Raw genomic sequence first — 110,764 nt, 5'->3', positions numbered from 1 at the left:
GGCTCGGTCGTCCTGCTGCACCGGGCGACCCTGGTCGACACCCTCGCCGCCGCGCTCCCCGCGGGAACCGTACGCACCGGAGCCGCCGCCGAACTGGTCGACCCCGGCGCCGCCGACCGCCCCGCGGTGGTCCGCACCGCCGACGGGGACATCGAGGCGGACCTGGTCGTGGGCGCCGACGGCATCCACTCCGTCCTGCGCACGGCCCTCTTCCCCGGCCACCCGGGCACCGCGTACTCCGGATTCACCACCTGGCGCGTGGTGGTGCCCGACCTCGGCCGGCCCTTCGCGCCGCACGAGACCTGGGGGCCCGGCCGCATCTGGGGCACCCAGCCCCTGAAGGACGGCCGCAGCTACGCGTACGCGGCGGCCAGGACCCCGCCGGGCGGGCGGGCCGCCGACGGTGAACCGGCCGAACTGCGCAGGCTGTTCGGCACCTGGCACGACCCGGTCCCGGCCGTCCTCGACGCGGCCCAGGGCGCTCCGGTGCTGCGCAACGACGTCCACCACATCGCCGGGCCGCTGCCCGCCTACCACCGCGGCCGGGTCGCGCTCGTCGGCGACGCCGCCCACGCCATGGCGCCGACCCTGGGCCAGGGCGGCAACCAGGCCATCGAGGACGCCATCGTGCTCGCCCACCACGCGGAACCGTCCGGCGATCCGGCCGCCGGGCTCGCCCGCTACACCGCCGAGCGGCTGCCCCGCACCATGGGCATCGTCCGCCAAGCGGAGCGGACCGCACGGCTCACCATGATGCGCAACCCGGTCGGCATCGCGGTCCGCAACACCCTGATCGGCGCGGCCGCCACGTACGGCACCGCTTTCATGCTGCGCTCCTTCGCTGACATCGCCACCTGGCAGCCGCCCCGGCGCCCGTATGCTGACCAGGCAAGGGAGCAGGACACCACGCGGCGACAGGAGACTCCGTGAAGATCGGATGCATCGGACTCGGGGACATCGCGCGGAAGGCCTATCTGCCGGTTCTGACCACGCTGGCGGGCACGGAACTGCACCTGCAGACCCGCACCCCGGCGACCCTCGCGGCGCTGGCCGACACCCACCGCATTCCGGCCGGGCGGTGCCACACCGATCTCGACTCGCTGCTCGCGCAGGGCCTCGACGCGGCGTTCGTGCACGCCGCGACCGCGGCGCATCCCCCGATCGTGACCCGGCTGCTCGAAGCGGGCGTACCGACCTATGTGGACAAGCCCCTGGCGTACGAACTCGCCGAATCCGAGCGGCTGGTGGCGCTCGCCGAGGAGCGCGGCGTCAGCCTCGCCGTCGGCTTCAACCGGCGCTTCGCGCCCGGCTACGCCCAGTGCGCCGACCACCCGCGCGAACTGATCCTGATGCAGAAGAACCGCGTGGGACTCCCCGAGGACCCGCGCACTCTGGTGCTCGACGACTTCATCCACGTCGTGGACACGCTGCGTTTCCTGGTTCCCGGACCGATCGAGCACACCGTCGTGCGGGCCCGGATCCGCGAGGGGCTGATGGAGCACGTGGTGCTCCAGCTCTCCGGCGACGGTTTCACCGCCATCGGCACCATGAACCGGATGAACGGATCCACCGAGGAGGTCCTGGAGGTCTCGGGCCAGGACACCAAGCGCCAGGTCCTCAACCTCGCCGACATCGTGGACCACAAGGGCCAGCCCAGCGTGCGCCGCCGCGGCGACTGGGTGCCGGTGGCCCGCCAGCGCGGCATCGAGCAGTCCGTCCTCGCCTTCCTCGACGCCGTACGGGCCGGGAAGACGCTCAGCGCACAGGATGCGCTGGCGACCCATGAGCTGTGCGAGAGGGTGGTACGGGAGGCCTTGGAGCAGGCTTCCTGAGCGCCCGCGCGCCCTCGGCCGCGCAGAACACGGCGAGTACCGCGAGCGCCGAGAACACCGCCCAGTCGCCGAGGCGCACATAGAGGGTGGCGCCACTGGCGAGGGGGACGTCGTACACGGCCGCCGTGCTGCCGCTGGTGCCGAGCCACTTGCCGACGCGTTCGCCGTCCGGACCGTAGACCGCGCTGATTCCGGTCAGTGTGGCATGGACCATCGGGCGGCCCGTCTCGGCGGAGCGCAGCGCGGCGAGCGAGGCGTGCTGGGCGGGCGCCCAGGTGTCCTGGAACGTCGAGGTCGACGACTGCGCGATGAGCAACTGGGCGCCCATGCGCACCAGATGACGGCTCATGTCGGGGAACGCGGACTCGAAGCACACCAGCGGTCCCACCCGCACCGCGGACGGCAGCGTCATCACCACCGGCGTGGTGCCGCGTCGGCGGTCCTCGCCCGCTGCCTTGCCGACCGAGGTCGCCCAGCCGAGCAGCGATCGCGCCGGGATGTACTCGCCGAACGGTACGAGCCGCATCTTGTCGTAACGCTGCCCGGTCGGCCCCTGCGGTCCGACGAGGACCGAACTCTTGAAGATCCCCGGCCGGTCGGACCTGCGCGCATCCACATTCACCAGGATGTCCGTGTTGAGATCCTTGGACAGCGTCGCGATCCGCGCGGCCAGGTCCGGCCGGGCCGCCAGGTCCTGGCCCACACTGCTCTCGCCCCACACGACGAGATCCACGTGCTGCCCGGCCAGCGAGCGGGTCAGCGCCTCGCTGCGGGCGAACCGGGCATCGCCGTTCTCGATCACACCGGGCTGCACCACCGCGACCCTGAGACGGCCGTCCCGCTCCGTGTGCGGAGCCCACATCCAGGCCGCCCCCGTGATCAGGGCACACACCACAAGCGCGGCCACCGCAGCGGTACGCACATGGGGGAGCGCCACACAGAGCGTGGCGGCCGTGTTGACCGCCACCACGAGCAGGCTCACCAGCCAGACCCCGCCCACCGACATCAGCCGCAGCGCCGGAGCGACCTCCCACTGACTGGCGCCGAGCAGCCCCCAGGGCCCGCCGAGCCCCTGCCACGACCTGACGAGCTCCACCATCAGCCAGCCCGACGGCACCACCGCGATCGCGGCCGGCGCGCGGGCGGCGGAGGGGCGGCCGCCCAGCGTCGAGCGCACGAGCACGCCCCACGGCGCCCACAGCAGCCCCAGCAGCGCGGCCAGGACCACGATGAAGACGTTGAGACTCGGCATCAGCCAGTGATGCACCGCGATCATGAACCCGGTGCCGCCGAGCCAGCCGTCGAGCGCGGCCCGCCGCGCGGTGGGCTCGGAGCGGATCAGGAGCAGCCAGGGCACGAGGGCGACGTAGGCGAACCACCACAGCGAGGGCGCCGGGAAGGCGAGCGCGGGCAGCGCCCCGGCGAGTAGTGCGGCAGCGCCGCGCCACCACGCGGAATCCAGACGTGGACGGTGACGGCCGACCGGAATCCGCATACCGCGCCTCCTTGCCCACCCCGTGATCACATGTGGTCCCGTACCACCAGTGTGCGGGAGCGGGACAGCCGCGCACAGATGGCGGGAGCGGCCCGGCGCGCCCCGTCCGCGGCTCGGGCCCCACCGCGCCCTGTCCGCGCCCTCACGCCCCGGCGAGCGCCCCCGAGACGCGCCGCCACTTCTCGTGCACGGTCACCGACTGGAGCCGCCAGCCCGCATCGGCCCGGACCAGCGAGAAGGCGTAGCGTCCGCCGGACTCGAAATCGGGCGCCGTCGACCGGCCGTCGCCGTCTCCCGTGGCGCCGAAGCACATCGGGTTGAGGTAGTCGGCGCGGAGTTCGGCCCGGTCGCCCGGGTAGCCGCCGAGGTCCTGGAGGGTCAGCAGCCGGTTGGCGATCAGATGCTGGCGGACCGGGAAGAGCCGCATGGTCTCCGCCAGCCACTGGGCCACCTCTTCGGCGGGACCCTCGATGCCGCCCGATGCGCGGTAGTCGGCGCGGCCGCCGGCGGCGAACAGGGCGCGGTAGGCCGTCCAGTCCCCGTCGTCGACGGCCGCGGCGTATCCGGTGATGAGTTCGTCGATGGCCAAGCGGTCCAACACGGTCCCGAGATCCACGCGCTGCGTCATCGGCTCAGTCTCCGGCAGTCGGCCCGGAACTCCAAGAGCCCGGCACTTGTGGCTGGTTGGCGGGCCGTGCTACCGCTGGCGCCATGACAGATGAGACTGCCCCAGCGGTACGCAGCGAACGGCGCGGCCCGGTCACGACCGTGGTGCTCTCCCGTCCCGGCGCGCGCAACGCGGTGGACGGCCCGACCGCGCGGGCGCTCGCGCACGCCTTCCGCGCCTTCGAGGCCGACGAGCGGGCCGCGGTGGCGGTGCTGTGGGGCGAGGGCGGCACGTTCTGCGCGGGCGCGGACCTGAAGGCGATCGGTACGGAGCGCGGCAACACGGTGGCCGAGGACGGCGACGGGCCGATGGGGCCGACCCGGCTGCGGCTCTCCAAACCGGTGATCGCGGCCGTCGCCGGACACGCGGTGGCGGGCGGCCTCGAACTCGCGCTCTGGTGCGATCTGCGGGTGATGGAGGAGGACGCCGTGTTCGGGGTGTTCTGCCGGCGCTGGGGCGTGCCCCTGATCGACGGCGGGACGGTACGCCTGCCGAGGCTGATCGGGGCGGGCCGCGCCATGGACCTCGTACTCACCGGGCGGCCGGTGGACTCGGCGGAGGCGCGGGCCATCGGTCTGGCCGACCGGATCGTGCCGACCGGAACCGCCCGCGCCGCCGCCGAGGAACTCGCCGCGCAGATCGCCGCGTTCCCGGGGACCTGCATGCGCCACGACCGGATGTCGCTGCTCGAACAGGAGGGTCTGACCGAACCGGAAGCCCTGCTCAACGAGGTGCGGCACGGCGTCCACGCACTGGGGGAGGCGGCCGAGGGCGCGGCCAGGTTCGCCACCGGGGCCGGTCGGCACGGGGCGTTCGACAGCCGGCCGTAACTGGCGTGCACCGGCGCCGAGTTGGGGGCGACGAGGGCTCCGGTACTGCACCCGGTACGGGCGGGCGAGGCCCGTACCGGGGAGTCTTGCGGGGTCAGCTGAAGCGGACGGAGCGGACCTTCAGCCGCTCGGAGGCGTGCCCTCCGTGCGGGCGCAGGCTGAAGTGGTCGCCCTTGCAGTGGATGTCGGTGAAGACCACCGCGGTGGCGTCGGTCCGGTTGCGTGGGGAGTGGGCGGGACTGCGGTGCGGATCGGCGACCTCGTCCAGCTTGACGCACTCCCGGCTGCGCGGGTCGATCAGTCGGCCGACGTGAGGCTCGCCGTTGTGGTCGGTGTACGTGTAGGTGAACTCGCCGGTGGCCGCGCCTGCCGACGTCGGCAGGGCCACGACGAGCGCGAGCGCGCCGAGGGCGGCTGCGACGGTGCTGCGGAAACGCATGTAAGGCACTCCTGAATACGGAGAATTAGATTCCGATTCAGGCTGTCCCGGCTTCTGGGGGATTCTGCTTCTTACGACCGGGCGTCACTCGTAAGGGAGCTGATGAACCGATTTGCCTTGGCCCCTGTGGGTTACGCGGGTTGCGTACTCCGCGGCCGGCGGCCAAGCCGACCGGCCGCAGGGGCCGAGAGCGTCGTTCCGCGGTGGGTGGCCGAGGTTACGGCTGGCGGATGTACGGCGTCGTCACGGTCAGCGGCACGAAGCCGAGGCGTTGCAGGATGGGGCGGCTCTGGTCGGAGGCGTCGACCTGGAGGTAGCGGTAGCCGCGCTCGGCGGCGATGCGGGTGCGGTAGGCGATCAGGGCGCGGTAGATGCCCTTGCCGCGCCACTCGGGGAGGGTGCCGCCGCCCCACAGGCTGGCGAATTCCGTACCCGGGTGGAAGTCCATCCGGGCCGCGCTCACCGGCAGGTCACCGGCCATGGCGACGACCGCAGTGACGGTCTCGGGGGCCTCGGCGAACTGGGCGAGCAGCCGTTCCCTGAGGCGGGTGGAGTCCTTGGTGAAGGCCCGGTCGTGGACGTACATCATCAGGTCGATCCCGGCCGCGTCGGTCACCGGACGCAGAGTGATGCCGTCGGCGGGCTCGGCGTCGAGGGGGAGGTCCGCCACGCGGGCGACCATGACGGTCTCCTCGGGCTCGGCCTCGAAACCGGCCGCCCGCAGGCGCTGCCCGAGATCGGCGGGGCAGTCGTGCTTGTACAGCTTCCACTCGAATTCATTGCCGAGGGACGCGAAGTGGCGTACCTGCGCCGCGATCTCCGCGTCGGCGGTCGCGGCCGTCAGATCTGACCAGAGGACGCCGTTCCACACATGGCCGGGGCCCACGTGCCGTACGACGTCGCCCGCCCGCTCGACCGTCGTCCCCGGACCGTCGGCCAGGGCGTTCTCCCGCATCTGCCGGTCGAAGACAGCAAGCAGTTCGTCATTGGTGCCGCTGTCCGGCGCGTTGGTGTCCATCCGGCCACTCCAGCATCGTGAGGAGCGCCACAGCAACTGGAAATTCGGGCGGCTCAGCGCTGCGGCTTCGAGGTCGCCGACGCGGCGAGCGGCGCTGCCTCGCCCACGGCCTCGGCCCATTCGGCGAGCAGCCGCTCGTACTCCTCCGCAGGCCACTGCCCGTCCGCGCCATCGACGAGCGCGCGGATGGCGTCGTTGGCGGCGTCGGCGTCGGACGGCACGGAAGCGGCCCGGTCGGAGGAGGAAGACATGCGACCAGGCTACGGGGCCCCTCGGACAGTCGGCCCCGTCGAACGGGCTGAACAGCAGGTGAGCGCGGTCAATGGTGTTCAAGGTCACAGGCCGCGGGGGGTTTGGAGGCGGCCCGGGCGTCAAGGCCCGGAGGGTTTGGACGCGGCCCGGGGCAGGTCGCGGAGGGGGCGGAAACGGCCCGGGTGTCAGGCCGCCTGGGCGGTGTCGGTGCGTATCGCCGCTGCCCACTCGATCAGGAGCCACCGGTAGCGCTCCTCCTCGCCGGGGCACAGATGTCCGTCGGACCGCTCCCACAGGGAGCGGATCTCCGCGTTCACCACGTCGGCGGGGCGAACGTACCGGCAGTCGGAAGTCGGGGGCATGGGGCAAGCCTACGGCCATGAGGTGACCCACCGCCACGAAGTCGGAACTCTCAGCCATCGTGCGGCAGTTGAGGAGGATGGGACGGGCGATACACCCCTGGTCGCACGGCCCAAGCATGGCGTGTCACCGCCAACTCCCCGCTCTGGACGCCTGGGTGGTGCGCCGGCGACGGCACGCACCGCCGACCGCCTCGGCCGAATGACCAACTGGCCGACGGCATGGGCGTCTTGGCCGAGGGTGTTCGACGCCCGGCGGATCCAATCGTCCGCCTATCCTCGCGGCATGGAGCAGAGCGAGGTTCTCAAGCGAGTGATCGGCATTCTCACCGAGGCCGGGGACTACCGCCGCCGCATCGAGGAGGACGGTGAACAGCGGCAGGACATCGGGACCGGCATCGTCACCGCGCTGCTCAACGAGACGATGCCGCACATCGAGATCCCGGCGGACGCCACCCCGCAGGAGATGGCCACCCTCGTGGCGAGGGAGGTCGGCGGGGCCATCAGCCAGCTCGTGGCCGCCTTCAGCCTGGCCTATGTGGCCCTCGCCCATGTCCACGACTCCGGAGAGCAGGACGTGTCGTCGGCCGATGTACTGCAGGACCTGGCGCTGCGCGCGGAGGAATTCAAGGGGGACGGCCCCGAGTCGGCGGACTGAGGGGTTCCGGACGTCAACTCGGCGTCCGCCGAACGAAGGCCGACACGAAGCAGCCCGGCGAAAGCGCCGTGGCGGTCCCCTACCGCCCCCGCAGACGGTGCCGCTTGCGCCAGGCGACCGCGGCCGCCGCGACCGCGCTGAGCACGATGAACCCCATCGCGATCAGGAAGGCGGGCGAGGTCGGCGACGAGGCGCTGCTGCCCGCGACGACGTACGCCAGGGTGTTGGGGACCGAGCCGAGGGCGGTCGCCAGCAGGAACGGCGACCAGCCCATGCGGGAGACCGCCGCACAGTAGTTGGCGGCCGCGAACGGCACCCCGGGGAACAGCCGGATCGCCATCATCGAACGGAACCCGTGCCGCGACAGCTGCCCGTCCGCCGCCTTCAGCCAGCGTCCGCGCAGCAGCGGCCGCAGCGCGTCCTGCCCGAGCAGCCGGCCGAGACCGAACGAGATGCCCGCGCCGAGCACCGTGCCCGCGAGCGAGGCCGCGAGACCGGCCTGGGTGCCGAACAGGGCGCCCGCCGCCAGGTTCAGGATCGGGCGCGGCACGAACGCCGCCGTGCACAGCCCGTACGCCGCCGCGAAGAGCACCACCGCCCCCGCCCCGCCCAGCTCCGGCGGCCAGCCGTCGGCGAGCAGCCGCTGCGGCTGGACGATCAGCACGGTGGTCGCGGCGGCCGCGAGCAGCAGCACGAGCAGCGACAGACGCGACCACGGCGAGAGCAGCGCTCTGGTGCAGCGCGCGGCGAGGCCGGGGGACGGGCGGACGGCGGGCTCGAGCATCCGGGGAGACTAACCGACGGGCGGATGTGATCGCCGCAACGTCTGGCGGGGGCAGGCCGCGGCGTGCGGGCCGCAAGGCCTGAGCCCCTGCCCGTCCCGCCCGCCGAAAACCATTCGACGCGCGCCCGACCGCCAGGCATGCTCAGCGGCATGTCCCGGTACGCCTTCCTCGCAGCGCCGTCCGCAGTCGCGGACGCGCCGAAGGCTGCCGTCTCGGCAGCGGCGTACGCAGTCGCACCCGCAGCGCCCGTCGGCGGCGCCCGAAGCTGACCCTTCCCGGAAAGTCCGGCGGACCCCGCACGGGGAGGGTCGGCCGGATCCAGGGGTCCCAGCACAGCTCCGCGACCACGCGAGGGACACTCAGCCATGCCCAAGACGGCATACGTACGCACCAAGCCCCACCTCAACATCGGCACCATGGGCCACGTCGACCACGGCAAGACGACCCTGACCGCCGCCATCACCAAAGTGCTCGCCGAGCGCGGTACCGGCACGTTCGTGCCGTTCGACCGGATCGACCGGGCCCCGGAGGAGGCCGCCCGCGGCATCACCATCAACATCGCGCACGTCGAGTACGAGACGGACACCCGCCACTACGCGCACGTCGACATGCCGGGCCACGCCGACTACGTCAAGAACATGGTCACCGGCGCGGCCCAGCTCGACGGGGCGATCCTCGTCGTCTCCGCGCTCGACGGGATCATGCCGCAGACCGCCGAGCACGTACTGCTCGCCCGGCAGGTGGGTGTCGACCACATAGTGGTCGCGCTCAACAAGGCCGACGCGGGCGACGAGGAGCTGACCGACCTGGTCGAGCTCGAAGTGCGCGAGCTGCTCTCCGCGCACGGATACGGGGGCGACTCCGTGCCCGTCGTACGGGTCTCCGGGCTCAAGGCCCTTGCGGGCGAGCCACGTTGGACCGAGGCGATCGGCGCGCTGCTCGACGCCGTGGACACCTATGTGCCCATGCCCGAGCGCTATGTCGACGCGCCGTTCCTGCTGCCGGTCGAGAACGTGCTCACCATCACCGGGCGCGGAACCGTGGTGACCGGAGCCGTGGAGCGCGGCACCATCCGGGTCGGCGACCGGGTCCAAGTCCTCGGCGCGGAAGCCGAGTCGGTGGTCACGGGCCTGGAGACGTTCGGCAAGCCCATGGAGTCGGCGCAGGCCGGTGACAACGTCGCGCTGCTCCTGCGCGGCGTGCCGCGCGACGCGGTCCGCCGCGGGCACGTGGTCGCCGAGCCCGGCAGCCTGACGCCGAGCCGGAGGTTCACCGCCCGGGTGTACGTCCTGTCGACACGCGAGGGAGGCCGCTCGACGCCCATCGCGACCGGCTACCGGCCGCAGTTCTACATCCGCACCGCGGACGTGGTGGGCGACGTCGACCTCGGCGAGCTCGCGGTCGCGCGGCCCGGCGACACGGTCACCATGACCGTCGAACTCGGCCGTGACATGCCGCTGGAGCCGGGGCTCGGCTTCGCCATCCGCGAGGGCGGCCGCACCGTCGGCGCCGGCACGGTCAGCGCACTGGCCTGACCAACGGCCCGCCTCACCCGCATACCGGGGGTGGGGCGGGCTCACCCGGGCCGCCGCCCGCGCCACCGCCGCAAAGGCCCTCGGGTCTGACGGCCGGGGCCCGTCGGCCCCGCCCCGGCCGCCGGGCGCACAATGGGACGGTGAACGACGATCCGCGCGCCGAACCGATCCCCGTCATCCGGGAAGTCGACGGGGGCACCGCCAAGCTGCTGCCCGACGTCGACCGGGAGCGCGCCTGGCTGCTGACCGTGAACGGCGCCCCGCAGTCGTACGTGGACCTGGACGATCCGACGTACATCGAGTTCGAGTACGTACGCAGGCTCGCCCATGTCGTGGACTGCGCGGCCGACGAGGGCGTCCCGCTGGACGTGCTGCACCTCGGCGGCGGGGCGCTCACCCTGCCCCGCTACGTCGCGGCGACCCGGCCCGGCTCCCGCCAGGACGTCGTGGACGCGGACCGGGCGCTCGTCCAACTCGTCCGGGAACACCTGCCGTTGCCGCCCGACGCCGGGATCACCCTGCACGCGGCGGACGCCAGAGCCTGGACCGGGCGGGCGCCGGCCGCCTCGGCCGACCTGCTGATCGCGGACGTCTTCGGCGGCTCACGGGTGCCCGCGCACCTCACCTCCATCGAGTACGCGAGGATCGCCCAGCGGGTCCTGAGGCCCGGCGGCATCTACGCCGCCAACCTCGCGGACGGCGCCCCCTTCGCCTTCCTCCGCTCCCAACTGGCCACCTTCCGGGCGGTGTTCGCGGAGGTCGCGCTGATCGCCGAACCGTCGGTGCTGCGCGGGCGCCGCTTCGGGAACGCGGTGCTGCTCGCCTCGGCGCGCCCATTGGACGTCGCGGCGCTCGCCCGGCGCACGGCGGGGGACGCCTTCCCGGCCCGGGTCGAGCACGGCGACGCGCTGCGCCGATTCATCGCCGGCGCCGCACCGGTCGGTGACGAGAACGCGCAGGCCTCACCCGAGCCGCCCGACGGCGCCTTCAGTATCGGCTGACGCCTCGGGACCACCCGCGGCCACCGTCTCGGTGCGCCGGGTCAGACGGCGTACGTCGGGGACGAACAGCACCGCCGCGGTGAGCAGCACGATCAGCGTCGAGCAGCCCCACAGCGCGGAGGTGCGGCCGGCCGCGCTCTCCACGGGCCCGGCCATCGCGGTGGCCAGCGGCACCATGGCGATCGAACCCAGCCAGTCGTACGCCGAGACGCGGGACAGCTTCTCCTCCGGGACCTCCTGGTTGAGCGCGGTCATCCACGAGACGCCGAAGACCTCGATGGAGACACCCGTCAGGAACATGACCGCCGCGAGCGCGACGATCGGCAGTGGTACCGCGAGCGCCGCCGAGGGCAGGGCCAGCGGGAAGACGCTGAGTGTGCCCGCGAGCAGCAGGCGGCGCGGCTTCCAGCGCATCATCAGCAGCGCGCCGCCGAACGTGCCGGCGCCGAACGCGGCGAGCGCGAGCCCCCAGGGGCCGGGGCCGCCGAGTTCGTCGCGGGCCACCAGCGGCCCGTACACCGCCTCGGCCGCCGCGACCACGGCGTTGACCACCGCGAACTGCACCACGATCGACCACAGCCACGGCCGCGAGACGAACTCCCGCCAGCCCTCCCGGAGATCGGAGACCATTCCGCCGCCGGGTGCGCGCGCCGGGATGTGACTCACGTCGAGGAAGGCGCGCAGCGCGCCCGCCACCGCGAAGGCGGCCGCGTCGATCGCGAGCACCCAGCCCGCGCCGAACACCGCGATCAGCGCGCCGCCGAGTGCGGCCCCGCCGATGCCCGCGCCGTGCATGGCCATCCGGTAGAACGCGAAGGCGCGCCCGGCCTCCGGGCCGGAGACGCTGGACATCAGCATGCCCTCGGAGGCCGGGCCGAAGAAGGCCTGGCCCACGCCGCCGAGCGCGGTGAGCGCCATCATCTGCCACAGCTTCGGCTCGCCGGTCAGGACGAGGAGCGCGAAGGCGCCCTGCGAAAGGAAGTTGAGGGAGTTGGCCGCCACCATCACCCGGTGCCGCGGCAGCCGGTCGGCCAGCGCGCCGCCGACCAGGAGGAACAGGACGAGCGGCACGGTGCGGGCCGCCGCCACCAGACCCACGTCACCGCCGCTGCCCCCGGACTGGAGCACCGCGAACGCCGCCGCGATCAGCGCGCCCTGGCTGCCCAGGTTCGTCACGATCGCGGCGGCGGTCAGCAGGGTGTAGTTGCGGCCCGCCCAGGACGGGCGGCGCGGATGCGAAGGGGCGGCGGCGGAAGTCACCCAGGGACTATCGCCGCCGCCACCCCGTGGTGCCAACCGGTTTGCGGGCCTGCCGTCAGGAGCCGGAACCGGAGACGGGCACCAGCCGGATGGTGCCGAGGATCTTCTGGATGGTGTCCTCGGCCACCGCGTCGGGCACGCCCGTGTTGGCGATGAAGCTCCAGGCGGCGAGGTCGCCCTTGGCGGTCTTGAAGCCGAAGAGCACCGACTGGCCCTCGGTGGAGCACTTGTCCGTCTTCTTCACGCCCGTCGTCTTGGCGCGGACCACACTGCCCTGGAGACCGGACTTGGTGGTGTACGGGACCGGCTTCTCCCAGGTGATGTGCTTCTTGTCCGGCTGGGTGTAGGCGTAGTACAGCCAGTCGGGGGCCTGTTGGGCCGCCTCGTCCGTCGACTTGGCGCCGTTCGCGCCCTTGGTGCCTATGGTGGCGAGCGCGGTGTTCTCGTCGCGGCCGCTGGAGCCCTTGGTGGTGCACCACTTGGACTTGTAGTAGGCGGGGGCGGACATCATCATGCCGCCGAACCCGTTGGGGTCCGCCTTGTCGGACCAGCCCACGCTCATCCCGGGGCTGTCGACCTCCCAGTCCGGCGGTACGTCGAAGGCGTCGCCCCGGGTGGGGTTGACGACGACCTTCCAGCCCGCGATGACCGGCGGTACCTCGGTACCGGCGCCGCGCGGGTTGGGCGCCGGGGACGACGGCGGCGCCGAGGTGGACGCGGACGGCGACTGCTTCTGCTTGCCGTCGGCCTGGCTGCTGCTCTTGCCGTTGTCCTTGAGGACCACGACGCCCGTGACCACGGCGGCCACGACCACGGCGGCGGCCGCGACGATGGCGATGACCGTGGTCTTCTTCTTGTTGTTGTTCTCCGGCGGCTGCGGAGCCCCGGGCGGGCTGCCCACCGGATACTGCGGCACCGTCGGCTGCTGGTACGGGTTGGGCGTCTGGAAACCCTGCTGCGGATACCCCGGCTGCGGGGGCTGTCCCGGCTGTGGGGGCTGTCCCGGCTGCGCGGGCTGTCCCTGCTGCTGATGTCCCGGCTGCTGATAGGGATTCGGCTGCTGGTACCCCGGCTGCTGGTACGGGTTCTGATTCGGATCCTGCGGGTTCTGCTCGCCCCCGGGCGGCTGCTGTCCTGGCCACATGGCCAGTAACCATAGAGGTGCCGCCGCGCTCCTGCTACGGCCGCCCCCGCAAGGGATGGCCAAAGGTGGCTACTCATGGGTAACATCGAGCCCCATGAGCGCTGATCAGATGTCCGTCGGCGAGATGCTCGCCGCCACGGTCCCGATGGCCAGGACCCTCAACCTCGAGTTCCTGGAGACCACCCCCGAGCGTGCCGTGGTGCGGCTGCCGGACCAGTCCGAGTACCACAACCACGTCGGCGGACCGCACGCCGGAGCGATGTTCACGCTCGCCGAGTCCGCCAGCGGCGCCATCGTCATCGCCGCCTTCGGCGACCAGATGAACCGCGCCGTGCCGCTCGCCGTCAAGGCGGAGATCGGCTACAAGAAGCTCGCCATGGGCGTCGTCACCGCGACCGCGACGCTGGGCCGCCCGATCGCCGACGTGGTGGCCGAGCTGGACGCGGGGCAGCGTCCCGAATTCCCCGTCGTCATCGAGATCCAGCGCGCGGACGGCGCCGTGACCGGCGAGATGACCGTGGTCTGGACCCTGCGCCCCAACTCCTGACCAGCCCGCGGCGCAAGCTACGGAATCCGAAGGCGTCCCGGCCTCAGCCGGGGCGCCTTCTTCATTTCTCGTTCGCTTTTCGTTGACTCTTACACCGGACGGTCCTACGTTTCCGGCGCCTCGTGGCGCCTGACGGGTTGTCAACTCGGTCGTGACGCATAGTGCGTTCACTGGTCGAACGCCGGCCCGCCGCCTGCTGTGCCGCGGTCCACCACGTCGTGTCCGCACACAAAGGAGTGACGGTCCATGTCCGACACCGTTTCCCGAAGGTCAGCACTGCGTCTGCTCGGCGGCGCCGTCACGGTCGCGGCGGCCGCGACCGGCGCCCTCGCCGCCCCCGCCCGCGCCCTCGCCCCCCGTACGGTGACTCCGGTCTCGCCCCGGGTGGAAACCCTGCTCGCCCTCCTCACCCTGGACGAGAAGATCAGCCTCCTGCACGGCGCCCAGGACCCGCACAGCCTCGGCCAGGCGGGCTACGTCCCCGGCGTCGCGAGGCTCGCGATCCCCCCGCTCAGACTCGCCGACGGACCGGCGGGCGTCCGCGTCACCCAGCACGCCACCGCGCTCCCGGCGCCCGTCCTGCTCGCCGCGGCCTTCGACCCCGTCCTCGCCCGCGAATACGGCGAGGTCATCGGCCGCGAGGGCCGCGCGCTCGGCCAGGACGTGCTCCTGTCGCCCATGATCAACCTGATCAGGACCCCGTACGCCGGACGCAACTTCGAGACGCTCTCCGAGGACCCGCTGCTCTGTGCCGACCTGGTTGCCGAGGAGATCCGCGGCATCCAGAGCCAGGGACTGATCGCCACCGTCAAGCACTTCGCCATGAACAACCAGGAGCAGGACCGCCTGACCCTCGACGTGCGGATCGCCGAACAGCCGCTGCGCGAGCTCGAATTCCGCGGTTTCGAAGCGGCCCTCGCCGCCGGAGCGGGCGCGGTGATGGGCGCGTACAACAAGGTCAACGGCGCCTTCGCCTGCGAGAACAAGCCAATTCTCAGCGACGTCCTGCGCGACGGCTGGGGCTTCGACGGCTGGGTGATGAGCGACTGGTTCGCCGCGCACAGCACCGTCGCCGCCATCACCGCCGGGCTCGACATGGAGATGCCCAGCGGCAACTACTTCGCCGGCGCCCTGAAGGAGGCCGTGCACAGCGGCAGCGTCCCGGAGGAGCTCGTCGACCGTTCCGTACACCGCGTCCTGTCCGTCATGGAGCGCTTCGGGCTGCTCGACGGGAGCGCTCCCGCCCGGCCGGACCGCGACCCGCAGGCCGGGGCGCGCACCGCGCTCAAGGTCGCCAAGGCCGGCGCCACCCTGCTCCACAACCGGCACGCCACCCTGCCGCTGACCGGACCGGCCGCCCGCAGCATCGCGGTGATCGGACCCACCGGAACCATCCCCTTCGTCAGTGGCGGCGGCAGCGCGCATGTGGTGCCCGAACATGCGCAGAGCCCGCTCGACGCGCTCAGAGCCCGGGCCGGACAGGGCGCCCGCGTCAGCTACGCCCTGGGCGAGGACATCTTCGGCAAACCGCTCCCCGGGGCCTCCTCCGGCGCCGACTTCGAGGGCCAGCACGTGGCCCCCGGCGCCACCTGGACGTACGACGGCACGCTCACCGTGGCCGACCCCGACGAGTGGACCTTCTGCATCCACTACTCCGGCGACCGCCCCAAGGTGTTCCTCGACGGCACCGAACTCTTCCCGCCCGCCCCCGGCCTCGGCGAATACTTCTCCGGCGGACTCGTCGGCGCGGCACCCGACGGACTCGCGGTCCGCCGCAGGACGCTCGAACTCGCCGCCGGCGCGCACCGGCTCACCGTCACCGCGAAGGGCCGCACCGCAGGCCAGCTCTTCCGGCTCCGCCGCACCACCGGCGCCACCCGCGCCGCCGACGTGGCCGAGGCGGTGCGCGCCGCCCGCGCGGCCGCGAGCGTCGTGCTGTTCGCCTACGAGGACGCCACCGAGGGCGCCGACCGCACTCGCCTCGCGCTGCCCGGCCACCAGAACGAGCTGATCGCGGCGGTCGCCGCCGCCAACTCCCGCACCGCAGTGGTGCTCAACACCTCGTCCAGCACCACCATGCCGTGGCTGGACCACACAGGCGCCGTACTGCAGATGTACTACCCGGGCCAGGAAGGCGCCGAGGCCACCGCGGCCGTCCTGTTCGGGGACTGCGACCCGGGCGGCCGGCTCACCCAGACCTTCCCCGTCTCCGACACCCGGCACCCGGTGGCCGGGGACCCGCGCCGCTACCCGGGCGCGAACGGCACCGAGGAGTACTCCGAGGGCATCAACCTCGGCTACCGCTGGTACGACACCGAGGGCGTGGCGCCGCTGTTCCCCTTCGGACACGGCCTCTCCTACACCACGTTCGAATACTCCGGACTGACCGTCCGGCCCGACGGCGACGGGCTCGCGGTCGGCTTCACCGTCCGCAACACCGGGCAGCGCACCGGCATCACGGTGGCCCAGGTCTACCTCGGCCCCTCGCCCGACCTCCGCCTCGACCAGGCGCGCCGCGCCCTGGCCGGCTACCGCCGCCTGGAACTGGAGCCCGGTGGCGCGCGGCAGGTGACCGTACGCGTCTCGGCCCGCTCGCTGTCCTCCTGGGACCCGGAGCGGCACGGCTGGGTCCTGGGCACCGGAACGCGCGAGATCAGTGTGGGTGTCTCCGCGCGCGAGCCGCGGCTCATCTGCCGTGGCCAGGTCCGATCGCCCGAGCCGGCTGGCCAGCCCTGACCGGGTAGGCTGCCCGGCGTGCGCCAAGGGGGGCGCACGCCGGGCTCCGGCCCGGTGCGAGCGGGAGGAATCGGCGTTGCACATCCAGGCCTGGCTGGAGAACATCCCCGCCGTCAGTGTCTATCTCCTGGTGGCGCTGGTCATCGGGGTCGAGAGCCTCGGGATCCCGCTGCCGGGCGAGATCGTGCTGGTCAGTTCGGCACTGCTCTCCTCACAGCAGGGGCACATCAACCCGGTCGTGCTGGGCGCCTGCGCCACGGCCGGCGCGGTGATCGGCGACTCGATCGGCTACGCCATCGGCCGCAAGGGCGGCAGGCCGCTGCTGGCCTGGCTCGGCGGCAAGTTCCCCAAGCACTTCAGCGAGGGCCATGTCGCCATGGCGGAACGGTCCTTCCAGAAGTGGGGCATGTGGGCCGTTTTCGTCGGCCGCTTCATCGCCCTGCTCCGGATCTTCGCGGGCCCCCTCGCGGGCGTACTGAAGATGCCGTACTGGAAGTTCCTCATCGCCAACGTGCTCGGCGGCATCTGCTGGGCGGGCGGTACGACGGCCGTCGTCTACTACCTCGGCATCGTCGCCGAGTCCTGGCTGAAGAACTTCTCGTACCTGGGCCTGGTGGCCGCCCTGCTGGTCGGCGTCGTGTCGATGCTGGTCGTCAAGAACCGGGCCAAGAAGTCGATGGCCGAGGCGGAAGCCGACCGGTCCACGCCGGAGAACGTGCCGGCCGCAGACTAGTCCCGCGCGGTGCGCCTCATACGCCGGTCGCTCCGGAAGGCCGCCGTCGCGCGTGATCGTGAGCGGACCCCCGACCGCGCGGGCCGGAGGACGGTCGCTTAGCGTGCCGGTGGGCGCGAACGGATCCGTACCAAGGAGTGGCGCATGGCAGAGCAGGCGTTGGTCATGGCAGTGGGCGGCAAGACGCCCGAGGTCGCCCCGACCGCATTCACCGCACCCACCTCGGTGGTGCTCGGCGAGGTCACCCTGGGCGAGGGCGCGAGCGTCTGGTACCACGCGATCCTGCGGGCCGACTGCGGGCCGATCGTGATCGGCGCCGAGAGCAACATCCAGGACAACTGCACCGTCCACGTGGACCCGGGCTTCCCGGTCACGGTCGGCGAGCGGGTCACCGTCGGCCACAACGTGGTCCTGCACGGCTGCACCGTCGAGGACGACGTCCTGGTCGGCATGGGCGCCACCGTCCTCAACGGCGCCCGCATCGGCGCCGGTTCGCTGATCGCGGCGCAGGCCCTGGTGCCGCAGGGCATGGTCGTACCGCCCGGCTCGCTGGTCGCGGGCGTGCCCGCCAAGGTGCGGCGCGAGCTGACCGAGGAGGAGCGCGAGGGCATCAAGGTCAACGCGCTGATGTATCTCGGTCTGGCCGGGGACCACCGCACGGCGCACGGCGGCTGACCGGGCGCCCGCGCTGAGCGGAAGATCACAGGGGTCGGCCCTGATCGGCCGGGTCGGCGATGAGTACCGTGAGCGGGTGCCCAAGAACAGAAACACGTTCTCATCGCTGACCGCCTGGCGGCGCCGGATCGCCTCCCGCGCGGTCCACGGCGGTTGGGGCTGGATCAAGGAGGCGGGCGCGGTCACCGCCGAGCACCCGGGGAAGCTGCGCTTCCGCCGGATCGGCTCCGGAACCCGCCTCGCCTTCCCGCAGGGCACCGTGTTCGGCGAGCCCTGGATCGAGCTGGGCGACCACTGCATCATCGGCGAACAGGTCACCCTCACGGCCGGGATGATGCCGGGCCTGGACCTCGGCGCCGAGCCGATACTGACCCTGGGCAATGGCGTCGTGCTCGGCCGGGGCAGCCACGTCATCGCCGACACCACGGTCACCATCGGCTCGGACACGTACTGCGGCCCGTACGTCTACATCACCTCGACCAACCACAGCTACGACGACCCCCGCCAGCCCGTGGGCAAGCAGTGGCCGCGCATGGAACCCGTCGAGATCGGCCCCGGCTGCTGGCTCGGCACGGGCGCGGTGGTGCTGCCCGGCGCCCGGCTCGGCCGCAACGTGGTCGTGGCGGCGGGCGCCGTCGTACGCGGTGAGGTGCCCGACCACGCGGTGGTGGCCGGGGCCCCCGCGCGGATCGTCCGCACCTGGGACGAGGAGAACGGCTGGCAGCCGCCGCTGCGCACGCCCGCGCCGGTGCCGATTCCGGACGGTGTCACCCCCGAACAGCTGCTGGCCGTCGCGGAGTTGACCTCGGAAGAGGCCTGAGAGCCCGGATCCGGTCAGGCGGTCAGCCCGTCGCGAGCAGCACCGTGCCGACCAGGGCGAGCCCCGCTCCGGCCGCCTGCACCGCGCGCAGCCGCTCCTTGAGCACCCCGCGGGCGGCGAGTGCCGTGACCACCGGGTAGAGCGAGGCGAGCACCGCCGCGATGGTGACCGGGCCCTGCTGGGCGGCGATCGAGTACGTACCGTTGGCTGCCACGTCGGCGAGGCCCACGAAGGCCAGCGCGGGCAGCGCGAGCCACACGGCGCGCGGCCCGCCGTCCTCGGGCAGTGCGCGGGCGCCGCGCCGCACCGAGACGAACAGGGCCGTGCCGCCCACCGCGACATTGGTGACGCGCTGCACGAAGAGCGCGAGGAACAGCCCGGTCACGGTCGTCGACGCCTCCGAGATCAACGCCATCACGGCACCGAAGCCGAAGGCGGCGAGCAGCGTGAGCAGGATCGCCTGGCGCCGCACCGCCGCGCCGCGGAACTCCGGGCCGCCCGCCAGCAGGATGCCCACCACGGCCACCGCGATTCCGGCGAACTGGAGCAGCCCCGGCCGTTCGCCGAGGACGAGACCGACGCCGACCGGTACGGCGACGCCCAGCGAGCCGAGCGGCGAGACGACCCCCATGGGGCCGAGCGCGAGGGCCTTGTAGAAGCTCAGCATGGCGACCGGGCCCACCGCGCCCGCCGCGACCGCGAACCAGAGCTGCGGGCCCGCCTCGTGCGGGCCGCCGGTGGCGACGACGATCGCGCCGAGGACCACCGCGGCCACCGACTGCGAGGCGACCACGACCGTCAGCGCGGGCAGGCGCCGGGTGAGCAGCCCGCCGCCGAAGTCGGCCAGCCCCCACAGGAGGCTGGTGGCCAGGGCGAACAGTGCTGTCATGACGGGCCTCGCAGTACAGTGCAGTGACACAGGTGGTCAGTCGGTTGCACCACACCGTAGTGCAGTCTATTGAACTCTGTCATTGAAAATATTGGACGGCCTTTGTGGAGGCCCACCTCATGGACGGAATGTGTCGGACCTCGAACTGCTGACCCAGTCACTGGCCCGCAATGTCAAGCGCTGGCGCACCGAGCGCGGCTTCACCCTGGACGCGCTCGCGACCCGCGCCGGGGTCAGCCGCGGCATGCTCATCCAGATCGAGCAGGCCAGGACGAACCCGAGCGTCGGCACCGTGGTGAAGATCGGCGACGCGCTCGGCGTGAGCATCACCACCCTGCTCGACTACGAGAGCGGCCCCAAGGTGCGCATCGTGCCGCCGGACCAGGCGGTGCGGCTCTGGTCCACCGAGCGCGGCAGCTACAACACGCTGCTCGCGGGCACCGAGGCGCCCGGTCCGCTGGAGATGTGGCACTGGCGGCTGATGCCGGGCGACGGGAGCTCATCGGATCCGCACCCCGCGGGCACCGTCGAGCTGATCCATGTCACCGAGGGCACCCTCACGCTCGCCGTGGACGGTGTCGACCACCCGGTGCCGGCCGGGCATTCGGCGTCCTTCGAGGCCAACACGGCGCACACCTACCGCAATGACGGCTCCGAGCCGGTCGCGATGACGATGGCCATCTCGGTCCCGTTCGAACGCTGAGACGCCCAACCGCCGTACGGGCACTGCCTGTTAGCGTTCCCGTGCGCGCGTATCCGTCGCGGACCCGGGCCGCATCGCGAGCCGGTGTGCGTCCCGGGGCGTGCGCCGTGACCGGTCCAGCGTCCGGGCCAGATGATTTTGGGCCCGTATCTGGTAATCGGGCCCGAGTCGGGTGGACGCTGACTATCGTCTACTTTCGCGGCCCCGGGGGCGAGGAAGCGGACCGCGTCGATCTCGAACGAAACCACTCATGAGAGTGGTTTCGGCGCCAACGCCGAACCAAGACACGGGCCAACGCAGTTGGGGTGTCCCGGGGAGGCGGCAGTGGTCGGACCAGTCGCTCGTGGCGCATGAGCGCACATGGGCACGGCGTGCGGCCGAAAGTGCGCGACGTACGAAAAGCCCATGGAATAGTTCAAAGCCCTGTTTTGTGCAGTGATCCAGAAAAGCCCCGCTGCGGAAACGGCGCTCCGACCCGAAAGGCGCTCACGTGGAAGCTCTCGTCTCGGCGGCCGAACGGCCCGGCCCCGCCCCTCACAGGCCGGCCGGCAAGCGGCTGCCGCTGGTGAAGCGGGCAGCGGCGCAGAGTGCGGGGAAGACCCCGGCGAGCCTGGCCAGGGTCGTGCCGGGCGGCGGCAGCCCCGCCGAACCCGGCACCTCCGCCTTCCAGTCGGCGCTCTGACGGGCGGACAGACCCCGACCATGGACCGGCCGCCTCCACCTGCCCTGTCGCAATTCGTGCTGAAGATCCACAGCCGCTGCGATCTGGCATGCGATCACTGTTACGTCTATGAGCACGCCGACACGAGCTGGCGCGGGCGGCCGAGGGCGGTCTCCGAGGAGATCCTCGCCCGCGTCGCGGACCGCATCGCCGAACACGCCCGGCGTCACGCACTTCCCGCGGTCCATGTCGTCCTGCACGGCGGTGAGCCCCTGCTCGCGGGCCCCGGCAGGATCCGGCGGGCCGCCGAGGAACTCCAGCGGGCCCTCGGCGGAGTGAGCGCGCTCGATCTGCGCATGCACACCAACGGCGTGCTGCTGGACGAGGAGTTCTGCGAACTCTTCCTGGAACTCGGCATCAACGTCGGGGTCTCCCTCGACGGAGACAAGGCCTCCAACGACCGCCACCGCCGCTACGCCGACGGCCGCAGCAGCCACGGCAAGGTCATCCGCGCGGTGGAGCTGCTGAGCCGCCCGCGCTACCGGCGCCTGTTCGCCGGTCTGCTCTGCACCATCGACGTCGAGAACGACCCGGTCGCCGTCTACGACGCCCTCGTGGCCCTCGCGCCGCCCCGCATCGACTTCCTCCTCCCGCACGCCACGTGGGACACCCCGCCGCCCCGGCCCGGCGGCGCGGCCACGCCCTACGCGGACTGGCTCGATGCCGTCTACCGGCGCTGGGACGCGGCGGGACGCCCGGTGCCGGTCCGCATCTTCGAGTCGGTGCTGCGCACCCTGCGGGGTGAGAGCAGCCTCACGGAATCCCTCGGCCTGGCCCCCGCCGACCTTGTGGTGATCGAGACCGACGGCACCTTCGAGCAGGCCGACAGCCTCAAGACGTCGTACGACGGCGCCCCCGCCACCGGCATGGACGTCTTCACGCACTCGCTCGACGACGTCCTCCAGCACCCGGGCATGCTCGCCCGCCAGCAGGGCATCGAGCAGCTCTGCGAGCAGTGCCGCGGCTGCCCGGTGGTCGAATCCTGCGGCGGCGGCCTCTACGCTCACCGCTACCGCACCGGCAGCGACTTCGACAACCCCTCGGTGTTCTGCCCCGACCTGCTGGCACTGGTCACCACCATCCGAGACCGGGAGGCGGCCGTGCCCGCACCGACCCCCAACCCTCAACTGCCCCTGGAGAAAGGCGACTTCGACGCCCTGGCCGCGGGCTTCGGCACCGCCGACACGATGCGGCGCCTGGCGGCAGCCCAACTGGACATCAACCAGGAGCTGCTGGCCGCGGTCAGCGAGCGCATCGCGCTCTCCGACCAGCAGGGCGCCGCGGCCTGGGAGCTCGTGACGCACCTCGACACCGAGGCCTCCACCGCACTCGACGCGGTCCTCGCGCACCCGTACACCAGGCCGTGGGCGCTGAGCGTGCTCGACGGCCGGGCGGCGCCCGCGGGCGGCCTCGCCGAGATCGCGGCGGCCGCTCTGCTGCGGGCCCGGCTCGACCTCCCCGTCACGGTGCCGCTGCGCGGTGGGGCCCTGCGCCTGCCGGGCCTCGGCGCGGTACGGCTCGCGGACGGCGCGGACCGCGCCGAAGTGACCGCCGCGACCGAGGGGTTCACGGTGCGCAGCGGCACCCGCCGCCTGGACATCGGCTGGCACGAGGGCGTGGACGGCCTCACCCCCCACTGGCAGCCGGTACGCCTCTTCGAGGGCGAGGGCTGGAGCGTGGCCATCGAGGACACCGACCCGCTGCGGGACTGCCACAAGTGGCCCGTCGCCGAGCGGCTGCCGGCCGGCGAGGCCAAGCTGTGGGCCGAGGACCTGACCGGGGCCTGGTCCCTGATCCGGCGCGAACTCCCCGCCTACGCCGACGGCGTGGCCGCCGGGCTGCGCCTGATCACCCCCTTGCACGCACCGGCCGGCAGCGATGTCAGCGCCGCCTGCAAGGAGGCGTGGGCCGCGATCGGGGCGGCCCGGCCCGCCTCGCCCGATCAGCTCGCCCTGCTGATCGTCCACGAGTTCCAGCACGTGAAGCTCGCCGCCGTCCTCGACCGGGTCGACCTGTACGACAAGGGCGACCGGCGGCTCTACTACGCTCCCTGGCGCGAGGATCCGAGGCCGATCGGGGGGCTCCTGCAGGGCACGTACGCCCATATCGCGGTGACCGACTTCTGGCGGGTGCGCCGCGGCAGCGCGCCCGGGGCCAACGAACGCGGCGCGGCCGAGGCGCAGTTCGCCCGCTGGCGGCAGCAGACGGCCGAGGCCGTCGAGGAGTTGCTCGGCTCGGGATCCCTCACCGACCTGGGGCAACGCTTCGTCGGCGGCATGGGTGAGACGGTGCGGGGCTGGCTCGGCGAGCCCGTGTCGGGTGCCGCGCTCCGTGCGGCGGCCGACTCCGCGCACCGCCATCGGGCCGAGTGGAAGGCCCGGGCATATGAAGGGCGCTGAGCGAATTCCGCTGCGAATTGAGCGAATTCTCCCCTGATTTGGTTGATCCACTCGACGGGCACCGCATGATTTCGGTCATGATCTGATCGAAATTTCCGTGGGTGGATCGACCATCGGGTTTGTTCGTTCTGTTCCGCCGGAGAATCCTCCGTTCCTACACTGAGGACCCATCCACTTGGACCGGGGGAGACAGTGGTGCAGGGATCAGTGGGGGCCGGGGGAGACGAGCAGCAGCCGTACTTCTTCCTCAGCTACGCGCACACGCCGAAGAGCGACCCCAAGGACAAGGACCCCAACCTCTGGGTCCAGCGGTTCTTCCGGGACCTCTGCGCCCATGTGATGCAGCTGACGCCCCTCCCGGCCGGCAGCGCCGGCTTCATGGACCAGCAGATGCAGCCCGGCGAGGGCTGGCAGGAGCGGCTCTCGGAGGCGCTGGCGTACTGCCGCGTGTTCGTGCCGCTCTATTCGCCGCGCTATTTCCTCAGCGAGCAGTGCGGCCGGGAGTGGTTCGCCTTCTCCAGCCGGGCTTCCGTCCAGAACACCCGCGTCAGCCACAACAACAGCAATCCGGTGACGGGGATCGTGCCCGCCCTCTGGGTGCCCGTCCCCACCCGGCAGTTACCGCAGCCCGCCGAACGGCTCCAGTTCAACCACGCGACGTTCGGCGACGAGTACGCCGACGAGGGCTTCTACGGCCTCATCAAGCTCAACTACCTGCGGGACCAGTACGAACGCGCCGTCTACCGGCTGGCCAAACGCATCGTGAGCGTCGCCCAGCAGACCCAGCTGGAGCCCGGGGACCCGCATCAGGACTACGCCAAGGTGCCCCCCGCGTTCGGCCCCGCCGGAGGACCCGCCCGCGAAATGGAGGTGTCCGTCCTCGCCTGCTCGCGCTCCAGCCTCCCCACCGGACGCAGCCCCGACTGCTACGGATCCGAGGCCCTCGACTGGAACCCGTACCATCCGGCCTCCTCCAGACCGCTCGCCGACCACACCGTGGACGTCGTACGCAATCTGAACTACACCGTGCACCTGAGCGACTTCGAGGCCGAACCCCGGCGGATACTGGCCTCCGGCCCGCCGGCCGGGCCCGGTCTGCTGCTGCTCGACCGCTGGGCCCTGGACGCCCGGCGCCGCCGCGAACTCGTGGACCAGCTCTGCGCCGCCCCCCGACCGTGGATCAGCGTGATGGTCCCCGGAAACGCGGCCGACCCCCAGACCCGTGCGTACAACGAGGAGTTGACGCAGCAGACCGACAGCGTGCTGTCCTCCCGCACCGACGAGAGCGACGGGCACCGCACGCCGAGCGCCGGACTGCCCACACTGGAAGCCTTCAGCAAGGCGATCCCGGGGGCGGTGAAGGCGGCGGTCAGACATTACGAGGCCAACGCGCCGACCTATCCACCGCCCGGCAGCGGAGGGCCGATGCCCCGCGTGCTTCCGGGCGGCATCGGCTACGGCACCAATGGCCCGGGCAGCCGCGGTCAGAGCACGGACCAGGGCAAGAACAACGGTGATAAGGCGGAGGGCTCATCAGATGACTGAGAACCGCAACGGGACCGTCGTCACGTTCTATTCGTACAAGGGCGGCACCGGACGGACCATGGCGCTGGCCAACTGCGCATGGATCCTGGCGGCCAACGGATACCGGGTACTCGCGGTCGACTGGGACCTGGAGGCGCCCGGACTGCACCGGTTCTTCCACCCCTTCCTCGACCTTTCCGACCTGGAGGCCACTCCGGGCCTGATCAACCTGATCACCGACTACCAGGACGAAGCCCGCCGTCCCGCCGACCGCGACCCCGACTGGCACCGCGAATACGCCCGGGTGCGCCCCCATGCGACCTCACTCAACTGGAACTTCCCCCAGGGCGGCAGCCTCGACTTCCTGTCCGCCGGGCGGCGCAACCGCGACTACCCGTCCATCGTGGGCAAGATGGACTGGGACGACTTCCATGAGCGCTTCGGCGGCGGCCAGTTCTTCGACGCCATGCGCGACGACATGCAGCGCCATTACGACTACACCCTGATCGACAGCCGCACCGGACTGAGTGACATCGCCGACATCTGCACCGTCCAGATGCCCGAAGTCCTCGTCGTCTGCTTCACGTTGAGCGATCAGAGCATCGACGGCGCCTCCGCGGTCGCCCGCGACATCGAGGAGCGCTACCACGAGCGGCGCATCCGCATACTGCCGGTGCCGATGCGCATCGACGACGGCGAGAAGGAGAAGGCGGATGCCGGACGGGCACTGGCCCGCGAGAGCTTCCCCGGTTTCCCCAGCGGCCTCAGCACCGAGGAACTCGCCAACTACTGGGGCACGGTGGAGGTTCCCTACCGCCCCTTCTACGCCTACGAAGAGATCCTGGCCACCTTCGGCGACGCCCCCAACGTCAGCAGCTCCATGCTCAGCGCCTGCGAGCGGCTCACCTCGGTGCTCACCGGCGGCCTGGTGAACTCGCTGCCGCCGATCGACGAGTCGGACCGGCTCACCCATGTCGCCGCCTACACCCGGCGCAGGCCCATGCCGCCGTCCAACATCGTGCTGACGTATGTCGCCGAGGACCAGATGTGGGCGGACTGGCTGGACTCGGTGCTGACCATGACCGGCTTCCACGTGGTGCCGATCGACGTACGCACCCCCCAAGCGGCCGCCGCGGAGGCCCAGTTCACCTCCGGCGCCGGATACCGCGTCATCCCGGTGGTCTCGCAGTCCTACCTCAACACCGAACGCGCCAGGAGCTTCTGGGAGACCGGGGCCGGGCTCGACGCGTCGGGCGGCCGGCGCCAGATCCTGCCGGTGCGCGTCGGCGACGTGCGGCTCAGCCCGCCGCTCAGCAGCCGCGGCGTCATCGACCTGGTACGCCTCGACGAGCCCGACGCGGCGGCCGCCCTGCTCCAGGCGCTCGACCGGGCCGAGGCGGCCACCGCCCTGCCGGCCGGGCCCGTCGGCCCGCGCTACCCGGGCAGCGTGCCCAAGGTCTGGAACGTACGGCCCCGGCACGCCTGGTTCACCGGCCGCACCTCCGTCCTGGAGCGGCTGCGCGACCAGCTGCGTGGCGACAGCCGCTCCGCAGAGCGCTTCCCGCAGGTCCTGTACGGGCTCGGCGGCGTCGGCAAGACCCAGGTGGCCCGCGAGTACGCGCACCGGTTCCGCGCCGACTACGACCTGGTCTGGTGGATCGAGGCCGAGCAGCCCGACCGGGTGGTGTCCTCGCTGGCCGAGCTGGCCGCCGAGATGGACCTGCGGGCCGGTGACGTGGTCGCCGAGGCCGCCACCGCGGCCCTCCAGGCGCTGCGGCGCGGCGCGCCCTACTCCCGCTGGCTGCTGATCTTCGACAACGTCGAGGACCTCGACCGCGCCCTGAAGCTCCTGCCCGAGGAGACCGAGCCGATCCCCGGCGAGACCTACGGCCACATCCTCGCCACCTGCCGCAACAAACCGGCCTCGACACAGGTGGAAGCCATCGAGGTGGAGGTCTTCACCCGCGCCGAAAGCGTCGAGCACCTGTGCCGCCGGGTGACCAAACTGCCGGCCGCCGACGCCGACCGGGTCGCCGACGCGGTGGGCGACCTGCCGCTGGCCGTCGAGGTCGCGGCGGCCTGGCTCGCCGAGACGGCCACCCCCGTCGACGCCTATGTGGAACAGCTCAGGGAGCAGAGCACCAAGGTGCTCTCGCTCGGCAAGCCCGAGGACTACTCGGAGCAGATCGGCGCGACCTGGAACATCTCGATCAGCCGGCTGCGCGACGAATCCAGGGCGGCGGTACGCCTGTTGGAGCTCTGCTCGTTCTTCTCCGCCGAGCCGATCTCGATGCGCCTGATCGGCAGCGACTCGATGTTCGAGTCCCTCCTGCCGTACGACCCCGATCTGCGCGAGCGGTACATGCTGGGCAAGGTCATCCAGACGCTGAACCGGTTCGCGCTGGCCAAGGTGGACCCGGCGGACAGCAGCATCCAGGTGCACCGGCTGGTTCAGGCCGCGGTGCGGGCCGGGCTCAGCGACGAGGAGGCGGACACGGCCAAGCACGAGGTGCACCGCATCCTCGCCGAGGCCCGCCCGGTGGAGGGCGTCGACCGCGACAACCCCGTCAACGACCCGAAGAGCTGGCCCAGTTTCGAGCTGATCTGGCCGCATCTGAGCGCCTCCGGCATCGCCGACTGCGACGAGGAGAAGGTCCGCCAGCTCATGGTCGACCGCATCCGCTACCTGCTCAAACGCGGTGAGCTGGAGAGCGCCCGGGTGCTCGGCACGCAGCTCAACAAGACCTGGACCCGGGAGCTCGGCGAGAACGACCTGCAGACCCTGAACATCCGCTTCGAACTCGCCAACGCCCTGCGCGCCCAGGGCAAGTACCAAGATGCCCGGGCGATGGACGAGGACACCCTCGCCCGCCAGATCAGCGTCCTGCACAAGGACCACCCGGGCGACGACCACCCCAGCATCCTCATCACCACCGGAAGCCTCGCCGCGGACCTCCGCGCCCTCGGCAGGTTCGACGAGGCCCTCACCCGCGACCTGCGGATCTACCACGGTCTTCGGCAGATCTTCGGCGAGAACCACCCGCGCACCCTGATCGCGGCCAACAACCTCGCCATCGACTACCGGCTCAGTGGGGACAGCGAGGCCGCCCGCAGGCTGGACGAGGAGACCGTGGAGCGCCGCAGCGCCTTACTCGGCGACGACCACCCCTTCACGCTCACCACCAAGGGCCACCTCGCCCGGGACCTGCGCGAGAGCGGCGAGTACGTGGCCTCGGTGCAGGTGCTGCGGGAGGTGGTGGCGGCGTTCGAGCGGGTGCTCAACGCCGATGTGCCCGAGGCGCTGCGCACCGCCAAGAGCCTCGCGGTGTCCCTGCGCAAGGCGGGCCACCCGCACGAGGCGAAGCGGCTGACCGAGGAAACGTACAACCGCTACCGCGGCAGGTACGGCACCAAGGCGCCCGACGCGCTCGCCTGCTGCCTCAACCTGGCCGCCGACTTCTCGGCGACCGGGGACAAGCAGGCCGCCCTCGACCTGGCCGTCCAGGCGCTGGAGGGATACCAGAGCACCTTGGGCGAGGAACACCCCTTCACCCTGGCCTGCCGCAACAACGTCTACATCTACCAGCGCGGCCTCGGCGCCGCGGAGGAGGCGGTGCGCGGCGGCGAGGACGTCCGGGCCGCGCTGGAGGAAGTGCTGGGGGCGCGCCACCCGTTCACCCTGTGCGCGGCGATCAACCTCGCCAACGCCTACGGCGACATGGGCCGCCCCGACCTGTCCGAACGCTGGGAACGGACCGCGCTCAAGGGCCTGTTGGAGCGGTTCGGCCCCACCCACCCCGATGTGCTCGCCTGCCGGTCCAACCTGGCGATCACCCTGCGCGCGGCCGGCCGCGAGGAGGAGGCGCAGCGGCTGCGCGCCTCCATCCTGGAACCGGCCGCGAAGCAGCTGGGCGTGGACCATCCGGTCGCCGAGGCGGCGCGCGCCTGGCGCCGGATCAACCGGGACCTGGAGCCGCAGCCGGTGTGAAACGGACCGGGAGTGCCCCGGCCCCCGGGCCCGGGCACTCCCGGATGTTCACCAAGTGGCCCAGCCCAGCACGCGGGTGAGCACCCGCAGGGCCCCGAAGTGCGCCGCGCCCCGCTCGACGATCAGCTCGGCGCCGGGAATCCGCTCGGCCAGCCAGCGGGTGTGCTGCACGGGCGCGAACACGTCCTGCTCGCCGTGCCACAGCAGCACCGGCGCGGTGATGTCCTCAAGGCGGAACTCCCAGTCGGTGCTGAACGCCATCACATCGTCCACCCAGCCGTCGGCGGAACTGCGCAGCCCCTCCTCGAAGTTGCGCTCCAGCATGGCCCGGATCCCGGCGTCGGCGACGATGCCCCGGTCCGGCTTCGGTAGCCCGGGCCGCATGTCGTCCACCGAACGCCGGGGATCGGCGCGGATGGTGATCGACCGCATCGTCAGTGCCGCCGTCAACTGCCGCTTCCCGGCGGCCGCGTTGATGTACTCCCGCACATTGGACTCGGTCATCCCCTCGAACCAGTCGAGCCCCTGGGCATCGCGCGGCGCCAGCCCCACCAGGGCCGCCGCCCTCGCCGTGCGGTCCGGGAGCAGTGCCGCGCAGGCGAGCGCGTGCGGGGCGCCGCCGGACCGGCCGACCACGGCGAACTCGTCTATGTCCAGCGCGTCGGCGATCGCCTCCACATCGGCGGCCGCGTGCGCCACCCGGCGCCCCGGCAGCCGGTCCGAATCGCCGTACCCCGGCCGGTCGAACGTGATGAGGCGGACGCCGAGGCGGTACAGCACCGCACTGCGGGGTGCCGGACCCAGCCGGCTCCCCGGGGTGCCGTGCAGCAGGAACACCGGCCTGCCCTGCGGGTTCCCGTAGTTCTCGACTGCTAAGTCCCGCCCGTCCCTGGTACGAATCAGCTCCCCCAACTGGTGCCTCCCCGTAGGTCTGGTTGGCGTCAGTATGAGCGTGTGCCATTCAGTGGTACATACCCGCACTCGCCGAATGCGCCGGGCCGGGCCCGCCGGGCTCAGCCGAGGAGCGGTATCTCGATCGCGGGGCAGCGGTCCATGACCATGTCGAGCCCCGCGCCGCGCGTGCGGTCGTACGCGTCCTGGTCGATGACACCGAGCTGGAACCAGACGGCCTTGGCCCCGATGGCAACGGCTTGATCGGCGATGTCCCCGGCGAGGTGGCTGTTGACGAAGACGTCCACGACATCGACCGGGAACGGGATCGCGTCGAGCGAGGCGTACCCCTGCTCGCCGTGCACGGTCTCCGCCTTGGGGTGGACGGGCACGATCCGCTTGCCGAAGCGCTGGAGGACCCGGGCCACTCCATGGGCGGCGCGGTGCTCATGGGTGGAGAGGCCGACGACGGCCCAGGTGTCACCGCTGCCGGTGAGGATCCTGCGGATGGTCTCCTGGTCGGCATGCATGGGGTCTCCTGGGGGTGGGCGCCGTCGTTGCTGGGACAACCAGTGAGGCCGTGGCCGGAATTCCCGCTACGGCTTCAGTGTCCGCCGCATCCGCCGGGCCCGGGTGTACTCCCGCAGCAGTACGCGGGCGGCCCCCGGCGCCGACGGCCGGGCCGACTCCTTCAGCAGGCCGACGCCCTTGCGGGTGGCCGCACTGATGGTGAGCTCGTCGAACGCGATCAGGGCGCGTACCAGCGGGCGTCCCGGCGCCGGGACGATCCCGGCCAGTGGCCGGCTCTCGGCGAGGGCGTCGCGGGCCTGCCCGAGCACGGAAGTGATCAACTCCCGGGTGCCGGGCAGATCACGGGCCCGCTCCAGGTCCTCGCGCGTGACCCCGCAGCGCTCCAGCGTCTCGTGCGGGATGGTGAGCCGCCCGTCGGCGAGGTCCTCCGCCAGGTCGTTGACGAAGTCGAGCCGCTGGCTCGCGTCGATGTACGTGCGGCACGCCGCGCGGAAGTCCGAGCCGTCGCCCTCCGGTGCGAGCAGGCAGGCGACGAGCATGAACGCGGGCAGCGAGTACGCGTCGATGTAGGCCTGGTGGTCCGCCTCCCCGGCGAATCCGGCGAACTCCAGGTCGGCGCGGGCGGTCCGCAGATAGTCCTCGACGTGGCCGCGCAGCTGGGGACGCACCGTGATGGTGTGCAGCAGCGGACGGATCACCGGGTGGTCGCTGTCGCCGTCGGCGAGGCCGTCGCGCACGCGGCGCTCCCACTCGGCGTACACCGCCGCGCGTCCGTCCCTCGGCCCGCTGTCGAGCAGGTTGTCGCTGTGGTGCATGAAGGCGGTCGCCGCGACCACGTGCGGGAACAGCGGCCTGGGCAGCAGCATCCGGGCGGCCAGATAGGCACTGCGCTTGAAGCGGGCGGCCAGTTCGCGCTGGAGCGTGTAGTCGTCGCGCAGCCCGGGGTCGCGGATGCCCGCGGCGTCGAGGGCTTGGTTCCACGCGCTCATCTCTGGTGCCTCCTGCTACGGGCCCCCGTACATGTGCTGCACGAGTGACCGGTCTGTCATGCCTGCGGGCGTCGAATCCCGGGGTAAGTGGATCACGCCGCCCGGCAGCCGCCGGCCCTGCACCCGCCCCGGTCCGTGGGGGCGGGTGCAGGGGGCGCATAGGGTGGGCGGATGCAGGAGCAGTACCGGACCATCGCCCGAGAGGGCGTGCACGAGAGCGAGATCAACCGATCGCGCTTCATCTGCGCGCTCGCGCCCGCCGCCACCGAACAGGAGGCGCAGGCGTTCGTCGCCCGCATCCGCAAGGAGCACCCGACGGCCACCCACAACTGCTTCGCGTACGTCATCGGTGCCGACGCGTCGGTACAGAAGGCGAGCGACGACGGCGAGCCCGGCGGCACCGCGGGAGTGCCCATGCTCCAGATGCTGACCCGGCGCGAGGTCCGGTACGTCGTCGCCGTCGTCACCCGGTACTACGGCGGGGTCAAGCTCGGCGCGGGCGGCCTGATCAGGGCGTACGGCGGCGTGGTCGGCGAGGCGCTGGACGCGCTCGGCACCATCGTGCGCCGGCGCTTCCGGCTGGCCACCGTCACGGTCGACCACCAGCGCGCGGGCAAGCTGGAGAACGACCTGCGGGCGACGGGCCGCGCGGTGCGCGAGGTGCGCTACGCGGAGGCCGTGACCATCGGGATCGCACTGCCCGAGGCCGACGTCGAGGCCTTCCGCGGCTGGCTCGCCGACGCCACCGCCGGCACGGCCACGCTGGAGCTGGGCGCAGAGGCGTACGGAGACGCCTGAGACAGGGGCAACAGCCGGATATCCCCGTTACCGCCCGTGATGTCAGACGCCACCGTTACCCTCGGGGATCATGCGATTCCTCCATACCTCGGACTGGCACCTGGGCCGGTCCTTCCACCGGGTCGATCTGCTCGGTGCCCAGGCCGCGTTCCTCGACCACCTGGTGGCGACGGTGCGTGACCGGGGTGTGGACGCCGTCCTGGTGGCGGGGGACGTGTACGACCGCGCCGTGCCGCCGCTCGCCGCCGTCGACCTCTTCGACCGGGCGCTGCACAGCCTTGCCGACGCCGGAGTGCCGACGGTGATGATCTCCGGGAACCACGACTCGGCGCGCCGGCTCGGTGTCGGGGCCGGGCTGATCCAGCGGGCCGGGATCCATCTGCGCACCGACCCGGCGGGCTGCGGTACCCCGGTCATGATCGGCGACGTGGCCTGCTACGGACTGCCGTACCTGGAGCCCGCGCTGGTCCGCGACGAGCTGGGGGCGCCGAAGGCCGGGCACGAGGCGGTACTGGGCGCGGCCATGGAGCGCGTACGGGCCGACCTCGCGGCGCGCCCCGACGGCACCCGGTCCGTCGTCCTCGCGCATGCCTTCGTGGCCGGGGGCGACCCCAGCGACAGCGAGCGCGACATCACCGCGGGGGGCGTGGCCGCCGTACCCGCCGGGGTCTTCGACGGCGTCGACTACGTGGCCCTCGGCCACCTCCACGGCAGCCAGGCGATCACCGACCGGGTCCGCTACTCGGGCTCGCCGCTCGCCTACTCCTTCTCGGAGGCCACCCACCGCAAATCCATGTGGCTCGTGGATCTCGCCGCCGACGGAGGCATCACGGCCGAGCGGATCGACTGCCCGGTGCCCCGCCCGCTCGCCCGGATCCGGGGCCACCTCGACGTACTCCTCGAAGACCCGGCGCTGGCCCGCCACGAAGAGGCGTGGGTCGAGGCCACCCTGACCGACGCGGTGCGGCCGACGGACGCCATGGCCCGGCTCGGCGCGCGCTTCCCGCACACGCTGAGCCTGGTCTTCGACCCCGAGCGGGCCGACGAGGACGCGCACGCCTCGTATGCCCAGCGGCTCAGCGGCCGCAGCGACCAGCAGATCGCGGAGGACTTCGTGGCGCATGTACGCGGCGGCAGCGGCCCCGACGACCGTGAACGGACGGTGCTGCAAGGGGCGTTCGACGCCGTACGGGTGGACGACGGCGTGCGCGAGGTGGCCCGGTGAGGCTGCACCGCATGCGCGTCACGGCCTTCGGCCCCTTCGCGGGGACCCAGGAGGTCGACTTCGACGCGCTGTCCGCCGCCGGGCTCTTCCTGCTGCACGGACCGACCGGCGCCGGCAAGACCTCGGTGCTCGACGCCGTCTGCTTCGCTCTGTACGGAGCCGTGCCCGGCGCCCGCCAGAGCGCCGCCACCATCCTGCGCAGCGACCACGCGGCGCCGGACACCCTGACCGAGGTCCTGCTCGAACTGACCGTGGGCGGGCGGCGGCTGGAGATCACCCGGCAGCCGCAGCAGGACCGGCCCAAGAGGCGCGGCAGCGGTTTCACCACCGAGAAGGCGCAGACCTGGCTGCGCGAGTACGCCCCGGCCGCCGGCGCCTGGCGGTCGCTGAGCCGTTCGCACCAGGAGATCGGGGAGGAGATCGGGCAGCTCATCGGGATGAGCCGGGAGCAGTTCTGCCAGGTCGTGCTGCTGCCGCAGGGGGAGTTCGCGAAGTTCCTGAGGTCGGACGCGGAAAAGCGCGGCCAGCTTCTGGGCAGGCTCTTCGACACCCGCAGGTTCGCCGCCGTGGAGGACCGCCTCGCCGAACTGCGCAAGAGAGCCGAGCGTCAAGTCAAGGACGGCGACGGGCAGTTGCTGGCCGTCGCCCAGCGCATGGCGCAGGCCGCGGGCGACAGCGCCGACACGCGCGACTGGCCGCTGCCCGACGCCAGACCGGGGGACCCGGGCCTGGCATCGGCCGTCCTGCAATGGGCGGCCGTCGCCCGCAGCGACGCGCACGAACGGCTCGACATCGCCTCGGCCGCCGTGGCCGCCGCCGAAAGCAGGCAGGCCGCCGCCCGCCGCACCGCTGAAGAGGCCCGCCAGCTCGCCGCCCGCCAGGAGCGGTACGCCGAAGCCCGCCACCGCGCCCAGGAGTTGACGGCCCGCCGTCCCGAGCGGGACGCGCTGCGCGCCCGCCTCGACACGGCCCGCAAGGCGGAACTGGTCTCGCCCGCACTGCACTGGTGGGAACAGACGGAGCGCGAGCACCACACGGCAGCCGCCGAACGTGACCGCTCCCGGGCCCGGCTGCATCCCCAGCTCGCCGATGCCAGCGCGGACCAACTCGCCGCGCTGGAACGGAAGATGCGCCACGACCTCGGCGCCCTGGAGTCCGCCCGCCGGGCCGAGCGGCGCAGCGCCGAGATCGGCGAGGAGTGCGTATGGCTCGACCGGCAGGCCCGCGCCGACGAGGACGTACTGACCGACACCGCGGGCTGGCTCGCGGACTGGGAGGCCGCCCGGCTCGGCCACCAGACGCGGATCGACGCCGCCCACGAAGCGGCGACGCGCGCGGAACAGCTGGCCGGCCGGCTCGAACCGGCCCTGCGCCGTCTGGACGCGGCCCGCGCGCGCGATGCGCTGCACACCCGTCTGACGGCGGCCGACCGGCGGCACGTGGACAGCCGCGAGGGCGCCAACACCGCGCACGAGCACTGGCTCGCGCTGCGCGAGGAGCGGCTGCGCGGTATCGCGGCCGAACTGGCCGCAGGGCTCCGCGACGGCGAAGCCTGCACGGTGTGCGGCTCGGCCGACCATCCCGCGCCCGCGCGCCCCGGCACCGGCCAGGTAGACCGCGCCACCGAGGACGCCGCGCAGGACGCCTACCGGCAGGCCGAGAAGGCCCGCGCCGAGGCCGAGCTCGCCCTTTCCGCCGTACGGGAGGAGCTCGCCGGGGCGCGGGCCGAGGCGGGCACGGCGAGCGTCGCCGAACTGGCCGACGAGGCGGGGGAGTTGCAGCGGGAGCACCGGGCGGCGCGGGCCACGGCGGCCGGTCTGCACGCGGCACGCGAGGCGCTCGCCGCGGCCGAGCGCGAGCACCAGCAGCGCATCGCCGCGCAGCGCACCGCGCAGCAGAACATCGCCGCCCGCACCGCGCACCGGGAGGCGCTCGACAAGGAACGGGCCGTCCTGGAAAGGGAGTTGAGCGAGGTCCGGGCGGGAGCGGCCAGCGTCGCCGAGCAGGCGGCGCTCCTTGAGCACCGGATGGCCATCCTCGCCGAGGCCGTGGAGGCGGTCCGCGCCGTCGAGGCCACCGCCGAGCGGCTCAAGGAGGCCGACGGACGCCTGTCGGAGGCGGCGTTCCGGGCCGGGTTCGACACCCCCGCCGCGGCATCGGCCGCCTTGATCGACGAGTCGGGCCAGCGGGACATCCAGCACCGGCTCGACGCGTGGCAGCAGCAGGAGGCCGCGGTCACCGCGCGTCTCGCCGAGCCGGAGACAGCCGAGGCGGGCCGGCTCCCGGCGGCCCGCACGGAGCAGGCCGCGGCCGAACTCGCCGAGGCCGATCGGGCCCTGCGGGACGCCGCGTCGGCGTTCGCGGCCGCCCGGTCCCGCCGCGCCGAACTGCACGCGCTGAGCGGCCGGGCCGCCGAGGAGACCCGCAGGATAGGCCCGCTGCGCGAGGAGTACGAGCGGGTGGCCCGCCTCGCCGGGCTCACCGCGGGCACCTCCGCCGACAACGAGCGCAAGATGCGCCTGGAGTCCTATGTGCTGGCCGCCCGCCTCGAACAGGTCGCGGCCGCCGCCACGGCAAGGCTTCAGCGCATGTCCGGCGGGCGATACACCCTGGTCCACTCCGACGCCAGGGGCGGCCGCGGGCGCTCGGGCCTCGGGCTGCACGTCGTGGACGCCTGGACGGGCCGCGAGCGGGACACCGCGACGCTCTCCGGCGGCGAGACGTTCTTCGCCTCCCTCGCGCTGGCCCTGGGCCTGGCCGATGTCGTCACCGACGAGGCGGGCGGGGCGCGGCTCGACACCCTGTTCATCGACGAGGGATTCGGCAGCCTGGACGACCAGACCCTGGACGAGGTCCTGGACGTCCTGGACTCGCTGCGCGAACGCGACCGCAGCGTCGGCATCGTGAGCCACGTCGGCGACCTGCGGCGCCGCATCCCGGTCCAGCTGGAAGTGGTCAAGGACCGGACGGGCTCGACGGTGCGGCTGCGGGGCGGGGGAGCCGAGGGCTGAGCGGCTGTCTCTGAACCCCGCCCGGGCCCGCGCTCAGCGGCCGATGGCGCGCCTCGGCAGCGGGGACGAATAGACGACGCTGGTCGTCACGGAACCCAGCGAGCCGATCTTCCCGGAGATCTCCTCCAGGTGGCTCATGGAGCGGGCGCCCACCTTGATCACGAAGCAGTCGTCGCCCGTCACATGGTGCGCCTCCATGATCTCCGGCGTCGCGTCCACCAGATCGTGGAACGGCTTGTAATTGCCGTTCGGATAGCGCAACCGCACAAAGGCGAGGATCGGCCGGCCCAGCCGTTCCTGGTCGACCACGGCGGTGTACCCCGCGATCACCCCGGCCTCCTCAAGGCGCCGCACCCGTTCGGTGACGGCACTCGCCGACATCGACACGGCACGGGCCAGCTCGGCGAAGCTGGCCCGTCCTTCCTGCTGGAGGGCGTCCAGGATGCGCCAGTCCGTGGCGTCCGGGGAATACTCGGTCATGGCGACCAGACAACAGTGAAATCCCCGGCAGATCAAGAGATGTTCCGGGGATCGGACCTTCCGGGAGTTGATCATCGGCACATAGATTTCCAGCCATGACTTCACAGCTCGCCGCCCCCGCGAACCCGGTCCTGCGCGTGGCCCCCGCCGCCCCCGCCGACGCCGCCGCCTACTTCCGTGCCAGCCTCGTCTTCCACGCCGACGTCTCCGACGTGGCCGCCGCGCTCGCCGCCGAGGGCGAGCCCGGCTTCGTGGTCCTGGACTCCCGCTCCACCGCGTCCTGGGACCAGGGCCATGTCCCCGGCGCCGTCCACCTGCCGACGGCTCTCATCGCCGAGCAGGCCGAGCAGCTCCTGGACAAGTCCGTGCCGGTCGTCACGTACTGCTGGGGCCCCGGCTGCAACGGCGGCACCCGTGCCGCCCTCGCCCTCGCCGAACTCGGCTTCCAGGTCAAGGAGATGCTGGGCGGATTCGAGTACTGGGTGCGTGAGGGCTTCGCGTTCGAGACCTGGGAGGGCCGCGAGCGGCGTGCCGCCGACCCGCTGACCGCGCCGGCCGACTCGGAGGACTGCGGCTGCTGACGCGGCACCGTCACAGGGGAGTGCGGGGCGGCCCCGGGTACCGGCCGCCCCAACCCGGCTCAGAGCTTGGCGAGTTCGTCCACCAGGTCGTCCAGGCCGAGCGAGCCCTGCGAAAGGGCCGCCATGTGCCAGGCCTTCGGGTCGAATGCGTCGCCGTGCCGGGCCTTGGCCTTCTCGCGGCCGAGCAGCCAGGCCCGCTCGCCCAGCTTGTAGCCGATCGCCTGCCCCGGCATCGACAGGTAGCGGATCAGCTCGCTCTGTACGAAGTCGGCGGGCCGGCTGCTGTGGCCGGCGAAGAACTCGTGGGCCAGCTCCGGCGTCCAGCGCTCGCCCGGGTGGAACGGCGAATCCGCCGGAATCTCCAGCTCCAGGTGCATGCCGATGTCGATGATCACCCGGCAGGCCCGCATCATCTGCGCGTCCAGGTAACCGAGCCGGCGCTCGGGGTCGGTGAGGAAGCCCAGCTCGTCCATCAGGCGCTCCGCGTACAGCGCCCAGCCCTCGGCGTTGGCGCTGACATGGCCGACGGTGGCCTGGTAGCGGGAGAGCTGGTCGGCGACGTGCACCCACTGCGCGATCTGGAGGTGGTGGCCGGGCACGCCCTCGTGGTACCAGGTCGACACCAGGTCGTACACCGGGAAGCGGGTCTCGCCCATCGTGGGGAGCCAGGTGCGGCCGGGGCGCGAGAAGTCCTCGGAGGGGCCGGTGTAGTACGGTGCCGCGGCGCCGCCGGGCGGCGCGATGCGGGACTCCACCTTCCGTACCCGCTCGGCGAGTTCGAAGTGCGTGCCGTCCAGCGCCTCGATGGCCTCGTCCATCAGGGCCTGGAGCCAGTCGCGCACCTCGTCCTCGCCCTCGATGTGCGTACCGTGCTCGTCGAGGTGGGCGAGGGCCTCCCAAGGGCCCGCGCCGGGCAGGATCTTGGCGGCCTCGGTCTTCATCTCGCCGAGCAGCCGGTGGTATTCGGACCAGCCGTAGGCGTACGCCTCGTCCAGGTCGAGCGCCGTGCCGTTGTAGAACTGCGACCAGCGCCGGTACCGCTCGCGGCCCACCGTGTCGGAGGCTCCCTCGATGGCGGGCGCGTACACGTCGCGCAGCCAGTCGCGCAGCGCGGCGATGGCGGCGGACGCCCCGTCGGCCGCCGCGTCGAGTTCGGCGCGCAGCGCCTCGGGACCAGGTCCGGCGAACCCCTCGAAGAAGCGGGTGTCGACCCACTCGCCGAGCTGGCCGATGACGGTGGCGGTGGCGCGCGGGCCGCCGAACAGCTTGCGTTCGAGGCCCAGTTCAAGGGAGGCGCGGTAGCCCTCGACGGAGGCGGGCACCGCGCGCAGCCGGGAGGCGACCGCCTTCCAGTCCTCCTCGGTCTCCGTCGGCGTCATGGTGAACGCCATCCGGACGCTGTGCACCGGCGAGTGCAGATTGCTGACCGTGCGCAGCGCCTCGTCCGCCTCGTGCACGGCGAGTTCGGAGGTCAGCCGCTCCCGCAGCAGCCGGCCGCAGCGCCGCTCGGCGTCGCTGTCCGCGCCGGGCTGCCGCTCGGCCTCGTCGAGGCGGGCGAGCGTGGTGCGCGCCAGGTCGGCCAGGGCCGACTGTCCTGCGGGGGAGAAGTCCGGAAGGAGGGCGTGGCTCGCCCTGACGCCCAGATAACTCCCGGTGATCGGGTCGAGTTCGATGAGTGCGTCGACGTAGGCGTCGGCGACCTGGCGGGGCAGCGCGCTGCTGGAAGTGACTGACATGCGGACATCCTCTACGAGTGAGGGCTCCGCGTCACCACCAATCTTGCCGGGGCGCCTGACCGGGCCGCCGCAGAGGCGTCCCGCGTCCCGGACAAGATCCGCCGGACAGGCCCTAGCGCCGCTCGCGCAGGGCGGCCGGCGTCGCGGTGGCGCTCTTGCCGAGGCGGGCGGTGACGACCAGGGTGCCCTCCTCGATCTGGTAGTCGAGCGGCAGACCGAGCCCGCGCATGGCCGCGACCATGCCCGTGTTGGCGGCCTGGGTGACGGCGTAGACGCTGTCGCAGCGGGCCTCGACGGCGAGCTCGACCAGGCGGCGCAGCAGCTCGGAGCCGATCCCGCGGCGCTGCCAGGAGTCCTCGACGAGCAGCGCTACCTCGGTCTCGTCGCCGTCCCAGAGCAGATGGCCGAGCGCGACCAGGCGGCCCGAGGTGGTCTGCACGGCGAGGGTGCGGCCGTAGCGCGGGCTGAGCAGGTGCCCGAGGTAGCGGTCGGCGTCGGCGACGGGGCCGTGGTAGCGCAGGCTCAGCGTGCGCTCGGAGCAGCGCTCGTGCATGGCCTTGGCGGCCTCGATGTCGCTCTGGTCGGCACGCCGTACGGTGATCTCGTTGCCCTCGGGCAGGGTCAGCACGTCCTCGCTGCGCGGGATGCGCGGGCCGAGGCGGGCATCCAGCTCGACCAGCGCGCGGGCCCTGGCGAACTCGGCGGGTGTGAACGGCAGATAGGGCCGCTCGATGGTGATCGCCCCGCCGTTCGGGTCGCGCAGCCGCATGGTGGTCGCCTCCAGTACGCCCTCGACGGGGGCGGTCTCACCGGTGGGGCGGCCGGTCAGGGAGACCGGCGGCAGCGAGTGGATGGTGCAGCGGCCGAGCAACTGGCGCAGCGCGAGCGGGAGTTCGGCCGCGTCCAGCGCGGTGCGGGTGGCGAGGCCGAGCACCCGGGTCGGCGCGTCCACGAGGTCGTGGGCGTCGGCCCGTTCGATCCAGGTGTCGCTGCCGCCCACCGCGGCGATCGCCCGGGACAGTTCGGCGGCGGACAGTTCGGCGGGCGTACGCAGCAGGAACTCGTCCACCGTGCCGTCGGCGAGCGGATGCGTCTGCAGCGTGAGGATGTCCACGCGGTGCCCGGCCAGCGCGGTGCAGAGCGCGGCGAGGCTGCCGGGTTCGTCCCGTACGGTCGTCCGCATCCGCCACAGCGCCGTCTCGCGCGGAGCGCTCTCGGTGTTCTCGCCGTCGGAGCCGGTCGCTGCGCCGCCGCCGGTATCGAGGACCGGCGGCGCATGGCTGTGGCGGCGGGCCCACCAGGTGTGGAACGCCGCCGTGGCGACCAGGGCCACGGCCGAGGCGATCAGGAGGAACGGCCCGTCGGGACCGTGCGCGACCACGTTCGCGAGCCCGTCGGCGACGGCCACGGCCGTGAACAGCGCGGCGAGTTCCACCAGATCCCGCCGCCAGTGGTGCCGGCGGCGGGCGTGCTTCTCGGAGCTCAATCCCTGCATATCAGTCATGGCGTCACTGTGACTCAGTGGTGTTGCGTGATCACGAACGCTTTGTGACTGACGGGTTAAGTGTGCTTCTGGTGCTCTTTTGGCTGTTTTTTACCGGCCGTGGCGTGGAGTGTTCGCCTCCGGCCCCGAGCCCGCCCGCCACCGGTCTCCGCCATGGCCTAGGCCGTTCGACCCGGGACCAACGGCCGATCGACCGGCCGATCTTGGGCGGTTAGCTTGCCGGTAGGGGACGCCGACCGGGGCGGCCCGGCAGACAGAGGGGGGAGCGCATGCCCATCGGTGGCCGTTCACACATCCGCATCGCCCGGCCGTCCCGCGACCTCGCGGCGGCCGAGCGCTTCTGGGTCGAGGGCCTCGGCCTGAAGGTCGTCCACCGGGTCGAGGGCGGTGACGCGGTGGGCGGGCACGCGCTCCTGATGGTCGGTTGGCCGGACGCCGACTGGCATCTGGAGCTGGTCCACGAGGCGGGCCACCCGGTCGAACCGCGGCCGACCGAGGAGGACCTGCTCGTCGTCTACCTGGACGAGGAGGTGCCCGACGAACTGGTGGGCCGCCTGGTGGAGCACGGCGGAGTACGCGTCCAGTCGCCGAACCCGTACTGGAACGAATGGGGTGTGACGGTGGCCGACCCGGACGGATACCGGCTGGTGCTGTGCAAGCGCGGCTGGTCCAACGCCTGAACCGCGGGCCGTCCTACGACTGACGGGGGTGGCCGGTGCAAGGCCTCACGGGGCGGCCCGTCCAAGGCCTGACCCGGCGGCCCGTCCAACGCCGCGGCTGGTCCAACGCCCGACGGGGCGGCCTGTCCAGCGCCGCGGCTAACCGGCCGCTTCCGCGAGGAGCCGGATCCCCCGCCCGATGTCGCCGGGCGCCACATGGGCGTACCCGAGGACCAGCGTCACCCCCGCGCGGGACGCCGCGGCGGTGCCGTAGTCCGTGAGCGGGCGGACGGCCACGCCCGCGCGGGCCGCCCGTTCGAGGAACACCGGCTCGGGTCCGTACCGCTCGGGCAGCCGGACGATGATGTGCAGTCCGGCCGCGATGCCGCTGACCCGGGCGCCGGGAAAGTGCCGCGCAAGGGCGGTCACCAGGGCGTCCCGGCGCTCGCGGTAGGCGCGTTGGCAGCGGCGCAGTTGGCGGTCGTAGGCACCGCTCGTGATGAAGTCGGCCAGCAGGGCCTGGTCGAGGGACGGGTTGCCGAGGTCCATGGTGCGCTTGCGCGCGACGACGGCCGTGCGGATCCGCTCTGGCGCGAGCAGCCAGCCGAGCCGCAGCCCGGGCGCCAGTGACTTGCTCACCGAGCCGGTGTAGGCGACGTGTTCCGGGTCGAGGCCCTGGAGTGCGCCCACCGGTGCCCGGTCGTAGCGGAAGTCCCCGTCGTAGTCGTCCTCGATCACCAATCCGTCCACCGAGCGTGCCCAGTCGAGGAGTTGGGCCCGACGGTCGGCGGAGTACCCGATTCCGGACGGGAATTGGTGGGCCGGAGTCGTCACCACGGCCCGCACCGCGCTCGCGCGCAACGGCCCGGTGGCCAGTCCCTCCGCGTCGAGCGGCAGCGGTACGGTGCGGACCCCGGCGGACGCGAACAGCGTGCCGTGCTCGGGGCTGCCGGGGTCCTCCACCCCGACGACGTTCAAGTCCCGTTCGGCCAGGGCGAATCCGAGCAGCGTCATCGCCTGCGCCACCCCGGAGCACACCACGATCCGCTCCGGATCCGCGACCACGCCGCGCCTGCGGGCGAGCAGCCCGGCCAGCGCGGTCCGCAGCTCCGGGATCCCGCGCGGATCCGGATAGCCCAGCGCCCGGTGCGGCAGCCCGGTCAGGACCCGCTTGTGCGCGGCGGTCCAGGCCGTCCTCGGGAACAAGGACAGGTCCGGCGTCCCCGGCAGGAACTCGGCCACCGCGCCGGACGGCCTCGGTGCCAGGTCATGGACCCGCGGCGCGGTCGCGGCGCGCGCCGCTTCACCCACCCAGGTGCCCGATCCCCGGCCGCTGCGCAGATAGCCCTCGGCGGTCAGCTGCTCGTACGTCTCCGTCACCAGACCGCGCGAAACCCCCAGATCGGCGGCGAGTTCACGGCTCGACGGCAACCGGGTGCCCGCCGTGAGCCGCCCCGAACGCACCGACTCGCGCAGCGCCGACTGGAGCATCCGGCCGCGCTGCCGGGCCGGTGCCGCGGCGGCGGGCAGCAGTAGCTCCCAGGCCGCGTGCCACGCCGTCGAGCCCCCGCCCGGTGCCGCATTGGTCCCCGATGACGTCATGGAAGTGGACCTTAAAGGGAGCCGCCGCGCTCACTAGCGTCGACCCCATGCACTCCACGAACGCGACCCGGCTCCGCGGCGCGGCGCTCGCCGCCCTCGCCTGTGTCCTGGTCGGCGGCTCCTTCACCGCCAACAGCCTGCTCGGCGACTACCCGTACGCAAGCGGCCAGGCGCTGCGCTACGGACTCGCCCTTCTCCTGCTCCTGCCGCTCCTCGGCCGCGGCGCCACCGCGCCGCTGCGCAGGCTCGGCGCGCGTGCCTGGGGGCGCCTCGCGCTGCTCGCCGCGGTCGGGATGGTCGGCTTCAACCTGGCCGTCCTGGCCGCCGAACGCACCGCCGAACCGGCCGTTCCCGGTGTCTTCGTCGGCTGCGCGCCCGTCGTGGTGGCCGTGCTCGTACCGCTCCTCGACGGGCGCCGCCCCGCCCGGCCGGCGCTGTACGGGGCGCTGCTCGTGGCGGCGGGGGCCTTCGTGGTGCAGGGCTGGGGCCGCACTGACCCGGCCGGGATCGCCTACTCGGCCGCGGCACTGCTCGGCGAGGTGGGCTTCGCGGTGCTCGCCGTGCCCGTGCTGCGACCGCTGGGCCCCCGACTCCTCTCGGCGACCGTGTGCGCGGTCGCCGCCGTCGAGTCGGCGGTGGCCGCGGCCGTCCTCAATGGCAGTGCGGCGCTGAAAGTTCCCGGTCCGACCGAGGCAATGGCGCTGGTGTGGCAGGCCGCGGTCGTCACGGTCGTCGGATTCGTCTGCTGGTACAGCGGGATGCAGCGGATCGGCGCGGAGAAGGCGACGCTGTTCTCCGGCCTGATCCCGGTGGCGGCCGCCTTCACCGCACCCTTGGCCGGTACGGGTTCCTACGGAGCCGTCCAGGCCGCGGGCAGCGCGCTGGTCGGCGCCGGAGTGGTCCTAGGGGTGCTGGGTCCCGGAAACGCCGTCGACGGGGCGGCTTCCGTCCAGGATGACGCGCGTCACCAGGGCGGGGTCGTCGTTCATGGGCACGTGGCCGCAGCCCGGCAGCCGCACGAGCCGGGCGCCCGGGACGGTGTGCTTGGCGCGGACGCCCTGGCGGCGCAGCAGCAGCCGGTCCTTGCTGCCCCAGGCGACGGTCACCGGCACCCCGGGCACGTCGTCGGCGAACAGCACCTCGCGCCCGGCGGCCAGGGTCTGCTCGAAGCCGGGCGCCCGGCGCAGCGCCAGCGTTTCGGCGACGACGGCCGCCGGTGAGCGCCGGCCGGGCCGGGCGTAGATGGTGCTGGTCAGCGCGGTGCGCCCGGCGGCCGTGCGGGACATCCGCTCGATGACGGGCAGCGGCAGCGCCCGCGCCACCTGCCGCATGGTCCGCAGGACCGTGAACGCGTACTGCCGCTCGGACGGCGTCCAGAAGCCCGCGGGGGAGAGCGCCGTCACGGACCGTACGAGCTTCTCGCGGCCCAGCTCCAGGGCGAGCAGTCCGCCGAGCGAGTTCCCCGCGACATGCGGCCGGTCGATCTCCAGGGCCTCGCAGAGTGCGGCGAGCACCGGGACGACGGTGGACAGGCCGTAGGAGACGCCGTCCGGAAGGCCGGGCGACGTACCGAAGCCGGGCAGGTCGATCGCGATCACGTCGCGCTCGGCGGCGAGCAGTTCGAAGACCGGGTCCCAGGCCTGGAGGTGGTGTCCTATGCCGTGGAGCAGCAGGAGCGGTTCGCCCGTGCCCTGTCTGCGGTAGGTGACGGAGACGGCGCGGCTCCCCCGGGGAGTGTCGACCATGAACGAGACCTCTGCGGCCATGCTGCTACTCCCTGTCCTGTCTGTCCTGGGATCCACACTTAGACGTCCTGTCAGCAACAATTACCGTTCGGTAGCTTGGAGTTCAAGAGACGTACCGGACAAGTCCGCTGCCGCCCATGTCGGCATGTCGACCTGGCGGGTCCCGTGTACCGACCGGGCGGGCCCCGTATATCGGCCTGGCGGGCCCCGTCATTCGAAATCCGGACGGAAATCCGGACAATTCCCCCCGCTCGTTCATCTGTGGCCGGAGTCCTCACGGGGGCGCGAACGTCGTGTGAACGCTCTGCGGCAACCCCCATGTTCGCTCCGTAACGGAAGGAGGATTGGTCTTGACCAAGGGGGTGTGCAGCCCTATGGTCGCAGAGTTAGTGCAGGAACCTTTAATAAACAAGGGCACGGAAACCCGCCGCGCACACGGCGATTGCGGAGGATCAGGGTGGGGACCACGCAGCTGGAATCGGTGCCGGAGCCGAAGTACTGGCACCTCAAGACGGTGCTCAGCGAGGCGCTCGACTCGGACTTCGCGGTGGGCGAGATCCTGCCCAACGAGCGTGATCTCGCAGCCCGGTTCGGCGTCGCGCGCGCCACCCTGAGGCAGGCACTGGAACAGCTCGAACTCGAAGGCCGGCTCCAGCGCCGCCGCGGGGTCGGCACCACCGTCGCCCCGCCGCGCACCGCCGTCTCCGTCGCCACCGCGCGGCACGACTGGCCCGGCGCCCCCGGCGACGACTGGCAGACCGCCGACGCGACGGCCGCCGCCGTGCCCGCCGCGGTGGCCCGCCTCTTCGAGGCCGCGACCGGCGAGGAGATGCACACCGTCCGCCGGATCCGGGTGAGCCACGGCCAGGCCGTCGCCGCCGAACTCCTCTACGTCCCGGCCGGCTCGGTGCCCGAGCTCTCCGCCATCGACTCGCCCTCGGGCCCGGCCCGAGGCCGCGCGGTACTGCGCGAACTGCGGCGCCTCGAACTCGAAGGCCAGGACCGCGCGGTGGAACTCGGCTCGGCGCGCGCCGACGACGCCAAGGAACTCGACCGGCTGCCCGGCGCCCCCGTCCTCGTCGTGACCACCCGGTACTTCTCCGCGGGCCGCACCGCGGCCGTTTCGGTGGCCACCTACCGCGCGGACACCTGCCGCCTCACCTTCGGCGACTCGGGCGACCTGGAGATCAGCCACCCCGGCCAGCAGCGCCAGGCCTCCTGACCGGCCGACCGCACACCGCACGGCCCGCAGCTCCCCGGAGCCGCGGGCCGTTGTGCTCGAAGGTTCTTCAGCGCCGCGCCGTGACGATTTCCTTCAAGGCGCCTCAGCGCCGTGTCGGTGACCGTACCTTCAGGGCCCGTCAGCGCCGTGCCGTGACCGTGCCTTCGACGGCGAACAACTCTTCCTCCACGTGGTCGAGGGCGAGGCGCAGCGCGCCCGTCGCCACCGCCGCCTCGCCCAGCAGCGACAGCACCACCCGCGGCGGCCGCAGACAGTAGCGCGCCAACTCCCGGCGCAGCGGCTCCAGTACGCCGTCTATGCCGGCCGCCCAGCCGCCCACGACGACGAGCTCCGGGTCGAGGGCGAGCACCAGCGCGGCCACATCGTGCACCAGCCGCTGCAGGAACCGTTCCACCGCGGCCTGGGCCCGCGCATCGCCCCGTTTGGCCAGCGCGAACACATCGGCGACGGCCTGCTCGTCCAGCGGGTGCAGCGGCTCGTCCGTCGTGGAGAGCAGCTTCTCGGGCGTGACATCACGACCGAGCAGATGCAGTGCGCCGATCTCGCCGGCCGCGCCGCCGAAGCCCCGGTGCAGCCGACCGCCGATCAGCGAGCCCGCCCCCGGGCTCAGGCCCGCCATGACGAAGACGATGTCGTCGGAGTCGGTGGCCGCGCCCTTCCAGTGCTCGGCCACGGCCGCGGCGTTGGCGTCGTTCTCGACCAGGACCGGGCAGCGGAAGGAACGGCGCAGCCGCTCTCCCAGCGGCAGACCCGTCCACTCCGGCAGCGCCGTGCCGAGCCGCACGGTGCCGTCCGCCTCGACGATGCCGGGGCTGCCGACGCCCACCGCCCGCAGCGAACTGCGCGCCACGCCCGCCCGGCGCAGCACATCGGCGACCGTCAGGCGGACCCGCTCCAGGCGCTCGTCGGCCGAAGCCGCCTCGGGTACTTCGCGCGAACCCGCGCCGAAGATCCGGCCGTCCAGGCCGGAGAGCAGCGCGGCGACCCGGTGCGGCCCGATCTCTATGCCGAGCAGGTGCCCCGCCTCGGCTCGGAACCGGAACCGCCGGGCGGGTCGGCCCTGACGCCGGGCCTCGCCCTCCTCAGGAGCCGACTCGACCACGAGCCCCGCCTCCATCAGGCCCTCGACCACACCCTCGACGGTCGGCCGGGACAGCCCGGTGATCCGGGTGAGATCGGTCAGCGTGGGAGATTCCGCGCCTCTCAGCGCGTGCAGCACCACCGCGGAGTTGATCCGCCGCAGCAGCGAGGGGTCCCCGCCGGTCAGCCGCCCCAACGTGTGTCCTCCCAGCTCGTGCGCGTGTCTGCCGGATCGTACTCGCTGGTCAGGTGTACGGCGAGCGGCGGCCGGTAACGGAGACGCATCAGCTCGGGGCGACGAAACCGGACTCGTACGCGGCGATGACCGCCTGGGTGCGGTCGCGGGCGCCCAACTTCGCGAGCACCGCGCTGACATGCGTCTTCACGGTCTCCGTGCCGACGATGAGGTGGGCGGCGATCTCCGCGTTGGACAGCCCCCGGGCCATCAGCCGCAGCACCGCGGCCTCGCGGTCGGTGAGCGCCGCCTCGGCGAGCGCCGTGCGCGCCGAGGCGTTGCCATATTCGGCGGCCAGCGCGCGCACCGCGGCCGGGAACAGCAGCGAATCGCCCTCGGCCACCAGCCGCACCGCGTTGACGATCTCGGCGGGCCGGGCCCGCTTGAGCAGGAAGCCGTCGGCCCCCGCCCGCAGCGCCTCGTACACGTACTCGTCGTTCTCGAAGGTCGTGACGACGAGGATCTTCGGCGGGTCCTGGACCGTGCGCAGCACGGCCCGCGTCGCCGCTATCCCGTCGAGCAGCGGCATCCGCACGTCCATCGCGACCACGTCCGGGCGCAGCTGCCGCACCAGCGGGATCACGGCCGCGCCGTCGGCGGCCTCGCCCACCACCTCGATGTCGGGCTGCGCTTCGAGCACCGCCCGCAGCCCCGCGCGGACCAGGGGCTCGTCGTCGACCAGAAGTACGGTTACCGGCATCCGGCCAGCGTAGTGGCAGCATGCGCAAGGGCTCGGGGGCCTGTGGACAACGTCAGCCGGAGCCCGTATCTCAACGCGGGCCAGGCCCGGGCGGGGTTGGGCACAGGCTTTCAGACCAGGCTGTCCAGCGGCAGCCGCACCCGCACCCGCCACTCGCCTTCGTACGGTCCCGTCTCCGCCTGCCCGCCGAGCAGCGCGGCCCGCTCCCGCATCCCGCGCAGTCCGCTGCCGCCCTTCCCGCTCGGCGCCGCCCCCGTCAGCGGATTGGTCACATCCATCTCAAGGCGCATGCCGAGCACGGCCATGCGGACCCGCACGGGCACCGGGCCCGAGTGCCGCAGCACATTGGTGAGCGCTTCCTGGAGGATGCGGTACCCCTCCCGCGACACCGGGCCCGGCACCTGCTCCAGGGGGCCCGAGAACTCCGCGTCGACCTGGGCACCCGAACCGCGGGCCGACTCGATGAGCCGGTCGGCCTCCAGGAGCGTGGGCCGCTGACTGGCCGGCAGACCCGTCTCGCGCAGCACGAGCAGCACCCGTTCCAGATCTTCCAGGGCGGCCCGGCCGGTCTCCTCGATCGCCGCGAGCGCCCGGTCGGTGAAGGCGGGGTCCTTGGCCGCCCGGGCCGCGCCCGCCTGCACGACGGCGACGGTCAGCGCATGGCCGATGGAGTCGTGGATCTCGCGGGCGATGCGGTTGCGCTCGAGCAGCAGCTCGGTCCGCTCCTCCAGCGCGGTGAGCCGCTCGGCGGCCGACGGCCCGAGCAGCCTGCGGGCGAGGAAGGTGACAAGGTCCCCGGCGAGGACCAGAAAGACCAGCATGACGGCGATCGGAACGAGCGCGAGGGGCACCAGCCAGCCGTGCGACCGCCACGACGCCATCCAGCCGAAGACGAGCGGCGGCCCGCCCAGCCCCCGCGCCACCAGGTCGACGGAGAGCATGGGAAGCCAGACCGTCGCCGCTATCGCCAGACCGGACAGCACGAGCCGGGCCTCCAGCCAGAGCACGGTCCGCCAGCGGTCGCGCCACGTGGCCGACGGCGCGATCGCGATCGACGCGTCGGGCCGGCCCCGCTCGCCAGGAGTGAGGAGCAACTGCGCCTGGATGCCCTCTTCGAGACGCACCGCCGGAACCAGCCCGAGCGGCACGACGAGCAGCCCCAGGACATACAGCCGGTCCATGTCGATGAACAGCCAGATCGCCACGAACGCGATGGGGATGAGCAGATGCAGCCATCGGGTGTACGTGACCGGACGGGCCAGCAGGCGAAGAGAGCGGCGCATTCGCCCATCGTCCCAGCGCGTTGATCCCTGCGGCTCCCCCGCGCGGGGGAGAAGCTCCCCACCGCCGGGGGAGGCCCCTGACCTGGGCCGACGGGCAGGCTTGGAGCATGACAAGGATCGACGTCCAAGAGCTCTGCAAGGAGTACGGCACCACGCGGGCCGTGGACCGCCTCACGTTCGGGGTGCGGCCCGGCCGGGTCACCGGCTTCCTCGGCCCCAACGGCGCGGGCAAGTCCACCACGATGCGCATCCTGCTCGGCCTCGACCGGCCGACCTCGGGCACCGCGCTGATCGGCGGCCGTCGCTACGCGGACATGGCGGAACCGCTGCGCGAAGTGGGTGCGCTGCTCGACGCCCAGGGCGCGCACGGCTCCCGCACGGCCCGCAGTCATCTGCTGGCCCTCGCGGTGAGCAACCGCATACCGGTGCGGCGCGTGGGCGAGGTCCTTGAGGAAGCCGGGCTCGCGAGCGTCGCGGGCCGCCGGATCAAGACGTTCTCGCTCGGGATGCGGCAGCGCCTCGGGATCGCGGCCGCCCTGCTCGGCGATCCGGCGGTCGTGATCCTGGACGAGCCGTCGAACGGCCTTGACCCCGAAGGGATCATCTGGACAAGGGAGTTGATGCGAGGCCTCGCCCGCCAGGGAAGGACGGTGCTCGTCTCCAGCCACCTGATGAACGAGACCGCCTCGTTCGCCGACCACCTGGTCGTCCTCGGCCGGGGACGGCTCCTCGCCGACACCCCGATGCGGGACTTCATCGACTCCCGCATCCGGCCGAAGGTCAGACTGCGCACCACCGAAGGTGCCCGGCTGCGGGCGGTTCTGACCGGCAAGGGCTTCGACCCGGTCCAGGAGGAGGACGGGCGCTGGACGGTGGAGGGCGCGCGGATCGACGAGATCGGTCCGGTCGCCGCACGCGAGGGCATCCCCATACTCGAACTGGCCAATGAGGAAGCCACGTTGGAACAAGCCTACCTCGATCTGACCGCGGATGAGGCGGAGTACGCCTCCGCCCGCCCGACCATGACGCGGGAGGTGTGAACCATGTCGTACCCGGCAGTGCTCCACACCGAGTGGATCAAGATCCGTTCGCTGCGCTCCCTGGTGGGCTCCCTGCTGACCGTGCCCGTCGCGACGGCCGGCCTCTCCCTCCTCATATGCGGCTCGCTCGGCCGCCCCGAGCCCGGCAGCACGGACTTCGACCCCGTGCTGTTCTCCTACTACGGCCTGAATTTCGGCCAGTTGGCCGCGATCATTTTCGGTGTCATCGCGATGGCGGGTGAGTACAAGAACGCGGGGATCCGGATATCGCTGGCGGCCGTGCCCAACAGGGGGCTGTTCTACGGGGCGAAGCTCGCTGTGGTGGGCGGATGTGTCCTCGCCGTGGGTCTGGTGGCCAGCCTGATCAGTTTCCTCGGCGGTCAGGCGCTGATGGACAAGGGATTCGGCATAGGCCTCGGAGATCCGGGTGCGCTGCGTGCGGTCATGGGGTGCGCCCTGTACCTGGCTCTGATCAGCCTGCTGGCGGCGGGAGTCGGCGCTCTGCTGCGCAGCGTCACCGGCGCGCTGAGCGTGCTCGTGCCGCTGTTCCTGGTCGTCCCGTTCGTGGTGGGAGACGTGTCGCAGGGTGGCGGCGCGGCCGACTTCCTGCCGGACCGGGCGGGCCGGCAGGTCCTGCTCCAGGATCCGGCCGGGACGCTGGGGCCGTGGAGCGGGATGGCCGTGCTGGCGGCGTGGACGGCGCTCTCGGTGGCCGCCGGCTGGTGGGCGCTGCGGCGGCGGGACGCCTGACCGGAAGGAGGCGCCCCGGGAGCTGACGAGCCGCCAATTGTCAGTGCCGGGCGGTTTACTGACGGCATGACCACCGCCCTGTATCTCCAGCACATCGACTGGTTGCGCTCCAGGGAATTCCCCCCGGAGCGCAGCCGAAGCGGCTCGGGTGTGAGCGGGCCGGGATACCACTCCTCATGCCTGAGCGCCGATGAGGAGGAATGGGAGGACCTGACGGAACGGCTCGCAAAGCGCGCGCAATGCGTCGCCGATCACGATGCCCTGGTGTTGGAGCTCACCCACCGCTGGGAGGAACCGCAGTGGATAAGCCTCTGGAGCGCCCAGGCCCGGCTGGTGGCGGGCGAGGTGATACCGGAGCCGTGGGCGGAGTTCGCCGTCGGCTTCGACTTCCTGAACCTGTGGCGGGTCGACGGCCGGTGGATCGCGGTGGGCCTCGACCTGGAGGAGGAGGGCCCGGGATGGGACCTGTCCGTCACGGTGACGGAAGTGGACCCTCCCTGAGAGCCTGGGCCTGAACCCCGCGCCGCCGCCCCGCCCTTCGGCACGGTTCGGGCGCACAGCCCCGGGACGCACAACGGGAGGGACCTAGAGGCGGTCTGCCGCGACGCGCAGGCGGCCGTACTCCTCGGCCATGGTCTGGGCGGTCCAATGGGCGTTGAGACCACTGGGGTTGGGCAGGGCCCACACCCTGGTCGAGCCGATCGTGTGCTCCTGCGGGCCGATCTGGGCCCGGCGGTCGCCGAAGGCCGTGCGGTACGCGGTCACCCCGACGACGGCCAGCCAGCGCGGCCGCAGGCGCTCCACCTTCGCCGTCAGTAGGCGCCCGCCCTCGCGGAACTCCTCGGCGTCGATTTCGTCGGCACGGGCGGTGGCCCGGGCCACCACATTGGTGATGCCGAGACCGTACGAGAGGAGCTCATGCTGTTCCGAGGGCCGCAACTGCCTCGGGGTGAAACCGGACAGCTGGAGCACCGGCCAGAAGCGGTTGCCGGGGCGGGCGAAGTGGTGGCCCGTGGCGCCCGACATCAGGCTGGGGTTGATGCCGCAGAACAGCACGGACAGATCGCCCGCGATCACGTCGGGGATGACGGTGTCGCGGGCGGCCTGGAGTTCCTCGGGGGTCAGCACGGGCGCAGGATCAGAGGATCGAGCCGGGGGCGTAACCGGCGGCCGCCGGGTGCTGCTTGATGATCTCCCCGATCCGGGAGACCACCGCGGCGACCTGGTCGCCGGCCGCGCCGGTGAAGGACAGCTTGTCGGCCATGAGCGCGTCGAGCTGGGCCCGGTCGAGCGGCATGCGCTCGTCGGCGGCCAGCTTGTCGAGGAGCTCGTTGCGCTCGGCACCCTGCTCGCGCATGGCGAGGGCGGAGGCGACCGCGTGCTCCTTGATGACCTCGTGCGCGGCCTCCCGGCCGACCCCGGCGCGGACGGCGGACATCAGGACCTTCGTCGTGGCCAGGAACGGCAGGTAGCGGTCCAGTTCGCGGGCGACGACGGCCGGGAAGGCGCCGAACTCGTCGAGGACCGTCAGGAAGGTTTCGAGCAGCCCGTCGAAGGCGAAGAACGCGTCGGGCAGGGCGACCCGGCGGACCACCGAGCAGGAGACGTCGCCCTCGTTCCACTGGTCGCCCGCCAGCTCTCCGGTCATCGAGGCGTAGCCGCGCAGGATCACCATCAGGCCGTTGACGCGCTCGCAGGAGCGGGTGTTCATCTTGTGCGGCATCGCGGACGAGCCGACCTGGCCCGGCTTGAAGCCCTCGGTGACCAGCTCGTGCCCGGCCATGAGGCGGATCGTCTTGGCGACCGAGGACGGGGCGGCGGCCAGCTGCACCAGCGCGGTCACCACGTCGTAGTCGAGCGAGCGCGGGTAGACCTGGCCGACCGAGGTGAAGGCGTGCGCGAAGCCGAGGTGGCCCGCGATGCGCTGCTCCAGGTCGGCCAGCTTCGAGGCGTCGCCGCCCAGCAGGTCCAGCATGTCCTGCGCGGTGCCGACCGGGCCCTTGATCCCGCGCAGCGGGTAGCGGGCGAGGAGGTCCTCCAGGCGGCCGTACGCCACGAGCAGCTCGTCGGCCGCGGTCGCGAAACGCTTGCCCAGGGTCGTGGTCTGCGCGGCCACATTGTGCGAGCGCCCGGCCATGACCAGCTCGGCGTACTCGCCGGACAGCTTGCCGAGACGGGCCAGCACGGCCACCGTGCGGTCCCGCATCAGTTCAAGGGACAGCCGGATCTGGAGCTGCTCGACGTTCTCGGTCAGGTCACGGGACGTCATGCCCTTGTGGACCTGCTCGTGCCCGGCGAGCGCGTTGAACTCCTCGATGCGGGCCTTCACATCGTGCCGGGTGACCTTCTCGCGCTCGGCGATGGAGGCGAGGTCGACCTGGTCGATGACGCGCTCGTAGTCGGCGAGTGCGGCCTCGGGCACCTCGATCCCCAGGTCCTTCTGGGCGCGCAGCACGGCGAGCCACAGCTGGCGCTCCAGCTTGACCTTCTGCTCGGGGGACCAGAGGACGGCGAGCTCCGCGGAGGCGTAGCGGCCGGCCAGAACGTTCGGGATGCGAGGCTTCGCAGACACAGCAGTCACGTGTCCAGAGTCTACTGGCGATTTCTGCAGGCCAGCGCCCCACCCCGGTTTGTGCCTTGCTACGAGAGCGCGCGCGGTCCACCGGACGGCACGGGCGGCCGACCCCCGGTGGTGTCCGCGCTCACTCCTGACCGTCGTCGCGCAGCTCGAAACCCAGGGCCGCGGCCGCCGCGGTGGGGGCGGGCTGAGCCCAGCGCTCGGCCATCGCCTCCCGCGAGGACAGCGAGCGCAGTTCCGCGCGGTCCAGGTACAGCGTGCCGTTGAGGTGGTCGGTCTCGTGCTGGACGATGCGGGCCGGCCAGCCGGTGAACACCTCGTCCACCTCGCGTCCGTGCTCGTCGAGCGCGCGCAGGCGGACGTTCTCGTGCCGGGCGACGACCGCTCCCCAGCCGGGCACGCTCAGGCAGCCCTCGAAGAACGCGGCCCGGCCGGGCCCGACGGCGTCGTACGACGGGTTGACCAGGACCCGGAACGGCTGCGGGATCCGGCCCCGCACCTGCCGGACCTCCTCGGAGACCTCTGCCGGGTCCTCGATGACCGCGAGCCGCAACGGGAGGCCCACCTGCGGCGCGGCGAGACCGACCCCGGGGGCGGCGTGCATGGTGGCGCGCATCGCCTCGATCAGCCGGCCGAGCCGCCGCCGGTCGAGCCGGTCGTCCACCGGGTCGGCGGGCCGGCGCAGTACGGGGTCTCCGGCGGAGACGATCGGCAAGGGGCCGGAGCCGGCGAGGAGTTCGTCAACGAGATCGGTGAGCGCGGGGGACGACATGCGGACAGCATGCCAAGAACGATCACGTGGTGCGTACACCGGGTTCATGTCGGCCCTGTGAAAAATCCGGCCTTCCGGGAATGCACGACCGGAATCGGATCTTTCCCTTGAAGGACCTTGAAGGACCTTGAAGGACCTTGAAGGACCTTGAAGGACCTTGAAGGACCTTGAAGGACACAGTCGGCTGCTGCCGCTGACTGTCCGGCGTTGCCTCATGCCGAGCGAGGAAGACAGGGAGACCATGCCCAACGCATCCGTCCGCACCGGGATACCGGCGCATCCGCTGGACAATCCCGCGTACGCCTCGCTTACCGGGCCGCACGCCCTGTTCGCCGAGGGGCGCGGCAGGGTGCTGCGCTACCCGACCGATGTGTCGCCCTGGCTTGCCCTTCCCCCGGATCCGGAGGCCGCCGACTGGTCGGATCTGGCCGCGCTGGCCGGGCCCGGCGCGGAAGTGGCGCTCGCCGGAGTGCGGGTCGCGACGCCCGCGGGCTGGGAGGTGACGTTCGACGTCGAGGGCGTGCAGCTCGTCGACGAGGCGGTGGACGTCCGCCCGGACGAGGAGGCGGTACGGCTCGGCGCGCACGACGTGCCCGACATGCTCGCCCTGGTGGAGCGCACCCGGCCGGGGCCGTTCCTGCCCCGTACCGTCGAGCTCGGCACCTACCTGGGCATCCGCCGGGGCGGGCAGCTGGTCGCGATGGCCGGCGAGCGCCTGCACCCGCCGGGCTGGACCGAGATCAGCGCGGTCTGCACCGACGCCTCCTTCCGCGGCCGGGGGCTCGGTTCCCGCCTGGTCCGCGCGGTCGCCGCGGGCATCAAGGAGCGGGGCGAAACACCGTTCCTGCACACCGCCGCCGCCAACACCGGTGCCATCGGCCTGTACGAGTCGCTCGGCTTCCGGCTCCGCCGCACGACGCGGTTCACCGGGGTCAGGGTGCCGCGGGAGAGGCCCGCCGGGTAGCGGGCACCCGGCCCGCTGGAGCGGCGGTGGTTCAGTCCTCGACCCGGGTCCAGCCGGCCACCGGCCCCGGCGCCGAACCGTCCGGCGGCGTGACCCAGAACGCCCGGCCCCGCCCGGCGTCGAAGTGGGCCCCGCTCCGGCCGTCGCCGGAGGACCTTCCGGTGACCCGGCGTCCGATCCACGGCACCAGATGCTGCCGGGCGAACCGCAGGTCGGTGCTCCGGCGGGCGGTCCAGCCGGGCTGCACGGCGGGCGGCAGCGGCGCCCGCCAGTCGTCTTCGGGGTCCAGGCCCAGCGTCTGCCAGACCGCCTCGGCCACCCTGCGGTGCCCCGCCGCCGTCAGGTGCAGCCGGTCCACGTCCCAGAGCCGGGGGTCGCCGAGGACCGGGGCACCGTACAGGTCGACCACCAACGCGCCGTGCCGGTCGGCGAGTTCATCGACGTACGAGAAGAGCTCCTCCATGCGGGGCCGGAAGCGTTCCATCACCGGGCCGCGCCGTCCCGGGCTGCGCATCAGCACGAGCTGCTTGCAGGCGGGGGCCAGTTGCTCGACGGCCTCCGCGAGGAGTCCGCGCACCCGGCCCATGTCGCACTTGGGCCGCAGCGTGTCGTTGAGGCCGCCGACCAGGGTGATGACGTCCGGGCGCAGCTCCGCCGCGGCGGCCGCCTGCTCCTCGGCGATCTGCCCGATGAGCTTGCCGCGCACGGCGAGGTTCGCGTAGCGGAAGCCGGTTGTGCGGGCCGCGAGACGGGTGGCGAGCACGTCGGCCCAGCCCCGGTAGGACCCGTCGGGAAGCCGGTCGGACATGCCTTCGGTGAAGGAGTCCCCGATCGCGGCAAAGCTGGTGTAGGCAGCATTCATCTCCATGGCGGAGCGATCCTACCGCGCGGTAGTGTCCGCGGCCCGGGCGTTGCGGGCAGGCAGAGCGCCGCCCGCCCCTGATCGGAATGGCCCGCACGGGGCCTGTCCGTCGGGGGCGTTTCGCGGTATGCCAGGAACACGTCAAGTTTTTGGTCCGCGGCCGGGCCGGCCCCGCGAGAGAGCGAGCGTGCGATGTTGTTCACCACAGCCTTTTGGAAGGCCACCGCCGAGCGTGCCATCCGCACCTTCGCCCAGGCACTCGCCGCCGTTCTGACCGCCGGTGCGACCAACCTCTTCGACGTGCGGTGGACCGCGGCCCTGGCGACCGCGGGTCTCGCCGCGCTGCTCGCCGTCCTGATGGCGATCGGAACGTCCCAGCTGGGGCAGGCGGGCCCGGGCCTCACCGAGACCACGAACCCGCCGCACCCCGCCAAGCCCGCACCCTGAGCAGAAGCAGGATCACGAACCCCGGCCGCTAGACCGCGGACCCCGGCTGCCCCACGAGCTCCCGCAGCACGTCCTCCATCGTCACCAGGCCCGCCAGCTTGCCATCCTCGTCCTGGACCGCGGCCAGGTGCGTACGGCTGCGGCGCATCGCGGTCAGGACGTCGTCCAGCGGTGTCGCGGCGCGGACCCGGGCGATCGGCCGCAGGGCCGCGACCGGGAACGCCACATCGCGCGGCGCCGCGTCCAGCGCGTCCTTGACGTGCAGATAGCCCAGGATGCGGCTGTCCTCGTCCACGACGGGGAAGCGGGAGAACCCGGAGCCGGCGGCGAGCCGCTCCAGTTCCGCCGGGGTCGTGCCGACCTCGGCGCGCACCACCTTGTCCAGTGGCATGACCACGTCCCGCACCGGTCGGCGCCCCAGTTCCAGGGCGTCGTGCAGCCGCTCGGTCGCCCGCTCGTCAAGGAGTCCGGCGGCGCTCGCGTCGGTGACCAGCCGGGCCAGTTCGTCGTCCGAGAAGGTGGCCGCGACCTCGCTCTTGGCGTCCACCCTGAGCAGTTTCAGGAGAGTGTTGGCGAAGGCGTTGATCGCGAAGATCACCGGGCGCAGCGCCCGCGCCAGCGTCACCAGCGGCGGGCCGAGCAGCAGAGCGGTGCGCGCGGGCTCGGCCAGCGCGATGTTCTTCGGCACCATCTCGCCGAGCAGCATGTGCAGATACGTCGCGACGGCCAGGGCGAGCACGAAGGACACCGGGTGGACGAGCCCGGTCGGCACGCCCACCGCGTTGAAGACCGGCTCGACCAGGTGGGCGATGGCCGGTTCGGCGACCACACCGAGCACCAGGGTGCACAGCGTGATGCCGAGTTGCGCGGCTGCCATCAGGGCCGAGACGTGTTCCAGGCCCCAAATGACGCTGCGGGCACGGCGGTTCCCGTCCTCGGCGAGCGGTTCGATCTGGCTGCGGCGTACCGAGATCAGCGCGAACTCCGCACCGACGAAGAACGCGTTGACGACCAGGGTCGCCAGGCCGATCAGGAACTGGATCGCGATCATCGGCCGGCCTCTTCGTCGTCGCCCTCGGCGGCCGGCGGCGCGTGCAGCAGCACGCGGGCCGCGCGCCGCCCGGTCGCGTCGACCACGTCCATCCGCCAGCCGGCGAGCTCCACGCTGTCGCCGGCCCTCGGTATCCGTCCCAGCTCGGTGGCGATCAGACCCGCGAGGGTCTCGTACGGGCCGTCCGGCACCCGCAGCCCGATGACGGCGAGCTGGTCGTCGCGGGCGGCGCCGTCCGCGGAGTAGAGGGTGCGGCCGTCGGCGTCCTGCCCGGCGGCTGCCAGGTCGGGCGTCTCGTGCGGGTCGTGCTCGTCACGCACCTCGCCGACGACTTCCTCCACGATGTCCTCCAGGGTCACGACGCCCGCGGTGCCGCCGTACTCGTCGATGACGACGGCCATGGTGCGCTTCCCGTACAGCTGGTCCAAGAGCCGGTCCACGGTGAGCGTTTCCGGTACGAGCAGCGGCTCGCGCAGCAGCGCGGTCACCGGGTGGCGGTGCCGGCGCTCGGCCGGTACCGCCAGGACGTCCTTGATGTGCGCGATGCCCACGACCGAGTCGAGGCTGCCCCGGTAGACGGGGAAGCGGGACAGGCCGGTGGCGCGGGTCGCGTTGGCGACGTCCTCGGCGGTGGCCTGGACGTCGAGCGCGGTGACCTGCACGCGGGGCGTCATCACGTTCTCGGCGTTGAGCTCGGCGAGGTTGAGGGTACGGACGAACAGCTCGGCGGTGTCCGCCTCCAGGGCGCCCTCCTTGGCCGAGTGCCGGGCGAGCGCCACCAGCTCCTGCGGGCTGCGCGCGGAGGCGAGCTCCTCGGCGGGCTCCAGGCCGAAGCGGCGCACCAGGTGGTTGGCCGAGTTGTTGAGGTGGCTGATCAATGGGCGGAAGGCCGCGCTGAACGCGCGCTGCGGGGCCGCGACGACCTTCGCGACGGCGAGCGGCGAGGAGATGGCCCAGTTCTTGGGGACCAGCTCGCCGACGACCATCAGGAACACGGTGGAGAGCACCATGCCGATGACCAGCGCCACCGAGCTCGCGGCCGACGCGGACAGGCCGAGCGATTCGAGCGGTCCGCTGATGAGCCTGGCCATCGACGGCTTGGCGATCATGCCGATGACCAGGCCGGTGACGGTGATGCCGAGCTGGGCGCCGGACAACTGGAAGGTGAGGCTGCGGACGGCCTTGAGGGCACTGGAGGCGCCTCGTTCGCCGCGCTCGACCGCTCGCTCCAGATCGCTGCGCTCGGCGGTGGTGAGGGAGAACTCCGCTGCGACGAACACCCCGCAGACCAGCGAGAGCAGCACGGCCACCAGGAGCAGGAGCACTTCGGTCATCGGGTCACCTCCGTCCCATGATCGGCCAGGGGGAGGCGGTGCGCGCGGTGTCGCGCGGCGGTACTGGTACTGGGAGGCTCGCCCATGGGCGGACGCTCACACCTTTCAGTCAGTGGGTAAATGTGATGCACCCATGGTAAAGCAGTGGCAAAGCGCGGTCGGGTGGGGTCCGGGCTCAGCCGAGCGGCTTCACCCAGCGGCGCCACTGCTCCTCGGGACCGTATCCCGCGGCCTGCCAGGCATGCGACGAAGGCCACCGAGAGCGGCACCGCGAGCGCGCGGACAGCAGCGGTCGGCCCTTGTGTGCGAGGAAACCGCGCAGGGTCGCCCTCAGCAGTGCCGATCAGCTCGTGCGCGGTGTATCGGATCCGGGGTCGCCCGATGGTTGCCCGGAGTGCGCCCGGCCGCCCGAGAGAATCCGCATCCGCTCCAGGACGGCCGCGGCGGTGGGCCGCGGCATCCGGTCCACGATCCGGCCGTCGCCCAGGAACAGCACCAGATCGGCGTGACCGGCGGCGCCCGGGTCGTGGGTCACCATCACCACCGTCTGGCCGAGCCCGTCCACCGCCTGGCGCAGGAACGCCAGGACCTCCGCGCCCGCCCGCGAGTCCAGATTGCCCGTCGGCTCGTCCGCGAAGATCAGCTCGGGCCGCGACGCCAGCGCCCTGGCGCACGCCACACGCTGCTGCTGGCCCCCGGACAGCTGCGCCGGACGGTGCCCCAGGCGGTCGCGCAGCGCCAGGGTGTCGATGACCTGGTCCACCCACGCGCGGTCCGGTGTGCGGCCCGCGATGTCCATGGGCAGCGTGATGTTCTCGGCGGCGGTGAGCGTCGGCAGCAGGTTGAACGACTGGAACATGAAGCCGATCCGGTCCCGCCGCAGCCGGGTCAGCTCGCGCTCCCTGAGCCCGGTGATCTCGGTGTCCCCGAGCCAGACCTGGCCCGCCGACACGGTGTCGAGCCCGGCCAGACAGTGCATCAGGGTCGACTTCCCCGATCCCGAAGGACCCATCACCGCGGTGAACCGGCCGCGGGCGATGTCCACGTCGACCGCGTCGAGGGCGAGGACCGCGGTCTCCCCGCTGCCGTACGCCTTGGTCAGTCCGCGCGCCCGCGCGGCGACCGGCTCCCCGGGCTCCGTGCCGTACGCGCGTGCCGTCGCAGGTGTGGACAAGGCCGCCTCCCCGTGTGTGGCGTCATGGCCGTTCCAACTCCCGTACCGCATACGAGAGTAGAGGCCGCGGGCGCGGCGCCGCCATCCTTCGCGGGGCCGGTGCCGGGCGGCAGATGTAAGGGCCACGGTTGCGCTCCGCGAGCCGTGACCGACCGGCGCGGGCGAATCCGGATCCCCGCGCGGTACCTATTCGTCCGGGCCCAGCGGGGGTCGCCGCGCCACCCCGAGGACGCACGGTGAGGTCGGGGTCGGGATGCCGCGCGCGGGCACCCGGAGATGGCGGTGGGCGACGATCTCGAAGCCCGCCGCCTCGATCGCGCCGAGCGGGTCGCGCGCCGTGTGGCAGCCACCGAACAGCCTCGGCCACACCGTGCGGTCCACCCCGCGCTGCACCGCCGCGAGCGCCCGCCCCTCGGCTCGGCCGTGCTCGAAGAACCGCAGCTCACCGCCCGGACGCAGCACCCGGCGGATCTCTCCGAGCGCCCGGGGAAGATCGCGTACCGAACACAGCACGAGCGAGGCGACCGCCGCGTCGAAGGCCTCGCTCTTGACCGGGAGCGCCTCCGCCGAGCCGGGCACGACATCCACCGGCACCTCGGCCCGCAGCGAGGCCCGGACCGCCAACTGCCGCAGGGTGCGCTCCGGTTCGATCGCCACCACCTCGGAGACGGCCGCCGGATAACGGGAGAAGTTGAGTCCGTTGCCCGCGCCGACCTCGATGACACGCCCCGAGAGCCCGTCCAGGAGCTCCCTGCGATATGCGGCGATTCCGGCCCTGTCGTCGGCCGCCACGCTGAACCGCGCGTAGAAGCGCGCGAACACGGGGTGGTGCACGGCATCCGGGGCGATCTTGGTGCGCTGCGCCATGTCGGACCTCCTGAGCCTGGCGGGCAGCCGATTACCGCCATTGTCCCCGCGCCCGGCCTCCTCACCCGTCCGCGGACTCCGCGAAGCAGAACTCATTGCCCTCGGGGTCCCGCATCACCTGAAAGGTCCCCTGGGCGTCGGTGACCGGCCCGCCCACCGGGACCGCCCCGCGCCGCACGGCCGCGGCCCGCGCCCGGCGCACGTCCTCGACCGCGAGGTCCAGGTGCAGCCGGTTCTTGACCGCCTTCTCCTCCGGTACCCGCTGGAAGGCGAGCCGCGGCGCGCCCGGCGGATCGACGTACGCCCACGCGGGGTCCCGGACCACCGGCCGGCCGCCGAGCACCGAGGACCAGAACCGGGCGAGCCGGGCCGGGTCGGCGCAGTCCACGACGAGCTGCCCGAGGCGGGCCCGTAACACAGCCATCAGATGCTCCAAACACCGCCGAGCGCCGGGGCGAGCCAGCCGGCCGCTCGGGTACGGAAGTCGGCGGGCGCCAGCCGTCCGGCGCCCTCGGGCACGGTGCCAAGCAATGGTGCACCGGCCGACTCCGGAAGGTCCGCGAGATTGCACCGCGAGGCCAGATCCGGTTCGGCCGGCCAGCTGCCCACGACGACCCCGGCGAACTCGATCCCGCGGGACCTGAGGGCCTCGCCGGTCAGGGCCGTCGAGTTGAGTGTGCCCAGTCCGGCGGGCGTCACCACCAGGACGGGCGCTTCGAGCAGGCGAGCCGCGTCCGCGAGGGTGCCGCCCGCGTCGTCGAAGCGGACCAGGAGCCCGCCCGCGCCCTCGACCAGGACCAGATCGTGCTCGGTGGCCAGCTTCGCCGCCGCCTCGGCCGTCCGCTCGGGCCCCACCGGCACCATGGACGCCCGGCGGGCCGAGGTGTTCGGCGCCAACGGCTCGGGGAACCGGGCCAGTTCGACCCCGGTCACCGCCTCGCCCGCGAGCCGGCGCACCTCGAAGACATCGCCGGGCTCACCCGGCGCGACCCCCGTCTGGGCCGGTTTGAGCACGGCCACCGAACGGCCGCCGGCGAGCGCCACGGCCGCGATGGCCGCCGTGGTGATCGTCTTGCCGATCTCGGTCCCCGTACCGCTCACGAACAGAACCGTCATCTCAGCCCTCCCGCGCCGCCGCGCACACCGCACGGCAGATGCGCGCCAGATCGTCGTCGCCCGTCACATACGGCGGCATCGTGTACACCAGATCGCGGAACGGCCGCAGCCACACGCCCTCGCGGACCGCCGCCGCGGTCGCCGCCGCCATGTTCACGTCGTGATCCAGCTGTACGACGCCGATGGCACCCCGGACCCGGACATCCCGGACGCCCTCGATCGAGCGGGCCGCGTCAAGGCCGTCGAGCAGCCCCGCCTCCAGGCGCTTGACCTCGCCCTGCCAGTCCTGGCCGAGCAGCAGGTCGATGGAGGCGAGGGCCACCGCGGCGGCCAGCGGATTGCCCATGAACGTCGGACCGTGCGCGAGCACCGGTACCTCGCCCGACGAGATGCCCTCGGCGACCCGGGTCGTGCACAGCGTCGCCGCCATCGACAGATAGCCGCCGGTCAGCGCCTTGCCGACGCACATGACGTCCGGCGAGACCGATGCGTGATCGGCCGCGAAGAGCGCGCCGGTGCGGCCGAAGCCGCTGGCGATCTCGTCGAAGACGAGGAGCACGCCGTGCTCGTCACAGGCCTCGCGCAGCACCCGCAGGTACTCGGGCGAGTGGAACCGCATGCCGCCCGCGCCCTGCACCACCGGCTCCACGATCACCGCGGCCAGCTCGCCACAGTGCCGCGCGATCGTCTCGCGCAGCTCACGGGCGTACGGCTCCTCGAACTCCACCGGCGGCGGTCCCACGAACAACTGCTGGGGAAGCGCGCCCTGCCACAGCTCGTGCATCCCGCCGTCCGGGTCGCACACCGACATCGGCTGCCAGGTGTCGCCGTGGTAGCCGCCGCGCCAGGTCAGCAGCCGCTGCTTGCCCGGCTGTCCGACCGAGCGCCAGTACTGCAGGCACATCTTCACGGCGACCTCGACCGCGACCGAACCCGAGTCGCTGAGGAAGACGTGCTGGAGCGGCTCCGGCGTGATCTCGACCAGCCGGGCGGCGAGCCGGACGGCGCTCTCGTGGGTGAGCCCGCCGAACATGACATGGCTCATCCGGTCCAGCTGACCGCGCGCCGCCTCGTTGAGCACCGGGTGGTTGTAGCCGTGCACGGCCGACCACCACGACGACATGCCGTCGATCAACTCGCGCTGCCCGTACGCCGGTTCGGCCAGTCGCAGCCGGACACCCGACGCCGACTCGACGAGCAGCTGCTCCTGCCGGTTGGGCATCGGGCCGTACGGATGCCAGACGTGCCGGCGGTCCAGATCGAGCAGTTGGGCGGGGGAGTACTCAGGCATTGGGCGCGAGATCCGTTCCCGCGCCTCGGCGGCGGACGGCCACCAGATCGGTACGCGCCTGATCCGCGGCCGCCTGCTCGGGCACCTCGGAAGCGCTCCCACCGCAAGGACCGCAGCCGCCGCCCTCGTGCGAGCCGCAGCCCGCGGCGGCGAGCGCGTCGGCGCGGTGCTCGGGGAGGGTGGTGGTGCCCGTGCCCTCCACCTCGAACCCGGCGTCCGCGATCATGTCGAGGTCGGCCTGGCCGGCTTGGCCCTCGCTGGTCAGGTAGTCGCCCAGGAAGATCGAGTTGACCAGGTGCAGCGCGAGCGGCTGCATCGAGCGCAGATGCACCTCGCGGCCGCCCGCGAGCCGCACCTCGACGTCCGGGCAGACGAACCGGGTCATCGCCAGGATGCGCAGGCAGCGCTGCGGGGTGAGGTTCCACTCCTTGGCGAGCGGGGTGCCCTCGAACGGAATGAGGAAGTTCACCGGGACCGAGTCCGGGTCGAGGTCGCGCAGCGCGAAGACGACGTCGACCAGGTCCTCGTCGGACTCGCCCATGCCCGCGATCAGACCGGAGCAGGCCGACAGACCGGCGTCGTGCGCCTTGGTCACGGTGTCCACGCGGTCCTGATAGGTGTGCGTGGTCGTGATGTCCCCGTACGTCCCCTCGGACGTGTTGAGGTTGTGGTTGTACGCGTCGGCCCCGGCGGCGCGCAGCCGCTCGGCCTGGCCGTCGGAGAGCAGACCGAGGCAGGCGCAGATCTCGACGCCCTCGTTCTGCTCCTTGATCGTCTCGATCGTCTCGGAGACCCGGGCGATGTCCCGGTCCGTGGGGCCGCGGCCGCTGGCCACCAGGCAGACCCGCTTCGCACCGCCCGCGACACCCGCGGCGGCCGCCTTCGACGCCTCGTCGGGCTTGAGCCAGGTGTACTTCAGGATGTCGGCCTTGGAACCGAGCCGCTGGGAGCAGTACGAACAGTCCTCGGGGCACAGGCCCGACTTCAGATTGACCAGATAGTTGAGCTTCACCCGGCGTCCGAACCACTGGCGGCGCACCCGGCCGGCCGCGGCCACCACATCGAGCAGTTCGTCGTCGGAGGTCGCCAGTACGGCGAGAGCCTCTTCGCGGGTCGGCAGTTCGCGCCGCAACCCCTTGTCCACCAGCGTGTTCAGCAGGTCCATGGCGCCGATCTTCGCCTACCGCACCGCCCGAGGCCAAGGTAGGGATCCCACAACACGAGTGGTTTGAGGTGTGTGGATCGCCACACCCTGACCAGGCATGGCACCGGCTAGGGTCTGTGGGCAGCCTACAAAAAGGGACTCCACCATGCCCCGAGCGCCGTTCGACTGGATCGACGTGGAATCGGAGCGCCGCGAGCGTGCGGGACTGGTCCGTACGCTCCGGCCGCGCGCCGCCGACCAGGACCTCCTGGACCTGGCGAGCAACGACTACCTGGGGCTCACCCGGCACCCGGCGGTCACCGCGGGCGCGGCGGAGGCGGCCCACCGCTGGGGCGCCGGCGCCACCGGTTCCCGCCTGGTCACCGGAACCACCGCGCTGCACGCGGAACTGGAGCGGGAACTCGCCGAGTTCTGCGGCTTCGAGGCCGCCCTCGTCTTCTCCTCCGGGTACGCGGCGAACCTGGCGGCGCTCACCGCGCTCGGCCCCCACGGCTCGCTGATCGTCTCCGACGCGGGCAACCACGCCTCCATCGTCGACGGCTGCCGGCTGGCGCGGGCCGGTACGGAAGTCGTGCCGCACGCCGACCCGGCGGCGGTCCGCAAGGCCCTGGACGCCCATGGCGGACCCGGGCTCGTCGTGTCGGACTCGGTGTTCTCGGTGGACGGCGACGCCGCCCCGCTGGCCCAACTCGCCGAAGCCTGCCGGGAGTTCGGTGCCGCACTGGTCGTGGACGACGCGCACGGGCTCGGGGTGCTCGGCGCGGGCGGACGCGGCGCGCCGCATGCGGCCGGACTCGCGGGCGCGGAAGACGTCGTCGCCACCGTCACCCTGTCGAAGTCGCTCGGCAGCCAGGGCGGCGCGGTCCTCGGCCCCGCCCGGGTCATCCGGCACCTGGTCAACGCGGCCCGTACCTTCATCTTCGATACGGGGCTCGCTCCCGCGTCGGTCGGCGGAGCGCTCGCGGCCCTGCGACTGCTGGGCGCGGAACCGGAGTTGGCAGGCCGGGCCCGGGCCGTCGCGGCCGAACTGCACGCACGGCTCACCGCCGCGGGGCATCTGGCGGTGCACCCCGACGCCGCGGTGGTCTCCGTGCGGGCCCCCTCGGCGGAGGCGGCGGTCGCCTGGGCGGCCGACTGCCGCGCGGCCGGGCTCGTGGTCGGCTGCTTCCGGCCGCCGTCGGTTCCGGACGGCATCTCGCGGATCCGGCTGACCGCCCGGGCGGATCTGACGGAGCGGCAGATCGACACGGCGGTGGACACGATCCTGCGGACCGCCCCCACCGCCTGACGGGCTATCAGTTATCGGCCGAGAGTGCCGAGATGAAGCTGTGCCAGGCCGGGGCGCCGAAGAGCAGCGCGGGGCCCTCGATCCGCTGGGAGTCGCGCACGGCCAGCAGCTCACCCTTGAGCCTGGCCGTCTCGACGCAGTTGTTCATGCCCACGCTGCGGCTGCTGCGCCGCCACGGGGCACCGTTGAGGGATGTACTGGAAGGAACGTGCGCAGGGCGTGCGGACATTCATGCCTCCCCACCCGCCGCGGAGGGGCCCGGTTCTTCCCGGGCTATCCGGGCGATGAGATCCAACGAGTCCTCGCAGGAGAGCGCGAGCGACTGAACGGTCTGGAACGCGGCGCTGTACGCCTCAAGGTCTTCTCTCCGTTCGAGATAGAGGCTACTCGTCAAATGGTCGAGAACGACCACATCCAGATCTGAAATGTCCGGAAACGAAAAGATAATGAAAGGCCCGTTGATTCCGACGTAGCCGCCGTAACGGAAAGGGATGACCTGCAACCGGACATGGGGCCACGCGGCGGCCGCCAGCAGATGCTGTAACTGATCGCTCATGGCCGCCGGTCCGCCCACCTGGCGCCTCAGTACCCCCTCGTCGAGTACCGCGCTGAGGGCGAGCGGCGGATCGCCCCGCAGCACCTCCTGGCGGGCGAGGCGCACCTCCACGAGCGAGTCCACCTTGTCCGGCGGCAGGGAGGTGAGCGCTGCCCGGGTCACCGCCCGCGCGTACGCGGGCGTCTGGAGCAGCCCCGGCACCACCGAGGTCTCCAGCGTGCGCGCCGTGCGCGCCTGCGACTCCAGGCTGATGAAGTCCCGGTACTGCGGCGGGAGCAGACCCCGGTACGCGCGCGCCCAGTGCTCCCCGCCGCCGTCCGCGGAATCGGCCAACGCCTCCAGGAGCACGCGGAGTTGGGGATCCCGTACCTCGTACGCGTCGAGCAGCCGGGCCACGTCCGCGGGCTTCGCGCCGCTGCGGCCGGTCTCGATGCGGCTCACCTTCGACTGGTGCCAGCCGACCAGGCGGGCCGCCTCCCCGCTCGTCAGACCCTTTCGGTCGCGCAACCCGCGCAGTTTCTCGCCCAGCTTGCGGCGGTGCACCGCCGGTCCGTGCCACATGGCCGTCTCCTTCGCCTCCGGCGCCTTCGGCGATGGGTAAGTGTGAGCCCAAATACGCTCCCCTGCCGCAGAGTTCACCGCTTTGAGCGACAGATATATGCATATCTTGGTGGATCGCACCCAAGACCGGCACGATGAGTGGCACTCTGGCGCGAAGCACAATCCGAGGCCGACGTCGTCTCCGTGAGCGCTCATCCGCCAGGAGTCCTCTAGCCGGCCCGGGTGGGAAAGGGACAGCGTCGCCATGGCAGACCATCTCGAAGCATCAGTCACTCTGCCGAGCGAACCCGCCTCGGTCTCCGTGGCACGGCGATACGTCGCCGAGGTCCTCACCGATTGGGGCCTGCCGTCCGACGACGAGACCGCCGACACGGTCCGGCTCATCGTGTCAGAACTGGCCACCAACGCCGTACAGCACACCTTCGGCCAGTCCCCCACCTTCACCGTGGACGTCCAGCTGGAACGCGAGGAGGAGCTGCGGGTCGGGGTGACCGACAGCCATCCGCGCTGGCCGAAACGATTGCCCGCCGCCGTCCAGCAGGACAACGGCCGGGGCATGGTGATCATCCGCTGGCTCGCGGTCGAGTGCGGCGGCCGGCTCTCGGTCGCGCCCACCGCGGACGGCGGCAAGACGGTCTGGATCGCCCTGCCGTGGACGGCTGCGGTGCAGAGCGGCTAGCCCCCGCCCCGGAGCCACTCTGGGGGGGAGCGGGCCGTCGTCCCGGTGCGTGGGCGCGCGCACCGGGACGACCTGGTTGACGGACCGTCAGCTGGGCCGTCGCCCGGCAGGCGGTCAGCCGACCCGCCCATACCAGACGGTGTGGCTCCAGATCCGTTCGAGGCGGACCACCGCGCCGGTCTTGGGGGAGTGCCAGATCTTCCCGTTCCCGGCATAGATCCCCACGTGGTACACGCGTCCTGACGAATGGAAGAACACCAGGTCACCGGCCTTGCGGGAGGAGGCGGAGACATGCCGGGAGTTGTTGTACTGCTGCTGCGCCGAGCGGGGCAGCTTCCGGCCCGCCTGCTTGAACGAGTAGAGCGTGAGCCCCGAGCAGTCGAAGCGGTGCGGTCCCGCGGCCCCGTACTGATAGGGCGACCCCTTCTTCGACTCGGCCACATGGAGCGCCTTGGTGGCGACGGCCGCGGCACTCGCCTCGGCGCACGGCGCCAGTATGGTTCCCCCCGCCACGGCGACGGTGAGGGCCGTGACGGTGCGGAGACGGAACAGCAGAGACGGGACGTGTGACGGGACATCTGTCTGCGCAGTCATGTCCAACCCTTCGTCAAACCGCCTGCGAAGGATGACCTGTCGGGTTCGGGCCGGCGAAGACGCCCGGCCGTCTGAACGGCTTCACCCCGAGGGACGGCCGACGGCCGGCCATCCCGAAGAACGCGGGTCCTCCACTCCTGCCGGTCCACTCCTGTCGACCAGTCGTCCGGAGCGGCGGCAGGACTCGGCGTCCGCCCGGACCGCCCCGCCGCGGTGGCGGGGGCTTGTCGTCCCAGGGATCTTCACGCACTGACTGTCATATTTACGTATCAAAACGGCTTTTTGTGGTGTTGCTCACGACTGACCTGTTCGGGTGGACACAGGTGGTTTCTTACCCCCGTAAGAAGGGCTGATGAGCCTCTCACCAGCGACGGAGCGATCGATTCCGCACGTTGTCCAGGCGCCATAAGGAGCCCATAAGGGTCAGCGGACGTAGCCGCCGGTGGGCCGAACGTGGGTACCCCGTCTGGTCCGTTTCGTCGGCCCCATGAGCGTGTCGGATGTCGCCGCCGCGCGCGGCGGCCTCAACCGGTGGTCTGCGGCGGCACCGTGAGCCGTCCCGCGCGGCGCTCACCGTCCAGCACCCGCAGGGCGCGGGTCAGCGTCCGGGCGTGCACCCGGGTCTCGCCGCGCAGATGCATCAGGGTGAGCGCGTCCTTCAGTGCGGCCGCCCGCCCGACCAGGGCCTGCGCGGCCCGCAGCGCGCCGTAGGTGTCGGGGCCGTGCGCCGGGTTGATGCGGCCGAGCAGATCGACCACTTCGAGGTAGCAGTCGATGAACTCGGCCTCGGCCCGCGTCAGTGCGGGCAGCGGCGGAAGTTCCGGTGGCAGCACGGCGGTTCACCGTCCGCGCAGCGAGGTCTTGCGGCTGACGAGTACGTGGTCGGCGAGTCCGTACGCCACCGCGCCCGCGGCGTCGAAGACCACGTCCCGCTCGATGTCGGCGGCCACCTGCTGGGCGGTCCGCCCGGTGTACCGGGCGAGCAGCTCGGTCAGGAGCGTGCGGCCGCGCAGCAGTTCGGCGGCCTGGATCTCCAGATCGGAGGGCTGGCCGCGCAGCGGCTCCTCGATCGCGGGCTCCTTGAGGAGCACCCGGGAGGCCGGCTGCACCAGGCGTTTGCCGGGCGCGCCGGCCGCGAGCAGCAGCGCGGCCACCGAACCCACCTGGCCCAGGCAGAACGTCTGCACGTCGCAGGTGACGAACTGCATCGTGTCGTGGATCGCGGTCATCGCGGTGAGCGAGCCGCCGGGGGAGTTGATGTAGAGCGAGATGTCCCGGTCGGGATCGGCGTGCTCCAGGTGCATGAACTGGGCCATCACATCGTTGGCCGAAGCGTCGTCGACCGGGGTGCCGAGAAAGACGATCCGCTCCTCGAAGAGCTTGGAGTACGGATCGAGCGTGCGGACCCCGGAGGCGGTGCGCTCCGAGAACTCGGGCAGGACATAGCGGGCGGCAGGGCGCTGGGTCATGACGTACCTCTCCTCGACCGGATACCTCGACCAGATGTAAAAAATGTACAGGACGTACAGATCGATGAGAGGTGGTTTCGCTCTCGGCGAGCGGGGGCCTGGCTCAATAGGCGCTCTCCCGGTGATCCCCGGGGGTGGCTAGCGTGCGTCGGCGCGGGGGTCACCTGGGGAGAGGGCTCACTGACGTGTTCTATTACGCATTCCGTCTCGTGGTGCTGGTGCCGCTGCTGCGGTGGCTGTTCCGCCCGTGCGTCGAAGGGGCGGGGCGGGTGCCCGGGGCAGGTGCGGTGATTCTCGCGGGGAATCACCAGTCGTTCACCGACCAGTTCCTGCTGGGGGTGACGCTCAGGCGCCGGCTGACCTTCCTGGCCAAGCAGGAGTACTTCACCGCGCCGGGGCTCACCGGCCGGGCGACCGCGGCGTTCTTCCGCGCGCTCGGACAGATCCCGGTCGACCGCTCCGGCAAGGCCGCGGCCCAGGCTGCGATCGACACGGCGCTCCAAGTGCTCGGCGCGGGAGGCGTGTTGGGGGTGTTCCCGGAGGGGACGCGTTCGCACGACGGGCGGCTCTACAAGGGCAAGGTGGGGGTGGCGGCGATGGCGTTGCGGTCCGGCGCCCCGGTGGTGCCGGTCGCGATGATCGGGACGTTCGAGGCCCAGCCGAAGGGGCGGCGACTGCCCCGGCGCGTCCCCATCACGATCCGCTTCGGTGAGCCGCTGGACTTCTCCCGCTACCACGGGATGGAGGACGAGCGCCTCGTGCTGCGGGCGGTGACGGACGAGATCATGTACGCCGTGCACAAGCTGTCCGAGCAGGAGTACGTGGACGTGTACGCGGCCGAGGCCCGGGTGGCGAGGGAGGCCGGGGCGGCGGCCGCCTGATGTGCGGGGCGCGGGCCGATCCGGGGGCTCGGTCCGCGCCCCGCAGGGCGGTGCCTGGGTGCCATGCGCAGGGCTCTGACCTGCGCACCCGTCGATTCGCGCGGGTCCTACGGGCCCTGGCGACGGAGTCTAAGCTGGGGAGCATGGCCTACGAGATTCCGGTGACGCAAGCCCGCGCAGAGCTCGCCGAGCTGATCAACCGTGTCGTGTACGGCGGCGAGCGCGTGGTGGTGACGCGCCACGGCAAGCCGCTCGTCGCCCTGGTCTCCGCCGCTGACCTGGAGAAACTGGAGAGCGAGCCGCGGCAGCAGGAGGAGCAGGTGGCCAGCTCCGTCTCGTCCGTACGGCCCCTGACCACCGCCCCCGGCGAGCACCGGCGCTTCGGGATCGCCGCCGAGCACCGGGGTCCGCACGTCGGCGACTGAGGGGTGAGCGCGGGCCGCCGCGGCCGCGCTCCGCATCCGGAGCGGCCCTGCCGTGGCACTCCGGGTTGATGATCATGCGTTCGCAAAGCGCCAGTTAACGCGCCGGAAAAACTTCCGCTCTAACGTGCAATGCCTGGCCGAGGGGCCGGGAGAGGCCGGTCAACAGGATGTTGAAATCGGATACGGTTCCGCTGCGTTCGGGCGGAAAGTACCTGGTCCGGTCGGCTCCGCCCCAAACGCTCGCTGGGTCCGTCCACGGCTGTCCGTGAACGGAAGGGCACAACTGTGAGGTGGGAAGCGTGCAACTGACGCCGCACGAGCAGGAACGCCTGCTCATCCATGTAGCCGCCGATGTGGCGGAGAAGCGCAGGGCCCGCGGGGTGAAGCTCAACCACCCCGAGTCCGTCGCGCTCATCACCTCGCACATCCTCGAAGGCGCCCGCGACGGCCGCACCGTCGCCGAACTCATGGCATCCGGACGGAAGTTGCTCTCCCGCGACGAGGTCATGCCGGGCATCCCGGAGATGATCCACGACGTCCAGGTGGAGGCGACCTTCCCGGACGGCACCAAGCTCGTCACCGTCCACGACCCGATCGTCTGACGGGGGAGCGCCGCCGTGATTCCCGGAGAGATCCTCTTCGCCGACGACCCCATCGCCCTCAACGAGGGCCGTGAGACCGTGCGGCTGACCGTCCTGAACGCCGCCGACCGCCCCGTCCAGGTCGGCTCCCACTACCACTTCGCCGAAGCCAACCCCGGTCTGAACTTCGACCGAACGGTTGCCCGGGGCAAGCGGCTCAACATCGCCGCGGGCACCGCCGTCCGCTTCGAACCCGGAATCCCCGTCGACGTAGAACTCGTCCCCCTGACCGGACTGCGCATCGTCCCGGGTCTGCGCGGCGAGAGTGGAGGTGCCCTCGATGGCTGAGCTCGACCGTGCTGTCTATGCCGACCTGTTCGGCCCCACCACCGGCGACCGCATCCGGCTCGCCGACACCGACCTGCTGGTCGAGATCGAGGAGGACCGCTCCGGCGGACCCGGCCGCGCGGGCGACGAGGCGGTGTTCGGCGGCGGCAAGGTGATCCGCGAGTCGATGGGCCAGGCCCGGACCACGCGGGCCGAAGGCGCGCCCGACACCGTTGTCACCGGCGTCGTCGTCATCGACCACTGGGGCATCGTCAAGGCCGACATCGGCATCCGCGACGGCCGGATCACCGGCATCGGCAAGGCCGGCAACCCGGACATCATGGACGGCGTCCATCCCGAGCTCGTCATCGGCCCCGAAACCGAGATCATCGCGGGCAACGGGAAGATCCTGACCGCCGGCGCCGTGGACACCCACGTCCACTTCATCTCGCCCACCCTCATCGACCAGGCCCTCTCCTCCGGCATCACCACGCTGGTCGGTGGCGGCACCGGACCCGCCGAGGGCACCAAGGCCACCACCATCACACCGGGGCCCTGGCACCTGGCCCGGATGTTCGCCGCCCTGGAGAACGCGCCCGTCAACATCGGTCTGCTCGGCAAGGGCAACACCATGTCGCGCGAGGCCATGCACTCCCAACTGCGCGGCGGCGCCCTCGGGTTCAAGATCCACGAGGACTGGGGCGCCACCCCCGCCGTCATCGACGCCTGCCTGAGCGTCTGCGACGAGACCGGCGCCCAACTCGCCATCCACACCGACACGTTGAACGAGGCGGGCTTCGTCGGCGACACCCTCGCCGCCATCGCGGGCCGCTCGATCCACGCGTACCACACCGAAGGCGCGGGCGGCGGCCACGCCCCCGACATCATCACGGTGGTCTCGCAGCCCAATGTGCTGCCCAGCTCCACCAACCCGACCCGGCCGCACACCGTCAACACCATCGAGGAACACCTCGACATGCTGATGGTCTGCCACCACCTGAACCCGGCGGTGCCGGAGGACCTCTCCTTCGCCGAGTCCCGCATCAGGCCGTCGACCATAGCGGCCGAGGACTTCCTGCACGACCTCGGAGCCATCTCGATCATCTCCTCCGACTCCCAGGCGATGGGCCGGATCGGCGAGGTCGTGCTGCGTACGTGGCAGACCGCGCACGTCATGAAGGTGCGCCGGGGCGCGCTGGCCGGCGACGGCCGGGCCGACAACCACCGGGTCCGCCGCTACGTCGCCAAGTACACGATCAACCCGGCGGTCGCCCAGGGCCTCGACCACGAGATCGGCTCGGTCGAACCGGGCAAGCTCGCCGACCTCGTGCTGTGGGAGCCCGCGTTCTTCGGCGTCAAGCCGCAGCTCGTGATCAAGGGCGGCCAGATCGCGTACGCGCAGATGGGCGACGCGAACGCGTCGATCCCCACCCCGCAGCCGGTGCTGCCCCGGCCCATGTTCGGCGCGTACGGGAAGGCGCCCGCGGCCAACTCGCTCAACTTCGTGTCCCGGGCCGCACTTGAGGACGGGCTTCCCGAACGCCTTGGGCTGGACAAGAAGTTCGTGGCGATCAAGAACACCCGCCGGGTCGGCAAGGCGGACATGCGCGAGAACGACGCGCTGCCGGACGTCAAGGTCGACCCGGATACCTTCACGGTGACCATCGACGGTGACGTGGTGGAACCGGCACCGGCCGCCGAACTGCCCATGGCCCAGCGGTACTTCCTCTTCTGACGGGCTGTCACCACATGAGTCGCGCAGCACTGCTCGTCCTCGCCGACGGCCGGTTCCCGGCCGGTGGCCACGCCCACTCGGGCGGCGCCGAAGCGGCCGTCAAAGCGGGCCGCATCCGCACCGCGGCCGACCTCGCGGAGTTCTGCCGGGGCAGGCTGCACACCGCGGGCCTCACCGCCGCCGCGCTCGCCGCGGCGGCGGCCGCGGGCCTCGACCCGCTCGCCCTGGACGAGGCGGCCGACGCCCGCACCCCCTCGCCCGCGCTGCGGGCCACCGCCCGCAAGCTCGGCCGCCAGATGATGCGGGCGGCGCGCGCGACGTGGCCGTGCGCCGAGCTCGACGCGCTGGCCGCGGCCCGTCCGCGCGGCGCCCACCAGCCGATCGTGCTCGGCCTCGCCGCCCGGGCGGCCGGGCTCGGGCCCGAGGAGGCGGCGCACTGCGTGGCGTACGAGACGGTCAGCGGTCCGGCGACGGCCGTCGTACGCCTGTTGAGCCTCGACCCGTTCGACGCGACGGCCGTGCTGGCCCGGCTCGCACCGGAGCTGGACGCGGTGGCGCGGCGGGCCGCGCATGCCGCGACGGAGGCGGCGGTCGAGGGGCTTGATGCGCTGCCCGCGTCGTCGGCTCCGCTGCTGGACATCACGGCCGAGGCGCATGCGGCTTGGGCGGTGCGGCTGTTCGCGTCATAGCCCCCTCTTGCCTCCGTACTGGGGGCTCCGCCCCCAGACCCCCGATCGCCCTGAACGGGCTCGTCCTCAATCTCCCCCCAAGGCCTCAAGGGCCAGGGGGGAACCCATGACGGGCTGAGTAGGTTGCCCACTCCCAAGGAGCCGCCCCATGCACCTCGACCACTCCCACGAAGGCCCCGCCGCCGTCAGCGCGGACGCGCGCCGTCCCGATGGCACCCGGCGGGCGTTGCGCGTCGGGCTCGGCGGGCCCGTCGGGTCCGGCAAGACCGCCACCGTCGCCGCGCTCTGCCGGGCCCTGCGCGACCAGCTCTCCATCGCCGTCGTCACCAACGACATCTACACGCGCGAGGACGCCGAATTCCTGCTGCGCAACGCCGTGCTGCCGCCCGAGCGGATCCAGGCCGTGGAGACCGGCGCCTGCCCGCACACCGCGATCCGCGACGACATCTCCGCCAACCTCGAAGCCGTCGAGGACCTGGAGGAGGCGGTCGGGCCGCTCGATCTGATCCTCGTCGAGTCCGGCGGCGACAACCTCACCGCCACCTTCTCCAAGGGCCTGGTCGACGCCCAGATCTTCGTCATCGACGTGGCCGGCGGCGACGACATCCCGCGCAAGGGCGGCCCCGGCGTCACCACCGCCGACCTGCTCGTCGTCAACAAGACCGACCTCGCCCCGCACGTGGGCTCCGACCTCGGCCGGATGGCCCGCGACGCCAAGGAGCAGCGGGCCGAACTCCCCGTCGTCTTCCAGTCGTTGAGGGCAGAGGACGGTGTCGCCGAGGTCGCCGGCTGGGTGCGGGAGCAGCTCGCGGCATGGGTGGCCTGACCGCCGGCGCGACGGGCCTGCGCGCCACGGCCCGTATCGTCGCCACCCCCGAAGGCCTGCCCGTACTCGAAGGCGGGGGCCCGCTCGCGCTGCGCCGCACCCGGGCGAGCGGCACCTGGCACCGCGTCACCGTCATCGGCGCGATGAGCGCCCCGCTCGGCGGCGACCGCATCACCATCGAGGCCGAGGCGCGCGACGGGGCGCGGCTCGCCGTCGACTCGGCCGCCGCCACCATCGCGCTGCCCGGCCGCGGCGGCGAGCGGGCGCACTACGACGTACGGCTCACCGTCGGCGAGGGCGCCGAACTGCGCTGGCTGCCCGAGCAGCTCATCTCCGCGCGCGGCAGCGACCTGCGGATGCGCACCCGGATCGACCTTGCGCCCGGCGCCCGCCTGGTGTTCCGCGAGGAGCAGGTGCTCGGCCGCCACGGCGAAGCACCCGGCACCCTCGCCACCCGCCTCACCGTGCACCGCGCGGGCCGCCCGCTCCTCGACCAGGAACTGGCATACGGGCCGGGGGCGCCCGGCGGCTGGGACGGGGGAGCGGTGCTCGGTGGACACCGGGCAGCGGGCCAACTGCTCGTCGTCGGGCCGGAGTTCGCCGACCGGCCCGCCGAACCCCGGATGCTCGGCGAGCACGCCGTGCTCACCCCGCTCGCCGGACCCGCCTTCCTCGTGACGGCGCTCGCCCCGGACGCCCGGCTGCTGCGCCGGACGCTCGACGAGGTGCTGCGGGCGGGGCCTCACGACACGCCGACCGCTCAGCGGAACACCGCGTACCGGCTATCGGTTCGGTAAAGAATCACCCGTACGGCCTGTGCACAGCGGGCGCACAGACGAAAGGATCCCCCGACAGGCCCATTGGGAGCGCTGTGACTGACAGCGCACTTCAGCAGGGGGAGGTACCACTTGAGACGCACCGCAGTACTCGGCTCGGCCGGCACTCTGATCGCGGGCACGCTGATAGTGGGCGCGATAGCGGCTCCGGTCGCCAACGCCGACAACCGCGACCACGGTTGGTCCGAGGCGCGTGGCGCGCAGATTGCCGCAGACCGGGCGGCACAGCAGGGCATTCACTGGGCGGACTGCCCAGCCGACTGGGCCATCGCCAAGCCCATTCAGTGCGGCTACGTGAGTGTCCCGCTCGACTACTCGCGGCCCAACGGCAAGCAGATCAAGCTGGCCGTCGACCGCATCGGCAGCACCGGCACCAAGGCCGAGCGCCAGGGTGCCCTCGTCTACAACCCGGGCGGCCCCGGCGGCTCGGGCATGGCCTTCCCGAACCGGGTGACCAAGAAGAACCCGCTGTGGACGAAGACCTCGAAGGCGTACGACTTCGTGGGCTTCGACCCGCGCGGCGTGGGCCACTCGACGCCGATCTCCTGTGTCGACCCGCAGGAGTACGCCAAGGCGCCGAAGGCCGACCCGGTGCCGAGCGGCGAGGCCGACAAGCGGGCCCAGCGCAAGCTGGCCGCCGAGTACGCGGACGGCTGCGCCGAGCGCAGCGGCTGGATGCTCCCGTACATGACCACGCCGAACACCGCCCGCGACATGGACGTCATCCGCGCCGCGCTCGGTGAGAAGAAGCTCAACTACCTGGGCGTCTCCTACGGCACCTACCTGGGTGCGGTCTACGGCACGCTCTTCCCGTCGCACGTCCGCCGCATGATCGTGGACAGCGTCGTCAACCCGGCCCAGGACAACATCTGGTACCAGGCCAACCTGGAGCAGGACGTCGCCTTCCAGGCCCGCTGGAACGAGTGGGAGGACTGGGTCGCGAAGTACGACGCCAAGTTCCACCTCGGCACCACCCGGGCGCAGGTCGAGGCCCAGTGGCTGAAGCTGCGCGCGGACGCCAAGAAGAGCCCGCTGGGTGGTCAGGTCGGCCCGGCCGAGCTCCTCGGGTACTTCCAGAAGGCCCCGTACTACGACTCGTACTGGGTGCCGGTCGCCAAGGCGCTCAGCGCCTACGCGGCGGGCGACAGCAAGCCGGTCATCGCCGCCACCGCCCCCGACATGTCGGACATCAAGGGCAACATCGCCTCGGAGAACGGCAACGCGGTCTACACCGCCGTCGAGTGCGCGGACGCCAAGTGGCCCACCAGCTGGCGCAAGTGGGACCGCGACAACACCCGGCTGAACAAGGACTACCCGTTCCTGACCTGGTCCAACGCCTGGATGAACCTGCCGTGTGCCAGCTGGCCCACCAAGCAGCAGACTCCGATCGAGGTCAAGACGGGCCGCGGTCTGCCGCAGGTCCTGATCGTGCAGAGCACCAATGACGCCGCCACCCCGTTCCACGGCGCCGTCGAGCTGCACAACCGCTTCAAGAACTCGCGCCTCATCATCGAGAAGGGCGCCGGTTCGCACGGTGTGACCGGTCTCGTCAACCCGTGCATCAACTCGCGCGTGGACGACTACCTGCTCACCGGCAAGACCGACAGCGCGGACTTCACGTGCACCCCGCACGCAACGCCCGCGCCGTAACGGGCAGTTGAACGGAGGGGGCGGCCGGAACACTCCGGCCGCCCCCTTTGCCGTGCGCCCTTCGCCATCCGCGTCAGCGCGTCATGCCCGCGCGGCCAGCCAGGCGTCCTCGGCCGCGTAGTCGAACAGGTCGCCGTACTTGAGCAACCCCGGGAACGCCTCGCGCCAGTCCCGGCCCGCCAGCTCGGCGGCGAGCCACTCGACCGTCCGGGGCAGCGATTCCACGTACCCGGTCACCGGCCGGTAGCCCAACTCCCGCTCGGCCGCCGACATGTCGTACACGATCGGATGCGGGCCGCTCCACGGGGTCAGTCCGACCATCGGCTCCGGCGCGCCGTCCAGCGGCACGATCTCGCTGCGCACCCCCAGCACCTCGTCGACCGCCGCACTGATCTCGGCCACCGTCGGCGCCTCGGGGTCCGCCGCGTGGAGCACCCGGGAGCCGGGCTTGAGCGCGGCCAGCCGGATCAGTTCCGCGATGTTGGCGACGTGCGAGGGATGGAAGCGGCTCTGCCCGCCGTACGCCAGGATCCGCACCGGCCGTCCGTCCAACGCCCGCTTCACGAAGTGGAGTTCGCGCGGACTGCGGCAGTGCGGGCCATGGATCGCCCCGGCGCGCAGCAGCGTCGAGGGGACCGGGGAGTCCAGCAGCTCCCGCTCCAGCCGCACCTTCCTGGCCCCGTACGTCGTGTCGCCGGGCGCCACCGTGGCCAGCGACTCGGTGATCGGGACCGGATAGTGCGGTGCTCCGTCCGGCTCGCCCTGGGTGTCGAAGCTGCGGCCCTTGTCGTCCTCGTACACCGCGCCGCTGGAGATCACCACCGCCGACCCGATCCGGTCGCCGAGACCCGTCAACTGCCGTGCGTGCTGCTGCCCGTACGCCACCATGTCGACCAGTACGTCGACGCCGTCCCCGAGGGCCGAGGCGAGCGCCGCGTCGTCCTCCCGGTCAAGCCGTACCCGCCGCACGTCCCCGGGCCAGTCGGCGTCCCCGCCGCCGCCCCGCGACGCGGCCCGCACCTCCCAGCCGTCCCCGGCGAGCGCCTGCACCGCGACCCGCCCGATCTGTCCCGTAGCTCCGATGACGAACGCTGTTCCCTTTGGCATACCGGGAAGCTACGCCGGGACGATCACCACGGCCAGATCGTTTCGCCCTGCGCGGATCCGCCCAGGGCCGAGCGGCGTAGGGAACTTCCGGCCTCAGCTGATGCGGCTTCAGCTGATGATTCCGCGGAACGTGCGCGACTCCTCCGCCTTCACGTCGGCCGCGTACCGGTCCACGTACTCCTGGCCCGACAACTCCATGACCTTGTACATGATTTCGTCGGTGACGGCCCGCAGGACGGCCTTCTCGTCCTCCAGCCCGGCGTACCGCGAGAAGTCCAGCGGCTCGCCGAAGCGGACCGCGACCCGTTTGATCCTCGGCACGGCCTGACCGGGCGGCTGGATCTCGAAGGTGCCGACCATCGCGCAGGGGATCACCGGCACCCGCCCCCGGATCGCCATCACCGCGACCCCGACCTTGCCCTTGTAGAGCCTGCCGTCGGGCGAGCGGGTGCCCTCCGGGTAGATGCCGAGCAGCTCGTCCTTGCTCAGCACCCCGAGCCCCTCCCGGATCGCGGCCCGGCCCGCCTCCTTGCCGGACCGGTCCACCGGAATCTGCCCGATGGCCCGGAAGAACGCGGCGGTGAGCCGCCCCTTGATGCCGGGCCCGGTGAAGTACTCCTGTTTGGCGAGGAAGGTGATGCGCCGCTTCAGCATCACCGGCATCAGGAAATGATCGGAGAAGGACAGGTGATTTCCCGCGATGATCGCCGGGCCCTCCTCGGGAATGTGCTCCAACCCCTCCATCCTCGGCCGGAACAGCAGTCTCAACAGGGGCCCCAGAACTGCGTATTTGAGGATGTAGTAGAGCACCCGCACGCTCCTCACCATTCGAGGGGTGGTCAGTGTAGGGCGAGTTTCCGGCCCCCGTAACCACCGATGACCGTCCCGATGGCAGATCGCCTTTTTGGAGTCTCCATAACTCCCTGGTCTCGTCGTGGCTTCCTGTACGCCACGGGTGCCTCGGCCCTCGCTCTCGGGACAACCGGCGCCACGTGCGCCGAGGCGGGCGCCGCCGACGCCTATGACGGGCTGCGCGCCACCTGGCGGACGCTGAATCCTCGGTTCCGGCTTCAGCCCCACCGCCGAGCCGTTTATGACTCACCGGCGACACCGGCCTCGCGGCCGCCGTCGTGACCGGCCTCGACCACCTCCACAGCGACGTCTACAACGAGAACCGGGCGCCCTTCGGTAACTGGTGGAACTGGCAGATCGGCGCCCCGCAGGCGCTGCTCGACTGCTGCGTCCTGATGTACGGCCAACTCGCCGCAGGCCAAATGACCGGCCATCTCACGGCAGTTGACCCCTTCGTCCCGGACAGCGCCGTCTCCGTCTACTCCGGAACCAGCACCGGCGCCAACCGCGTCGACCTCTGCCGGGTGCTCGCGGTGCGCGGAGCGCGATCGTGTGCCTCGGCGCGGGCGTCACCTGCACGGATGGCACGGCCGTCGAATCCACCGTCGACAACCGCAATCTGGGAGCGACCGGCAGCGCCGCTCTCACCGTCGACGGCACCGTGCAGCCCCCCTCACCCACCCCTGGTCGGCGACCCTGACCGGCGCCTCCTGGGCCCGCCTCGCGGGTCACGGCGGCTATGTCTTCCCCGGTCGGGCGACCCTGCGGGCCCTGCGTGAGGAGCGCACCGGCCGCTGGAGCGACATCAACAAGGGCGGCTCGGGGGCCGCGATCAGCCGCCGGTACCTCACCACGGTGCTGATCAGCGAGCGGAGCGACGGCACCGCGGTGATCTGCGTCAGCGATCCGATGCGGATGCAGACCTCGCTCAGCCTCAGCTGGCAGCGGGCCGTCGCCTCGGTGATCTCCCGGCCGGCCACCGTCACCGGCGCCACCACCGGCTCGTCCCTGATGCTCACCTTCGGCGACCTCAGCGGTACCGGGGGAGCCACCCAGAAGATCACCGTCGGACTCGGCTGACCGCGGGCCCGGGCAGCGTTTGGACCCAGGCTCTCAGCTGCTGCCCGACACCGCGGCCGTCCCGATCGTGGCGAGCCCGAGCACCACCCAGCCGAACCACAGCCAGCCGCTGCTGCCGAGCGCCACCGTGTACGCCGTGATCACGACCAGCATCACGACGGTGAGCATCATCATCGACTTCGTCGAACGGGGCATCCGCGTCCCCTTCCTCCCGGCCGGTGCCGTGAAGGCCATCGTCCCCCGCGGCGGGTCCCGCCGCTACCGCCCGCGCGTGTTCAGCGAGGCGAGGTAGGCGTTGTAGGCCTGAAGTTCCCGGTCGCCGTCCCGGTCGGCGGCCCGGTCTGTGCGGCGCGCCTGGCGCTTCTCGGTCGCGTACCACTGGAAGACCAGCGCGATCAGCACGAGCACCGAGGGGATCTCGCTGAACGCCCAGGCGATGCCGCCGGCGGCCTGCTGGTCGGTGAGCGCGTCGATGCCGAGGGAGGACGGCGGATTGCGGTACGTGCTGATCATGGGCTCGCTCGCCATCATCAGAGCGATGCCGAAGAAGGCGTGGAACGGCATGCCGGCGAAGAGCTCCAGCATCCGCATCACATAGCCGGGCCGGTGCGGTCCCGGGTCCACGCCCATGATCGGCCAGAAGAAGACCAGACCGACCGCGAGGAAGTGGACCATCATCGCGATGTGCCCGGTCTTGGACTCCATCAGGAAGTCGAAGATCGGCGTGAAGTAGAGCCCGTAGAGGCTCGCGATGAACAGCGGGATGGTGAACGCCGGATGCGTGATGATCTTCATGTACCGGCTGTGCAGCAGCATCAGGAGCAGCTCGCGCGGGCCCTTGCGGCCGCGCCCGGCGACCGGCAGCGCCCGCAGCGCGAGGGTGACCGGCGCGCCGAGCAGCAGCAGGATCGGCGACAGCATGCTGATCACCATGTGCTGCACCATGTGCACGCTGAACATGGCCATGCCGTAGTCGTTGAGCTTGGTGCACATGACGAGCCCGATGGTCAGCACGCCGACGGTCCAGAACACCGTCCGGCTGACCGGCCAGCTGTCCCCGCGCCGCTTCAGGCGGACCACACCCCAGCCGTACAGGGCGAGCGCCAGCAGACATCCGATGAGGAAGAAGGGGTCCGCCGACCATTCGAGGCCCCGCGTCAGCGTGAACGGCGGCAGGTCCATGTTCATGTCCATGCCGTGCCCGCTGTGATCCATCCGCTGACTCCTGATTCGTACCGGTTGTCCCCCACCAGACTAGAACCGCCCCCGGCCACTGCTGCGGCCGGGGGCGGTTCCTTGAGTACACAACGATCCGGGAGCTAGAGCACGCACTCCGCTTCGGCGTAGCGCTCGGTCGGGACGGTCTTCAGGGTGGCCGTGGCCTCGGCGAGCGGGACCATCACGATGTCGGTGCCGCGCAGCGCGGTCAGCATCCCGAACTCGCCGCGGTGCACCGCCTCCACCGCGTGCCAGCCGAACCGGGTGGCAAGGACCCGGTCGTACGCGGTGGGCGTGCCGCCGCGCTGGACGTGGCCCAGGATGACCGGCCGGGCCTCCTTGTCCAGGCGCTGCTCCAGCTCGATGGAGAGCTGGCGGGCCACGCCCGCGAAGCGCTCGTGGCCGTACATGTCGGTGCCGCCCTCGTCGAACCGCATCGAGCCCTCGCGCGGCTTGGCACCCTCGGCGACCACGACGATCGCGAACTTCTTGCCCGCCGAGAAGCGCCGGCCGACCAGCTCGGTCAGCTCGTCGATGTCGAAGGGCCGCTCGGGGACGACGATCGCGTGCGCACCGGCGGCCATGCCCGAGTGCAGCGCGATCCAGCCGGTGTGGCGGCCCATGACCTCGACGATCAGCACCCGCTGGTGCGACTCGGCGGTCGTCTTCAGCCGGTCGAGGGCCTCGGTCGCGACGCCCACGGCGGTGTCGAAGCCGAAGGTGACGTCGGTCGAGGCGATGTCGTTGTCGATGGTCTTCGGCACCCCGACGATCGGCAGCCCCGCGTCGGACAGCAGGGTGGCCGCCTTGAGGGTGCCTTCGCCGCCGATCGGGATGATCGCGTCGAGACCGAGCTCGGCGACGTGCCCCTTCGCCCGCTCGACGCCGTCGCGCAGATGCGCGGGCTGGACGCGGGAGGAGCCGAGGATGGTGCCGCCACGGGCGAGGATGCCGCCGACCGCGTCGAGATCGAGCTTGCGGTAGTCGGCTTCGAGGAGACCCTTCCAGCCGTCGTGGAAGCCGATGACCTCATCGCCGTGGTCGACCACCGCGCGGTGCACGACGGATCGGATGACGGCGTTCAGGCCGGGGCAGTCGCCGCCGGAGGTGAGCACACCAATTCGCATTGCCCGGAGAACCTTTGCAACGTGGGCCGACGACCGGACCACGTCGTCCGGTTGGATCCCCGTCACCCTACCGGCGCAGGGTGACGGGGGCCGAATCGGAGGTCCGACTGATGGACGTGGTGCGAACGTACGAACCGTCCGGCGGCGGGGCCGAGTTGCTGCGAGTTGCCGGTTTCGCGCGTTATGCGGGCTGGGTCGCCGACGCGATGCGCTCGGCGCGCAGCGCCTCGTACCACCGGTCGTCGGTGGGCGGCAGCGCGTTCACATCGAGGGCCAGCTTCAGCAGCAGGTCCGCGATCTGCGGGTTGCGGGCGAGCACCGGGCCGTGCATGTACGTACCGAACACGGTGTCGTTGTACGCGCCCTCGGTGCCGTCGCCCGTGCCGTTGCCCTTGCCCAGGCGCACCCGGGCGAACGGGCGGGCCGTCGGGCCGAGGTGGGTGACGCCCTGGTGGTTCTCGAACCCGGTCAGCTGGGGCAGCCCGAGCCGCTCGTCGATGTCGCCGAGCACGTCGCCGACGCACCGCTCGCCCTCGCCCCGCGTGGAGACCACGTCGATCAGACCGAGGCCCGGCTCGCGCTCGCCGAGGTCGTTGATGAACTCGTGGCCGAGGATCTGGTACCCGGCGCAGACCGAGAAGATGATCGCGCCGTTGGACGCGGCCCGCTCCAGGCCGCCGTCGCGGCGCAGCCGCTCGGCCGCGAGGCGCTGCGGCCGGTCCTCGCCGCCGCCGATGAGGTAGATGTCACCGGACGTCGGGATCGGCTGGTCGCTGCGGACGTCGAGCCGGTGCACGTCCAGGCCGCGCTGGCGGGCCCGGCGCTCCACGACCAGCGCGTTGCCCTGGTCGCCGTAGGTGCTCAGCAGGTCCGGGTAGACCCACACGAGGCGCAGGCTGTTGTCTGCCATGTCGCTTGCTCCTTACTGGGTCAGTTGCCGACGACGCGGCGGACGTCCTGGAATGCGGTGTAGTTGGCGATCAGCTCGATCCGGCCGGGCGGCGCCAACTGCACGCACTCCTCCAGGCTTTCGCAGACCCGGAAGTCCAGGTTCGCGACCTCCAGGCGGACGGCCAGGTCCAGCTTGCGGTCGCCGATCACGAAGATCGGGTGGCCGGCCAGCCGGGTGTAGTCGACGTCCCACAGCCAGGACGTGTCCGTGCCGTCCGCGCCGCGGGCGTTGACGGACAGGACGACCGGCGTCGGCGGCGGGTCGATGAGGGAAAACGTTTCGAGCCAGCCCGCCGGGTTCTTGGCGAGCAGCAGCCGCAGTTCACGGCCCTGGAAGGTGACGACGTCGTACCGTCCCGCCACCGCCTGCACCTGGTACATGCGCTCCAGGGCGACCTGCGGCGGCACCCCGAACACCGCGGCGACCGCGGCGGAGGTGGCGGCGTTCGCCTTGTTGGCGCGGCCGGGCAGCTGAAGGTGGATCGGCCAGGCCGAACCGTGCGGGTCCAGTACGTAGTCGCCGCTCAGGACCCAACTGGGCGCCGGGCGGCGGAAACCGCACTCGCCGCAGAACCAGTCGTCGCCGGGCCGCTGCATCACACCGCCGCAGGCGGGGCAGGACCAGGCGTCGTCCTTCCACTCCTGACCGGCCGCCACCCACACCACGTTGGGGGAGGAGGACGCCGCCCACACGACCAGCGGGTCGTCCGCGTTCGCGATCACCACGGCCTTGGAGCCGGACAGGCCCTCGCGCCACTTCTCGGCGAGCATCCGGGTCTCGGCGGCCCGGTCGAGCTGGTCGCGCGACAGGTTCAGCAGCGCGATCGCCTTCGGCGTCACATCGCGCGCGACACCCGCCAGATACTTCTCGTCGACCTCGATGACGCCGTACTTGGCGTCCGAACCGCCCGCCAGCGCCGAGGTGATGCCCGCGGGCATGTTGGCGCCCAGCGCGTTCGACACCACCGGGCCGCTGGCCCGCAGCGCCTCGGCGATCAGCCGGGTCGTGGTCGTCTTGCCGTTCGTCGCCGACACCAGGACGACGTCCAGATGAGTGGCGAGCCGCCCGAGCAGATCGGGGTCGAGCTTGAGCGCGACGCGCCCGCCGATCACCGATCCACTGCCCCGCCCCGCCGCGCGCGACACCGCCGCGGCGGCCTTGCCCGCGGTCACGGCCAGCTTGGCTCGCGGTGACAGGGGCCCGGCACCTCCAACGTGTCCTGACATCGTCCTTGATCCTCCTTGCGCCTGGGTCGGGTGTCAGCCTATCGAGATCCGGTCAGCGCCCCGAACCGCGCCACCATCCGGAATGCTCCGGGCTCCCCGGAACGTACTCTTGCGCCCATGCGTCACCGCCCCATTCCCGGCAGTTCCGGCTCCGTACGAGAGATGAGTCTCCTCGGCGACCGGTTGCTCCACGCCCCGTGCGACCCCGTCACCGACTTCGGCCCCGCGCTGCACCGCCTCATCGAGGACATGTTCGCCACGATGTACGCGGCCGACGGGGTCGGCCTGGCGGCGAACCAGCTCGGCGTCGCCCAGCGGGTGTTCGTGTACGACTGCCCCGACGACGAGGACGTGCGCCACCTCGGGTACGTGGTGAACCCGCGCCTGGTGGCGGCGGACGGGGTGGAGGTGCGCGGCCCCGAGGGCTGTCTTTCGCTGCCCGGCGTCGAGGCGCCGACCGCGCGCTTCGACCGCGCGGTGGTGGAGGGCGTGGACCTCTCCGGGGCCCCCGTGCGGATCGAGGGCACCGGGTTCTTCGCCCGCTGCCTCCAGCACGAGTGCGACCACCTGGAGGGACTGGTGTACGCGGACCGGGTCACCGGCCGGCGGAAGTCCAAGCTGCTGCGGGCGATCCGGAAGACGGAGTGGGGGAGCTGACACAGCGGGACGCAGGGGGGCCGGCACCGGTTCTCAGAAGCTCGGGCCGCCCATCCGGTCGCCCGCCGCGGCAAGCCGGCCCCACAGCAGGTCGGCCAGGCCGCGTACCAACTCGGCGCGGGAGCAGGGGCGTTCGCCCAGCCACCAGTCGCCCGCCGCGTGCATCATGCCGACGATCCCGTGCCCCCAGACCCGGGCCAGCGTCTCGCTGCCCGGCCCGAGGTCGACCCGCTCGGCTATGACCACACCGAGGTCCTCGCCCATGCGGCGCAGCAGCGGCGCCGAGTGCCGGCCCACGTCGAAGCCCTGCTCGGACTCGGGCGCCGGGGCGTCCTCGGCGGGGTGCATCAGGAACCGGTACACCTGCGGCCGCGCCTCGATCGCCGCCAGATAGGTGTCCAGGGTCGCCTCGACCCGCTCGCGGCGCTCGGCGGGTGCGTCGAGGGCGGCCCGCAGCGCGGAGAGCAGTGCGTCGGTGTGGCGCTTGGCCAGCGCCCGGTAGAGGCCGCCCTTGTCGCCGAAGTGCCGGTAGAGGATGGGCTTGGTGATGCCCGCCTCGGCCGCGATGGCGTTCATCGAGGCCTTCGGGCCGTCCCGGAGCACCACCCGGTCCGCCGCCTCCAGCAGTTCGCGTCGCCGGCGCTCCGCCGCCGATCGCTGCTGTTCGGCCTGCTGCGTGGTGTCCATGGTTCTTCTCCCCGCCCGTACTGCGTTTTCCGTGGGTTCCAGCTCTCGAAAGCCTTGCGCAACGTAACACTCCGCCCGGTGGCGGTGCTGCGGGGCGGGTGGTCGGTTGACAGGGGCTACCCGTCGGTAACAGACTGCGGTTACCGCAAGTAACGCTTGGAGTGGTGGAGGGGACATGGCCGAGTTCACGATGGATCTCAACGAGGATCAGAAGCAGGTCCAGGACTGGCTGCACGGCTTCGCCAAGGATGTGATCCGGCCTGCCGCCGCCGAGTGGGACGAGCGCGAGGAGACCCCCTGGCCGGTGATCCAGGAGGCCGCCAAGGTCGGAATCTACTCCCTCGACTTCTATGCGCAGCAGTTCTTCGACCCGACCGGTCTCGGTATCCCGGTGGCCATGGAGGAGCTGTTCTGGGGCGATGCGGGCATCGCCCTGTCCATCGTCGGCACCGGGCTCGCCGCCGTCGGCGTCCTCGCCAACGGTACCGAGGAGCAGATCGGCACCTGGATCCCCCAGATGTACGGCGATGTGAACGACGTCAAGGTCGCGGCCTTCTGCTCCTCCGAGCCGGACGCGGGCTCCGATGTCGCCTCGATGCGCACCAAGGCCGTGTACGACGGGGCCAAGGACGAGTGGGTGCTGAACGGCACCAAGACCTGGGCGACCAACGGCGGCATCGCCAACGTCCATGTCGTGGTGGCCGTGGTCGACCCCGGGCTGGGCTCCAAGGGGCACGCCTCCTTCATCGTGCCGCCGGGCACCCCCGGTTTGACCCAGGGCCAGAAGTTCAAGAAGCACGGCATCCGCGCCTCGCACACCGCCGAGGTCGTCCTCGAAGACGTACGGGTGCCTGGGCGCTGTCTGCTCGGCGGCAAGGAGAAGCTCGACGAGCGGCTCGCCCGCGCCCGCGAGAAGGCGAAGGCGGGCGGCGGGGAGCGCGTGAAGAACGCGGCGATGGCGACCTTCGAGGCCTCCCGCCCGGCCGTCGGCGCGATGGCGGTCGGCACCGCACGGGCCGCGTACGACTACGCGCTCGAATACGCCAGGACCCGTGAGCAGTTCGGCCGCCCGATCATCGACAACCAGGGCATCGCCTTCCAGCTCGCCGACATGCGCACGCAGATCGACGCGGCCCGTCTCCTGGTGTGGCGCGCCTCCTGGATGGCGACGGCGGGCAAGCCGTTCACCTCCGCCGAGGGCTCGATGTCCAAGCTGTTCGCGAGCGAGACGGCGAAGAAGGTCACCGCCCAGGCGATCCAGATCCTCGGCGGAAACGGTTTCACCCGCGAGTACCCGGTGGAGCGCATGCACCGAGATGCGGCCATTTACACCATTTTTGAGGGAACGAGCGAGATTCAGCGCCTGGTCATCGCCCGCACCCTCTCGGGCATGCCGATCCGCTAGGAGCCGGCACCCTCTGGCAGGTCACTGCGGGCGTTGTGCCGTGACCAGCCAGGCGGTACTGCGCAGCCGGACCGAACCGTGCCGCTCGTGCGCCCGCAGCCGCTCGGTGAGCGCCTCGCGGGCGCGCGCCGCGGTCTCCACGGGCACCTGGGCGGTGAGGTGCCGGCCGGGGCCGCTGTCCATGAGGAAGGCCGCGGCGTCCTCGGCCGTACGTCCCCAGATTCCGTACGCCTCGACCTGTCGCGGGGTGACATCGGCGAACCCGGCGGCGGAGAGCACCTCGCGGATGCGATCCGGATCGGCGAGGGAGAACATCCCGGGCTGTCCGGGCGCGCCGAACTCGCCGACGGGCAGGTGCTCGCGCAGGACGGCCATCGCCGCCACCCACTCGTTGCGCGCGGGCTCCGCGGCGCAGATGAACGCGAGCCGGCCGCCGGGGCGCAGCGCGCCGCCGATGTTGGTGAAGGCGGCGACCGGATCGGCGAAGAACATCACCCCGTAGCGGCTGATCGCGGCGTCGAAGGCGCCGGGATCGAAGGGGTGTACCTGGGCGTCCGCCTGCTCGAACTCCGCGTTGCCGATGCCCTCTTGGGCGGCGCTGGCCCGGGCGCGCGCCAGCATCGGCCCCGACAGGTCGACGCCGAGTACGCGCCCCTGGTCGGCCGCGCGCGCGGCGAGGCGGGTGGTCTGCCCCGCCCCGCAGCCGACATCGAGCACGCGGTCGTGCGGGCCGATCGCCGCGGCGTCGATCAGCGGCTGGTTGAACCCCGCGTTCACGGCGTCCCAGCGGTCCTGGTGATCGGCCCAGTAAGTGCCTTCGTAGCCGTTCCAGGCCTCGGCCTGCTCGGTGTTGACGACGTTGCGCATCGAGTGCATCGGGTGCCTCCTGCCGGCCGCCGCGTGGGCGAGCCTATGATGGGCGGGTGCCCAAACAGTATGGGCGCCCGCCCATACTGACAACCCCCTTCACCACGGGGCGTGTTGTGGGCGTTTGGCGACAACGCAGCGGGAGGGGACTCATGTCACCGCGTGGAGTGGCGATGCCCGACATCAAGGAGCGGCTGTTCGCGGCCGCCGAACGGGTCCTGGCCCAGGAGGGGCCCGGCGCCCTCACCAGCCGGGCCATAACCGGCGAGGCCGGCTGCGCCAAGGGCATGCTGCACGCCCACTTCGCCGGGCTCGACGAGTTCGTGGCCGAGCTGTGCCTGGACCGCTTCGCCCGCACCGCGACCCGGGCCGCCGAACTCCCCGACCGCGCGGGTGAGGGCGCGGTGGCCGAGAACCTGCGCGGCGTCGCCCTCGCCCTCTTCGACTCGGGCGGCCCGGCCGTCGCCGCCCTGGCCATGACCCGCCCCGCCGCCGCCCTCCGCATCCGCGAGGCGCTGGAGTCCGGTGCGCCGGGTTTCGCCGCGATCCAGGAGTCGATCGCCCAATACCTGGCAGCGGAGCGCCAGTTGGGCCGGCTGCCGCAGTCCGCCGACACCGCCACCCTCGCGCTGGCCGTGGTCGGCACCGTCCACCACCTCCTGATGACCGGCCTGCCGGGCGCCCCCGACCCGCGCGAGCAGGTGGAGCGGCTGGTGGCGCTTGCGGCGGCGGGCACAGGGCCCCCGGCGGGGCCGGCTCACACGGTGTAGCCGCCTGCCGGGGTGAAGATCCGGTCGAGGTGGTAGTCCAGGGTGGCGGCCACCTGGGCCGCGCCGCGCCGCCCGTGGAGCATGTCCCCGCCGAGTCCCACGGCCCCCGAAACCAGCAGATCGGCCTCGTGGCGCGCGTCGAGCCCCGGCCGGCAGGCGCCGCCGTCCTGCGCCTGCCCGATGATCCCCGCGACCAGGTCCTCCAGCGGGTGCTCGGCGCCCAGGAACACCGCCGCAAGCACGGGATCGGTGAGGCTGCGGGCGTAGTACGCCGACTGGGCCGGCGGGACCGATCCGGGACGCGCGAAGGCGCTCCGCCCTCGCAGAGGGGGAGCGCCCGGGGTGCGCGGGGGTGGGTCAGGAAGGCAGGTTCGCCTCGATGAGCGCGACGACCTCGGGGGCCTCCGGCTCCGTGCGCGGGCGGATGCGGGCGGCGACCTCGCCCCGCGGAGAGATCAGGAACTTCTCGAAGTTCCACTGGATGTCACCGGCCGCGCCCTCGGCGTCCGCCGTCCGCGTCAGCTCCGCGTACAGCGGGTGCCGGCTCTCGCCGTTCACGTCGGTCTTCTCCAGGAGCGGGAAGGTCACGCCGTACGTCGCCGAGCAGAAGGTCCCGATCTCCTCGGCGGTGCCGGGCTCCTGGCCGCCGAACTGGTTGCAGGGCACGCCGAGCACGGTGAAGCCGCGGTCGCCGTACTGCTTCTGGAGGTTCTCCAGGCCCGCGTACTGCGGGGTCAGGCCGCACTTGGACGCCACGTTCACCAGCAGCACGGCCTTGCCCTCGTAGTCGGCCAGGGAGGCCGGCTCGCCGGTCAGGGTGCGCAGCGGGATGTCGTACAGGCTCATGGGTGACTCCTTCTGAAAAAAGGTGAGTTGATCAGTCGCGGGTGGTGGTGATCAGCGGCCGGAAGAGGCCTTCCTGGACCACCGACACCAGCAGCCTGCCCGCGCGGTCGTAGATCCGGCCCCGGGCGAGACCCCGGCCGCCGGTCGAGATCGGGGACTCCTGGTCGTAGAGGAACCACTCGTCGGCGCGGAACGGGCGGTGGAACCACATCGCGTGGTCGAGCGAGGCCATGTCGAAACCGCGCGGCCCCCACAGCGGCTCGACCGGGATGCGCACCGCGTCCAGGAGCGTCATGTCGCTCGCGTACGTCAGCGCGCAGGTGTGCACCAGCGGGTCGTCGCCCAGTGGGCCCACCGCCCGCATCCACACCGCGCTGCGCGGATCCGCGTCCTTGATCTCCTGAGGGGTCCAGCGCAGCCGGTCCACGTACCGGATGTCGAACGGCTGGCGGCGGGCCATCCGCTCCAGCGCCTCGGGCAGCGCGCCCAGGTGCTCGCGGATCTCCTCGGTGACCGTGGGCAGCGACTCCGGCTCGGGGAAGTCGAGGCGCGGCGGGAGCTGGTGCTCGATGCTGCCGGGCTCGGGGCGGTGGAAGGACGCGGTGAGGTTGAAGATCGTGCGGCCCTGCTGGACCGCGGTGACCCGCCGGGTGGTGAAGGAACGCCCGTCCCGGACCCGCTCCACCTGGTAGACGATCGGCACACCGGGGCGGCCCGGCCGCAGGAAGTAGGCGTGCAGTGAGTGCACCGGGCGCTCGCCGTCCGTCGTGCGCCCGGCCGCGACCAGCGCCTGGCCCGCGACCTGGCCGCCGAAGACCCGCTGGAGGGACTCCTGCGGACTGCGGCCACGGAAGATGTTGACCTCGATCTGTTCGAGGTCGAGCAGATCGACGAGTCTCTCGGCGGGGTTCGTCATGGGGTCCGTCTCCACTCTCGTGATTACAGCTCGCCTACGTCCGTCACCCGGACCACCGCGCGGCCCTCCTCGTCGGAGGCCGCCAGGTCGACCTCCGCGCTGATGCCCCAGCCATGGTCGCCGTTCGGGTCGGCGAAGGTCTGGCGGACGCGCCACAGGCCGTGCGGCGCGTCCTCCTCGATGGCGAGCAGCTTCGGGCCGCGCGCGTCGGGACCGGTGCCCAGGTCCTCGTACTCGTCCCAGTACGCGTCCATCGCCTCGCCCCACGCGTCCGCGTCCCAGCCGGACTCCGCGTCCAGCTCGCCGAGCGCGGCCACGTTGTCGAGCGCGGCCAGCTCCACGCGCCGGAACATCGCGTTGCGCACGAGTACCCGGAAGGCGCGGGCGTTGGCCGTGACCGGCTTGACCTCGTCGGCCTTCTCCTGCGCCTCCTCGGCGGTCTGGACCTCCGGGTTGGCGAGCTGCTCCCACTCGTCCAGGAGGCTGGAGTCGACCTGGCGGACCATCTCGCCGAGCCAGGCGATCAGATCCTCCAGGTCCTCGGTCTTCAGGTCGTCGGGGATGGTGTGGTCGAGCGCCTTGTACGCGCTGGCCAGGTAGCGAAGGACGATGCCCTCGGTGCGCGCCAGCTCGTACCAGGAGGTGAACTCCGTGAAGGTGAGCGCCCGTTCGTACATGTCGCGGATGACGGACTTCGGCGAGACCGGATGGTCGGCGACCCACGGGTGGGACTTCTTGTAGACGTTGTACGCGTGCCAGAGCAGCTCTTCCAGCGGCTTCGGGTACGAGATGTCCTGGAGCCGCTCCATGCGCTCCTCGTACTCCACGCCGTCCGCCTTCATCTGGCCGACCGCCTCGCCGCGCGCCTTGTTCTGCATCGCGGCGAGGATCTGGCGCGGGTCGTCGAGCGTCGACTCGACGACCGAGACCATGTCGAGGGCGTACGACGGCGACTCCGGGTCGAGCAGGTCGAAGGCCGCGAGCGCGAAGGTCGACAGGGGCTGGTTCAGCGCGAAGTCCTGCTGGAGGTCGACGGTGAGGCGGATCGAGCGGCCCTCGGCGTCGGGCGTGTCCAACTGCTCCACCACACCGCCGTCGAGCAGTGAGCGGTAGATCGCGATGGCCCGGCGGATGTGCCGCAGCTGGGCCTTGCGCGGCTCGTGGTTGTCCTCCAGGAGGTGGCGCATCGCCTGGAAGGCGTTGCCCGGCCGGGCGATCACCGAAAGCAGCATGATGTTGGTGACCCGGAAACGCGAGGTCAGCGGCTCCGGCTCGGCGGCGATCAGCTTCTCGAAGGTGGTGTCCGACCAGGCCACGAAGCCCTCGGGCGCCTTCTTGCGGACCACCTTGCGGCGCTTCTTCGGGTCGTCGCCCGCCTTGGCGAGCGCCTTCTCGTTCTCGATGACGTGCTCGGGCGCCTGCGCCACCACGAACCCGGCGGTGTCGAACCCGGCCCGCCCGGCCCGGCCCGCGATCTGGTGGAACTCGCGGGCGCGCAGGGTCCGTACGCGATTGCCGTCGTACTTGGTGAGAGCGGTGAACAGCACCGTGCGGATCGGTACGTTGACGCCGACGCCGAGCGTGTCCGTACCGCAGATGACCTTCAACAGGCCCGCCTGGGCCAGCTTTTCGACCAGACGGCGGTACTTCGGCAGCATGCCCGCGTGGTGCACACCGATGCCGTGGCGGACGTAACGGGACAGGTTCTGGCCGAACTTGGTGGTGAAGCGGAAGTTGCCGATCAGGTCGGCGATCTTGTCCTTCTCCTCGCGGGTGCACATGTTGATCGACATGAGCGACTGCGCGCGCTCGACCGCCTGGGCCTGGGTGAAGTGCACGATGTAGACCGGCGACTGCTTGGTTTCGAGCAGTTCGGTCAGGGTCTCGGTGATGGGCGTCGTGACGTACTCGTACGAGAGCGGGACCGGCCGGGTCGCCGAGCGCACGACCGAGGTCTCGCGGCCGGTGCGGCGGGTCAGGTCCTTCTCGAACATCGACACGTCGCCGAGGGTGGCCGACATGAGGACGAACTGGGCCTGGGGGAGTTCCAGGATCGGGATCTGCCAGGCCCAGCCGCGGTCGCCCTCGGCGTAGAAGTGGAACTCGTCCATCACGACCTGGCCGATGTCGGCGTGCTTGCCGTCGCGCAGCGCGATGGAGGCGAGCACCTCGGCGGTGCAGCAGATGACGGGAGCGTCCGCGTTCACGGAGGCGTCGCCGGTCAGCATGCCGACGTTCTCGGTGCCGAAGAGCTTGCACAGGTCGAAGAACTTCTCCGAGACCAGCGCCTTGATGGGCGCGGTGTAGAAGGTGACCTCGTCACGGGCCAGCGCCGCGAAGTGCGCACCCGCCGCCACCAGGCTCTTTCCGGAGCCGGTCGGGGTGGACAGGATGACGTTCGCCCCCGACACCACCTCGATCAGCGCCTCCTCCTGGGCCGGGTACAGGTTGATGCCCTGGTCCTCGGCCCAGGTGGAGAAGGCCTCGAAAAGGGCATCGGGGTCGGCACTCGGCGGCAGCTGATCGATAAGGGTCACGCCCCCCATCTTGCCTGGCCCGTGCCCGGGACGGGGAACCGGCCACCGGCACGAAGATCATCGACGGGTAGGCTGCCTGCTCGGCCCGTCGCCGGACGGGCCGTCAACTGAGGCACAGAACAAGAGGAATGGGGCGGGGCACGGTCATGATGGGACCTGCGCACTCACTGTCGGGGGCCGCGGCCTGGCTGGGGGCGGGCGCGGCGGCGGCCGCCGCCGGGCACCCCATGCCGTGGCCGGTTCTCGCCGTGGGCGCCCTGATCACGGCCGGTGCGGCTCTGGCGCCCGACCTCGACCACAAGTCGGCGACCATATCGCGCGCCTTCGGGCCGGTGTCCCGGGGGCTGTGCGGCATCGTGGACGAGTTGTCACACGCCGTCTACAAGGCGACCCGCGGCCCCGGCGACCCGCGCCGCAACGGCGGTCACCGCACCCTGACCCACACCTGGCTGTGAGCCGTCCTGATTGGGGCGGGCGCCTCCGCCGCGGCGATGTTCGGCGGCCGCTGGGCGGTCCTCGCGATCCTCTTCGTGCACCTCGTCCTCGCCGTGGAAGGCCTGCTGTGGCGGGCCGCGCGGGTGTCGAGCGACGTGCTGGTGTGGGCGCTCGGCGCGACCGGCGCGTGGATTCTGGCCGGTGTCCTCGACCAGCCGGGCAACGGCTCGGACTGGCTGTTCAGCGGGCCCGGCCAGGAGTACCTGTGGCTGGGCCTGCCGATCGTGCTCGGCGCCCTCGTGCACGACATCGGCGACGCCCTGACGGTCTCGGGCTGCCCGATCCTGTGGCCGATCCCGCTGGGCCGCAGGCGCTGGCACCCGATCGGCCCCCCGAAGGGCATGCGCTTCCGGGCCGGCAGCTGGGTGGAGCTGAAGATCCTGATGCCGGCGTTCATGGTGCTGGGCGGAGTCGGCGCGGCCGGCGCCCTGGACGTCATCTGACCGCCCGGCCCCGCCTCCGGCGCGCCGGAGGCCCCTCCCGCAACCCTGGCGCCTTTCAGGGGCGCGGGGAACTGCGCGACCACCCACGCACGGTCGGCAGCCAACCGTGAACAGGTCCTGGAGCGAACCGGCGCGCCGGGTGCCCTAAGGGGGCGCGGGGAACGGCGCGACCAGCCACACGCGGCCGGCAGTCAACCGCAAACAGATCCCCCCGGCGCAGGGTGCCCAGCCAGGGCCGGGGTCCAGCAACCAGGGTGCCAAGCCCCCCCCGCCCCGCAGGGTCACCCGTGCCAGGACCGCCACAGCGCCGCGTACGCCCCGTCCGCCGCGACCAGCTCGTCATGGCTGCCCAGCTCGCTGATCCGGCCGCGCTCGACCACCGCGATCACGTCCGCGTCGTGCGCCGTGTGCAGCCGGTGGGCGATCGCCACGACCGTGCGGCCGTCCAGCACGCGGGCCAGCGAGCGCTCCAGGTGGCGGGCCGCGCGCGGGTCCAGGAGCGAGGTCGCCTCGTCCAGGACCAGGGTGTGCGGGTCCGCGAGGACGAGCCGGGCCAGCGCGATCTGCTGGGCCTGCGCCGGGGTGAGCGCGAGGCCGCCCGAGCCGACCTCCGTGTCGAGGCCTTCGCCCAGCGCCCGCGCCCAGCCGTCCGCGTCGACCGCACCGAGCGCCGCCCACAGCTCGGCGTCGTCGGCGCCCGTGCGGGCGAGCAGCAGGTTGTCCCGCAGCGAGCCGACGAACACGTGGTGCTCCTGGTTGACCAGCGCCACATGCGCGCGCACTCGCTCGGCCGGCATCCGCGACAGCTCGGCCTCGCCCAGCGTGACACGGCCCTCGCGCGGGGCGTAGATCCCGGCGAGCAGCCGCCCGAGCGTCGACTTGCCCGCGCCCGACGGGCCGACCAGGGCGAGCCGGGTGCCCGGGGCCAGGGACAGCGACACCTCGTGCAGCACGTCCACGCCCTCGCGGTATCCGAAGCGCACCTCGGCCGCCTCCATGTCCCGTCCGTCCGGGTGCACCCTGGCGTCACCCGCGTCCGGTTCGATGTCCCGGACCCCGACCAGACGCCCGAGCGACACCTGGGCCACCTGGAGCTCGTCGTACCAGCGCAGGATGAGCCCGACCGGCTCGACCAGCATCTGGGCGAACAGCGCACCCGTGGTGAGCTGGCCGACCGTGATCCAGTCGTGCAGGACGAAGACCCCGCCGATCATCAGCACCGACAGCATGATCGTCATGTGCGTGACGCTGACCACGGGGAAGAGCACCGACCGCAGCCAGAGCGTGTAGCGCTCCCACCCGGTCCACTCTTTGACCCGCTGGTCGGACAGGGCGATCCGGCGCGCGCCGAGGCGGTGCGCCTCGACCGTGCGGCCCGCGTCGACCGTCTCGGTCAGCGCGGCGGCGACCGCCGCGTACCCGGCGGCCTCCGAGCGGTACGCCGAGGGCGCCCGCCGGAAGTACCAGCGGCAGCCCACCACGAGCACCGGCAGTGCGATCAGCACCGCCAGCGGCGGCGCCGTGACACCCAGCGCGCCGAGCAGCAGCGCCGCCCACACCACCCCGATCGCGAGCTGCGGCACGGCCTCGCGCATCGCGTTGGCGAGCCGGTCGATGTCGGTGGTGATACGGGACAGCAGGTCACCCGTACCGGCCCGTTCGAGCACGCCCGGCGGCAGCCCGACCGACCGCACGAGGAAGTCCTCGCGCAGATCCGCCAGCATCTCCTCGCCGAGCATCCCGCCGCGCAGCCGCACCATCCGGACGAACACCGTCTGGATGATGAGCGCGGCCGCGAACAGGGCGGCGGTGCGCCCCGGTTGGAGGTCGCGCACGCCCGACGACAGGTCCTCGACGATGCCGCCGAGGAGGTACGGACCGACCATCGAGGCGACCACCGCGACGGCGTTCACCCCGACCAGGACCCCGAACGCCCGGCGGTGGCGCCGCAGCAGTCCGCGCACGTACGCGCGCACCGTCGCCGGGCTGCCGACCGGCAGGGTGGTGGCCGACTGCGGGGCCGCCGGGTCGTACTCCGGTGCTGCCACGCCGATCATGCCGACTCCTCCACTTTCTCCAGGTTCTCCAGTGCATCGAGGCTCTTCGACCGCGGTACTTCCTCGTCGCTCTCGCGCGTGACGACCGCGCGGTAGCGGGCGTCGGAGTGCAGCAGTTCGCGGTGCACCCCGACCGAGGCGACCTCGCCGCCGTGCACGAACACGACGCGCTCGGCCAGGTCGAGCAGCAGCGGCGACGACGTGAACACGACCGTCGTCCGCCCGGCCCGCAGCCGCTTGACGCCGTCCGCGACCCGCGCCTCGGTGTGCGAGTCGACCGCGGAGGTCGGCTCGTCGAGCACGAGCACCTCGGGGTCGGTCACCAACGACCGTGCCAGCGCGAGGCGTTGGCGCTGCCCGCCGGAGAGCGACCGGCCGCGCTCTGTGATCCGGGTCCGCATCGGATCCCCGTCGGCGTCCACCGACGCCTGCGCCAGCGCGTCGAGCACATCGCCGCACTGGGCGGCCGCGAGCGCGTCGGCGGCCTCGACCTGTCCGGACGACGGCACGTCGAGCAGCTCCCGCAGCGTGCCGGAGAGCAGCACCGGATCCTTGTCCTGCACGAGGACGGCGGTCCGGGCGCCGTCGAGCGCGAGCCCGTCGAGCGCGACCCCGCCGAGCAGGACGGACGGCAGGTCGCCGGTCTCCTCGGCGTGGCCGCCGAGCCGCTCCGCGAGCCGCCCGGCCGCGTCCGGGTCGCCGCACACCACGGCCGTGAGCCGGCCCTCGGGCGCGAGCAACCCGGTCGCCGGGTCGTACAGATCGCCCGACAGGCGCGATGTCCGCGGCCGGGACGGCACCCCCGTGTCCGTCCCGGCCGGGTCGGTGACCCGCTGCAGCGCCAGCACCCGGGCCGCCCGCTTCGCGGAGGGCCGGGAGAAGGAGTACGCCATCGCGATCTCCTCGAAGTGCCGCAGCGGGTACAGCATCAGCGTCACCGCGCTGTACACGGTGACCAGTTCACCCACCGTGATCCGCCCGGCGAGCGCGAGGTGCGCGCCGTACAGGACGACCGTGATGAGCAGAACGCCGGGCAGCAGCACCTGGACGGCCGAGATCAGCGACCACATGCGGGCGCTGCGCACGGCGGCCCGGCGGACCTCCTGGGAGGCCTCGCGGTAGCGGCCGAGGAACAGTTCCTCGCCGCCGATGCCGCGCAGCACCCGCAGCCCGGCGACCGTGTCGGACGCCAACTCCGTTGCCCGGCCCGCCTTTTCGCGCTGGATGTCGGCGCGCTTGGTGGCGCGCGGCAGCAACGGCAGGACGGCGAGGGCCAGTACGGGCACACCGAGCGCGACGATGATGCCGAGCGCGGGCTGGTAGAGCACCAGGCCGACGCAGATGATCACGAGTGCGGCGGCGGCCGCGGCGAACCGCGAGAGCGCCTCCACGAACCAACCGATCTTCTCGACGTCGCCGGTGGAGACCGCCACGACCTCGCCCGCCGCGACCCGGCGCGTCAGCACCGAGCCCAGCTCGGCCGTCTTGCGCGCGAGCAGCTGCTGCACCCGGGCGGCCGCGGTGATCCAGTTGGTGACCGCGAACTGCACAGGATGACAACACCACGGAGCGCAACCAGCGCTGCATCTTGTTCAGCAGGCAATCGCGCACTGGGCGGACTTACAACACCACTCTTAGTCATCTCCCCAGGTCAAGGGGGGTGCCATAAGGAGCGAAGTTGACAAGTCGCCGTGTCACACTCCAACCTGACGCCATGCGCGAAAGTCTCACACTCCAACATCGAGCCAGGCCCGATGCCGACACCCTCCGGCTCCTGGGGGAAATCCGCCTGTCACGTGAGACTGAGACGAGCACGAGCCCGGAGCGGCAGGAAGAGACCATCCACGGCATCCGTCAGATGGTCCAAGGCGTCCTCGTCCACATATGCGACGACCTTGATGTGTCCGGCCGTGTCTACCCGCAGCAGAGGCCGAAGCTCGGCCCCTGGTTCAGGGCTCTGGACCTGACCTGCGAGACCTCCGAGTGCCACCACACCCCCGACGAGCCCTGCATGGGGCAGTGGGATGCCTTGGTGGCTTGGAAGATGGACCGCATCACCCGCCGTGCCCTCCACTTCCACACCCTCATGGAGTGGATGAAGAAGTACGGCAAGGCCATCATCACCTCGGACGGCGTGAACACCACGACCAAGGCCGGCCGACAGATGGCAGAGATGATGGCCATGGTCGCCTCCTGGGAGTGGGAAGCCATTCAGGAGCGCAATGAGGGTGCCGCAGAGAAGATGCGGCAGCTCGGACGCTGGAAGGGTGGCGTGGTTCCGTATGGCTACAAGGCCGTACCGAGCCCGATCCACGAGGAAGGCTGGTATCTGGTCTTCGAGGACGACACAATCCGGCACGTGCAGACGATGATCAACCTCTCCGAAGACCACTCGATGAAGGACATCACCACCTACCTCAACGAGAACGGGATCGTCTGCCCAAGCGAGTGGCGTAAGCGCAATCAGCTGATCGCGAAGGGCGATATCACACCGGCCGAGGCCGAAGAGAGGGCTCCTGGGCGCTGGAATCAGTCCTCGGTGCACGTCATCCTCACCAACCGGGTCCTCACTGGCGAAAGCTGGAAGGACGGGAAGCCGGTACGAGGCAAGGACGGCCTTCCGGTGATGCGCGCGCAGGCCCTCATGACCAAGGCGGCATTCGAAGTGATGAACCGACGCTTCAAGAAGCGCGGGGGGGTCGGCGAGGGCGTCACCAAGAACGCCACAGACCTACGCGAGGTCGCCTACTGCATGAATTGCCTCGCAGTCCTCTACGAATCCAACTCATCGAGGACTCGAAACGGGAAGACAACGCACTACAACTACTTCCGATGCTCCACGAACAACACTCCGGGCGCCAAATGCCACGAAGGGGCTGTGAACATGAACGGCCACGACCTCAAAGCAGTCGTGGAGCAATATTTCCTAGCGGAGGTTGGCCCTGAACAAGCTCAGGTGAGGGTATTCGTGCCCGGGAATGATGTAGGAGCCGAGAAGGAACGCTGCGAAACCGCCCTCAAGGAACTGTCCGAAGAGTGGGACATGAACCTCTATGACTACGAGGGAGGCCGGCAGGACTACCTAAGCCGAAAGAAGAACCTTCTGGACCGAATGAAGAAGCTCGAAACTGAAGAAATAGTCAAGCCCCACTATGAGTGGCAAGCAATGGGTAAGACGTATGGCGAAGCCTGGGCTGGCATGACATGGAAAGAACGCGGAAACCTTCTTCGGACGTGTGGAGTGAAGGTATTGGCCTGGCCCACCCTGGGGCCAAAGGCTCCTCCGCGGGTCCTGCTCGACTTCCCGGAGGACATGAAGGAACGACTTCGGGAGCACGTGGCAGTTAGTTCATTCAAGAGTTAGCCGACGAGGGAACCCCCGCCCCACCGGGGGTTCCTTTTTGTAGCAACGTCTGTACTACAGTTAGTTCATTCATTCACGGCGGTTGAGGCAACCCCCTCCCGCCTCTCGGAGGGTGGAGGTTGGCTCGCCACCGCCTCTGGGCGGCTCGCTGGTCACTCTGGCGGGGGTATATAACCCCCGCTTCAATCTAAGCGTCGGTGAAATACGGCCCGAACTCTGTCGGTCGAGGCTGGAAGGGAGACGCGGATCACACGGAAGGAGTGCTGGGGCGTGACGCGGTGACACCGTCATCGTGTCATCGAGGCGAGAAGGGGCCTGTAAGGCGATTTGAGGGCCGCTGAAGGACCCCAAAGGGGTTTGGGTGAGACGAGAGTCGGCAGGCCGGCACGAGGCCCGTCAGTTAGTTCATACCCGTACACGCTCGGAGGAAGGCACTCCTGGTGGGTTCGCTGAATGAATGCACAGGCATTACCCCCGTGTCTGTATCAGCAATTGTATTAGGGTTAGTTCGTTCATCGTTGACGTATGCGCTGGCCCAGGAATCCATAGAGGAATTCCGACTAGGGGTGAATACCTTTCGGGGCATGAATGAACTAACTCTATTCGGAGGGTAGCGAGACCCATTCGGAGTGTTGCGGGATATCCATTCAGGGTGGCGGATTGATATGTATTCAATCCGGCCGGATGGGCGGAAGTGGATACGTGATGAATGCCACTCTGATATAGAGTCACTAGCATAGGTGAAAGTGTGCTAGAGGGTCGTAAGAGGGCTCTGATAGCGCATCGAAAGACCCTATCCAGGTGCGGCCATGGTCACGAAGGAATGTGTCCTATGACCCTTGACGAATTGCATTCGGCGTGCATCCGGGCCCTGTTTTGGCGCCTTTGATGTGACGCTTATCATTTGTTTCGCCGTTGACATTGAATGCGTGTTGTGGTTTCGCGTGCGTCTTCCTTCTATTCATAGGGTTGGATGCCAGTTGATACAAAGAGTGATACATATAGTTGACGTGCCCATGCAATAGACACAGTGGTTGGAGTGTGAGAGTGTTCTTCTTGTCAGCGAGACACCGACCGGAAAGCCAACCGAGACCCACCCGTGAAGCGGAGATGTGGATACGGGGCCTGAATCTGAAACCGGTATCAGGAACGCGACAGGAGCGTTTGTAAGGCTCCCAAATGAAGGAACCTAGGTACTAGTGCTAGGTCCCTGCGTAAGAGCCTCCTAGAGGCTTGCAGAGATACCAGCTAGGAACATCACATAGGCCACACGTAGCGAAGCGAATAGCTACGGAGTGAGTACGTACCCGAGCGGGGTGAATCCGGGAATGGATTGCCATTCTCTACGCGATGACCGGCGTACTACGTGAGCGGATAACGGGAAGTGATCGCCCCGGAATGGATAGATCAGACACTCAAGCTAGCGGGGAAGCTACCCCCGTAACCATCTGAGATTGACTCTCACACACCCAATCAACACGACGTGTCCAGCGCACAGACCCAAAGCCATGAGCAACGGGCCTAGGTGCGTCTCTAAGCGTCTGAGAGTGAGTGTATGGGGGTGAGTGTCAGTGGTGGAATGATACTGCGAGAGAAAGGGGCACAGGCGTGAACTGTGCAGTCTGCGAGATGTGGGGGATCACCCGCGAAGCGCGATACGTCGGCCCATGGTCCGACAGTGGCAAGGAGCATGGACGCTGCAAGGCGTGCATGGCTGGAATTAATGCGGAGCACGACGGATTCAGGCTCATACCTGACGCCGTGCACCCTCACATTTCGGAGGGTGTGACCAATCGCTATTACGTCAAGTTCAGTCACCCGAGCAAGGATGAGCGCGACCTAGAGGCGTCTGTATGGGCGGAGAACTCTAAGGATGCGCTCCTGTATGTACGGGGCGAGATGTTCAAGGCCCCGACCATTTGGAATGGATGGGACGTTGAACTCATGGGCGGCGTTCAGTACGGGACGGAGTTCTAACGATGATGCTCGGAACGTGCCAACACTGCGAGGCTACGCGGTTCGTGTGGTGGAGCGAAGCGCACGGATACACGTGCGCCATGTGTCAGATCATGCTCCTTCTTGAAACGCGTTAGCGCGCTTTAGGCAGGTTCACAAGTTGGAGTGTGAGTCTGTCTATGGCGCGCTAGGGAGCGTGAATCAAACCCCCAGGGAAAGGTGTAACCATGTCCGTGATCATTGGCGCTAAATTCAACGACTTTGCCCGCGAGTACGCAGACTGTCAGCCGTGGTACCGGCACACCCTTGACGAAATGGCGGAAGCTGCCCGCGATATGTGTTGGGCAGGGTTTGGAATCGTGGACGATGGCACGGGCGAACCGCTGGAAGACTGGAACTCTCGCGGGTACTACAACTGTGACTGTCGAGAGAACCTGCTCAGGGTGAACGCCGAAGCGACCTATGCGGCATTCAAGGATGCGGGGGTGGATACCCACGAGTGGAATGGTTGGATCGTGTGGGACGCGTCCAACCCGAAAGGGCATGCGATAGCGGAACAGATCGGCCGCAGCCTAGCCGGTTACCCGATCCTTGATGATGAGCGGCTGTCCGAACTCGAATGGGACAACGCTTGCGCCATGATCGCAGATCTCTACACCCTCCCTGAAGGGGTGGAGCCCGACGACTTGATCCGGATCATGCCGGAAGTTCCGCACTGCTCTAACTGCTCCTCCTGTGACGTTGAAGACGCCATGGAAACGCTCGGATACCTCCAGTGTCAGGATTGCAATACCTGGTTGAAGACAGAGATTGAAGGCGCGATGTGCCACGACTGCACCGAACGAGAGCGGGAGGGGGAATGCGAGTGCGTACCGGCCTACGTAGACACTCTGAAGCATGTCGGAGCCTACGCAACCATGCGCGATGTCCGGGAGATTCAGCGCGGTTGTGAGACGTGCTACCCGGTTCGCTGGCCGCATGGCGGCGCAAAGCTCGGTATCTAAGTTGGAGTGTGAGGAATGGGTGAGATCGCGGAAGATATGGCCGGTTGCTGGTTGGATGGTCACTTTGGATGGCTGAACATCGGGCGAGTCATTGAGCTTGCCATGGCCTACGGGTACCGGCCGGATCACCCGGACATTGACGGACTCTTGAAGCGGTTCAAGGCGAATGAGTCAACGTCGCCGGGTCATCGGGACGTGTGGGACCTGAACGACTTCGCAGATGAAGCGACCGACTATCTGACGGACAGGGCACCCGACGGATACGCCTTTCATTGGGAGTGCGGGGAACTGTTCATGTGGTCCGAGAATGAGATTTAGGAGGTCTTCGGGTAATGGGCAAGGGAACGACTAAAGGTTCTGTCCAGTGGTACAAGATCGACGCCGAGGGGCGGTATCGCTGCTATCACGGTGAATGCCTAGAGCTGGCAACGCGCTGGATCGATATGGAGCGCTACGGCAACCGCCGGTGGCTCTCCACGTCCTATTGCGACGATCACGGGGACTGGGCTTTGAGGGACCCCGGCAACCCGCACCACGTGCGGCCCATCAAGGGCTGAGCGCCTTTAGTCAGGCTCACAAGTTGGAGTGTGAGCCTGGTTATGGGCTCTCAGGCAGACGAGAGCGCGAATCAGGAAGGTAAGGCAGTGACGACGACACACCTTGACCGAATGGACCGGAACGACTTGACCGTAGGGGCCCGTGTGCGAGTGCGGCTCTCGCGAGATCCGTACATGGGATGGACCGCCGGAACGTACCGGGGTCAGCTCGAATACGTGAAGGGTGACCACGTGGGAATCTGGGTGCCCATGAAGGGGCACGGCATCGCTAACGGCTTCCTCACCGGAGCTGCCAGGAAAGACGCTGACGGTGTGTGGATTGAGGGCCGCTGACATGAAGACGTACCAGGTTGAAGTTTTCCAGTCGGCTACGTATCGCGTTGAGATCGAAGCGGAGAACGAGGATTTGGCCATGGAAGCGGCGTTCGACTTGTGGCACAACGTCCCCGCGTCGGAAGAACACAAGTATCTGCACGACATTGTTGATTGCCTCGTGGACCGTGCGTCGGCGAAGGAGGACGCGTGATGCAGGTCAACGACTGGACCGGAATGGTCGAGTGCTCGGGTTGCGGGATGGACCTCGCGGCCTACCCGTCGGATTACGACGCGGGCCCGGATGACGAGGTGTACTGCGGTCACTGTGAGAACGAACGGCACGTGTGCCCGGAGCCGGTAGACGGCTCGGTTGCCTCCAAGGTGCTGCGCGACGCAATCGAGCGGATCAAGTGGCACGAGTGCCAGTGGCGTCTTAAGGGCACCGGCCCGGACCACCAAGAGCTACTGCGGTCACTCCTGGGGGAGTTCCAGGCCCAGACCCAGGCCGGCCGTGGGGGTGACCTGCCTTACACCGTGGTCATGGACTGGGATTCCGACTGGTGGGAGAAAGGAGCGGACGACGTACGCGCAGACGGCCAAGACGAACCCGTGGTGTTCCACGTGTGGGCACCCAACGCTTCCGACGCTTCGGACGAATCCGACCGGAAAGCGGTCGAGCTGTTTGGGGAAGACGTGGCCTCTTACCTCTCCCACATCGCGGTCATGCACGGACATGCCCCGCTCGTTCGGGACGGCGAGTAGTGGCCAACGAATGCACCTGTGACCCGCGCGACGAATTCCCCTGCGATTACTGCGAAGCGTGGGACCTGAAGAACTGCGTATGCGCAATGGTCGTTGACTTCCCCTGCAACCTTCACGAGTAAGGCCCCGTCATGTACGTCGCACACATTGGCCCCCAGTGGCACCGCCGCTTTGACGACTACGCGGAAGCGGTCGCATACGCGGCGTCGTATGGACTCCCGTCCGTGTTCGTTGAGCTGAACCTGAGCAAGCGGAGGTATCGGAGCGCATGACTCCCGCAAGCGTTGAGATCGGAACGCGCGTCGAATACCGCTCGATGCACGGTCACAGGCTCTCCGGAACGATCCGGGGAGTCATCTACGGCGCACCCAAGATGAAGCGCGACAACATAACGCACGCAGTCATTCAAGGTTCGTACGACACGAGGCCAGTTGACCGCTCGCACGACATTCACGTGATCCCGGTCAAAGACGTCCGAAAGCTCAGGAGCTAACCCATGCACCAGATTTATGCCGCGTGCCTCGCGTCCTACAACAACGGCATCTTGCATGGGGAATGGATTGATGCCACGCAAGGTCCGGACTCGATCCACCATGAGATTCAGCTCATGTTGGAAGCGTCTCCGATACCGGGCGCCGAAGAGTTCGCGATCCATGACTACGACGACTTTGGCGGTATCCGGCTCGGAGAGTACGAGTCGATTGGTGATCTCCACTTGATCGCGCTCGCGCTCGATGATTTCCCCGCTGTGGTGGTCGCGCACTTCCATGGACAGGTGGACGTGGAAGACCTCTACGAGACGTGTCAAGACCAGTACATCGGGTGTGTCACTGAGGAGTTGGGCCCGGAAGAGAACGCGTACGCCGCGTACATCCTGGCCGAGGAAGACCACTACTGGGATGAGCTGCCCAAGCAGTACCACGGCCACATGCGGGCCATCGCCCGGAGTGAGGCGCAAGACCGGTTGCTCTGCGGCGAGACCGCTCTGTACGAGGGTGCCGGTACCTGGCACTTCGTGCGCGACTACTGACGCTTAGCGCCTGTCTCTCAGATCCTCACGTTGGAGTGTGAGGGTTTGGGGGAGAGTCGCTAAGGCTCGATTTCACACGCAGAGAGAGGCCCGTCATGGGAGCCATGAAGGCGTACGAGATGGACCGTGCGCACATCCGAGGGGCCGCGATAGAGGCGGCTCAGTACTCCGCGATGGGAGAACGGAAGGACGCAATGGAGAACGTCTGGGGGCAGTGCGCGGACGCAGCCCAGGGCTATCACAACCCCCGCGCCGTGGCCGCGATGTTCGTCAAGGAAGCGGTAGTGGCCTACCTGGACAGCCGAACCCTGCTCACAAGCATTGGAGCGTACGAAAGTGCGTAGTCGCCTTCCGCGCCTGCCTCTGAGCGTCGAGGACATCGTGGACATCCAACGAGAGCTGAACGCGGGCAACGACTTGGTGTACGTGCTCGACAACGGCCAGGAGGTCACCCTTACCCCCGTGGAGGACGACGCGTGATGGTGGAAGAACCGATGATGTGCGACACCTGTTGCACGCCCCTGAACTCCTGGACCGACGTATTCGGAAGTCGCTACATCCACCCGGCGTGGGTGGGCAAGGAGTGGGACCACCCAGCCACACCCGTACCCCAGGACCCCGACCGGCTTCAGGGAGTGTGTGACTTCTGTTCAGCCGACCACCCCGTAACGGCCTTCCTCACCCGTAAGGCGATCGTGGAGAAGACCGGCGGGCTGACGCAGGTCTACGCGGAGCCGTGGAACTCGTGTGAGCGATGCGCGGTCCACGTGCGGAACCGCTCGCCCCACCTCCTGATAGACCGGGCGGTCGCGGTCCTCCCTGGGACCGTGAACCGGCCGGACCGTAGAGCGCGGCGGGCGGCAATCAAGCCCGTCTTCATGGCGTTCTTCCAGGCCGAGCCCGATGAGGTTGGCCTGTGAGTGCTTGCCCTGGCCCTGATGCCCCGCACCCCGAAATTGAGGACAAGTGACTTACGAGAAGGGCTCTTACGTCTTCATTAAGCGTGAGAACGGCTCGGTGCTGACGGCTGGGCGAGTCCAACGGCGGCGCCCAGACGGCCGGTACAAGGTCCGGAAAGCCGGTTCCAACCAGGTGGTCACCGTGCCCCTCGGCCGCCTCGAAGAACACCCGCAGAACCAGTGGACGGAGCAGACGAAGTGACAGAGCAAGACCTCACCCGGTACCCATGCCCCGTCGAAGGCTGCGACAGCTTCCTTGAGATGACGCTGCCCATGTACCTGGATATCTGGACGGACGAGGACGGAGCAGCACACTTCACGCTCGCTGGTCACGACCAGCCGACGTACCTGAGCTGCGGCGCGGAAGGGGCGCACGGCGTATCGGACTTCCCCGAGATCCTGGTGAACCAAGTGACCGAACGCCTCAACACAGCAGAGACCGCCATGTACGAAGAAATGTACGGCTGATCTTCGAGTGGCTTTGGTGAAGGGCCCGGCTTCGGCCGGGCCCTTCGTCATGGCTGATCGAAAAGCGATCAGGCACACAAAGGAGAAAGACTCATGGCCCAGAAGTTCGTCACCACCTACATTGACGACCTTGACGGCACCGAGGTAGCAGAGCCCGGCGTCATCCGGACGGTTGAGTTCGGGATAGACGGGGCCCTGTTTGAGATCGACCTGACCGACGCGAACGAGGGCCAGCTCCGCCAGCTCCTGGCCCCGTACATGGCGGTAGCCAGGAGGGCCCAGGGCGAGGCCGGCCGACCTTCCCAGCGGACGTCGGCCAAGTCGAGGAACGCCCTGGATACCCAGGCCGTACGAGCTTGGGCCAAGGAGAACGGCTATGAGGTCAACGACCGAGGCCGTATCCCGGCAGCCATCCAGGAGGCATACCGCCACGCCGTTGGCGGTGACAACTCGGCCGTCCCTGCTGTCGCACCCGCTTCAAGTTCGCGCGCTGCCGTCATCGCGAGTGAAGAAGAGGCGGCGAAGCACTACCGGGAGCTGCCCGTGCCTCGGGGACGCGAGAAGAACTGGCGCAAGCGCGAAGGCACTGGGTGCGAGCGCACGCACAAGGTTGCGGAGATGACGCTCATGGAGCGGATCGAATCGCTCACTGAGTTCAACCTGAACGTTCTTGGACAGCTCGTCGGGGATCGCCCGAAGGGCAAGGACGGAAAGGTGAAGGGGATCCGCACATCGGGTGCACGGCTGCTGAACTTCGAGTTCATCGATGAGGACGACAACGTAACGCCGTTCGGACGATACGCCTACCAGGTTCACGCCCAGAAGTAGGCAAGCGCGAGGGGCTTTAGTCGGGGACCGGAGAACCGGTCCCTTGGCTATGGCCCCTCGATATGGAGGAGATACCGGAAATGGCTCGAAAGATGATTGAAGAGATCATTTGCGACGGCTGCGCGGTAAAAGGTAAAACCGTCAAGGGAGTTACGACCCTGACGGTAGGATCTGACAGCTACGATCTATGCCAAGGTCATGCTGACCGCTTCGCAGCCCATTTCGCAGACCTGTTCGATAAGGCCACTGCTGACGCCGTCGCGGCCTAGCACAAGGAGATACAGCACCCCTATGAACGAGCAGTTCAAGTCGATGCAGTACGGCCCCCTGGGCAAGGCGGTAGCAGCGGCCATGCCGCACACCGAAGCGGACCCCATCGGCGTGTACGCGGCCACCCTGTCTCTGTGGTCGTCGGCGGTGGCCGGCAAGGTGTTCCAGCCCAGCGGCAGGCCCACAGTCTTCTGGACAGCCCTTGTGGGGCGGTCGCGAGTGGGGCGGAAGGGATTCGCCCTGGCGACCGCTCGGGCCATCCTGGACCCGTCCATCGGCGGTTTCCTGCACACGCGGATGCGTAAGGGAATCTCGTCCGGCCCCTCCCTGGTAACGACCCTGTTCGAGGTCGAACAGGAGTCACTGACCTCTGAGGAAGGCCGGGATGGTCGGGTGATGATCGCGGAGGGCGAGTGGGCCTCAGTCCTCAAGCGGGCTAACCGGGATGCCACCTACCACGACCAGCTCATCAACGCGTGGGACGGCGAGTCCGTGGTGAATACCACCAAGGGTAAGAACGGTAAGCGCGAGGAGCAGCGCATCGAGGTACCGCTTCTCGGATACCACGTTCACATCCAGCCCGGCCGCTGGGCTCCCTTGGTGAAGCCCGAGTTCGCGTTGGGTGGCGCCTTCAACCGCATCCCGCACTTCCTGGTGACTCAGTACCAGTCCTTGCCCTCCAGCATCAAGAAGCCGCTCGACGCTGTGAAGGAGACCCCAGCGTTGACGCGGGCCTACCGCTGGGCGCGGGAGAAGGTCCGCGAGATGGAGCTGTCCGACGAAGCCGCAGAGCTCCACGACGCCTACCGCCGCGAGTTCGATGACCGCATGGCGTCTCTTCCCGAGAACGTCTCGTGCTTCATCGAGCGAGGAGACGAGAACCTCCTCCGGATCGCCTGCCTGCTTGTGGCCGCTGAACGTAAGACTGTCATCAGCGCCAAGGCATGGAAAGCAGCACACGCCATGATCGAGTACTCGATGGCTTGCACTGAAAAGCTCATCAACGAGGCTCAGCAGGGAATCGGCCGACAGATGAAGTCGGTTGAGCAGATCGTCAGGGAGTCACTTCAGCGCTATGGCGGAGAGGCAACGCGAACCCTGATCCTTCGCTCGCTCGGTACCCGAGGCAACGCAGACTCCCTGAGTGCCGCGATTGAGAAGATGCCAGACGTCGTCATGGAGACGCGGCAGGGCTCTGCCAAGGGTGGGCCGAAGCCCGTGTTCGTCCGCTTCACGGACGCCAAGCGCGAGGGCGAGGACCAGCCCCCGGAGCAGCCCCAGGAGCGGCCGAAGCTCGTATCGGTTCCCGCCCAGCCCCAGAGGCCGGCACCGCGGAAGCGGGCGGCCAGCACAGGTCCCAAGCGGCCGGCTGCCAAGAAGGCCCCTGCCAAGAAGACGGCTCTTGCGAGGCAGAAGGATGAGACGCCCAAGAACCCGTTGGCTGACCTGCTGTGAACCCGGGTCAGATGCCCCAGAGGCGACCCACCAGGTTCGTGCGGGGGCGATACACGGAACTTGTCCGACGATGGGCGGCCGGTATCTGGCTGTGACTGAGTGCTTCAGGCGGCGAGTCCCGCTAGGTACCGCGCTCAGGACTGGCCAGCGGGCTGAAACTCAAAGTCTGAACTGGCGGATCCGCACGGACACCGCTTCTACCTCGGTTACCTCGGTCACCAACTTGCCCTTGTCCCGCTTGCGTTCGATGAGTCGAAGAAAGACGACCAGGGCGTTTCCGCCGAAGTAGAGGGGGATCCACCAGGGGATGCCGAAGAGCGCCCAGACCAGCGTGGCGACCGCGGTGAAGACGAGGTAGCCAATCAGGTCGTGCCGCCAGAACGACGCTGGGCGCTGCTTGCCCCAGTTGATCCGGTACGACATGTGGACCTCCCCGTGCGTACGAAGATCGGTACGGGCACAGAGTAGTCGAACGGCAGGTTCATGCCACTGGTCGGTAGTCGTGCACCTCGGCGCAAAGGCTCAGGAGTTGGCGGGAGAGGTCCTGGCCCTGACGGCTGTCGGCCCTGCGGTGCGGCTCCAGGATCGCAGCACACCTCACCAGCACGGCCGCCCACCGGCTGTCTCTGCCTGCGGGGGCCACATCGGGACCGACCGTGCGCAGACCCTCGCGGATCGCGAAGGTCACCACACTGAAGGGTTCCTCAAGAGCCGCGGTGGAGGGCTGTTCAACGGCGACCACG

111 protein-coding genes, 4 pseudogenes and 1 riboswitch (2 of these 116 running past the window's edge) are annotated in these 110,764 nt (G+C 70.8%); of the genes and pseudogenes, 60 read left to right on the top strand and 55 right to left on the bottom strand.

Annotated features, from left to right (window positions below; all coding sequences use genetic code 11):
- Nucleotides 1–930: the 3' portion of an FAD-dependent monooxygenase gene (locus ACIBK6_RS15930; protein WP_399051812.1), read on the top strand. 309 nt of this gene lie to the left of the window's left edge; the window shows 930 of its 1,239 coding nt (coding positions 310–1,239); its start codon lies off the left edge, out of view; the stop codon is at nt 928–930.
- On the top strand, nt 927–1,832 hold the full coding sequence (locus ACIBK6_RS15925; protein WP_399051811.1) for a Gfo/Idh/MocA family protein: 906 nt from the start codon (nt 927–929) through the stop codon (nt 1,830–1,832). Before ACIBK6_RS15930 ends, ACIBK6_RS15925 begins: the two co-directional genes overlap by 4 nt.
- On the opposite strand, the gene lnt is transcribed toward ACIBK6_RS15925, so the two are convergent.
- Complete coding sequence (gene lnt / locus ACIBK6_RS15920; protein WP_399051810.1) at nt 1,756–3,327, bottom strand: apolipoprotein N-acyltransferase; 1,572 nt, start codon at nt 3,325–3,327, stop codon at nt 1,756–1,758. The two genes, ACIBK6_RS15925 and lnt, sit on opposite strands and share 77 nt — an antisense overlap.
- Nucleotides 3,328–3,469: 142 nt before the next feature.
- Entirely contained in the window at nt 3,470–3,955 is a 486-nt protein-coding gene (locus ACIBK6_RS15915) for a nuclear transport factor 2 family protein (RefSeq protein ID WP_399051809.1), read from the bottom strand.
- An 83-nt stretch (nt 3,956–4,038) separates the two neighbouring features.
- On the opposite strand from ACIBK6_RS15915, the gene ACIBK6_RS15910 reads away from it, so the two are divergent.
- Nucleotides 4,039–4,824, top strand: coding sequence for a crotonase/enoyl-CoA hydratase family protein (locus ACIBK6_RS15910; protein WP_399051808.1), 786 nt, complete (start codon nt 4,039–4,041; stop codon nt 4,822–4,824).
- 94 nt (nt 4,825–4,918) lie between these two features.
- On the opposite strand, the gene ACIBK6_RS15905 is transcribed toward ACIBK6_RS15910, so the two are convergent.
- The 4 genes from ACIBK6_RS15905 to ACIBK6_RS15890 form a co-directional block, all read right to left on the bottom strand.
- Entirely contained in the window at nt 4,919–5,263 is a 345-nt protein-coding gene (locus ACIBK6_RS15905; RefSeq protein WP_399051807.1) for a hypothetical protein, read from the bottom strand.
- A gap of 217 nt (nt 5,264–5,480) precedes the next feature.
- Nucleotides 5,481–6,281, bottom strand: a complete 801-nt coding sequence (locus ACIBK6_RS15900; protein ID WP_399051806.1) for a GNAT family N-acetyltransferase — start codon at nt 6,279–6,281, stop codon at nt 5,481–5,483.
- 53 nt (nt 6,282–6,334) lie between these two features.
- The gene (locus ACIBK6_RS15895) at nt 6,335–6,532 is read right to left on the bottom strand and encodes a hypothetical protein (protein ID WP_399051805.1); all 198 of its coding nucleotides are present in this window, start codon (nt 6,530–6,532) and stop codon (nt 6,335–6,337) included.
- Nucleotides 6,533–6,718: 186 nt separating this feature from the next.
- Nucleotides 6,719–6,895 (bottom strand): hypothetical protein, encoded by a 177-nt coding sequence (locus ACIBK6_RS15890; protein ID WP_399051804.1) that lies wholly within the window; start codon nt 6,893–6,895, stop codon nt 6,719–6,721.
- 283 nt (nt 6,896–7,178) lie between these two features.
- Between ACIBK6_RS15890 and ACIBK6_RS15885 the strand changes: the two genes are divergently transcribed.
- Nucleotides 7,179–7,550 (top strand): hypothetical protein, encoded by a 372-nt coding sequence (locus tag ACIBK6_RS15885; RefSeq protein ID WP_399051803.1) that lies wholly within the window; start codon nt 7,179–7,181, stop codon nt 7,548–7,550.
- 79 nt (nt 7,551–7,629) lie between these two features.
- Here ACIBK6_RS15885 and ACIBK6_RS15880 read toward each other — a convergent pair whose 3' ends face one another.
- Complete coding sequence (locus ACIBK6_RS15880) at nt 7,630–8,334, bottom strand: TVP38/TMEM64 family protein (RefSeq protein ID WP_399051802.1); 705 nt, start codon at nt 8,332–8,334, stop codon at nt 7,630–7,632.
- Nucleotides 8,335–8,700: 366 nt separating this feature from the next.
- On the opposite strand from ACIBK6_RS15880, the gene tuf reads away from it, so the two are divergent.
- Nucleotides 8,701–9,870, top strand: a complete 1,170-nt coding sequence (gene tuf / locus ACIBK6_RS15875; RefSeq protein WP_399051801.1) for an elongation factor Tu — start codon at nt 8,701–8,703, stop codon at nt 9,868–9,870.
- Between the two features lie 140 nt (nt 9,871–10,010).
- Complete coding sequence (locus tag ACIBK6_RS15870) at nt 10,011–10,871, top strand: spermidine synthase (protein ID WP_399051800.1); 861 nt, start codon at nt 10,011–10,013, stop codon at nt 10,869–10,871.
- On the opposite strand, the gene ACIBK6_RS15865 is transcribed toward ACIBK6_RS15870, so the two are convergent.
- Together ACIBK6_RS15865 and ACIBK6_RS15860 are read right to left on the bottom strand one after the other, a co-directional pair.
- On the bottom strand, nt 10,833–12,131 hold the full coding sequence (locus ACIBK6_RS15865; RefSeq protein ID WP_399051799.1) for an MFS transporter: 1,299 nt from the start codon (nt 12,129–12,131) through the stop codon (nt 10,833–10,835). The genes ACIBK6_RS15870 and ACIBK6_RS15865 overlap by 39 nt on opposite strands.
- Nucleotides 12,132–12,186: 55 nt before the next feature.
- Nucleotides 12,187–13,275 (bottom strand): hypothetical protein, encoded by a 1,089-nt coding sequence (locus tag ACIBK6_RS15860; RefSeq protein WP_399051798.1) that lies wholly within the window; start codon nt 13,273–13,275, stop codon nt 12,187–12,189.
- A 109-nt stretch (nt 13,276–13,384) separates the two neighbouring features.
- On the opposite strand from ACIBK6_RS15860, the gene ACIBK6_RS15855 reads away from it, so the two are divergent.
- From ACIBK6_RS15855 to ACIBK6_RS15835, 5 genes are all read left to right on the top strand, one after another.
- Nucleotides 13,385–13,822, top strand: coding sequence for a DUF4442 domain-containing protein (locus ACIBK6_RS15855; protein ID WP_399051866.1), 438 nt, complete (start codon nt 13,385–13,387; stop codon nt 13,820–13,822).
- Nucleotides 13,823–14,068: 246 nt separating this feature from the next.
- Nucleotides 14,069–16,558 (top strand): beta-glucosidase, encoded by a 2,490-nt coding sequence (locus tag ACIBK6_RS15850; protein WP_399051797.1) that lies wholly within the window; start codon nt 14,069–14,071, stop codon nt 16,556–16,558.
- A gap of 76 nt (nt 16,559–16,634) precedes the next feature.
- Entirely contained in the window at nt 16,635–17,291 is a 657-nt protein-coding gene (locus tag ACIBK6_RS15845; RefSeq protein WP_399051796.1) for a DedA family protein, read from the top strand.
- 144 nt (nt 17,292–17,435) lie between these two features.
- Entirely contained in the window at nt 17,436–17,966 is a 531-nt protein-coding gene (locus ACIBK6_RS15840; RefSeq protein WP_399051795.1) for a gamma carbonic anhydrase family protein, read from the top strand.
- Between the two features lie 76 nt (nt 17,967–18,042).
- Complete coding sequence (locus tag ACIBK6_RS15835; RefSeq protein WP_399051794.1) at nt 18,043–18,786, top strand: acyltransferase; 744 nt, start codon at nt 18,043–18,045, stop codon at nt 18,784–18,786.
- A 22-nt stretch (nt 18,787–18,808) separates the two neighbouring features.
- Here the strand turns inward: ACIBK6_RS15835 and ACIBK6_RS15830 are convergent, their stop codons facing one another.
- On the bottom strand, nt 18,809–19,675 hold the full coding sequence (locus tag ACIBK6_RS15830; protein ID WP_399051793.1) for an EamA family transporter: 867 nt from the start codon (nt 19,673–19,675) through the stop codon (nt 18,809–18,811).
- Nucleotides 19,676–19,805: 130 nt separating this feature from the next.
- On the opposite strand from ACIBK6_RS15830, the gene ACIBK6_RS15825 reads away from it, so the two are divergent.
- The 5 genes from ACIBK6_RS15825 to fxsT all read left to right on the top strand — a co-directional run bounded on the left by ACIBK6_RS15825 (nt 19,806) and on the right by fxsT (nt 29,010).
- Nucleotides 19,806–20,378, top strand: coding sequence for a helix-turn-helix domain-containing protein (locus tag ACIBK6_RS15825; RefSeq protein ID WP_399051792.1), 573 nt, complete (start codon nt 19,806–19,808; stop codon nt 20,376–20,378).
- Nucleotides 20,379–20,868: 490 nt separating this feature from the next.
- Entirely contained in the window at nt 20,869–21,060 is a 192-nt protein-coding gene (locus ACIBK6_RS15820; protein WP_399051791.1) for a hypothetical protein, read from the top strand.
- Nucleotides 21,061–21,080: 20 nt separating this feature from the next.
- Nucleotides 21,081–23,498: an FxsB family cyclophane-forming radical SAM/SPASM peptide maturase gene (locus tag ACIBK6_RS15815; protein WP_399051790.1), complete on the top strand. Its 2,418-nt coding sequence runs from the start codon at nt 21,081–21,083 to the stop codon at nt 23,496–23,498.
- A 195-nt stretch (nt 23,499–23,693) separates the two neighbouring features.
- A complete protein-coding gene (locus ACIBK6_RS15810) occupies nt 23,694–25,043 on the top strand; it encodes a TIR-like protein FxsC (RefSeq protein ID WP_399051789.1) in 1,350 nt (449 codons plus the stop codon).
- Nucleotides 25,036–29,010, top strand: coding sequence for an FxSxx-COOH system tetratricopeptide repeat protein (fxsT, locus tag ACIBK6_RS15805; RefSeq protein WP_399051788.1), 3,975 nt, complete (start codon nt 25,036–25,038; stop codon nt 29,008–29,010). The genes ACIBK6_RS15810 and fxsT overlap by 8 nt, the downstream gene beginning before the upstream one ends.
- Before the next feature lie 48 nt (nt 29,011–29,058).
- Here the strand turns inward: fxsT and ACIBK6_RS15800 are convergent, their stop codons facing one another.
- The 3 genes from ACIBK6_RS15800 to ACIBK6_RS15790 all read right to left on the bottom strand — a co-directional run bounded on the left by ACIBK6_RS15800 (nt 29,059) and on the right by ACIBK6_RS15790 (nt 31,421).
- Entirely contained in the window at nt 29,059–29,922 is an 864-nt protein-coding gene (locus ACIBK6_RS15800) for an alpha/beta fold hydrolase (RefSeq protein ID WP_399051787.1), read from the bottom strand.
- Nucleotides 29,923–30,023: 101 nt separating this feature from the next.
- The gene (locus ACIBK6_RS15795) at nt 30,024–30,431 is read right to left on the bottom strand and encodes a CoA-binding protein (protein WP_399051786.1); all 408 of its coding nucleotides are present in this window, start codon (nt 30,429–30,431) and stop codon (nt 30,024–30,026) included.
- 66 nt (nt 30,432–30,497) lie between these two features.
- On the bottom strand, nt 30,498–31,421 hold the full coding sequence (locus ACIBK6_RS15790; RefSeq protein ID WP_399051785.1) for a phytoene/squalene synthase family protein: 924 nt from the start codon (nt 31,419–31,421) through the stop codon (nt 30,498–30,500).
- Nucleotides 31,422–31,592: 171 nt separating this feature from the next.
- On the opposite strand from ACIBK6_RS15790, the gene ACIBK6_RS15785 reads away from it, so the two are divergent.
- The 3 genes from ACIBK6_RS15785 to ACIBK6_RS15775 all read left to right on the top strand — a co-directional run bounded on the left by ACIBK6_RS15785 (nt 31,593) and on the right by ACIBK6_RS15775 (nt 36,455).
- Nucleotides 31,593–32,219, top strand: a complete 627-nt coding sequence (locus tag ACIBK6_RS15785; RefSeq protein WP_399051784.1) for a YigZ family protein — start codon at nt 31,593–31,595, stop codon at nt 32,217–32,219.
- 70 nt (nt 32,220–32,289) lie between these two features.
- Complete coding sequence (locus ACIBK6_RS15780) at nt 32,290–33,444, top strand: exonuclease SbcCD subunit D (RefSeq protein WP_399051783.1); 1,155 nt, start codon at nt 32,290–32,292, stop codon at nt 33,442–33,444.
- Complete coding sequence (locus ACIBK6_RS15775; protein ID WP_399051782.1) at nt 33,441–36,455, top strand: AAA family ATPase; 3,015 nt, start codon at nt 33,441–33,443, stop codon at nt 36,453–36,455. The genes ACIBK6_RS15780 and ACIBK6_RS15775 overlap by 4 nt, the downstream gene beginning before the upstream one ends.
- A 33-nt stretch (nt 36,456–36,488) precedes the next feature.
- Here ACIBK6_RS15775 and ACIBK6_RS15770 read toward each other — a convergent pair whose 3' ends face one another.
- Nucleotides 36,489–36,935, bottom strand: coding sequence for an Lrp/AsnC family transcriptional regulator (locus tag ACIBK6_RS15770; RefSeq protein WP_399051781.1), 447 nt, complete (start codon nt 36,933–36,935; stop codon nt 36,489–36,491).
- A 95-nt stretch (nt 36,936–37,030) separates the two neighbouring features.
- On the opposite strand from ACIBK6_RS15770, the gene ACIBK6_RS15765 reads away from it, so the two are divergent.
- Complete coding sequence (locus ACIBK6_RS15765; RefSeq protein WP_399051780.1) at nt 37,031–37,516, top strand: rhodanese-like domain-containing protein; 486 nt, start codon at nt 37,031–37,033, stop codon at nt 37,514–37,516.
- 59 nt (nt 37,517–37,575) lie between these two features.
- Here the strand turns inward: ACIBK6_RS15765 and ACIBK6_RS15760 are convergent, their stop codons facing one another.
- Nucleotides 37,576–39,252 (bottom strand): DUF885 domain-containing protein, encoded by a 1,677-nt coding sequence (locus ACIBK6_RS15760; RefSeq protein ID WP_399051779.1) that lies wholly within the window; start codon nt 39,250–39,252, stop codon nt 37,576–37,578.
- Between the two features lie 112 nt (nt 39,253–39,364).
- On the bottom strand, nt 39,365–40,738 hold the full coding sequence (locus ACIBK6_RS15755) for a GNAT family N-acetyltransferase (protein WP_399051865.1): 1,374 nt from the start codon (nt 40,736–40,738) through the stop codon (nt 39,365–39,367).
- Nucleotides 40,739–41,025: 287 nt separating this feature from the next.
- On the opposite strand from ACIBK6_RS15755, the gene ACIBK6_RS15750 reads away from it, so the two are divergent.
- Nucleotides 41,026–41,436: a VOC family protein gene (locus tag ACIBK6_RS15750; protein WP_399051778.1), complete on the top strand. Its 411-nt coding sequence runs from the start codon at nt 41,026–41,028 to the stop codon at nt 41,434–41,436.
- A gap of 138 nt (nt 41,437–41,574) precedes the next feature.
- On the opposite strand, the gene ACIBK6_RS15745 is transcribed toward ACIBK6_RS15750, so the two are convergent.
- Complete coding sequence (locus tag ACIBK6_RS15745) at nt 41,575–43,017, bottom strand: PLP-dependent aminotransferase family protein (protein ID WP_399051777.1); 1,443 nt, start codon at nt 43,015–43,017, stop codon at nt 41,575–41,577.
- Between ACIBK6_RS15745 and ACIBK6_RS15740 the strand changes: the two are divergent.
- Nucleotides 43,008–43,481 (top strand): annotated as a pseudogene (locus ACIBK6_RS15740) (EamA family transporter); the annotation flags it as partial. The gene ACIBK6_RS15745 and the pseudogene ACIBK6_RS15740 sit on opposite strands and share 10 nt — an antisense overlap.
- Nucleotides 43,482–43,919: 438 nt before the next feature.
- On the opposite strand, the gene ACIBK6_RS15735 reads toward ACIBK6_RS15740, so the two are convergent.
- On the bottom strand, nt 43,920–44,783 hold the full coding sequence (locus ACIBK6_RS15735; protein ID WP_399051776.1) for an alpha/beta fold hydrolase: 864 nt from the start codon (nt 44,781–44,783) through the stop codon (nt 43,920–43,922).
- Between the two features lie 436 nt (nt 44,784–45,219).
- Between ACIBK6_RS15735 and ACIBK6_RS15730 the strand changes: the two genes are divergently transcribed.
- The gene (locus tag ACIBK6_RS15730) at nt 45,220–45,984 is read left to right on the top strand and encodes a GntR family transcriptional regulator (RefSeq protein ID WP_399051775.1); all 765 of its coding nucleotides are present in this window, start codon (nt 45,220–45,222) and stop codon (nt 45,982–45,984) included.
- A gap of 139 nt (nt 45,985–46,123) precedes the next feature.
- Here ACIBK6_RS15730 and ACIBK6_RS15725 read toward each other — a convergent pair whose 3' ends face one another.
- The 3 genes from ACIBK6_RS15725 to ACIBK6_RS15715 all read right to left on the bottom strand — a co-directional run bounded on the left by ACIBK6_RS15725 (nt 46,124) and on the right by ACIBK6_RS15715 (nt 49,303).
- Nucleotides 46,124–47,281, bottom strand: coding sequence for an ROK family transcriptional regulator (locus ACIBK6_RS15725; protein WP_399051774.1), 1,158 nt, complete (start codon nt 47,279–47,281; stop codon nt 46,124–46,126).
- Nucleotides 47,282–47,369: 88 nt separating this feature from the next.
- Entirely contained in the window at nt 47,370–48,020 is a 651-nt protein-coding gene (locus tag ACIBK6_RS15720; RefSeq protein WP_399051773.1) for a response regulator, read from the bottom strand.
- 110 nt (nt 48,021–48,130) lie between these two features.
- Nucleotides 48,131–49,303 (bottom strand): sensor histidine kinase, encoded by a 1,173-nt coding sequence (locus ACIBK6_RS15715; protein WP_399051772.1) that lies wholly within the window; start codon nt 49,301–49,303, stop codon nt 48,131–48,133.
- A 107-nt stretch (nt 49,304–49,410) separates the two neighbouring features.
- Here ACIBK6_RS15715 and ACIBK6_RS15710 point away from each other — a divergent pair, with 107 nt between their 5' ends.
- The 3 genes from ACIBK6_RS15710 (at nt 49,411) to ACIBK6_RS15700 (ending at nt 51,594) form a co-directional block, all read left to right on the top strand.
- The gene (locus ACIBK6_RS15710; protein ID WP_399051771.1) at nt 49,411–50,343 is read left to right on the top strand and encodes an ATP-binding cassette domain-containing protein; all 933 of its coding nucleotides are present in this window, start codon (nt 49,411–49,413) and stop codon (nt 50,341–50,343) included.
- 3 nt (nt 50,344–50,346) lie between these two features.
- Nucleotides 50,347–51,093 carry an ABC transporter permease gene (locus ACIBK6_RS15705; protein ID WP_399051770.1) on the top strand — a complete coding sequence of 249 codons (747 nt, stop codon included), beginning with the start codon at nt 50,347–50,349 and terminating at the stop codon, nt 51,091–51,093.
- A gap of 66 nt (nt 51,094–51,159) precedes the next feature.
- Nucleotides 51,160–51,594: a hypothetical protein gene (locus ACIBK6_RS15700; RefSeq protein ID WP_399051769.1), complete on the top strand. Its 435-nt coding sequence runs from the start codon at nt 51,160–51,162 to the stop codon at nt 51,592–51,594.
- A gap of 84 nt (nt 51,595–51,678) precedes the next feature.
- Here the strand turns inward: ACIBK6_RS15700 and mug are convergent, their stop codons facing one another.
- The 3 genes from mug to def (ACIBK6_RS15685) all read right to left on the bottom strand — a co-directional run bounded on the left by mug (nt 51,679) and on the right by def (ACIBK6_RS15685) (nt 54,443).
- Complete coding sequence (mug, locus tag ACIBK6_RS15695; protein WP_399051864.1) at nt 51,679–52,218, bottom strand: G/U mismatch-specific DNA glycosylase; 540 nt, start codon at nt 52,216–52,218, stop codon at nt 51,679–51,681.
- A 13-nt stretch (nt 52,219–52,231) separates the two neighbouring features.
- On the bottom strand, nt 52,232–53,674 hold the full coding sequence (gene purB / locus ACIBK6_RS15690) for an adenylosuccinate lyase (RefSeq protein ID WP_399051768.1): 1,443 nt from the start codon (nt 53,672–53,674) through the stop codon (nt 52,232–52,234).
- A 121-nt stretch (nt 53,675–53,795) separates the two neighbouring features.
- Nucleotides 53,796–54,443: a peptide deformylase gene (gene def, locus ACIBK6_RS15685; RefSeq protein WP_399051767.1), complete on the bottom strand. Its 648-nt coding sequence runs from the start codon at nt 54,441–54,443 to the stop codon at nt 53,796–53,798.
- 241 nt (nt 54,444–54,684) lie between these two features.
- On the opposite strand from def (ACIBK6_RS15685), the gene ACIBK6_RS15680 reads away from it, so the two are divergent.
- Nucleotides 54,685–55,407, top strand: a complete 723-nt coding sequence (locus ACIBK6_RS15680) for a GNAT family N-acetyltransferase (RefSeq protein ID WP_399051766.1) — start codon at nt 54,685–54,687, stop codon at nt 55,405–55,407.
- Between the two features lie 31 nt (nt 55,408–55,438).
- Here the strand turns inward: ACIBK6_RS15680 and ACIBK6_RS15675 are convergent, their stop codons facing one another.
- Nucleotides 55,439–56,275: an SGNH/GDSL hydrolase family protein gene (locus ACIBK6_RS15675; RefSeq protein WP_399051765.1), complete on the bottom strand. Its 837-nt coding sequence runs from the start codon at nt 56,273–56,275 to the stop codon at nt 55,439–55,441.
- 186 nt (nt 56,276–56,461) lie between these two features.
- Here ACIBK6_RS15675 and ACIBK6_RS15670 point away from each other — a divergent pair, with 186 nt between their 5' ends.
- Complete coding sequence (locus ACIBK6_RS15670; RefSeq protein WP_399051764.1) at nt 56,462–56,716, top strand: holin; 255 nt, start codon at nt 56,462–56,464, stop codon at nt 56,714–56,716.
- Between the two features lie 28 nt (nt 56,717–56,744).
- Here the strand turns inward: ACIBK6_RS15670 and ACIBK6_RS15665 are convergent, their stop codons facing one another.
- The 8 genes from ACIBK6_RS15665 to bioB form a co-directional block, all read right to left on the bottom strand.
- Nucleotides 56,745–57,767: a hemolysin family protein gene (locus ACIBK6_RS15665; protein ID WP_399051763.1), complete on the bottom strand. Its 1,023-nt coding sequence runs from the start codon at nt 57,765–57,767 to the stop codon at nt 56,745–56,747.
- On the bottom strand, nt 57,764–59,101 hold the full coding sequence (locus ACIBK6_RS15660; protein WP_399051762.1) for a hemolysin family protein: 1,338 nt from the start codon (nt 59,099–59,101) through the stop codon (nt 57,764–57,766). Before ACIBK6_RS15660 ends, ACIBK6_RS15665 begins: the two co-directional genes overlap by 4 nt.
- Nucleotides 59,102–59,444: 343 nt before the next feature.
- Nucleotides 59,445–60,275: an ABC transporter ATP-binding protein gene (locus ACIBK6_RS15655; RefSeq protein WP_399051761.1), complete on the bottom strand. Its 831-nt coding sequence runs from the start codon at nt 60,273–60,275 to the stop codon at nt 59,445–59,447.
- Nucleotides 60,276–60,461: 186 nt separating this feature from the next.
- Complete coding sequence (locus ACIBK6_RS15650) at nt 60,462–61,142, bottom strand: class I SAM-dependent methyltransferase (protein ID WP_399051760.1); 681 nt, start codon at nt 61,140–61,142, stop codon at nt 60,462–60,464.
- A gap of 61 nt (nt 61,143–61,203) precedes the next feature.
- Entirely contained in the window at nt 61,204–61,566 is a 363-nt protein-coding gene (locus tag ACIBK6_RS15645; protein ID WP_399051759.1) for a VOC family protein, read from the bottom strand.
- Nucleotides 61,566–62,258: a dethiobiotin synthase gene (gene bioD / locus ACIBK6_RS15640; RefSeq protein WP_399051758.1), complete on the bottom strand. Its 693-nt coding sequence runs from the start codon at nt 62,256–62,258 to the stop codon at nt 61,566–61,568. Before bioD ends, ACIBK6_RS15645 begins: the two co-directional genes overlap by 1 nt.
- 1 nt (nt 62,259) lies before the next feature.
- Nucleotides 62,260–63,549, bottom strand: a complete 1,290-nt coding sequence (locus ACIBK6_RS15635) for an adenosylmethionine--8-amino-7-oxononanoate transaminase (RefSeq protein WP_399051757.1) — start codon at nt 63,547–63,549, stop codon at nt 62,260–62,262.
- Nucleotides 63,542–64,714 (bottom strand): biotin synthase BioB, encoded by a 1,173-nt coding sequence (bioB, locus tag ACIBK6_RS15630; protein ID WP_399051756.1) that lies wholly within the window; start codon nt 64,712–64,714, stop codon nt 63,542–63,544. The genes ACIBK6_RS15635 and bioB overlap by 8 nt, the downstream gene beginning before the upstream one ends.
- Before the next feature lie 145 nt (nt 64,715–64,859).
- Between bioB and ACIBK6_RS15625 the strand changes: the two genes are divergently transcribed.
- The gene (locus ACIBK6_RS15625; RefSeq protein ID WP_399051755.1) at nt 64,860–66,002 is read left to right on the top strand and encodes an 8-amino-7-oxononanoate synthase; all 1,143 of its coding nucleotides are present in this window, start codon (nt 64,860–64,862) and stop codon (nt 66,000–66,002) included.
- Between the two features lie 7 nt (nt 66,003–66,009).
- Here ACIBK6_RS15625 and ACIBK6_RS15620 read toward each other — a convergent pair whose 3' ends face one another.
- Both ACIBK6_RS15620 and ACIBK6_RS15615 read right to left on the bottom strand, forming a co-directional pair.
- Nucleotides 66,010–66,231: a DUF397 domain-containing protein gene (locus ACIBK6_RS15620; RefSeq protein ID WP_399051754.1), complete on the bottom strand. Its 222-nt coding sequence runs from the start codon at nt 66,229–66,231 to the stop codon at nt 66,010–66,012.
- Complete coding sequence (locus ACIBK6_RS15615; RefSeq protein ID WP_399051753.1) at nt 66,232–67,119, bottom strand: helix-turn-helix domain-containing protein; 888 nt, start codon at nt 67,117–67,119, stop codon at nt 66,232–66,234.
- A 244-nt stretch (nt 67,120–67,363) separates the two neighbouring features.
- Here ACIBK6_RS15615 and ACIBK6_RS15610 point away from each other — a divergent pair, with 244 nt between their 5' ends.
- Nucleotides 67,364–67,798 (top strand): ATP-binding protein, encoded by a 435-nt coding sequence (locus tag ACIBK6_RS15610; RefSeq protein WP_399051752.1) that lies wholly within the window; start codon nt 67,364–67,366, stop codon nt 67,796–67,798.
- A 114-nt stretch (nt 67,799–67,912) separates the two neighbouring features.
- On the opposite strand, the gene ACIBK6_RS15605 is transcribed toward ACIBK6_RS15610, so the two are convergent.
- The 3 genes from ACIBK6_RS15605 to ACIBK6_RS15595 form a co-directional block, all read right to left on the bottom strand.
- The gene (locus tag ACIBK6_RS15605; RefSeq protein ID WP_399051751.1) at nt 67,913–68,392 is read right to left on the bottom strand and encodes a C40 family peptidase; all 480 of its coding nucleotides are present in this window, start codon (nt 68,390–68,392) and stop codon (nt 67,913–67,915) included.
- Nucleotides 68,393–68,396: 4 nt separating this feature from the next.
- Nucleotides 68,397–68,592: riboswitch (cyclic di-AMP (ydaO/yuaA leader) on the bottom strand.
- 324 nt (nt 68,593–68,916) lie between these two features.
- A complete protein-coding gene (locus ACIBK6_RS15600; RefSeq protein ID WP_399051750.1) occupies nt 68,917–69,225 on the bottom strand; it encodes a hypothetical protein in 309 nt (102 codons plus the stop codon).
- 6 nt (nt 69,226–69,231) lie between these two features.
- Nucleotides 69,232–69,861, bottom strand: a complete 630-nt coding sequence (locus ACIBK6_RS15595) for an ATP-dependent Clp protease proteolytic subunit (protein WP_399051749.1) — start codon at nt 69,859–69,861, stop codon at nt 69,232–69,234.
- A 185-nt stretch (nt 69,862–70,046) separates the two neighbouring features.
- Here ACIBK6_RS15595 and ACIBK6_RS15590 point away from each other — a divergent pair, with 185 nt between their 5' ends.
- From ACIBK6_RS15590 to ACIBK6_RS15550, 9 genes are all read left to right on the top strand, one after another.
- Nucleotides 70,047–70,742 (top strand): lysophospholipid acyltransferase family protein, encoded by a 696-nt coding sequence (locus ACIBK6_RS15590; protein WP_399051748.1) that lies wholly within the window; start codon nt 70,047–70,049, stop codon nt 70,740–70,742.
- Between the two features lie 143 nt (nt 70,743–70,885).
- Nucleotides 70,886–71,167 carry a type II toxin-antitoxin system Phd/YefM family antitoxin gene (locus tag ACIBK6_RS15585; protein WP_399051747.1) on the top strand — a complete coding sequence of 94 codons (282 nt, stop codon included), beginning with the start codon at nt 70,886–70,888 and terminating at the stop codon, nt 71,165–71,167.
- A gap of 299 nt (nt 71,168–71,466) precedes the next feature.
- Complete coding sequence (locus tag ACIBK6_RS15580; RefSeq protein ID WP_329466479.1) at nt 71,467–71,769, top strand: urease subunit gamma; 303 nt, start codon at nt 71,467–71,469, stop codon at nt 71,767–71,769.
- A 15-nt stretch (nt 71,770–71,784) separates the two neighbouring features.
- Complete coding sequence (locus ACIBK6_RS15575; RefSeq protein WP_399051746.1) at nt 71,785–72,096, top strand: urease subunit beta; 312 nt, start codon at nt 71,785–71,787, stop codon at nt 72,094–72,096.
- A complete protein-coding gene (locus ACIBK6_RS15570; RefSeq protein WP_399051745.1) occupies nt 72,089–73,810 on the top strand; it encodes an urease subunit alpha in 1,722 nt (573 codons plus the stop codon). The genes ACIBK6_RS15575 and ACIBK6_RS15570 overlap by 8 nt, the downstream gene beginning before the upstream one ends.
- 14 nt (nt 73,811–73,824) lie before the next feature.
- The gene (locus ACIBK6_RS15565) at nt 73,825–74,499 is read left to right on the top strand and encodes an urease accessory protein UreF (RefSeq protein ID WP_399051744.1); all 675 of its coding nucleotides are present in this window, start codon (nt 73,825–73,827) and stop codon (nt 74,497–74,499) included.
- Nucleotides 74,500–74,647: 148 nt separating this feature from the next.
- The gene (ureG, locus tag ACIBK6_RS15560) at nt 74,648–75,325 is read left to right on the top strand and encodes an urease accessory protein UreG (RefSeq protein ID WP_399051743.1); all 678 of its coding nucleotides are present in this window, start codon (nt 74,648–74,650) and stop codon (nt 75,323–75,325) included.
- Complete coding sequence (locus ACIBK6_RS15555; protein ID WP_399051742.1) at nt 75,313–76,122, top strand: urease accessory protein UreD; 810 nt, start codon at nt 75,313–75,315, stop codon at nt 76,120–76,122. Before ureG ends, ACIBK6_RS15555 begins: the two co-directional genes overlap by 13 nt.
- 111 nt (nt 76,123–76,233) lie before the next feature.
- Nucleotides 76,234–77,811, top strand: coding sequence for an alpha/beta hydrolase (locus ACIBK6_RS15550; RefSeq protein ID WP_399051741.1), 1,578 nt, complete (start codon nt 76,234–76,236; stop codon nt 77,809–77,811).
- An 81-nt stretch (nt 77,812–77,892) separates the two neighbouring features.
- Here ACIBK6_RS15550 and ACIBK6_RS15545 read toward each other — a convergent pair whose 3' ends face one another.
- Nucleotides 77,893–78,918 carry an NAD-dependent epimerase/dehydratase family protein gene (locus ACIBK6_RS15545; protein WP_399051740.1) on the bottom strand — a complete coding sequence of 342 codons (1,026 nt, stop codon included), beginning with the start codon at nt 78,916–78,918 and terminating at the stop codon, nt 77,893–77,895.
- A gap of 108 nt (nt 78,919–79,026) precedes the next feature.
- Complete coding sequence (locus ACIBK6_RS15540; RefSeq protein ID WP_399051739.1) at nt 79,027–79,728, bottom strand: lysophospholipid acyltransferase family protein; 702 nt, start codon at nt 79,726–79,728, stop codon at nt 79,027–79,029.
- Nucleotides 79,729–80,048: 320 nt separating this feature from the next.
- On the opposite strand from ACIBK6_RS15540, the pseudogene ACIBK6_RS15535 reads away from it, so the two are divergent.
- Nucleotides 80,049–80,255, top strand: a pseudogene (locus ACIBK6_RS15535) (hypothetical protein); the annotation flags it as partial.
- A gap of 67 nt (nt 80,256–80,322) precedes the next feature.
- Entirely contained in the window at nt 80,323–80,850 is a 528-nt protein-coding gene (locus ACIBK6_RS15530) for a polysaccharide lyase family 8 super-sandwich domain-containing protein (RefSeq protein ID WP_399051738.1), read from the top strand.
- Between the two features lie 33 nt (nt 80,851–80,883).
- Here the strand turns inward: ACIBK6_RS15530 and ACIBK6_RS15525 are convergent, their stop codons facing one another.
- The 5 genes from ACIBK6_RS15525 to ACIBK6_RS15505 all read right to left on the bottom strand — a co-directional run bounded on the left by ACIBK6_RS15525 (nt 80,884) and on the right by ACIBK6_RS15505 (nt 85,373).
- On the bottom strand, nt 80,884–81,045 hold the full coding sequence (locus ACIBK6_RS15525; protein ID WP_399051737.1) for a hypothetical protein: 162 nt from the start codon (nt 81,043–81,045) through the stop codon (nt 80,884–80,886).
- 63 nt (nt 81,046–81,108) lie between these two features.
- A complete protein-coding gene (locus tag ACIBK6_RS15520; protein WP_399051736.1) occupies nt 81,109–82,065 on the bottom strand; it encodes a cytochrome c oxidase assembly protein in 957 nt (318 codons plus the stop codon).
- 104 nt (nt 82,066–82,169) lie between these two features.
- Entirely contained in the window at nt 82,170–83,195 is a 1,026-nt protein-coding gene (locus ACIBK6_RS15515) for a 6-phosphofructokinase (RefSeq protein WP_399051735.1), read from the bottom strand.
- Nucleotides 83,196–83,376: 181 nt separating this feature from the next.
- The gene (locus tag ACIBK6_RS15510) at nt 83,377–84,105 is read right to left on the bottom strand and encodes a type 1 glutamine amidotransferase (protein ID WP_399051734.1); all 729 of its coding nucleotides are present in this window, start codon (nt 84,103–84,105) and stop codon (nt 83,377–83,379) included.
- 20 nt (nt 84,106–84,125) lie between these two features.
- On the bottom strand, nt 84,126–85,373 hold the full coding sequence (locus ACIBK6_RS15505; protein ID WP_399051733.1) for a MurT ligase domain-containing protein: 1,248 nt from the start codon (nt 85,371–85,373) through the stop codon (nt 84,126–84,128).
- A 117-nt stretch (nt 85,374–85,490) separates the two neighbouring features.
- Here ACIBK6_RS15505 and def (ACIBK6_RS15500) point away from each other — a divergent pair, with 117 nt between their 5' ends.
- Nucleotides 85,491–86,030 (top strand): peptide deformylase, encoded by a 540-nt coding sequence (def, locus tag ACIBK6_RS15500; RefSeq protein ID WP_399051732.1) that lies wholly within the window; start codon nt 85,491–85,493, stop codon nt 86,028–86,030.
- Nucleotides 86,031–86,063: 33 nt separating this feature from the next.
- Here the strand turns inward: def (ACIBK6_RS15500) and ACIBK6_RS15495 are convergent, their stop codons facing one another.
- A complete protein-coding gene (locus ACIBK6_RS15495; protein ID WP_399051731.1) occupies nt 86,064–86,717 on the bottom strand; it encodes a TetR family transcriptional regulator in 654 nt (217 codons plus the stop codon).
- A 175-nt stretch (nt 86,718–86,892) separates the two neighbouring features.
- On the opposite strand from ACIBK6_RS15495, the gene ACIBK6_RS15490 reads away from it, so the two are divergent.
- The gene (locus tag ACIBK6_RS15490; RefSeq protein WP_399051730.1) at nt 86,893–88,122 is read left to right on the top strand and encodes an acyl-CoA dehydrogenase family protein; all 1,230 of its coding nucleotides are present in this window, start codon (nt 86,893–86,895) and stop codon (nt 88,120–88,122) included.
- A gap of 21 nt (nt 88,123–88,143) precedes the next feature.
- On the opposite strand, the gene ACIBK6_RS15485 is transcribed toward ACIBK6_RS15490, so the two are convergent.
- Entirely contained in the window at nt 88,144–88,989 is an 846-nt protein-coding gene (locus ACIBK6_RS15485; RefSeq protein WP_399051863.1) for a class I SAM-dependent methyltransferase, read from the bottom strand.
- A gap of 152 nt (nt 88,990–89,141) precedes the next feature.
- On the opposite strand from ACIBK6_RS15485, the gene ACIBK6_RS15480 reads away from it, so the two are divergent.
- Nucleotides 89,142–89,759 (top strand): TetR family transcriptional regulator, encoded by a 618-nt coding sequence (locus tag ACIBK6_RS15480; protein WP_399051729.1) that lies wholly within the window; start codon nt 89,142–89,144, stop codon nt 89,757–89,759.
- Here the strand turns inward: ACIBK6_RS15480 and ACIBK6_RS15475 are convergent.
- The 4 genes from ACIBK6_RS15475 to ACIBK6_RS15460 all read right to left on the bottom strand — a co-directional run bounded on the left by ACIBK6_RS15475 (nt 89,747) and on the right by ACIBK6_RS15460 (nt 94,058).
- On the bottom strand, nt 89,747–90,001 hold the full coding sequence (locus ACIBK6_RS15475; protein ID WP_399051728.1) for a hypothetical protein: 255 nt from the start codon (nt 89,999–90,001) through the stop codon (nt 89,747–89,749). The genes ACIBK6_RS15480 and ACIBK6_RS15475 overlap by 13 nt on opposite strands.
- Nucleotides 90,002–90,116: 115 nt before the next feature.
- On the bottom strand, nt 90,117–90,605 hold the full coding sequence (locus tag ACIBK6_RS15470; protein ID WP_399051727.1) for a glutathione peroxidase: 489 nt from the start codon (nt 90,603–90,605) through the stop codon (nt 90,117–90,119).
- A 31-nt stretch (nt 90,606–90,636) separates the two neighbouring features.
- On the bottom strand, nt 90,637–91,521 hold the full coding sequence (locus ACIBK6_RS15465) for an acyl-CoA thioesterase (protein WP_399051726.1): 885 nt from the start codon (nt 91,519–91,521) through the stop codon (nt 90,637–90,639).
- A gap of 23 nt (nt 91,522–91,544) precedes the next feature.
- Nucleotides 91,545–94,058: a DEAD/DEAH box helicase gene (locus ACIBK6_RS15460; RefSeq protein ID WP_399051725.1), complete on the bottom strand. Its 2,514-nt coding sequence runs from the start codon at nt 94,056–94,058 to the stop codon at nt 91,545–91,547.
- A 146-nt stretch (nt 94,059–94,204) separates the two neighbouring features.
- Here ACIBK6_RS15460 and ACIBK6_RS15455 point away from each other — a divergent pair.
- A pseudogene (locus ACIBK6_RS15455) lies at nt 94,205–94,996 on the top strand (metal-dependent hydrolase).
- A 281-nt stretch (nt 94,997–95,277) separates the two neighbouring features.
- Here ACIBK6_RS15455 and ACIBK6_RS15450 read toward each other — a convergent pair.
- Together ACIBK6_RS15450 and ACIBK6_RS15445 are read right to left on the bottom strand one after the other, a co-directional pair.
- A complete protein-coding gene (locus ACIBK6_RS15450) occupies nt 95,278–97,053 on the bottom strand; it encodes an ABC transporter ATP-binding protein (RefSeq protein ID WP_399051724.1) in 1,776 nt (591 codons plus the stop codon).
- Nucleotides 97,050–98,603 carry an ABC transporter transmembrane domain-containing protein gene (locus ACIBK6_RS15445; protein ID WP_399051723.1) on the bottom strand — a complete coding sequence of 518 codons (1,554 nt, stop codon included), beginning with the start codon at nt 98,601–98,603 and terminating at the stop codon, nt 97,050–97,052. The genes ACIBK6_RS15450 and ACIBK6_RS15445 overlap by 4 nt, the downstream gene beginning before the upstream one ends.
- A 164-nt stretch (nt 98,604–98,767) precedes the next feature.
- On the opposite strand from ACIBK6_RS15445, the gene ACIBK6_RS15440 reads away from it, so the two are divergent.
- The 15 genes and pseudogenes from ACIBK6_RS15440 (at nt 98,768) to ACIBK6_RS15370 (ending at nt 110,021) form a co-directional block, all read left to right on the top strand.
- A complete protein-coding gene (locus ACIBK6_RS15440) occupies nt 98,768–100,417 on the top strand; it encodes a recombinase family protein (protein WP_399051722.1) in 1,650 nt (549 codons plus the stop codon).
- Nucleotides 100,418–102,600: 2,183 nt separating this feature from the next.
- Nucleotides 102,601–103,377, top strand: coding sequence for a hypothetical protein (locus ACIBK6_RS15435; protein WP_399051721.1), 777 nt, complete (start codon nt 102,601–102,603; stop codon nt 103,375–103,377).
- A 15-nt stretch (nt 103,378–103,392) separates the two neighbouring features.
- Entirely contained in the window at nt 103,393–103,695 is a 303-nt protein-coding gene (locus ACIBK6_RS15430) for a hypothetical protein (RefSeq protein WP_399051720.1), read from the top strand.
- A 14-nt stretch (nt 103,696–103,709) separates the two neighbouring features.
- Nucleotides 103,710–103,934, top strand: coding sequence for a hypothetical protein (locus ACIBK6_RS15425; RefSeq protein ID WP_399051719.1), 225 nt, complete (start codon nt 103,710–103,712; stop codon nt 103,932–103,934).
- A 334-nt stretch (nt 103,935–104,268) separates the two neighbouring features.
- Nucleotides 104,269–104,460 carry a hypothetical protein gene (locus ACIBK6_RS15420; RefSeq protein ID WP_399051718.1) on the top strand — a complete coding sequence of 64 codons (192 nt, stop codon included), beginning with the start codon at nt 104,269–104,271 and terminating at the stop codon, nt 104,458–104,460.
- Nucleotides 104,460–105,011, top strand: coding sequence for a hypothetical protein (locus tag ACIBK6_RS15415; protein ID WP_399051717.1), 552 nt, complete (start codon nt 104,460–104,462; stop codon nt 105,009–105,011). The genes ACIBK6_RS15420 and ACIBK6_RS15415 overlap by 1 nt, the downstream gene beginning before the upstream one ends.
- Before the next feature lie 496 nt (nt 105,012–105,507).
- The gene (locus ACIBK6_RS15410) at nt 105,508–106,041 is read left to right on the top strand and encodes an antirestriction protein ArdA (protein WP_399051716.1); all 534 of its coding nucleotides are present in this window, start codon (nt 105,508–105,510) and stop codon (nt 106,039–106,041) included.
- A gap of 104 nt (nt 106,042–106,145) precedes the next feature.
- Nucleotides 106,146–106,385, top strand: a complete 240-nt coding sequence (locus tag ACIBK6_RS15405) for a hypothetical protein (protein WP_399051715.1) — start codon at nt 106,146–106,148, stop codon at nt 106,383–106,385.
- Complete coding sequence (locus ACIBK6_RS15400; RefSeq protein ID WP_399051714.1) at nt 106,378–106,521, top strand: hypothetical protein; 144 nt, start codon at nt 106,378–106,380, stop codon at nt 106,519–106,521. Before ACIBK6_RS15405 ends, ACIBK6_RS15400 begins: the two co-directional genes overlap by 8 nt.
- Nucleotides 106,521–106,961: a hypothetical protein gene (locus ACIBK6_RS15395; protein ID WP_399051713.1), complete on the top strand. Its 441-nt coding sequence runs from the start codon at nt 106,521–106,523 to the stop codon at nt 106,959–106,961. Before ACIBK6_RS15400 ends, ACIBK6_RS15395 begins: the two co-directional genes overlap by 1 nt.
- Before the next feature lie 46 nt (nt 106,962–107,007).
- The gene (locus ACIBK6_RS15390; protein WP_399051712.1) at nt 107,008–107,202 is read left to right on the top strand and encodes a hypothetical protein; all 195 of its coding nucleotides are present in this window, start codon (nt 107,008–107,010) and stop codon (nt 107,200–107,202) included.
- Nucleotides 107,199–107,468, top strand: coding sequence for a hypothetical protein (locus tag ACIBK6_RS15385; protein ID WP_399051711.1), 270 nt, complete (start codon nt 107,199–107,201; stop codon nt 107,466–107,468). Before ACIBK6_RS15390 ends, ACIBK6_RS15385 begins: the two co-directional genes overlap by 4 nt.
- Before the next feature lie 93 nt (nt 107,469–107,561).
- A pseudogene (locus ACIBK6_RS15380) lies at nt 107,562–107,909 on the top strand (Lsr2 family protein); the annotation flags it as partial.
- 467 nt (nt 107,910–108,376) lie between these two features.
- Nucleotides 108,377–108,565, top strand: a complete 189-nt coding sequence (locus tag ACIBK6_RS15375; RefSeq protein WP_399051710.1) for a hypothetical protein — start codon at nt 108,377–108,379, stop codon at nt 108,563–108,565.
- Between the two features lie 22 nt (nt 108,566–108,587).
- Nucleotides 108,588–110,021, top strand: a complete 1,434-nt coding sequence (locus ACIBK6_RS15370; protein ID WP_399051709.1) for a DUF3987 domain-containing protein — start codon at nt 108,588–108,590, stop codon at nt 110,019–110,021.
- A gap of 159 nt (nt 110,022–110,180) precedes the next feature.
- Here the strand turns inward: ACIBK6_RS15370 and ACIBK6_RS15365 are convergent, their stop codons facing one another.
- Together ACIBK6_RS15365 and ACIBK6_RS15360 are read right to left on the bottom strand one after the other, a co-directional pair.
- Nucleotides 110,181–110,444 carry a hypothetical protein gene (locus ACIBK6_RS15365; RefSeq protein WP_399051708.1) on the bottom strand — a complete coding sequence of 88 codons (264 nt, stop codon included), beginning with the start codon at nt 110,442–110,444 and terminating at the stop codon, nt 110,181–110,183.
- Between the two features lie 58 nt (nt 110,445–110,502).
- Nucleotides 110,503–110,764 carry the 3' portion of a hypothetical protein gene (locus ACIBK6_RS15360; RefSeq protein ID WP_399051707.1) on the bottom strand. The gene runs 104 nt beyond the window's last position, so only the last 262 of its 366 coding nucleotides appear in the window; its start codon lies beyond the right edge, outside the window; the stop codon is at nt 110,503–110,505.

It is taken from the genome of Streptomyces sp. NPDC050485 (assembly GCF_044458185.1).
GTDB lineage: Bacteria > Actinomycetota > Actinomycetes > Streptomycetales > Streptomycetaceae > Streptomyces.
This window is presented reverse-complemented; position numbering and strand designations above follow the sequence as displayed.

Bases quoted from the DNA above. Each gene is read 5' to 3' on its own strand.
- ACIBK6_RS15745 (WP_399051777.1), bottom strand. From the start codon at position 43,017: ATGACGTCATCGGGGACCAATGCGGCACCGGGCGGGGGCTCGACGGCG.
- ACIBK6_RS15375 (WP_399051710.1), top strand. From the start codon at position 108,377: ATGGCTCGAAAGATGATTGAAGAGATCATTTGCGACGGCTGCGCGGTA.
- ACIBK6_RS15715 (WP_399051772.1), bottom strand. From the start codon at position 49,303: ATGCGCCGCTCTCTTCGCCTGCTGGCCCGTCCGGTCACGTACACCCGA.
- ACIBK6_RS15650 (WP_399051760.1), bottom strand. From the start codon at position 61,142: ATGGCGCAGCGCACCAAGATCGCCCCGGATGCCGTGCACCACCCCGTG.
- ACIBK6_RS15760 (WP_399051779.1), bottom strand. From the start codon at position 39,252: ATGTCAGTCACTTCCAGCAGCGCGCTGCCCCGCCAGGTCGCCGACGCC.
- ACIBK6_RS15785 (WP_399051784.1), top strand. From the start codon at position 31,593: ATGCAGGAGCAGTACCGGACCATCGCCCGAGAGGGCGTGCACGAGAGC.
- ACIBK6_RS15495 (WP_399051731.1), bottom strand. From the start codon at position 86,717: ATGGACACCACGCAGCAGGCCGAACAGCAGCGATCGGCGGCGGAGCGC.
- ACIBK6_RS15480 (WP_399051729.1), top strand. From the start codon at position 89,142: ATGTCACCGCGTGGAGTGGCGATGCCCGACATCAAGGAGCGGCTGTTC.
- ACIBK6_RS15425 (WP_399051719.1), top strand. From the start codon at position 103,710: ATGGGCAAGGGAACGACTAAAGGTTCTGTCCAGTGGTACAAGATCGAC.
- ACIBK6_RS15880 (WP_399051802.1), bottom strand. From the start codon at position 8,334: ATGCTCGAGCCCGCCGTCCGCCCGTCCCCCGGCCTCGCCGCGCGCTGC.
- ACIBK6_RS15885 (WP_399051803.1), top strand. From the start codon at position 7,179: ATGGAGCAGAGCGAGGTTCTCAAGCGAGTGATCGGCATTCTCACCGAG.
- ACIBK6_RS15415 (WP_399051717.1), top strand. From the start codon at position 104,460: ATGCAGGTCAACGACTGGACCGGAATGGTCGAGTGCTCGGGTTGCGGG.
- ACIBK6_RS15625 (WP_399051755.1), top strand. From the start codon at position 64,860: ATGCCCCGAGCGCCGTTCGACTGGATCGACGTGGAATCGGAGCGCCGC.
- ACIBK6_RS15470 (WP_399051727.1), bottom strand. From the start codon at position 90,605: ATGAGCCTGTACGACATCCCGCTGCGCACCCTGACCGGCGAGCCGGCC.
- ACIBK6_RS15545 (WP_399051740.1), bottom strand. From the start codon at position 78,918: ATGCCAAAGGGAACAGCGTTCGTCATCGGAGCTACGGGACAGATCGGG.
- ACIBK6_RS15485 (WP_399051863.1), bottom strand. From the start codon at position 88,989: ATGCGCAACGTCGTCAACACCGAGCAGGCCGAGGCCTGGAACGGCTAC.
- ACIBK6_RS15615 (WP_399051753.1), bottom strand. From the start codon at position 67,119: ATGTGGCACGGACCGGCGGTGCACCGCCGCAAGCTGGGCGAGAAACTG.
- ACIBK6_RS15525 (WP_399051737.1), bottom strand. From the start codon at position 81,045: ATGCCCCGTTCGACGAAGTCGATGATGATGCTCACCGTCGTGATGCTG.
- ACIBK6_RS15895 (WP_399051805.1), bottom strand. From the start codon at position 6,532: ATGTCTTCCTCCTCCGACCGGGCCGCTTCCGTGCCGTCCGACGCCGAC.
- ACIBK6_RS15750 (WP_399051778.1), top strand. From the start codon at position 41,026: ATGCCCATCGGTGGCCGTTCACACATCCGCATCGCCCGGCCGTCCCGC.
- tuf (WP_399051801.1), top strand. From the start codon at position 8,701: ATGCCCAAGACGGCATACGTACGCACCAAGCCCCACCTCAACATCGGC.
- lnt (WP_399051810.1), bottom strand. From the start codon at position 3,327: ATGCGGATTCCGGTCGGCCGTCACCGTCCACGTCTGGATTCCGCGTGG.
- ACIBK6_RS15735 (WP_399051776.1), bottom strand. From the start codon at position 44,783: ATGGCCGCAGAGGTCTCGTTCATGGTCGACACTCCCCGGGGGAGCCGC.
- ACIBK6_RS15450 (WP_399051724.1), bottom strand. From the start codon at position 97,053: ATGATCGGCGTGGCAGCACCGGAGTACGACCCGGCGGCCCCGCAGTCG.
- ACIBK6_RS15770 (WP_399051781.1), bottom strand. From the start codon at position 36,935: ATGACCGAGTATTCCCCGGACGCCACGGACTGGCGCATCCTGGACGCC.
- ACIBK6_RS15505 (WP_399051733.1), bottom strand. From the start codon at position 85,373: ATGTCAGGACACGTTGGAGGTGCCGGGCCCCTGTCACCGCGAGCCAAG.
- ACIBK6_RS15395 (WP_399051713.1), top strand. From the start codon at position 106,521: ATGGTGGAAGAACCGATGATGTGCGACACCTGTTGCACGCCCCTGAAC.
- ACIBK6_RS15850 (WP_399051797.1), top strand. From the start codon at position 14,069: ATGTCCGACACCGTTTCCCGAAGGTCAGCACTGCGTCTGCTCGGCGGC.
- ACIBK6_RS15830 (WP_399051793.1), bottom strand. From the start codon at position 19,675: ATGACAGCACTGTTCGCCCTGGCCACCAGCCTCCTGTGGGGGCTGGCC.
- ACIBK6_RS15795 (WP_399051786.1), bottom strand. From the start codon at position 30,431: ATGCATGCCGACCAGGAGACCATCCGCAGGATCCTCACCGGCAGCGGT.
- ACIBK6_RS15490 (WP_399051730.1), top strand. From the start codon at position 86,893: ATGGCCGAGTTCACGATGGATCTCAACGAGGATCAGAAGCAGGTCCAG.
- ACIBK6_RS15595 (WP_399051749.1), bottom strand. From the start codon at position 69,861: ATGACCCAGCGCCCTGCCGCCCGCTATGTCCTGCCCGAGTTCTCGGAG.
- ACIBK6_RS15840 (WP_399051795.1), top strand. From the start codon at position 17,436: ATGGCAGAGCAGGCGTTGGTCATGGCAGTGGGCGGCAAGACGCCCGAG.
- ACIBK6_RS15570 (WP_399051745.1), top strand. From the start codon at position 72,089: ATGGCTGAGCTCGACCGTGCTGTCTATGCCGACCTGTTCGGCCCCACC.
- ACIBK6_RS15665 (WP_399051763.1), bottom strand. From the start codon at position 57,767: ATGATCGCGATCCAGTTCCTGATCGGCCTGGCGACCCTGGTCGTCAAC.
- ACIBK6_RS15585 (WP_399051747.1), top strand. From the start codon at position 70,886: ATGGCCTACGAGATTCCGGTGACGCAAGCCCGCGCAGAGCTCGCCGAG.
- ACIBK6_RS15905 (WP_399051807.1), bottom strand. From the start codon at position 5,263: ATGCGTTTCCGCAGCACCGTCGCAGCCGCCCTCGGCGCGCTCGCGCTC.
- ACIBK6_RS15790 (WP_399051785.1), bottom strand. From the start codon at position 31,421: ATGAGCGCGTGGAACCAAGCCCTCGACGCCGCGGGCATCCGCGACCCC.
- fxsT (WP_399051788.1), top strand. From the start codon at position 25,036: ATGACTGAGAACCGCAACGGGACCGTCGTCACGTTCTATTCGTACAAG.
- ureG (WP_399051743.1), top strand. From the start codon at position 74,648: ATGCACCTCGACCACTCCCACGAAGGCCCCGCCGCCGTCAGCGCGGAC.
- ACIBK6_RS15440 (WP_399051722.1), top strand. From the start codon at position 98,768: ATGCGCGAAAGTCTCACACTCCAACATCGAGCCAGGCCCGATGCCGAC.
- ACIBK6_RS15465 (WP_399051726.1), bottom strand. From the start codon at position 91,521: ATGACGAACCCCGCCGAGAGACTCGTCGATCTGCTCGACCTCGAACAG.
- ACIBK6_RS15605 (WP_399051751.1), bottom strand. From the start codon at position 68,392: ATGACTGCGCAGACAGATGTCCCGTCACACGTCCCGTCTCTGCTGTTC.
- def (WP_399051732.1), top strand. From the start codon at position 85,491: ATGCGTCACCGCCCCATTCCCGGCAGTTCCGGCTCCGTACGAGAGATG.
- ACIBK6_RS15780 (WP_399051783.1), top strand. From the start codon at position 32,290: ATGCGATTCCTCCATACCTCGGACTGGCACCTGGGCCGGTCCTTCCAC.
- ACIBK6_RS15370 (WP_399051709.1), top strand. From the start codon at position 108,588: ATGAACGAGCAGTTCAAGTCGATGCAGTACGGCCCCCTGGGCAAGGCG.
- ACIBK6_RS15675 (WP_399051765.1), bottom strand. From the start codon at position 56,275: ATGGAGATGAATGCTGCCTACACCAGCTTTGCCGCGATCGGGGACTCC.
- ACIBK6_RS15565 (WP_399051744.1), top strand. From the start codon at position 73,825: ATGAGTCGCGCAGCACTGCTCGTCCTCGCCGACGGCCGGTTCCCGGCC.
- ACIBK6_RS15855 (WP_399051866.1), top strand. From the start codon at position 13,385: ATGTCCGTCGGCGAGATGCTCGCCGCCACGGTCCCGATGGCCAGGACC.
- bioD (WP_399051758.1), bottom strand. From the start codon at position 62,258: ATGACGGTTCTGTTCGTGAGCGGTACGGGGACCGAGATCGGCAAGACG.
- ACIBK6_RS15405 (WP_399051715.1), top strand. From the start codon at position 106,146: ATGAAGGCGTACGAGATGGACCGTGCGCACATCCGAGGGGCCGCGATA.
- ACIBK6_RS15900 (WP_399051806.1), bottom strand. From the start codon at position 6,281: ATGGACACCAACGCGCCGGACAGCGGCACCAATGACGAACTGCTTGCT.
- ACIBK6_RS15430 (WP_399051720.1), top strand. From the start codon at position 103,393: ATGGGTGAGATCGCGGAAGATATGGCCGGTTGCTGGTTGGATGGTCAC.
- ACIBK6_RS15710 (WP_399051771.1), top strand. From the start codon at position 49,411: ATGACAAGGATCGACGTCCAAGAGCTCTGCAAGGAGTACGGCACCACG.
- ACIBK6_RS15700 (WP_399051769.1), top strand. From the start codon at position 51,160: ATGACCACCGCCCTGTATCTCCAGCACATCGACTGGTTGCGCTCCAGG.
- ACIBK6_RS15620 (WP_399051754.1), bottom strand. From the start codon at position 66,231: ATGTCCGCACGCCCTGCGCACGTTCCTTCCAGTACATCCCTCAACGGT.
- ACIBK6_RS15680 (WP_399051766.1), top strand. From the start codon at position 54,685: ATGCCCAACGCATCCGTCCGCACCGGGATACCGGCGCATCCGCTGGAC.
- ACIBK6_RS15435 (WP_399051721.1), top strand. From the start codon at position 102,601: ATGTCCGTGATCATTGGCGCTAAATTCAACGACTTTGCCCGCGAGTAC.
- ACIBK6_RS15510 (WP_399051734.1), bottom strand. From the start codon at position 84,105: ATGGCAGACAACAGCCTGCGCCTCGTGTGGGTCTACCCGGACCTGCTG.
- ACIBK6_RS15420 (WP_399051718.1), top strand. From the start codon at position 104,269: ATGAAGACGTACCAGGTTGAAGTTTTCCAGTCGGCTACGTATCGCGTT.
- ACIBK6_RS15610 (WP_399051752.1), top strand. From the start codon at position 67,364: ATGGCAGACCATCTCGAAGCATCAGTCACTCTGCCGAGCGAACCCGCC.
- ACIBK6_RS15515 (WP_399051735.1), bottom strand. From the start codon at position 83,195: ATGCGAATTGGTGTGCTCACCTCCGGCGGCGACTGCCCCGGCCTGAAC.
- ACIBK6_RS15645 (WP_399051759.1), bottom strand. From the start codon at position 61,566: ATGGCTGTGTTACGGGCCCGCCTCGGGCAGCTCGTCGTGGACTGCGCC.
- ACIBK6_RS15720 (WP_399051773.1), bottom strand. From the start codon at position 48,020: ATGCCGGTAACCGTACTTCTGGTCGACGACGAGCCCCTGGTCCGCGCG.
- ACIBK6_RS15635 (WP_399051757.1), bottom strand. From the start codon at position 63,549: ATGCCTGAGTACTCCCCCGCCCAACTGCTCGATCTGGACCGCCGGCAC.
- ACIBK6_RS15660 (WP_399051762.1), bottom strand. From the start codon at position 59,101: ATGACCGAAGTGCTCCTGCTCCTGGTGGCCGTGCTGCTCTCGCTGGTC.
- ACIBK6_RS15520 (WP_399051736.1), bottom strand. From the start codon at position 82,065: ATGGATCACAGCGGGCACGGCATGGACATGAACATGGACCTGCCGCCG.
- ACIBK6_RS15915 (WP_399051809.1), bottom strand. From the start codon at position 3,955: ATGACGCAGCGCGTGGATCTCGGGACCGTGTTGGACCGCTTGGCCATC.
- ACIBK6_RS15815 (WP_399051790.1), top strand. From the start codon at position 21,081: ATGGACCGGCCGCCTCCACCTGCCCTGTCGCAATTCGTGCTGAAGATC.
- ACIBK6_RS15860 (WP_399051798.1), bottom strand. From the start codon at position 13,275: ATGTGGCCAGGACAGCAGCCGCCCGGGGGCGAGCAGAACCCGCAGGAT.
- ACIBK6_RS15765 (WP_399051780.1), top strand. From the start codon at position 37,031: ATGACTTCACAGCTCGCCGCCCCCGCGAACCCGGTCCTGCGCGTGGCC.
- def (WP_399051767.1), bottom strand. From the start codon at position 54,443: ATGTCGTCCCCCGCGCTCACCGATCTCGTTGACGAACTCCTCGCCGGC.
- ACIBK6_RS15890 (WP_399051804.1), bottom strand. From the start codon at position 6,895: ATGCCCCCGACTTCCGACTGCCGGTACGTTCGCCCCGCCGACGTGGTG.
- ACIBK6_RS15910 (WP_399051808.1), top strand. From the start codon at position 4,039: ATGACAGATGAGACTGCCCCAGCGGTACGCAGCGAACGGCGCGGCCCG.
- ACIBK6_RS15410 (WP_399051716.1), top strand. From the start codon at position 105,508: ATGCACCAGATTTATGCCGCGTGCCTCGCGTCCTACAACAACGGCATC.
- ACIBK6_RS15705 (WP_399051770.1), top strand. From the start codon at position 50,347: ATGTCGTACCCGGCAGTGCTCCACACCGAGTGGATCAAGATCCGTTCG.
- ACIBK6_RS15365 (WP_399051708.1), bottom strand. From the start codon at position 110,444: ATGTCGTACCGGATCAACTGGGGCAAGCAGCGCCCAGCGTCGTTCTGG.
- ACIBK6_RS15670 (WP_399051764.1), top strand. From the start codon at position 56,462: ATGTTGTTCACCACAGCCTTTTGGAAGGCCACCGCCGAGCGTGCCATC.
- ACIBK6_RS15555 (WP_399051742.1), top strand. From the start codon at position 75,313: ATGGGTGGCCTGACCGCCGGCGCGACGGGCCTGCGCGCCACGGCCCGT.
- bioB (WP_399051756.1), bottom strand. From the start codon at position 64,714: ATGGACCTGCTGAACACGCTGGTGGACAAGGGGTTGCGGCGCGAACTG.